The following is a 115,343-nucleotide window of genomic DNA, read 5'->3' as shown; positions in this document are numbered from 1 at the left end:
GTCGTCTCCTACTTCCAGGGTATGATGGGACAGCCTTACGGCGGATTCCCGAAGGAGCTTCAGAAAATCGTTCTGAAAGACATCGAACCGCTGACAGACCGCCCGGGTAAATCTCTCCCACCGGTTGATTTTGAATCCATCAAGAAGCATCTGGTTGAGAAATATAATTATGGTGATAAATCGGAAGAAGTCATGAACCAGAAAGCGATCAGCTATGCCCTGTATCCGAAGGTTTATGAAGATTACTGCGAGCATTTCCAGATGTACAATGATGTAACCCGTCTGGAAAGTCATGTTTACTTCTACGGATTACGCAAAGGCGAAGAGACTTACCTGAATATCGGTGAAGGAAAACAGCTTCTGATCAAATATCTGGAGGAAGGTGAACCGGATGAAAATGGTGTTCGCACTCTTACGTTCCAGGTAAATGGTATGCTTCGTACTGTCAAGATCCAGGATAAGAATCTTGAGATCAAAGCTGACCGCAAACTGAAAGCTGACAAGACAAACCCGCAGCATCTTGGTTCTTCTATCCCAGGTACAGTTGGAAAAGTTCTTGTAAAAGAAGGCGATGCCGTAACAGAAAACATGCCACTTCTCACTGTAGAGGCCATGAAAATGGAGACAACTGTTGTATCCAAGATTACCGGTACCGTCGACAAGATTTATGTTCAGCAGGGAGATACCGTATCACAGGATGATCTGTTGATATCCTTCCATATTGCGAAATAAAAACATACTTCCGAAAACGAAATTAGTATAAAGAAAACAACATAGCAGACACGGGCGCTTTTCTATCGTCTTGCTATGTTGTTTTCTTTTTTACATTTTTTCGTTTTCTACGTTATGGAGCCGCCAGTGCAACAAATTCTGCTTACACGCCCTTATGAATGGCATCATCTCCATAACGCTTTTTTATTTTTGCGATCGCATCGTCTAAACTTGCCAGTTTTTTCTGTTTCTGTGCTTCTTTTTCACGCCTCAGTTCTTCCTTTTTTTCCTGCTTCTGATACCTTGCCAGATCGAACAGACTGATCTGTGTCGGTTCTTCTTCATCCTGCAATTTTGTGGTTCGGATTCCAAGCAGACGGATTGGTTCGCCATCCCAGAGTTCATCAAACAGCTGACAGGCACACTGATAGATTTCCGCTTCCTCTGCTGTCGGTGTCAGTATCGTTGTCTGGTGTGATACGGAACGAAAAGATGCATATTTAATCTCCGTGCTGATCTGTGCTGCCAGAAAATGATGTTTTTTCAGGCGCACTGAGACACTGGTCGCCAGTTCTTTTAATACAGCATATGCCTCTTCTTCTGTCTCTGCATTGTTTGCCAGTGTCGTGGAATTTCCCACACCCTTTGCTTTCGGTTTTTCTTTTACAACCTGTCCTTCATCGATGCCGTTTGCGTAATTCCAGAGCATTCCACCATGGCTTTTCAGCCAGCTTTCTACTACTGCCTTATCCGTATGCGCCAAATCTCCAATGGTACGGATTCCCATTTTCTGTAGTAGTTTTGCACTGCTTTTTCCACACATATGTAGAGAACTGATTGGCAATGGCCAGAGTTTTTGCTGGATTTCACTTACATATAAGGTATGAACTAAATTCGGTTTTTTGAAATCCGATGCCATTTTTGCCAATACTTTTCGATCTGAAACTCCTACATTTACTGTAAATCCTAAGGTATCATATACACTGTCCTTGATGTAAGTTGCTGCTGCCTCCGGAGTCGGAAACTGACTTCGAATTGGTTCAAAAGACATATAACACTCATCGATGCTGACCTGCTCAATTTCGTCACAGATACTGCGCAGGTGACGCATCAGTTTCTGGCTCATTTCCCGATAATAGGTGTGATCCGGTGGAACCATCACAAGCGTCGGACACTTTTGAAATGCACTGGCAACGGTTTCTGCCGTCTGAATTCCAAAGGCTTTTGCCGGGATGGATTTCGCAACGACGATTCCATGGCGGGTTTCCTGATCTCCGCCTACAATGGATGGAATCGTGCGCAGATCCAGTTTGCTTCCATTTTGTAATTCCCGCAATGCACTCCAGCTTAAATAGGCGGAATTTACATCAATGTGAAAAATGATAGAATTATCGTTTAATATCATAATATCTCCCAATGTCCACTATATCCACTGCCAATATACTTAATATTATTCATCTCCTTTATATGTCGCTTTATCGTCCTTGTACTTACCTCTAATATTTTTGACATTTGTTCTGTACTTACCTTACCATCTATCTTTATTAAATTTATAATCTGTGTATCCAAATCATTTGAATTAACATCTTGAGTGACATCTTGAGTGACATCAAGTTCTAGCTTTTTATCATATTCTGTTGCCTCTCCAATTAAATCTCTAATATTCATATAGATACTCACCCTCTACATTTTCTTTTTTATAACTGTGCCTTTATCCATGTCGCTAATTTTTTTCGCTTATATTTTTTAGCAAAATCAATTGGCTGCTTCCCATCAAATGTATGTAATTTTAAATCTACTGCCGGCAGCTTCATCCAAATATCATATAGTGGATGCAATTCTTCTTCTGTAAACGGCAACGCCATCATCAGTTCAATCGGAAGTACATTTTTCTCCCCTGCCTGATTAGGATCCGCACCTGCTTCAAACAGTTGTTCACAAAGTTCTGCTGTCTGCAAAACATCGTAATTTTTTCTTCGGAATAACATATGATATGGCCCATCAAAATCTCTGGTTTTCTTTTCTAAAATACAATTTTTCTTTTCCTTATTACATCTTGACAATAAAAACGAAGATATTTCATAGCAGCTTCCCATATCCGGATTAGACAGTGCATAGTATATCAGGCCTCTGTCATAAAAATACTGCATTTCATCATCTTCTCGAAATTTCTGTAAAAATTCTTCTGTTGTTCCCCACGCTGCAATCCACGCAATATCACGTTTTACTATGTGTTGTAACTTGCCTGAGGAATAAACCTTTTGAAAAAGCTTATCAGCAAATAACTCTGTATCAACAATACTTTTCTTCTTTCCGTTTTCTTTTAATGTAATCTGAGGAATTAAATCCGAAATCTGATTCAGATACCCATAGTTTTCAGGATAATTTACCAGTAGTTCGCCATTCTGTTTATGTCCACAACGATATAACTCATATTCTTTGCAGAATGATTTTACATTTGGAAGTGCTATTGTTTCAAACAATTCTGCTCCAAGATAATGCTCTGCCAAAGCGAACAGACCGTGTGCAAAAATATTAATCACTTTATTATATTTTTCATTTCCATAGCCGATATATGTAGTATTTTCTGTTACACGCTGTTCTTCTATACAAATTTGTTCTATAAGTTCCGTCAGATTTTCTGTACGTTTTTCCCACAAATCCATAAGATACTGAACAATTAAAATATCATACTTACGCTGTTTTCGTGCCAGAAACTTTTCTGCCAATACAAGGGCTTCATTCATCATCGTTTCATCTTTGTAAAATATTCCCATAAACAGATTCGGAATCGTATCATATGGGACTGCCGTGCCACAAAGGCCAAGACTATGTGGCATCGCTTTTTCCACAAATTCTCTGTCATTACAGGCTAATGCAGTTACAGATACGCCAAAGAACCTCACATGATTACATCCTCCATCTAAAGTTGCACTCGATGAAAAATGCAGGCGGTTTCCCTGATAAATTCCATAGAACATATCGGGAAAATCTCCGCTTTCACAGGACAAACAACTTCCAAGATAACTCAATTCATCCGCAGCATTCCGACATTGTTGAAACAATGTTTCCTGAAATCGAAACGGCTCTGTAAATTCTGGAAGCAATTCAGATTCTTTTTCCTTTATTGAATATATAGACAACATTTTCTTTAACTGTTTTGCTATCTCCTTGCACTGTGTCATAGTTTCTCTCTCCTATATCCTAAGGCGGACATTCGCAATCCGCTTTCACTACTTGCTCATGAACGCAGTTGCTTTGCAACCTGCGTTCAGATAACGACTCTCTTCCTCAGATAATTCCACTGTAAATGCACGCAGATTTTCTTCCAATCTGAATGCCTTTGTTGTACTCACAAGCACATATATATTCAAATCCTGTCGGAACATCCAGGCAAGTGCAATCTGTGACACGGTGCAGCCTTTTTTCTCTGCCAGCTCTTCACAGCGTGCCAGACGTTCAAAATTATCATGGCACACATAGCCTTTCACGCAAAATGGATCTAATATTTCTGCCGCCTGTACTTCCTGACTGCTTTTGATCCTGCCCGCCATTAAACCACGCGCCAGACTGGAATACGCGATGATTGGCATCTGATTCTCCTGATACCAGTTTCGGGCCGCTTTGTTTTGTTTTCCGGTTATGGTTACACAGTTGCCGCCCCATGGATCAGCTATCTGCTCTGCCAGTCCAAAATGAGGACTGGAAACAGAAAATCCCTGAAGCTGATGCTCTTTTGCATAACGATTTGCTTCTTCGATTCTCTCATGTGCCCAGTTTGATACGCCAAATACTTTGATTTTTCCTTCTTTTTGCAATTCATTTAAAGCATCGATCATTTCACTGACTGGTGTTTTGGGATCATCGCGATGCAAGAGATAGATGTCAATGTAGTCTGTCTGTAATGCCTGTAAGCTCTCAGCCAGTTCTGTCTCGATCACCTTTCGATTTACGCACACCGAACCGTCTGAATCACAATTCCCACATTTACTGATCACCACTACCTGTTCACGATTGTCGCGTCGCTTCATCCAGCCGCCAAGTGATTCTTCTGCCCGTCCATAGCCTCTTGCTGTATCAAATGTATTGATTCCTTTTGCAAACGCTGCATCTAATAGCTCATCTGCATTTTTTCCTTCTATCATCGGACCGATGGCTGTGCCAAAGACCATGCGTGAAACTGTTTTTTCCAGTCCTGGTATTTTGCCATATCTGCATAGTTTGCCACTTTCATAAATATCGTTCCCCATACTATCCCTCTTTTTTTTCAGACTAGTGTTTTCCCTATTGTAACATACTATCTTTTTTCATTCCATTCCTATCTTGACATATATAGATGTTCGATATATATTATATATAGATAATCTATATAGCAAAATATGAGTTCTGGTTCATTTAGATAAAGTTCCATAAGCAATTACAAATGGAGATACTTTTAACTAAATACCGATACCCATCTATTTCAAAGGAGGATTCACTTATGGCAGTAGACAAAAGTCTGATTTCCGGAAGCACTACAATGCTGATTTTACGGCTTTTGGAAGGGAAAGACATGTACGGTTACGAAATGATTGAAACATTACAGGAAAAATCCCAGAATGTATTTCAATTGAAGGCAGGCACTCTTTACCCGCTGCTTCACTCTCTGGAAGAAAAAGGCTATGTTTCTTCTTACGAAGATTCCATCGGCCAGAAAACACGAAAATATTATTCGCTGACAAAAAACGGAAAAAATTTTCTCTCTCAGAAAAAAGAAGAATGGAAAGAATATTCTTCAGCTGTTGCTAATATCCTGACAGCTGATCGAAATACCATCTTTCCAGTATTAAAACCACAGATGGAGGGCTAGGTATGAGCAAAAAACGATATATGGAACTGCTGCTGGAGCAGATTCGAAACAAACGTGCAAAAGAACTGGTAGCGCATGAAATCACCTCTCACATCGAAGATCAGGAAGAGGCCTACCGCGCTCAGGGACTGACGGCTTATGATGCGGAACGCAGAGCTGTGCTGGATATGGGTGATCCAGTAGAAACAGGAGTGTCACTTGACGCCGTTCACAAACCGAAAATGTCCTGGAGTATGGTCATTCTGACAGCCATTATCTCCCTGCTTGGAGTGTTTACGATTGGAATGATATGCAAGGGAACTTCGGATTTTTCAACTATTTCACTGTTAAGAAAACAGATTATTTATCTGATGATCGGATTTGGAATCATGCTTTTTATCTGTAAAACAGATTACAGTCGGATTTTTCAACACTCTGGTATACTGGCCATCCTTTATCTTGTATTTCTTATCTTGCAGGATATGCAATTTGTACGCCTCTTTTCCAATGCGGTAACAATTCCTTATCTGCTCAGTATCCCCATTTTTTGCGGATTACTGTACAAATTTCGAAAACGAAGCTGGTATCATCTGCTGATTCCTGTTGGATTTATGCTTGCATCTATCCTGCTAATGCGTTACCAATGGTTCTTTGTATCTTATAAACTGGTTCTTGTATTTATAAGTGCCGTACTCGTTACTGTGGTAATTTGTAACAATTGGTATCCGGTTCACAAAAGAATCGTTTTACCAATACTCTGGAGTTGCGTAGTTGGCATTCCGACACTTTCCTTACTGGTACCGTACAAATTTCAAAATCTGTTCCCACCGTATGTTTCTGCCCGCATTTCCAACTGGATCTATCCGTTTTCCGTTGAAAATGCAAATCAGTCTATGGTACATGAAGCAATGACAAGAAGTACTTTGTTTGGGCACAGTACGACTTTAATCATGGATCTGAATTCCCTGATCAGTGATTACATGGTCGTAAATGTAACATCACGATATGGTATCATTCCAGCTTGTATTCTTGCTGTTTTATTTATTGTATTCTGTATTCGTCTGTTTTATCTGGCTTTAAACCAGAAAAATCAACTTGGTATGATTCTTGGACTTGGATGCAGTCTGGTTTTGACCGTAGAAGTTTTCAAATATTTTCTTATGAACCTTGGTTTCATTCCAATGACATACGGATTTCTCCCACTATTTTCCTATGGTGGAAGCGTTACGATCATTTCCTATATATTTGTTGGTATTTTGCTGAGTATCTACCGAAATCAGAATCTCATTGATGAAACCAGACAGAAACACTTGCGTATTCATTTTACAATTGAACAGGAATGACTTATAACGCAAGAAAGTACTTTTAATAAAAACATCCGACAGATTTCCAGATGCACCTTTTATGCATCTGACCTCTGCCGGATGTTTCATTTTTATTCTATTTTTTCTCTGTCAAAAAATTGCCTCACCGATTTAGTGATGGAACAGACGAATGCCTGTAAAGCACATTGCCATATTGTATTTGTTGCAGGTATCAATGACATGATCATCACGAATGGATCCGCCCGGCTCAGCCACATATTTTACGCCGCTCTTGTGTGCACGCTCAATATTGTCGCCAAATGGGAAGAATGCGTCAGATCCCAGTGCAACATCTGTGTTTTTATCCAGCCATGCACGTTTCTCTTCTGCTGTAAATACAGGTGGTTTTACTTTAAAGATATTCTCCCATGCGCCATCTGCAAGCACATCCATGTACTCATCTCCGATGTAAAGATCAATAGCATTGTCACGATCTGCACGTTTGATACCATCTACAAACTGAAGATTTAATACCTGTGGAGCCTGACGAAGGAACCAGTTATCTGCTTTCTGTCCTGCCAGACGTGTACAATGGATTCTGGACTGCTGTCCTGCACCGATTCCGATAGCCTGACCACCTTTTGCATAACATACAGAGTTGGACTGTGTATATTTCAGTGTGATCAGCGAAATGATCAGGTCGATTTTAGCAGAATCCGGAATTTCTTTATTCTCTGTCACAATATTTCCAAGGAAATCGCGGTCGATTTTCAGCTCATTTCTTCCCTGCTCAAAAGTCACACCAAATACCTGTTTGTGCTCAATCGGGTCCGGAACGTAGTTTGGATCGATTTCGATGACGTTATATTTACCACCTTTTTTTGCTTTCAGGATTTCCAGTGCTTCCGGCTCGTAACCCGGAGCGATCACACCATCGGAAACTTCACGTTTGATGATTTTTGCTGTACTTGCATCGCAAACATCAGACAGAGAAATGAAATCACCGAAAGAAGACATACGGTCTGCACCTCTGGCTCTTGCATAAGCACTTGCCAGCGGAGAAAGTTCACCAAGATCATCTACCCAGTAGATTTTGCTCTCTGTCTCTGTCAAAGGAAGTCCTACTGCTGCGCCAGCCGGAGATACGTGTTTGAAAGATGTTGCTGCCGGAAGTCCGGTTGCTGCTTTCAGCTCACGTACTAACTGCCAGCCGTTGAAAGCATCCAGGAAGTTGATGTATCCCGGTTTTCCGTTTAATACTTTGATTGGCAGATCTGCACCGTTCTCCATATAAATACGGGATGGTTTCTGATTTGGGTTACAGCCATATTTTAACTCTAATTCGTTCATTCTGATTCCTCCGATAACTATGTGTTCACACAAACGTTTTTATCAAATATCTGCATGACTTGCCGTGTTTTTATTTCAACAAAAAATAATGTCGATAAAAATTAATCCTGATGTTTGTTTACGATACGTGTCTCATAAGTACCGTCTGCAATGTTGATATAACGCACAAACAGGGAAACTTTATTATCTGCGTTTAAGCTCTCCCATAAAAGATTTGTATACTCATCAATATTATCCACAACATCTATCAGCTCCGGCTCTCCTTCAAAACTTGGAAGTGGATTGCCATCGTTCATATAAGTATGGATGAAACGTGCCTCACCTGCAGCCGGTGTCTCATAAGCGAATGTATAACGGTTACATCCATCCGGATTGCCATTGTTGCTCTTTAAAATAGACATTGCATAACTGAATTTTCCGTTTTCCACATGCATGATACCGGAAATACGCGGTGTGTAGTTCGGACCGTCCGGCTCAAACTCACGGCAACGTAAAGACTGCTCAAATGTCATCTGGCGATCCATCTGATCATAAATGGTATCTGTCTGATCTCCGTTTGTTACAATTGTTTTATTTCCCAATACACGAACCGGTGCGTAGATAATAAGACTCGGATCTTCCAATTTAGACGGATCGTATGCCTGTGTGCGGATGCCTTCACCATCCTCTACAAATACACGGTTTCTGCTGTTTTCACTTCTTCCCATGATAAAGTACGCGGTAACGGCTTTACTTCCATCGGATGTTCTGCCGATGATAATGCCTCTTCCCGGGTAAGAATTCTCCTGTAACTGCTTTGCAATAGAACGCATTTCCATATCATGTCCTCCTTCGTGTGGTACCCCTTGTCATGGTTAATTATTATAGAATCATTCACCGTTCTTTTTTGATAAAAATGAATCCTGCTGTGAATTTTTCTCATCTATTCAAAGTGTAACATGCCAAATATATTTTTACAACCACCGATTCTTATTAATACCATTAATTTATTTACTTATTTTTATTAGATTTATTAATATATCTTTTTTTAAAAATCCCCACAGCCGGTTATACTGTGGGGATAATAGATACAGTTAATTTTTGAAGCTGTGGATTGGAGCCGGAATACGTCCCTGACGATTTACAAAGTTTGCGCAGGAATACTGGTTTACCGGCATGATCGGTGCATAGCCTAACAGGCCACCAAACTCTACCATCTCGCCAACACCTTTTCCGATAACCGGAATCAGACGAACCGCTGTGGTTTTCTGATTTACCATACCGATTGCCATCTCATCGGCAATAATACCGGAAATTGTTGTAGCCGGTGTATCTCCAGGAATAGCGATCATATCCAGACCTACGGAGCATACACAGGTCATCGCCTCTAATTTTTCTAAAGTCAGTGCATTTGCTTTTACGGCATCGATCATTCCCTGATCTTCACTGACCGGGATAAAAGCACCACTTAATCCACCAACATAGGAAGATGCCATGATACCACCTTTTTTCACCTGATCGTTCAGCATAGCTAATGCTGCCGTTGTACCCGGTGCTCCGGCGTACTCCAGACCGATCTCCTCAAGGATTTCCGCTACACTGTCACCAACTGCCGGTGTCGGAGCCAGAGACAGATCAATGATTCCAAACGGAATACCAAGCATTTTGGAAGCTTCTTTTGCTACCAGCTGACCAACACGGGTAATCTTGAATGCGGTCTTTTTGATTGTCTCACACAGTACCTCGAAGCTCTCGCCTCTTACTTTTTCCAGTGCAGTCTTTACAACACCAGGTCCGCTGACACCCACATTGATGATGGCATCTGCTTCTGTCACACCGTGGAACGCACCTGCCATAAATGGATTGTCATCCGGTGCATTACAGAATACTACCAGTTTTGCACAGCCAAGAGAATCTGCATCTTTTGTATATTCTGCTGTCTCTTTGACGATTTCACCCATAAGACGTACAGCATCCATATTGATACCTGTCTTGGTAGAACCAAGGTTTACAGAGCTGCAGACGCGCTCCGTGCAGGCAAGTGCCTGTGGAATGGAACGGATCAGCAGTTCATCCGCAGTTGTCATACCTTTGCTTACCAATGCGGAATATCCGCCAATGAAGTTGACACCTACTTCTGCTGCCACACGGTCTAAGGTCTGTGCGATCGTCACATAATCTTCCGGCTTTTTGCAGGCAGCTGCACCGATCATAGCGATCGGAGTTACAGAAATTCGCTTGTTTACAATCGGAATACTGTAACGGTTTTCGATTGTTTTTCCTGTTTTTACAAGATCTTTCGCCAGCGTAGTGATTTTATTATAAATATTCTGATTTACTTTATCCAGATCAGAATCAATACAGTCTAATAAACTGATTCCCAGTGTAATGGTACGAACATCCAGGTTTTCCTGCTCGATCATCTTGTTCGTCTCATTTACTTCAAACATATTTATCATTGGTCGTAATCTCCTTTTCCAGTGTTTTCTTAGATGCGGTGCATCATATCAAAAATTTCTTCTCTCTGGCATCTGATCTTTACGCCAATTTCTTCGCCAAGCTGCTCTAATTCTTTTACGCAGTCTGCAAATGGTTATCATTGGTCGTAATCTCCTTTTCCAGTGTTTTCTTAGATGCGGTGCATCATATCAAAAATTTCTTCTCTCTGGCATCTGATCTTTACGCCAATTTCTTCGCCAAGCTGCTCTAATTCTTTTACGCAGTCTGCAAATGGTTTTGCTGAGCTGCTCATATCCACGATCATCATCATATTAAAGAAATCCTGTACAATTGTCTGGGAAATATCCAGTACGTTGATACTGTTACTTGCAAGGTAGGTGCATACTTTTGCAATAATACCTACGGTGTCTTTTCCTACTACTGTGATAATTGTTTTGTCTGTTGTCTTTTCCATTGTGTTCTCGCGCATATGCGCTCTCCTCTCTCAAAATTGCGGTCACAAAAAGATTATTATCTCGTGATTTCATCACTCAATAATTTCGCCGTTCGTCAAGAGTGAGCAAGCTCCCTCTGACTCTCTTGCGCTCATTATATCCTGACTAATTCAGAAACCTCATCCCGCTTGGCAACTACCATCGGGAAATCACTTCCCTTGTAGGGATTTTCTCCCATAGTCACTTCCATACGGACGGTCTCCCATGCAAGCTGCGGATAATTATTCTCTTTGCTCAAATGACCTAAAATCACTTTTTTAAACCCGTCATGCAATACTTTGCCAAGCAGCTGCCCGGACAGGTCATTGGACAAATGTCCCCGGTCTCCAAGGATTCTCCGTTTTAACTGATACGGATACGTTCCTGCCTGCAACATATGTACATCATGATTGGCTTCTAACAATAATACATCCAATCCCTGCAATTTGTCTACAATATAATTATCATATTTTCCAAGATCTGTGATAATTCCCATGGATTTATCACCCTGATACATCATATATGCCACCGGTTCTGCCGCATCATGAGACGTCGGTACCGGGGAAATCCTCATATCCCCGATGGTAAAATCCTCCTCCGGATGAATCACACGAAACAGGGATTCATCCACTTTTCCAATGGCTGATTTTTCTTTTATGGCATCAATGGTTCCCTGTGTGGCATACATGGGAAGTCCATATTTTCTTGCCAGGACTCCAAGACTTTTGATGTGATCAGAATGCTCATGTGTTACAAGAATCCCGTCCATCTCTGCCGTTTTCAGTCCGATCTCATTGAGTCCGGCTTCAATCCGTTTGCCGCTGATTCCGGCATCCACAAGGACATGACAGTGATCCGTACCTGCATAAATACAGTTTCCGCTGCTGCCGCTTGCTATACTACATAATTCCATTTATTCCTCCGTTGTCTGACGCTTCTGTACTTTTTCCACCTGGCGTGCTTTCATTAATGCATCAATCTGGCTGAATGCATCTTCCGGCAGATGATTGTTATCGATTTCTTCTCTGCATACTTCCCGATAAGTACTCTCTGAAAGCTGGCTGGCAAATATATTGTCAATTTTTTCATCGGAATACCCACGATTTAACTTCAATCGTTCTCTCCGATTTTTCTCAGAAGTATAAATATACCACAGTTCGTCACAAATTTCATCATAATGTTCTTCGATCAGAAGAGCAGCTTCCAAAATCAGCACTTTATTCTTCTGTTCCGCACGCTCCCGGTTCATTTCATCAATAACATACTGCTTTACCGCCGGATGTACGATATTATTTAGTGCAAGCCGTTTCTCCTCATCGGAAAACAAGACCTGTGCCATCCTTTTTCGGTCAATCTGTCCATCTGCTTCAAATACCTGATCCTTTGCAAACAATTCCTGTAACTTCCGATAACAGTCTCTGCCCGGCTCCATCACATCATGGGCGATTTCATCTGCCAGCATGACACGGCATGGATAATTGCTTTCAAGGTAGCTCAGAATTGCTGTTTTTCCGGCGCCGACACCGCCTGTAATTCCTATAAAATGCATATCATTGTATGTTAATTCAGAGTTGTCATATCTGTTTTGATACAGCAACTCTGAATATTTCCTTTCTGAAAAAATGATTTCTTGACATTTATGGCAAATGCACGTGAAACCTGGTGCGTGATTCTGCGCAACATAATCTGACATATCTCCTCAGAATCACTGCACTCTACACTTCGTTTCGGTCGGCGCAAAACCATTGTCTCCCAGACAATGTGCGCCCTCGCAGATCAGTGTGCTTCAAACCAGTTTCTGCCAGACTTCACATCAACTTCCAGCGTTACAGCCAGATCTGCGGCATGACGCATTTCCTCTGCCAGTAGTGTTTTTACATACTCTTCTTCGTCAGCTGCTGCCTCAATCAGAAGTTCATCGTGCACCTGCAGGATCAGTTTTGATTTTAACTGTTCCCGCTCCAGGCGCTGTTTTACCCGGATCATCGCAATCTTGATAATATCCGCTGCCGTTCCCTGGATCGGAGAGTTCATAGCAATTCGCTCACCAAAAGAACGCTGCATAAAATTGCTTGATGCCAGTTCCGGGACAGGTCTGCGTCTGCCAAACATCGTCTCTGCATAGCCTTTTTCTTTTGCGTCAGTTACCAGTCGGTCGAGAAATATCTTGATGCCCGGATAGGTTTCAAAGTAGCTTGCGATATAACCTTCTGCTTCTTTTCGTGTAATACTCAGATCCTGACTCAGGCCAAAGGAACTGATACCATACACGATACCAAAGTTTACCGCTTTTGCATTTCGTCTCTGAAGATCTGTCACTTCTTCCAGCGGTGTATGGAACACCTGGGAAGCAGTGATCCGGTGAATATCTTCTGCATGCTGATAAGCTGCGATCAGGTTCTGATCCCCGGACATATGTGCCAGCACACGCAGCTCAATCTGAGAATAGTCCGCATCGATAAATACATACCCTTCTTTTGGCACAAAAACTTTTCGGATCAGACGACCAAGTTCCATACGGATCGGGATATTCTGCAGATTCGGCTCTGTGCTGCTGATACGCCCTGTTGCTGTAATCGTCTGATTAAAGGTACTGTGGATTCTTCCATCCGGAGCAATACACAGTGCCAGTCCATCCGCATAAGTGGATTTTAATTTGGTAAGCTGACGATACTCCAGAATTTCTGATACGATCGGATAGTCCGGAGCCAGACGTTCCAGGACATCCGCAGCGGTAGAATATCCGGTTTTTGTTTTCTTACCGTTTGGCATCTGCAGTTTTTCAAACAAGATCACTCCCAGCTGTTTCGGAGAATTGATATTAAACGTCTCTCCTGCCTTTTCATAAATGGAAGTCTCCAGTTCCGAGATTCTGCCAGTAAGCTGTGCACCATACGCTTCCAGTTCTGCCTTTTCTGCGCGGACACCTTCTTTTTCCATATCTGCCAACACATATACCAGCGGCATCTCGATCTCATCATACAGTTTTTTCATACCGTGATCTTCTAACTGTTCCAACAACTGATTTTTTGCCGCAATGCAGGTATAAGCCTCATAGCAGACCATCAATTCCAGTGCCTCCGGCTTCTCCTCTGCCGCTTTCTTAATCTTTAACTTTCCAAGCAGATCCAGCTTAGACGGCACCATCAGTCCCAAAATATCTCTTGCAAGGTCATCGTAAGTATACTCATTTTTCAACGGATTCAATAAGTATGCGGCGATGGTAGTGTCAATGCAATTCTTTGTCTCCGGTACACGGACATGCTTCAATAATCCTTTCAAATCAGGCGTTATAAGTGTATCCAGTCCGTCACAAAGTTTCTGGACCTGTTCTTCCAGATATCCTTCTGTCACAAATCCGCCGCAGGTCAGATAAACAACGTTCTGATTGCTTTTTGCCACTGCCAGACCATACACAGTTCCTGCTTCTTCAAAGAAAGACACTGCCGCCTCTTTTGCGGAAAATCCATCAAAAAAGTTCTGAATCTCATCAAGTTCATGATACACATGGAAATATTTTTCCAGATCGTTCTGTGACATATCATCTGAAAAACGGGTCAGCATGTTTTTGAACTCCAAGCGTTTCATATATACATACGCTTCCGGTGTATACAAATCTGTCAGTTTTGCCGCTTCCATGTCAAATTCAATCGGTACATGTACTTCGATGGTAGCCAGTGTCTTGCTCATCTGCGCCATATCATAGTGCTCTTCCAGATTCGTTTTCGCACGTTTTGGTGTAATTTCTTCCAGATGTGCATAGGCATTTTCAATGCTCTTGTAAGCAACGATCAGATTCGTAGCAGTCTTCTCTCCGATACCCGGAACACCCGGAATATTGTCGGAACTGTCACCCATCAGAGCCTTCACATCGATAAATTCCTTTGGTGTAACCTGATAACGTTCCACTACATCAGCTGCATAATAATCTTCAATCTCCGTACCGGTTCGTTTTGTCTTAGGAATCCGGATTTTTACTTTTTCCGTAGCAAGCTGCAACAGATCACGGTCACCGGAAATAATACTGACATCCATGCCCTGTACTTCTGCCATACCTGCAATCGTTCCAAGCAGATCATCTGCCTCATACCCCGGCATTTCCACGATTTTGATGCCCATGGCCTGCAAAACTTCCTTCATGACAGGCACCTGCTCCCGCAATTCCTGAGCCATCGGTTTTCTCGTTCCTTTATAGGCGTCAAACATCTGATGGCGGAACGTCGGTTCGCTTCGATCAAAAGCCACTGTCAGATAATCCGGTTTCTCCTCATCCAGAATCTTGAACATAATGTTTAAAAATCCATATACTGCATTCGTATGCAGTCCTTCCGAATTCGTCAACGGCGGAACTCCGAAAAAGGCACGGTTTAAAATACTATGTCCATCAATCAGTACGATTTTTTTACTCATACTAAATCTCCCTTGTGTACTCTTTGAGCCATTCACGCTCATCATCATTCAGATACGGAGATATTTTTTCCCATACCATTTTATGATATGCATTCAGCATTTTTTTCTCACGGCAGGTCATCTCATCCGGATCGATTCCATCCAGATCGATCGGAGCATAAGTAATATTTTCAAACTGCATGAACTGACCATATTCGTTTTTCTCTGCTTTCACGCAGATCAGCTCATTCTCGGTACGGATGCCGTACTCACCTTCCAGATATACACCCGGCTCGTCCGTAGTGATCATACCTTCTTCCAGTCTGCCGCTGTCATTGCGCTCTGCAACAACTCTCCAACGGAAGCCGTTCGGTCCCTCATGTACATTCAGGATATGTCCGACACCATGTCCGGTTCCGCATTTATAATCAATCCCCATCTCCCATAATGGTCCACGACTTAAAATGTCTAAATTTAATCCGCTGCATCCATACAGGAATTTTGCATTTGCAAGGTTCAGATTAGATCTGCAAACCGTTGTAAAATGCAGCTTCTGTTTGTCAGTCAGAGGTCCAAGTACAAAGGTTCTTGTAATATCTGTCGTTCCCTCGTAGTAATGTCCGCCGGAATCTACCAGTAAAAATCCTTCCGGTTTTAACTCTGCTGCTGTCTCTTCTTTTGCAGAATAGTGCATCATAGCTGCATTTGCGCCATAAGCACTGATATTGTCAAAACTCAGGTCCAGGAAATTCTCCTGCTCGGCACGCAAGCTGTCCAGATATTTTCCTGCAGTATACTCTGTGATATATTCTTTTCCGACATGTGTCTTTAACCAGTACATAAATTTGGTTACAGCCACACCATCTTTTAAGTGTGCGATTCTTGTATTTTTTAACTCTGTTGCATTTTTGATGGCTTTCATACGCTCGGATGGATTCAGGTCATCTACAACTTTTAATCCTTCCGGAAATGCCATACGGATACGATAATTGATGGTATGTTCGTCCATCAGCATTACTTTGTCTGCTGCAAGTTTTGCTGCTGCATCGTATATCTCATCATAAGCACAAACAGTAATGTCATTGTCTGCCAGATAAGCTCGTACTTCATCAGTCAGTGTCTCTGCATGGATAAACAGTGTGCAGGCATCTTCCTCGATCATCAGAAAAGATAAAAATACCGGCACATGGGAAATGTCGTTTCCACGCAGGTTTAAAATCCATGCAATATCATACAGAGAGCTGATCAGATGTACCTGTGCACCTTTTTCTTTCATTACTTCACGGATTCTTCCTAATTTGGAGGCTGTGGTCTCTCCGCTGTATTCATCGGTTAAAATCCATACTTTCTCTGTCGGAAGCTGTGGTCTGTCTGTCCAGATCTCGTTTACCAGATCTTTTGCAACGAACAGACTTCCCTGCTTTTTCTCAGCAATTTTCGCATATGCTGCTCCATCTGCGCTGGAAAGAACTCTTCCGTCAAATCCGATCACACCGCCCTGTGGAAGTTTATCATCTACAAACTCTTTTACAGTTGGTACGCCTTCCTCAGACATACGGTACAGTGTGATGGTGCTGCCTGCAAGCTGTTGCTCAGCCTGAATAAAGTAACGTCCATCTGTCCACAGACCTGCTTCTGTCAATGTCACTACCAGTGTTCCTGCAGATCCTGTAAAACCGCTCATATAAGAACGTGATTTGAAATATTCACCGACATACTCTGACTGGTGAAAATCTGCGGTCGGAATCATGTAGATATCCATGTTGTTTTCTTTCATTTTTTCCCGCAAAACTGCGAGTTTTTCCTGAATTGTCATATATCTATCCTCCATGTTACTTATAATTTTTATCTTATACTCATAGCAATCTGGCTGAGCAGATTTTTATGAGATATTAGTGTTAGTAAAAGGTCAACGGTTCTGAATCAAAAAAATGACTGTGATCTGCCGGAAAAAATCTAATTTTTGCATTCGGGTATTTTTCCTGTAATGGTTTCTGATAGCCTTCCAGATACAGTTTTCCAAGGTGTGTTTCTGTCACCAGATCCGTATCCGAAACATCCAGACACTGTTTTACCAGTTCCAGTCGATGACTTACCTCACAAAAGGGATGTCCGATGGCATGCAAACCCATGACCACCTGGATCTCATTTACGTTTTCCGGGATCACCGGTTCATGTGCGGCCGGGAATTTAACCGGCATATGCTTTGATCCGTCTGCCTCTACCAATACAATATCTGCAAGCTCACAGGCCTGCTTATAAATTTCTTCTAGCAGTGATGCAATTTTCCCTTCTTTCACCGGACTTCCACAGATACAAACATGCTGTTTTTCCAATTGCTGTCGGATATCTTTCAGATTTTCGGATAAAACCATGCCCGGTTCCAACCCCATATGAGTTGTCGTTGTGACCAGAACGCTTTTTCCCTGCTGCACATATTCTCTTGCAAGATTTTTGATCCGGCTTGTCTTGCCGCCGGCGCCCACAATTGCAATTACATACATTGTGCATCACCTTTTTCTAATTGCTGCTTTAATACAAAATATGCTTCCACGACACCACCTGCAATACATCTTGCTTTATCCGAAATCGTAAAACAATTCTCGTATTCGTTCAGTCGTGGATCAATATCTGCCATCTTAAAACCTTTGGTAACCGGATATCCTTCCCGGATCAATCCACGGAGTAAACCGGACAGACTTGCCGGAACTTCTGTCCGCGTTCCGTCCGCGCCTTCAATCCATGCAATTGACTCTCCTTCTTCTACAATATCCGTAATTTTTGCAATATTGTGCAAAATACCTGCTGCCGGAGCATGGATCACGCGCTCTGCTGCATAGCCGCCGATCCTACCAGGCACACCCGTATTTGCAATGGCTTTTCCTTCATGGATGACTCTGCCAAGTTTATGACCACGCATGGTTTCAACAACAGCATCACAATCCTGACCTGCTGTAAATCCCGGTCCAAGCGCAATCGTGATTGGTGCCATATCGCGTGTGGTTCCAAGATTCTTTTTGGCAAGAATTGCATCTACCACCGCCACCGGTTTGAATCGTTTCAAACAGTTTCCATTCGGGTCAATGAGCATCGTCAGCTTATTTTCCTTCAGAAAATGCTCCGCTTCGTCTTCATCCTTCGCCAGAAAACACTCCATATCCTCTACTTTGGAATGACCTTCATATACTGCCTCACTGAATGCCACATTTCTGCGGATTGCAGATGGATGCGCAATCTCCAATATTAATACCGAAAAACCGCATTTTTTCAATTTATAAATCGTTCCGGTTGCAATATCTCCACCACCACGAACGACAATCAGATTTTTCATACTAACCTCTCATTTCTTCCCTCTGATTTTCATCCTTTCTATCTTATCACAAAATCGACAGATATGAAATAAAGAGATACACCATTTTCATGATATATCTCTTTATTTTGCAAATATCGTATATTTGCTGCTATCAATTCTGTTCTCACAATTCTCGATTTATCCGTATTATTATGCCTCAACAGCCTCTTTTACGATAAACTCAAGTGCCTGCTTGGAAAGGATATCCTCTGCAACCATAGCTACTCCACGCTCACCCATCATCTCACGCAGCTGCTCTGCCGGCATCTGATAAGACATTGCCATTGCAGCGATTGTCTGATCTACATCCTCGTCTGTATAGGAAAATCCTTCTGCTTTTGCAATCTCCTGTAAAACAGCCTGTCCTTTTAACATGGAAAGGGCATCTTTTGCCGCATACTCCTCAAACAGTTCTTCTGTTAATCCGTTGTACTGCAAATACTGCTCGAATGTATTTCCTGCATTGCGAAGCTGTGCAAGAAGATTGTTTTTAAGCTGCTCTTTGCGCTCGTCAATGAATTCCTGCGGAACTTCGATTTCAGACGCCTCTACGATCTGCTCCAGAACTTTGTTTTCTTTCTCCATATCTGCCTGATTCTGTTTGAAATCATGGATTGATTTCTTTACAAACTCCTCAAACTCTGCAACGGTTTTGCACTGGGAGATTTTCTGAACTACTTCATCAGAAAGTTCCGGAACAAAGCTGCTACGGACACCTTTTACTGTAACTTTGAATGTAGCTTCTTTTCCTGCAAACTCTGCTGCATGATAATCTTCCGGAAATGTAACAACAACGTCTACGTTGTCATCTTTTTTTACGCCTACTAACTGATCTTCAAATCCCGGAATGAATGTATTGGAACCAAGTTTTAATGGGAAATCTGTACCGTCTCCACCTGCAAATGCTTCTCCGTCGATGTAACCAACAAAGTCAATAACTGCCTCATCGCCAAGTTCTGCCGCACCGTCTTTATCCTGCGTTGTTACCGCATACTGTCTTGCACGCTCCAGTTCTGCCTTTACCTCTTCCTCCGTAATGATAATCTCTGCTTTTTTTACCTCTACTCCTTTATAATTTCCAAGAGTAACCTGAATTTTTTTCTCGCTCATCGCTTCCTCCAAAAGTATTTTCATTTTTCAAAATCATTTTTGACTTTGAATGTACGTTTTTTCTGATCAGTTTTTGGCTTTGCCCAGATCCTCATTCTCCAGATTGAAAAGGATCTGCCTGTATTTTTTCAGCCAAATCTTATTCTGATTCATACTTTTCCAAGTATACGATATTTTGCAGCACATTTCCATCACTTTATGATTTTTTCACATATTTCGTCACTATATTCTACGTTTTTGGCTATTTTTCCTGAATAAACATCAGGAAAAATCCAACCATCAGTAAAAAACTGGAAAACCAGATTGTTTGCAGGTTAAAAACTGGAATCAGAATACTGCCAATACCTGCTCCAAATGCAAATAAAATAATGATTCCAAAATAATGAAAAGCTTTGTACAGAATCTGGCGATTATGTGACTGACGATAGGCACAGAGTGCTTCCATTCCGCTGCGGATATTTCCAATACACATGGTGCTTGCAAATGCATAACTGTCAACTTTACGAAACGTCTGTACCTGCATGGCACAGGAAAATGAGACGAAAGCATTTGCCACCAGATCCATTTTCCCCGGTAAAAATCCAACCAGAAATAACATGCTCATTTCTATCAGTATGACAATCTGCCTCCAGTGAATTCGGCCTATATTCTGAAAATGCTGACGAATTTCAGTTGCCGCCGCAACACCAAACATAAAAGACAGTACCGGCATCAGATATCGCATAACATCTGCCCAGTTTCCCGCAAAAATATGCTGGCTGAGCAGCACAATATTACCGGTTTGTGCATTTGCAAATACATGTCCTCTTGAAATATAAGTATACATATCCTGCAAACCACCGGACACGGAAAGAAAAGCTGCTGTCAGAAACGATTCCGACATTTGCTTTTTCGAACAATAATGCATCCGTAATTTTTTCATGTTTCCTCCTAATCCAAATCATCAGGTACCATAACGAAATGTTTCCCCAACCAAAATCATCAGGTACAATAACGAAATGTTTTATCTGTAAGAATTCTGGCAAATATCAACCCTAACGGTAACGCAAAAATAATCAGAAGAGCTGATGCAAACCAGGAAGAGGCTGCTGACAGATCCATGTTTCCCAGATTATAAACTGCTTTATACAGATACAGTCCCGGAACCATGATTACAATCGATGGAACCGTAATGGAAATTCTTGGATATCCAACCATTCTTTTCAACGCAGACGCCAGAACTCCTGCAGCAACTGCCCCGGCAAATGCAGCCACCGGCGCCGGGACAGAAGTGATATCCAGCATTTCCAGTCGCAGCGTATTAGATACAGCTCCTATTATTCCAGCCGCAACAGCAAGTTTCCATGGACTGTTGAACATAACAGAAAATCCGAATACACCGCCAAAGCTTGCGCAGATACGCAACACAATCCACTGCCAGAGTCCAAGGCTCATCGTAGTAAATGACAGCGGTTTTAACCCCAGTACCATCGCCAGAACCCAGGCTGTCATAGTCGCAACCGATATAATAATAACGGAATACATCATCCGTTCCATTCCGGATCGCAAATCCAGTTTTGCCAGATCAATCCCACTGGTAATAAAAGGGAATCCCGGTATGATAAAAAGCATGGCACAGATATATCCTGCCTCGTGCTCCACTTTTACATCAAAGCAGATCTCCAGTAATTTCAGCATAACAGAATAAGAAAGACATGCTGCTGATATTGACACAATAATGCACAAAAACAGCGTATAATGATGTTTCGAAAGCTTACACCGGATATAATTGCCAATTCCTGCACCGGCAAAAGCACACAGCATCTCAATGGGGCCACCGCCAAGCAGAAATGTAAAACAGGCACAGGCCAATGCTGCTGCGACTGCCAGTGTAACAGGTGAATACAATCCATGTATTTCTTCTATCTTATCAAGTATCGTATGTATTTCTTCACAGCTTTTTGTAATTTCCCGTTCTTTAAAATGCATCACAAACTTTTCCAAGCGGTTCAGTTTCGATGTATTTACCCCCGTATTCGTCAGGCATAACGACTGACTGAATGCATCATTTCCATCAAAACAGGTATAATTGATTGACATCAGTCCGATATCCACGGTACATGTCATATCCAGCAAAGCCGACAGCTCATTCATGGAACTGCGCACACGCCAGGCACCTGTCCCACATGACAACATCATAAGTCCAACTCTCCCAACGACAGATGCCTTAGCCGGAAGGTCAGCGTCGACAATCGTTTTTTCTTCGGATTTATCCGCATATTTGTGCCATAAAATATCCATATGATTCTTTTTTACAATACTCTGATCATTGAATGTCCACATACAATGCACTCCCACTGAGATAAATTTGTTATTACTCACCACTTATAGAAGTAAAACACTGTTATCTGATTACAAATCCAGACTGTCCGCACCAGCTACCCGTATCATCTGTTCTCTGCAAGACAGCACAAGTCCGTCGATCATACTTAAATGCTGAAGCATTCTGTTTTCAAACTGATGGATAGGTAACAGTACCCCAAGTTCATCAAAAGATTTTCCCGCCTTACTTCCGGTTTCCTGTCCATAATAAACAATTGCAGAATACGCTGCTTTCTGAATCTCCTGAAAAGTATTCCAGACCACATCATAAGCCTGAGCCTCGGAAAGATGTAATTTTTTCGTATCTGGCATAGCATATAAAATCAGGATACCCCGTTCCCTTTTTTCCTTTTTTTCCTCGATATTCATATGTTCCGTATAGTACCTGACCATATCATATCCGTCTGCCAGATATAGTTTCGAACGTGGAGCTGCCACATGCGCCTGATAGATTTCCAGAAATTTCTTATATTCATGTCTGGAAACAACGGATTGCTTTGTATTCAATACTTTTCCATTGATATCTGTCAACAGAACCGGATTTTCCCCTGTTTTTCCATGAAATCTCTTTGGAATCAGATAAGCTTCCTTCAGCAGATCAAACATGCTGCGATTACACAATTCCAGCAGAACCGCACTGACATCACCATTTTCATATGCTTTTAACATAACTTCTGCAAAATGTCCCGGATCAGAATCTATAAAACGATTATCATCACACAGATGGTTATAAAATGTCTCACTGAGACGTTCACATGCATCCCTGGATGCCAGAATGCGTGAAAACATTTTCTCAACTTCCTCTTCTCTTGGTAAAACAAGTGACATACAATCATCTCCTATTCATTTTTTATGACAGTTGTTTTTTCTATTCAAGTCGATTATAATAGGAAATCAGCAATCAGTAAAAGATATTATTGACATGCTTATTATAATATTTTGATATATCTGTTTCCGTCATCAACTATCATTTTTACAGGAGATTTCATTATGAATGTAAATTTTGAATATTACAAAATTTTTTATTATGTAGCCAGATACTGTAATTTTACGAAAGCAGCACATGCACTCCACAACAGTCAGCCAAATATTACGCGGGCCATGAATGCTCTGGAGCAGGAAATCCAGTGCACATTATTTGTGCGCACCAACCGAGGCGTACAGTTGACACCGGAAGGCCAGCAGCTTTATGTACGTGTATCGGCTGCCATGACACAATTGCAGGCTGCGGAAGATGAACTGACGAAAAGTGCAAGTCTGGAATATGGCAGCATTTCAATCGGTGCCAGTGAAATCGCTTTGAATATCTATCTTCTGCATCGATTACGTCAGTTTCATATAGATTATCCAAAAGTACGGCTAAAAATTGCAAATCATTCTACACCGCAGGCTATTCAATCTCTCAAAAGCGGTGAAATTGATTTCGCAGTTGTGACAACTCCATTGACCGTTACTTCACCGCTGATTCAGGTAAATTTGCAGCCTTTTCAGGATATCCTTGTCGGAGGAACTACCTTCCGTCCTCTTCAGCAAAAAATTTTATCGATTTCTGAATTGAAAAACTATCCATTTATCTGTCTGGGGGTGAATACTGCTACCCGGCATTTTTATGATGAGCTTTTTTTCTCTCATGGTCTGCGTCTGGTCCCGGATATTGAAACGGCCACGACAGATCAGATTCTTCCCCTGGTCAAAAATGAGCTTGGACTTGCTTTTCTTCCTGAGCCAATGGTTACGGATGCATTACAGAACAATTCTGTAGTTTCTTTGAAATTGAGAGAGGCACTTCCTACCCGCCAGGTCAGCATTGTGTATGATCAGACTCATCCCATGAGCATGGCTGCACATCGTCTGCTTGAACTTTTGATTCATGATAAAATTTAGATCTACGATAAAAAACAGATGTTCCAGACAAAAATCCGAAGCATCTGCTTTTTCGTTAAGGTTTTATATAAGGATTTTGAAGAATTACTAAATTACTGAAATTGTATCAGCTTATTATTACTACTATTGCCTTTTACAGTTAGTCCTGAAGTGCATCGTAACCTTCTGCACCGGTACTGATCTTGATTGCATTTTCTACGTTGTATACGAAGATCTTACCATCACCGATATGACCGGTATACAGTGCTTTCTTGGCAGCTTCAATAACAGTTCTAGGAGAAACTTTACTTACTACGATATCAACCTGAATCTTAGGCAGTAAGTTCATATCCATGGTAACACCACGGTATTTGCTTGTTCTGCCGTGCTGAGCACCACAACCAAGTACATTTGTAACGGTCATACCATTGATACCAATTGCAGCCATTGCCTCGTTGAGGGCATCGAATCTGCTCTGTTTTGCATAGATTGTAATCTTTGTAATACTTACATCGCTGCCAGTTGCAATAGATGGATCCGGAGTACGAACCTGTACCGGAACAGCCTCATCGATTGGTACTGCATTTTTCGGAAGTTTAACCGGAGTAGCAGATGAGAAGTTGTTGATACTGGATGTTAATGCAAAGTCTGCATAAGCGCTTGCAAGACCATGTTCTGTCTGATCCAGACCAATGATTTCTTCTTCTTCGCTGACACGAAGACCGATTGTTGCACGAATTACAAGGAATGTAATTGTAATTGTAACTGCTGCCCATGCCAGAACGGTTATGATACCAAGGCACTGCAGACCTAATAATTTTACGCCGCCGCCATAGAACAGACCGACAAGCTCATTTCCGTTTTTATCTGCGATTGCATAACCCGGAGCTGTGTTTGTAGCAAAAAGACCTACTGCAAATGTACCCCAGATACCATTCATAAAGTGAACGGCTACGGCACCAACCGGATCATCTACATGTAACTTGTAATCAAGAAGCCATACACCAAATACTACTAATAAACCTGCCACAGCACCGATTACGATGGAACCTGCTGCATCTGTAACATCACAAGGAGCTGTGATTGCTACCAGACCTGCTAAAGAAGCATTCAGACACATGGAGACATCAGGTTTACCATATTTTAACCATGTAAATATCATACAAACAACCGTTGCAACTGCCGGTGAAATGGTTGTTGTAAGGAAAATAGAACCTAACTGCTCAATACTTGTTGCTGCTGCGCCGTTGAAACCATACCAGCCAAACCAGAGAATGAAACATCCAAGGCAGCCAAGTGCAAGGTTATGTCCCGGAATAGCATTTACTTTTCTGATCTTGCCATTCTCGTCTTTTGTAAATTTACCGATACGTGGTCCAAGAAGCCATGCACCGATCAGTGCGCTGACACCACCAACCATATGAATTGCACAGGATCCTGCAAAATCATGGAAGCCAAGCTGTGCTAACCAGCCGCCGCCCCAGATCCAGTGTGCTTCAATCGGGTAAATCAATGCAGAGATTACTCCGGAATAAATACAATAGGATAAAAATTTTGTTCTCTCTGCCATAGCACCGGAAACGATGGTTGCTGTGGTAGCACAGAATACTAAGTTAAATACGAAACTTGAAAAACTGAAATTACTGTAGGATGAGAAAAGATCAAATCCCGGTTTTCCAATAAATCCTAACACATCTTCGCCAAGTAAGAACGAAAATCCAATCAGAATGAACATTACAGTACCAATACAGAAATCCATCAGGTTCTTCATCAAAATGTTACCGGTATTTTTTGCTCTGGTGAAACCTGCCTCTACCATTGCGAAACCTGCCTGCATCCAGAATACCAATGCGGCACCCATCAGAAACCAGACACCAAATATGTTGTCATTAATAAAAGTCATAATCTCCTGCGTCATAACTTACCTCCTAGTTTTTCGATTCCAAAGAATCTTTACTTAAAACGGCACCATATAGTTTTTTGACAGGAAATCTATTATTATTATTTCCTATCAAATAAAAAAAGGAGCGTCACCTGCCGCTAGCCTGCAGATGACACCCCATTGTGCCGCTATCAGAGTTTTTCTATTGTCCGGGCATTAATCCACTAAAAATTCAACTAACACATGTTTATAAATGCTGTTAATCGCTATGACAGGATCTTTATCCCGGAAAATAGAAAAAGGCACCGGAAGTTCATTCTTCTCAGCACCTTTGCCTTTGATGACTGTAATATTACCCTCATCGAAATAAAAAGTCAATAAAATTTATTAATTTTTTGTGAATTTATACAATCTGGCGAATTATTATACTTTTTGGCATTATTTTTGTGCAATTCAACCAGAGCACAATAATTACTATACGGAAGGGGATAAAAAGAAAGGGTTATATAAATAGACAGGAGAAGCATTTTTACCCCTCACAGTAACTCTTTTATGCTTCTTCTATGGTCTTATACTTTTCTACAACGTGCTGGTAAAGCATTTTAACCGCAGGTGCAAGGAAATTCGGATTTAATGCCGATATTCCTATGACACGATATGCTTCCGGCATCATTGGATAACGATGCACTTCGTATGGAATATCATTCATAACCAACTCCGGCATAATGCAAATGCCAAGTCCTGCTGCCACCAATGCAATCGTAGACAGGTCATCTACCACATGATAGTCCATCCGTACATTTCCCAATCCATTCTGTTTCATAAAAATTGCGATATCTGCATCCGTGGTCTCCATCTGGGATACAAAGACCTGATCTTTCATCTCATCCGGTGTCATATATGGTGTATCTTCCCGTTTACGGTAATCTTTTGGCACTACACAGAGCAACGGATCACGGTACAACGGCTCAATTGGCAGATCTCCGGCAGAAGACAGGGAGAGAAATCCAATGTCCACAATACCGTTTTTGATCCAGTAAGACACGTCCGCATAGGTTCCCTGATACAGTTCGATATTAATGTCCGGGTAACGCTGATGAAAGGAATGGATGATGTCTGTCATCCAGTTTGTGCATACGCTGGAAAAACAGCCCACCTTTACATTTCCCATTTTCAGTCCGTTCAGTCCCGCAATTGCCTGCTGCAGGCTTTCGTCACTGTTTAACACCGCATTCACGTATGGAAGCAGATGTTCTCCATAGTTGGTCAGGGCTACCCCTGCCTTATTTCTCGTAAACAGGGAAAATCCCAGTTCCTGCTCCATCGATGCAATCGCATGACTGACAGCAGAAGGCGTCAGATTTAAAATCTCTGCCGCCTTCTGAAAACTCCCCTGTCCCACCACTGTCTGAAATACCTGATAGGATAACAAAGTCATATATTTATTCCTCCCGGATTATCGTGCACACTTATACTGCAGCTCTTCCCAACGACGGTCAACCTCAGCCTGGAACTGAGCGATCAGATCTTCATTGCCCGGTTTGAACAGATGTTTGAATCTGCCCTGCTCGCGTAAGAAGTCCTCGATCGGCAGTTTTTTCTTTGGCTCGTATGTTAAGCGCCATTTGCCATGCTCTACCTCAAACATCGGCCAGTAACATGTCTCAACTGCAAGTTTACAGATTTTCATGATCTCGGCAGTATCATAACGCCATCCACGCGGACATGGAGTCATGATATTTAAGAAAGCAGCACCCTCTGTGTAGATGGCTTTCTCTGCTTTTTTGTGAAGATCGGAGAAATTACCGATCATCGTTGTCTGACCAACATACGGAACATCATGATCTGCGATAATAGATGCCAGATCTTTTCTGTTCTGCATTTTACCGTTGGACTGTGTTCCAACCGGTGTAGTTGTAGTATCTGCATACATCGGAGTTGCAGAAGAACGCTGGATACCGGTATTCATGTATGCTCCATTATCGTAGCAGACATACACCATATCGTGATTACGCTCCATTGCTCCGGAAAGAGACTGGAAACCGATATCATATGTACCACCATCACCACCAAATGTGATAAATTTGAAGGTTGCATCTTCCGGCAGACGACCACGTTTTTTCAGTGCTTTGTATGCTGTCTCAACACCACTTAATGTAGCACCTGCATTTTCAAATGCATTATGGATATAGCTGTCCTCCCACGCCGTATATGGATACATGAAAGAAGAAACCTCCAGACATCCGGTTGCGTTACCGATCACTGCCTGATCTCCCTCATGCAATGCACGCAGTACGGCACGAACTGCGATGGTTGCGCCACATCCTGCACACATTCTGTGTCCCGGAGCCAGACGTTCCGGTTTGCTCATAACTTCTTTAAATTTATATTCGCTCATCACTCTGCCTCCTACTTTCTCAGACCGATATACTGATACTGTGTTACCGGTTTACCATTTTCTACTACATCTTCCAGTTCTGCAAATACATCTTTTGCTTCTTCAACAGTAAAATCACGTCCACCAAGTCCATAGATATAATTAATTGCTTCCATATAAGTTCTTGTGCGGTACAGACCTGCTGTAATCTCAGAACCAAGCGGTCCACCGTTTCCGTTGTAACTCTCGCAACGATCCATGATAGCTACAGCCTTGCAGTTTTTGATTGCCTCTACGATTTCTTCAGCCGGGAACGGGCGGAACACACGCAATTTCAGAACTCCGACTTTCTTTCCTTCCTCGCGCAGCTCGTCTACAGCCTCTTTTGCTGTTCCTGCTGCGGAACCAATAATAACCATCACATAGTCTGCATCTTCTGTCTTATATTCTTCAAAAAGACCGTACTCTCTGCCGGAAATTCCTGCAAACTCTTTGGCTACATCTAAGATAACCTGTTTTGCATTCTCCAGCGCAATCAGCTGATTTTTTCTACTTTCCATTACAAAATTAGATACTGCATACGGTCCAACAGAAACCGGTTTCCCCGGATTTAACAAATACTCCTCCGGATGATATTCACCAACGAACTCTTTGACCGGTGCATCCTCTAATAATTCAATATTCTCTACGGCGTGACTGGTAATAAAACCATCCTGACAAATCATAATCGGCAGGCGGACATCTTTATGCTCGGCAATGCGGTATGCCTGAATAAAATTATCGTATACTTCCTGATTGTTTTCTGCATAAATCTGAATCCATCCGGTATCACGGGCCCCCATACCATCGGTATGATCACAGTTGATGTTGATCGGACCGGAAAGGGTACGGTTTACCAATGTCAGAGCGATCGGCATACGGTTGGAAGCTGCCAGCAGCAATTCCTCCCACATCAGGGCCAGACCAGCGGAAGAAGTTGCGGTCAGTGTCCTTGCGCCTGCTGCCTCAGATCCGATGCAGGCACTCATTGCAGAATGTTCACTCTCGACCGGAATAAACTCTGTATCGATTTCGCCGTTTGCAATGTATGTGGATACCATCTGCGGAATCTCTGTGGACGGCGTGATCGGAAATGCCGGCATAACATCCGGATTTACCTGTTTGATTGCATAGGCAACGGCCTCGTTACCTGACATACGTTCTTTGATTCCCATTATTCTACGCCCTCCTTCATTTTGATTGCTCCAAACGGACATACCTTTGCACAGATTCCGCACCCTTTGCAGTGATCTAAGTCAAAGGCTCCTCGTTTCTGATCTTTGACCGGAATGGAACTGTCCGGACAGACCGGTGCACACAGCAGACACTGTTTGCAGTTATCCTCTAAATAAACCGGTGTATTATTTCTCCACTCACCGGTCTTAAAATATTTGGAAGTTCCTGCAGCAAATACCTGCATTCCTTCCGTCAGCCCTGTATGTGGCGTATGTTCATTGATTTTATTGATATCTGTTCTCATCTTCTATCTCCTCTATGCTTCCTCTACAGCCGCAAAAGCCATTTCCAGTGCTTTCATATTTCCATCAATCACTTCCGGTTTTTTTGCAAATTTATGTTTGTAAGAAGCACGCATTTCATGCAAAAATGTTTCTTTCGGCATTACACCGGTAGTTGCTACAACTGCTGCCAGCATTGGAGAATTCGGAAAATATTTTCCCAGTGCTTCCTCAGAAATTGTTCTTGCATCAATCGTAACGACACGTCCCTCATAACCGTTTAACTGCGGCATGATCTCTTCTTTTGATTTTGCTGTATTAACAATGATGGCACCTTCTTTTTTCAATCCGGCTGTTACATCAACGGTATGTAATAATGTCTCATCAACAACTGCAACAAAATCCGGATCATAAATATTGGAATGTACACGAATCACATCTGAACTGATTCTGTTATAAGCAGTGATCGGCGCGCCCATGCGCTCCGGACCGTACTCCGGGAAACCCTGTACATGCTTTCCGGTTTTAAAAGCTACATCTGCCAGAAGCAGTGCTGCAGTCTTGGCACCCTGACCGCCACGGCCATGCCATCTGATCTCAATTCCATTTTTCATGATCTATCTCTCCTCTTTTCGTGACTACTCTTTCCTGAAATGTTGGTTTTTACCAGCATTTAACATTATATCGGTGTGTTTTTTGATTGTAAAGAGATAAAGTGATTTTTTTTCATTTTATAGATGAAACAAATTCATGTATCGTATCTGACAATGAAATTCAGGTACATAAAAACACAAATTTCTAACGACCAGACCGAATGATTCTCTCATAGATTTTAACCAGATATTTTTCTGAAAAGCAAAAAATATTCAATCAGAACCTTTCCCGCTCTGGTTGAATATTTTTTATTTGTTTACAATTTAATGTTTTTCAATGCGTCCAGCATTGCATTACTGCCGGTCTCCTGCTTTACCTCTTTCTGTTGTTTCTTCAGATAATTCTGTACATCCCGTTTGGAAACTCCTGCGCCTTCTTTCTTCCGGCGCTCCTGGAATTTACTCAGGCGCTCCTTATATCCACACTTACATACAAAAGAAGCATTTTCACCGCTGCCGATCAGTTCCATTCGTTTATGACACTGCGGACAGCGGGCATTCGTCGTCTTTGCGATAGTCTGCCGGTATCCGCATTCCCGATCCTGACATACAAGCATCCGACTGTTTTTGCCATTTACAGCAAGCAGACGTTTCCCGCAATTCGGACAAAGTTTGTTTGTCATATTATCATGCCGAAAAGTTCCTTCCGCTGTCTTGATCTGTTTTACCAGATCCGTTGAATAAGTCCGAATCTCATTCATAAACTTCCGGTCTGAAAGTTTTCCTTCTGCAATCTTTGAGAGTTTCATTTCCCACTCTGCCGTCAGTTCCGGCTTGCGCAGATCTTCCGGAACCAGTTCCAGAAGCTGACGTGCCTTCGCTGTGGTATAGATATCTTCACCCTTTTTCTCTAATAAAAAGCCGGAAAACAATTTTTCAATAATATCTGCCCTGGTAGCAACCGTTCCAAGTCCACCGGTTTCTCCCAGTGTCTTCGCCATTTCTTTGTTGCTGCTTTCCATATAACGTACCGGATTTTCCATGGCAGCGATCAGCGTGCCTTCGGTAAATCGTGCCGGTGGCTTTGTCTTACCTTCTGTCAGGCGGATATCGGAAATGGAAAATTCCTGCCCTTTTTGCATTACAGGAAGATTCTGGCGTTTTAATTCCTCTTCTTCCTCATCCTCGGACTGATTTTCATAAACCGCTTTCCATCCCATATGCAACGGACGGGTTCCTCTGGCATAAAAATGTTCTCCTTCCACTGCTCCAGTCAATACAGATTCTTCGTATTCATACGCCGGATACATAACTGCCAGAAATCTGCGCACTACCATATCGTAGATTTTTCGTTCCTCATTACTCATATGGATATAATTTGGTGCCTGCTCCGTTGGAATGATCGCATGATGGTCGCTGACTTTTGCATCATTGACAAATGCAGGTTTCTTCGGCAGTTCGCGGCGAATCAGTGGAGCCGCAAATTCTCGGTAAACCCCTGCATTGATGGCCTGCAAACGTTCTTTGATCGTTCCCATGACATCTGCTGTCAAATAACGGGAATCCGTTCGCGGATAAGTCAGGACTTTATGATTTTCATACAGCCGCTGCATAATATTCAACGTTTCTTTTGCAGAAAATCCAAATTTCTGATTCGCTTCCCGTTGCAACTGTGTCAGGTCATATAATTGTGGTGCGCCCTGCTTTTTCACCTTTGTATCTGCTTTTATGATCTGCAATTTCTTTCCGGACAATTTTTTCTGAATATTCGCTATCTGTTCCTTCTGAAAGCTGCGATAACTGCCACTTTTTTCATCTTTCCAGGTAAATACCACACCCTCTGCCTGCAATTGCAGTCCGTAATATGGTTTTGGAACAAATTTCCGAATTTCTTCTTCCCGCTTTGCAATCATTGCAAGTGTCGGCGTCTGTACGCGACCACAGGACAACTGCGCATTGTATTTGCAGGTCAATGCTCTGGTCGCATTTAATCCAACCAGCCAGTCTGCCTCTGCACGGCAGACAGCCGCATGATACAGATTATCATATTCTTTTGCATTTTTCAGATGCTCAAATCCCTGACGGATTGCTTTATCTGTCACAGAAGAAATCCACAGACGCTTACACGGCTTGTGATTGTCTGCTTTCTTCAGAATCCAGCGGGCAACCAGCTCCCCCTCTCGGCCGGCATCGGTGGCAATGACAATATCCGATACATCCTTACGGTAGATCTGTCGTTTCACTGCCTGATATTGCTTCCCGGTCTGCTTGATGACCTCGATATCCATCTTCCCCGGAAGCATCGGAAGGTCTTCCATTTTCCAGTCTCTGTATTTTTTATCATAATGCTCCGGATCTGCCAATGTAATCAAGTGGCCTAATCCCCATGTTACGATATACTGACTGCCTTCCAGAGCTCCGTCAATTTTCTTTCCACACTTTAAAACTCTGCCGATATCACGCCCAACGGAAGGTTTTTCGGCAATGACTAATGTTTTTCCCATATTCTTGCTAATTCTCTTTCTTCTTTTTGTTCTATTTCTCTCAGCCTTTGTAAAACGGACATTTAAGAATTATTCTGTGAACAGTTTGCAGCATCAATGGCCAGTACCAGTAACAATGCCGGAATTTCATGCTTCGGATCATCAAACTCGATGGCGTAGGTGTCACCCCAGCTCAGAATCTTTTTATGTACATGAACGACTGCACTGCATGCTTCATACACATCATAATCCCAGCCCATGAAATCACCTTCTGCACGCCATCCCATGAAATCCACATCATATTTTGGACGGAACAAAGCAAAACGCTGCTCTATGTGCCCCATCAACTGTCCATTCCATTCGATTTCAAAAGTTGGAAGTAAACAGAATAATTTCTGTTTGATAAATCCGATTTCATTGTGCGCCGCATCATATACATGGAGGCGATGTCCTAATGAGATAAGTTCATTTTTCACAAAATATTTCTGATTTCCCTGTTCATCGTAGATATCATATGTATCTGACCAGGAAAATACACGTTGTTCAATTAATAATTGCATGTGTACTCCTTCTTATTCTTAACCGTCTCTAAGGGTCTCTTTAGAGACCTTTAGAGACTCTTGGAAACTCAAATAATTCCAGTTCATCATAATAATACTGGAATGGATAATCACTGCTTCCGTGTTGCTTGATTTCCATAAAATCCTCGTCTGTAAGTATTTTATTATAATTCATCTCCATATCACATTCTTTCTTTTTACGATATTATACAGTATTTTTGCAATTTAATTCAATGCATATATTTTTTATTTGTTATATAATCAAACAAAAAAGAAAAGAGGTATTCGCATGATTTTTAAATGGATGAATGAAAGTGAGATCAGCATTGAAGGAGACAGAATTGAAATAACCGCACCACCAAAAACAGACTTTTTTTGTGGCAGCATTTTTATGAACATCTTTCTATTGAACATAAAATTGTTAAAAATATTCGGAACGGGAAATAAGAAATGAATACTGTAAAGAAAAATGACTATCATAAGACAAAAATTGCCTGTTATATGGGCTTTATCACGCAGGCTATTGCGGCAAACTTTGCACCGCTTCTTTTTTTGAAATTTCACAATGACTATCATATTTCTCTCGGTAATATTGCTTTGATATCCACTTTCTTCTTTTTCACACAACTTCTGGTTGATCTGTTCTGTGCCAAATTTGTAGATTATATCGGATATCGTATTTGCGTTGTTGCATCAGAAATATTTGCTTCACTTGGACTGGTTGGACTGGCATTTTTACCTGATCTTTTACCTGATCCTTTCATTGGAATTATATGCAGTGTCGTTGTTTATGCTATCGGAAGTGGCTTAATCGAAGTGCTTTGCAGCCCTATTATTGAAGCCTGTCCATTTGAAAACAAAGAAGCAACAATGAGCCTGCTCCATTCCTTTTACTGTTGGGGATCTGTTGGAACAATTTTGATTTCCAGCTTGTTTTTTCTGATATTCGGCATAAACAGCTGGAAATGGCTTGCCGTAATATGGGCGCTCATTCCTGCTGTTAACACTTATAATTTCATGACCTGTCCGATTGAGCATCTGGTTGACACCGGCACCGGAATGGGAATTAAAAGTCTATTTGCCAAACCTTTTTTCTGGGTTGCGATATGTCTGATGATCTGTTCTGGGGCTTCTGAACTTGCAATGGCTCAATGGGCATCTGCTTATGCCGAATCTGCGCTGGGATTGTCAAAAGCACTGGGAGACTTAGCAGGTCCATGTATGTTTGCAGTCACCATGGGCATCAGTCGCATAATTTTTGGGAAATATGGAAAACAGCTGGATTTAATGAAGTTTATGGGCGGTTCCGGCATATTATGTGTTATCTGCTATCTCCTTTCTGCCCTGTCATCTAATTCGATCATTGGACTTGTCGGTTGTATAGTATGCGGTTTTTCAGTTGGAATTATGTGGCCGGGGACAATCAGTATTTCCTCAAAAACGTTTCCAAAGGGTGGGACAGCTATGTTCTCTCTCCTTGCCATGGCAGGAGATTTAGGTGGCAGTATCGGGCCTGGAATTGTTGGCCGTATCACCCAGAACGCCGGGAATAATATTAGGATCGGCATGAGATGCGGACTTATTTTTCCAGTAATTCTATTATTTATGCTCTTTCTTCTATATCGAAAAAATCAGCACACACAAAAATAGCACCTGCGACAGCCCACACACTGTCACAGGCACTATTTATTTATCCCACTATATTTTCTTAGAAATGCTTTCTACTGAATAAACATCGCATCTCCAAAGGAGAAGAACCGATATCCTTCCTTCACTGCTTCCTCATAAGCCGCCAGCACATGCTCTCTTCCTGCAAGTGCAGAAACCAGCATCAGCAACGTTGACTCCGGCAGATGGAAGTTTGTGATCAGACAATCCAGCACTTTGAATTGATAGCCCGGATAGATGAAAATCTCTGTCCATCCGCTGCTCTCTTTCAACATACCGTTTTCGTCCGCTGCGGACTCAATGGTACGGCAGCTTGTGGTTCCAACACAAATTACACGATGACCGTTTTTCTTCGCATTGTTGATCTTGTCAGCGGCTTCCTGTGTCACCATATAGAACTCTGAATGCATATGGTGTTCCAGGATATTGTCCACTTTTACCGGACGGAAAGTACCAAGTCCGACATGCAGTGTTACCTCTGCAATATCAACGCCCATATCTTTTACCTGCTGAAGCAGTTCCGGTGTAAAATGTAACCCTGCAGTCGGAGCTGCTGCAGAACCGTCATATTTTGCGTAAACAGTCTGATAACGGTTCTTGTCCTTTAACTGATGTGTGATATATGGCGGTAACGGCATCTGACCTAACTGATCCAGAATTTCTTCAAAAATTCCTTCATAAGTAAATTGGATCAGACGGTTGCCCTCTTCCACGATATCAATCACTTCACCGACTAAAAGTCCACCACCAAAAATAATCTTTGTGCCGACTTTTGCCTTTTTACCCGGTTTTACCAGCGTTTCCCAGACATCGTTTTCCTTGCGTTTCAGCAGAAGAATCTCGATTTTTGCCTGAGTCCCCTCTTTTTCACCAAACAGACGGGCAGGAATTACTTTTGTATTGTTTAAGACAAGGCAGTCACCTGGTTTCAGGAATTCTGTGATTTCCCGGAATACATGATGAGAATACTCGCCAGTCTCTTTATCCAGGACCAGAAGTCTGGAGGATGACCGATCCTCCAGCGGGTCCTGCGCAATCTGCTCCTGTGGCAGATCAAAATAATAATCTGTTACCTTCATTTCGTTTTCGTTCAATACAGACACCAACTTTCTACTGGCGCAGCTCTATGCCCAGACGCTCCAGACCGTTCATTATCTTCTTCATGGCAGCAGTGATATCTGCTTCCTCTAACGTACGGTCTTTTGCACGGAAGGTCAGTTTATAAGCCAGAGATTTGAATCCTGCTTTAATCTGTGCGCCCTCATAAATATCAAATAATTCATAAGACTCAAGAATCTTGCCGCCTCTCTCGTCAAATACCTTCTCAATATCGCCTGCAAGTACATGTTTCGGAACAACCATACTGAGGTCGCGGCTGACTGCCGGATATTTTGCAATGCCTTCGTATTTGCGGTCAAAAGTTGCACGGGAAACGATTTCCGGCATATCAATGACAGCAACGTATACGCGATCTTTAATGGAGTAATTTGCTGCAACTGTCGGATGAACCTCACCGAGGTAGCCGATTACCTGACCATCATAAATAACATTTGCCTGACGTCCAGGATGTAAGAAGGACAGTTCCGACTCCGGATCATACTCCGGTTTCAGATTCATGCCTACTTTATACAGGAACTCCTCAATAACACCTTTCATAGTATAGAAATCGCCATCACCGTAGAATCCCAATGTAAACTGCATGCGCTCTTCCGGAAGCTCTGTAACAGGCTCCTGTTTTGGCAGATAAATATTTCCTAATTCATACAGACGCACATCTTTGTTTCTACGATTGAAGTTGGTAGAAAGAGATGTCAGCATTCCGTTTAAGGAAACGGTACGCATAATACTGAAGTCCTCGCCAAGCGGATTGGAAATCGTTACGGTATTACGCAACTGACTGTCTGCCGGAAGTAATAATTTATCAAATACCTTCGGACTCTCGAAGGAGTATGTCATTCCCTGTGAAAATCCGCAGAACTGGGCAACTTCTCTTGCCACTTCCTCTACACGAAGTTTAAAGGAAAGTTTACCTGTTGTGGATTCTCCGGATGGAAGTGTGGTCGGGATATTGTCATATCCGTAGAAACGTGCTACTTCCTCTGCGATGTCTGCATCACGGAGCAGATCCTGTCTCCAGGATGGAACGATGACTTCCTGTGTCTCCTCATCAAAACCAAGATCGATTTTTTTGAAATATCCGATCATTGTCTCTGCAGAAATATCAGTTCCGAGCAGACCATTGATCCAATCCGGATCAAATGCAATTCTTCTTCCTGTCATTTCTTTCTGGTATACATCAACGACACCGCCAACAACTTCACCTGCACCAAGTTCTTCGATGAGCTGGCAGGCACGGTTCATAGCCTCAATCGCATTGTTTGGATCCAGGCCTTTTTCAAATTTGGAGGAAGCGTCGGTACGAAGACCTACTTTTTTGCTGGACAGACGGATGTTTGTTCCATCAAAGCAAGCCGCCTCAAAAAGCATTGTCTGAACATTGTCTGTGATCATGGAGTTTTCGCCACCCATGATACCGGCAAGTCCGATTGCTTTTTCGCCATCGCAGATCATCAAAATACTGTCATCCAAGGTGCGCTCCTGGCCATCTAACGTAACAAATTTCTCTCCTTTAGCAGCACGGCGTACCCGAATCTCATGGCCGGAGATTGTATCCATATCATAAGCATGCATTGGCTGTCCAAACTCTTCCATGACATAGTTTGTGATATCTACGATATTGTTGATCGGACGGATACCGTGGGAAGCCAGTCTGTGCTGCATCCACTTCGGTGACGGTGCGATCTTAATATTTTTTACTACACGGGCAGTATAACGCGGGCAAAGATCCGCATCTTCTACAGATACTTTAATGTAGTCGTTTACGTCCTCTGTATTTCCTGTCTCTGTTACTACCGGCGGAATAAATTCTTTTCCGAAAGTAGCTGCTGCCTCACGGGCAATACCAAGAATGGAAAAGCAGTCTACACGGTTAGATGTAATCTCGTACTCTACAACTACGTCATCTAATCCAAGATAAGCAACTGCACTCTCACCAACCGGAGCGTCTTCCGGTAAAATGTAAAGTCCGTCCTCAGCTGCATCCGGATACATATCGGTATTAGAGCCAAGTTCTTCAATGGAGCACATCATACCATTGGACTCTATACCTCTTAATTTACCTTTTTTGATTTTGATGCCGCCTTCTACGACTTTTCCGTCATGACCGCCTGCAACACGTCCACCGTCTAATACAACCGGGACTTTTGCGCCTTCAAATACGTTTGGTGCGCCGGTTACAATCTGTGTGGTCTCTCCGCCGATATCCACCTGGCAGATTACCAGTTTATCTGCATCCGGGTGTTTTTCGATTTTTAATACCTGACCGATCACGATTTTTTCCAGATCCTCATCTAATTTTTTATATCCTTCTACTTTTGAACCGGAAAGTGTCATCGCATCCATGTATTCCTGCGGCTCTACTTCTAATTCCGGAACATATGCTTTTATCCAAGATAATGAAGTTGTCATGTTTCTTTCTCCTATATTAATTCTTTCATAATTTTTCGTGCAGATTCGAAAATTATTCCTGCAAAGTTTTTCTTATGCACTTCTTTCGTGCAGATTCGAAAATCTTTCCCTCAAAATTTTTCCTATGCACTTCTCAAAGCTAACGCTAAAACTGTTTCAAAAATCTGTCGTCATTTTCGTAAAGCAGACGCATATCGTCGATTTCATATTTTAACAGTGCGATACGCTCCAGGCCTACACCGAACGCAAATCCGGAATATTCCTTTGGATCAATGCCGCTCATCTCAAGTACGTGCGGGTGAACCATGCCACAGCCAAGAATCTCAATCCATCCTTCACCTTTACAGAAACGGCATCCTTTTCCACCACATTTGAAGCAAGTCACGTCTACCTCAGCACTCGGCTCTGTGAATGGGAAATGATGTGGACGGAATTTTACTTTTGTCTCAGGTCCGAACAGCTCTTTTGCAAACTCCTGCAGTGTTCCTTTCAGATCTGCAAATGTAACACCTTTATCGATAACCAGTCCCTCAATCTGATGGAAGGACGGAGAATGAGTTGCATCTACTTCATCGGCACGGAATACACGTCCCGGTGCGATCATACGGATCGGCAGTTTGCCCTGTTCCATCACTCGAACCTGTACCGGAGATGTCTGTGTACGAAGTACAATTTTGTCATTGATATAGAATGTATCCTGTTCATCTTTGGCCGGATGATTTGCCGGAATATTCAGTGCCTCAAAGTTGTAGTAATCGTACTCTACTTCCGGTCCTTCTACGACTTCATATCCCATACCAACAAAGATACGCTCAACTTCTTCCAGGGCGATGGTGTTCGGATGACCATGACCTACACGGTTTTTCTTTGCCGGAAGTGTTACGTCAATGACTTCTTTTTTCAGTTTATGTTCCAACTCCAACGCTTCCATTTTCTTTTTGGTTTCTTCTAATTTTTGTTCGATGGCTGCTCTTGTCTCATTTACCATCTGACCAACCAATGGACGCTCTTCCGGGCTGACATCTTTCATTCCTTTTAATACTGCAGTAAGCTCACCTTTTTTCCCGAGGAATGCAACACGGACATCATTTAATCCGTTTAATCCTTCTGAACTTTCGATAGAAGCAAGCGCTTTTTCTCTGATTTGCTTTAACTTGTCTTTCATCTCTTATCTCCTTTTACTTATTCATAAATGTATCAGATTGTTCTGTTTTATCATTTTGAGAAATATTGATTACACGGATTGTTCCGTGCTTTGCACTTCCACAATCCCATAAAAAAACGTCCCTTCACAAAGAAAGGGACGAAATAATTCCGCGGTACCACCCGACTTTCCGACATACATCGGACACTCTGATGCATAACGTGCATGACCCGTCTGTCTCTACTGGACCCGTACGGCATTGCAAACCGTACATTCCCTGTTCAAAACAGCAGCTCCGATGGGAAATTCAGCAAATGTCTTTCCTTAAATGTACTCTCAGCCAACATACATTCTCTCTGTAATCCGATCATCTGCCTACTGACATCTTCTCAGCTTTTGTAACCTGGATTCTATTTCTCCGGTACAGCATACTATATACAGCATCCGGACAATAAATCAAAAACAGAAAGATTTGAAAATATACATATCTCCAAATCAAAACTAAAATTTATTCTAGCATAGCTTTTTTAAAACATCAAGCGTTTTTATCCTGTTCCCGTTCTTTTTTTCTCTGTCGCGCTTCCTGGATCTCCACCAGAAGAATTTCAAACAGATTATTCACTTCTGCACACACCAGAAAAATGTACATACTGATGTACAGCCAGAACATCAACAGGAAGATCGTAGTCAGACTGCCATATAAGGAAAATCCGTTAAAATAATCAACATATACAGACAGTCCAAAGGAAAATACATACCATGCGGCAGAACATCCCACCGCTCCAATAAGCTGGCTTTTAAACGTTGCAGTCCGGTTCGGCAATACTTTATAAATAAACATAAAGAATACGATCAATACAAAAAACAGGATCAGCAGCCGCAGTTTTAAAATGATATCCGTTACTATGGACAGAATTGGTGCATACTGTACGAGCATATTCTGGATTTTCCGGCCAAATACCAGAAATACCATCAGTAAAATGATGACAAGCACGAGGATCAATGTCTCGATCATTGCCCGGAAACGCAGTACAAACCAGTTTCGGGTCTCATCGGTATCGTATACAATATTCAGACCGTAACGAAGACTCTGGATCGACTTTGCAGCAGAATACACCGCAAAGATCACTGCGATTGGAAGCATTTTGGCCGAATTTGTATACACTTCATTTACCACATTGATCAGCATCGGCGTGATCTTGATTTGTCCCGGAAGTACCATCTGAATCACCGACAGTACGGTACTCTCACTCACTGGTGTGAACCGCAGCAGCGACAGAAATACCAGTAAAAACGGGATGGCTGACATGATGATAAACAGCGCTGCCTGCGCTGCGTAGGCACCAATATTATCTTTTTTCAGTTTTTGTAAAAAGAACCTTATCAAATGCTTATAATCCATAAGTTCTCCCCTTTTGTATCCAAAACAATTGTCTTTTGAATATTCACATTCCGATAGAATATCAGATTTTTTACATTTCATCAAGTTTTTTATTCACCAGATCCTGTATACAGTTCTGTTCCCGGGAAAAATGTTCCAAGTATCTCCACATATCCCTTGCCGCTTTTTGCCATGCCATCCGCACCATACTGGCTCATACCGATCCCGTGTCCCAAACCACCTCCATAGAGCACATAGATTCCGTGTTCTTCTGTATCAACCGAAAAAAATGCACTGGGAAGCATGTGGAAATTATGTGCAGAATTTCCGTTTTTATCTGTCAAAGTGGTACAAATGCTCCATAAAATATTCCGGATTGCATTTTCATTGTATACATGTGCAATACCGTTTTCAAAAGTCAGACGCAGATCTGTGACACAGCCGGATTCCGATCTTGCATCAATGCCAAGATCCGCTAGCGTTCCAAAAGATGTCAGATTCTCCGTCTGCACACCTGCGCCATCTGTCAGCACTACTTTTCCATCCCGGTGGCTGGCTGCCGTCTGTAATGAGTGCCGCAGTTTCTGCTCATTTCCTGCTAACTGCAACACAGCCCGCCATCGAAAAAAGCGACTTTCACTGTCGTATGCTGTCACCTGGCCATCCCGCAAAAATATATCTGCAGATGATCCCATTCCTTCATTCTGTACAAGACTGTGAACCCCCAGATAAGGAAGTGCCTCCTGCTGCCATACTTCCAGACCGGTAGTATAACCACAGGACGTAGAAAAATAATAAATCGAGGCTATCATCCCCTGCCAGGTAAGAATTTGTCCGGCGGTAGCATACACGGCCTCCGTTGCCGCCGCATTTGCATTTTCCGGAAGGTATACCTGACAGTCAGTGGTATCGTCCACATCCGCATGATACATTTCATAAGCGGTTCCCAACACCTGTAACGCCGCATAGGTCCGGGCACAGACTGCCTGGGCTTTCAATGCTTCCGGTGCAAAGGATGCAGGCATCTCCCCAGGCACCACACCGCAGAGATAATCTTCCATCCCAAGTTCATTCACAATCCAATATGTATTGCCATCTGCCTTTCGATATATATGCAGTTTTCCGGCATAGGTCCCCTGAACTGCTCCACCGGCATCTGTCAGACTTAATGTACCGCCATCTGTCGCTTCCACAACAGCTTCATTGACCCCGTTCTGTGCCATCCACGTACCACAGTCTGCTGCTGTTTGGGCCGCAACAACCGCCTCCACACCGGAAGCAGATGCTTTCCATGTGGTACTTCCCAATACATACACTCCAGCACGTTCCGGCTTCTGTCCATGATCCTGCGTCAGTAGAACCCGCACCGTCTCCGGAATTGTAATCAGTCCCACTTTCGTGCCTGCGCTGTTCCCGGAAGCTGTTTTTTCCGGTGTTTTTCCCGCTTCTGCATCCATCTGTCCCACTTCCTGTTTGATTCCCAGCAGTACCTTCCCCTGCACATACGCCACATAGTGTTTTCCATACTCCATCCGACAGCTTTGCAGATCACAATCATAATTTCCATTGTCTGCTATGATACGCTGTTCTCCGGGAACTTTTCCAAGATATTGTACTTCCGCTTCAGTTACGGTATCTTTCACCTGAAGAGTATCCAGAAGCAGTTCATAGTACATACACCATTGCGCTCTGCTTACTATCGTTTCATTCTTTTTCACAGAGGTACTATCAGTTGTACTAAAATGGTTCTGCAGCTGCATCACTGCTTCCTCATAACATCCTTCTACCCCCAGCACACTGCAAATTTGTTGCAGATCAGCCACAGTCAGAACATCCCGGACTTTTGGAATCACCAACTTCCGTGTTTCCTCCGGCGTCAGATATGCTGCCTGCAGATACCCTGCCAGTTCCGACGCATAAACCTCCTGATGAAGCTCCGTTGTCTGCTCCTGCTTTTCTTTTTCTTCCGCTACTATCAAAAAGATTCCTGCAATCACAGCCATACTAAGGAAACACAACAGAAGCACCTTTCGACGCTTTCTTCGTTTTTTCTGTTTTTCCAGATATCTTCGTCCTGGCTGTCTGCAATCTGTTTCTGTTCTCATACACCTGTCCCCTCCACGCAACATCATATGGCTGTAAAAGGGAAAAAAGAACCGGACATGATGTTATTCACACCATGTCCGGCTTTATCTTTTGTGATTCAGTTCTTTCATCTTTTGTAACGCAGACATATCTCTATGCCTTTATCTTTTGTAACATTTTTCAGTTTTCTCTTTTGTGATCCCAGAGTGCCGTTCCTGCAATTTTGACTCCTAGCAAAGCTAGGGGGGATTCCGCAATCGGTCTTCTGCCTTCCACTGCGAATTCGGTGGCCTGGCATCCAGCCGACAATTTAAGATTCCCAAAAAGAAAATGTAGGTTCAAAATAACAGGGTTCTCGCACACCCCAGGAATCACTTCCGCTACATCTGATTATACTTTACTATGTGCATCCTGGCAATAAAAAATTCAAATTTTTTTTAGAAAATTCTGGATTCCGACTTCACGTTCGTTTTGCCATATTCCTTATTTTTCCAGAGAAAAAGCATAAGGTAAAAGTTCACCTAAGGATGCTGTGCGCTGAATTCCTTCGCATCCCAGCATGAGCACCTGAAAATCCCGGGAACAAAACTCCGCCATCACCTGGCGGCAGACACCGCAGGGCGCTGTCGGCTGTTTGCTGTCACTGATAATAGCGATTGCTTCAAATTCACGAAATCCTTCCGAAACCGCTTTGAATATTGCGGTACGTTCTGCACAATTTGTAGGACCATACGCTGAATTTTCGATATTGCACCCGGTAAATATCGTACCGTCTTTGCACCGCAGTGCCGCTCCTACATGAAAACCGGAGTAAGGAGCATAGGCCTGTTCTTTTGCTTCCTTTGCCTTCTGAATCAGTTCTGCAAACTCCATCTTATTCTCCGTCCTGCAACATTGCAATTGCACTGCTTGTACCGATCCGGCTGCATCCTGCACCGATATACAGTTCCATATCTTCTTTGGAACGGATACCGCCTGCCGCTTTGATCTTTACATTCGGTCCCACATGCTGCTTCATCAGTATCACATCCTCCAATGTAGCACCGCCGGTTCCGAATCCGGTTGAGGTCTTGATAAAATCCGCTCCGGCTTCTGTCACTGCTTCGCACATCCGGATTTTCTCTTCTTCCGTCAGATAACAGTTTTCAATAATCACTTTTAAGATCTTATCACCGGTTGCTTCCTTGAGCAGACGAATCTCCTCTGTTACCTGCGAATACTCCTGATTCTTTACCATACCAAGATTGATAACCATATCGATCTCATTCGCACCGTCTTCCAGTGCCTGACGTGTCTCTGCCAGTTTCGCCTCTGTACTTGCATTACCAAGCGGGAAACCGACTACTGTGCAAATGTTTAATTCCGGAAAATATTCATGTGCACGCTTTACATAGCTGCTTGGGATGCACACAGAAGCCATTCTGAAAAAACGTGCTTCCTGACACAACTGCTGGATTTCTTTCCAGGTTGTGACTGCCTTTAACGCAGTGTGATCCACAAATCTGTATAATTCTTCTTTTTTCATGTCTTTACCTCATTTTTACGAATGACTTCATGATAATATATTTTATACAAAAAATCTATACAAACTGATATTTTCAGAAATTGTTACAACAAAGAACCAGTTTTCTTCCGTTTCCGGGAAATAATCACTATAACTTATAAATCCTCACACAGACCACATTGAAAATCCCGCAGACAACCAGATCTGCGGGACTTCTTTAAAAAGTTGGATATGTTAATGTTTTGGAATACTTCTTCTTGGTGATAAAATCTGAAATCCGGTCTTCTTATATAGGGTTCCCATAATGCCATCCGGTGCAACCATAATAACAACAATTGCGATAATACCAAGTACAATATTTGACATACCAGGATAGTTATACATAATCTGTACGATGATTACATATAATACAGATCCAACGATCGGGCCTTCCATGGTTCCCAGTCCACCAATGATAACAGCAAATGTCATAGCAATCGTCCAGTTGATGGAGAAACCTGTGGATGGATTAATATAAGCCGTCTGCATGTACTGTGCACCACCGATCAGTCCCATCATGAAGCATGCGATCACATAGCATTTCAATTTTGTTTTATAAAGTTCTACACCCATAGTCTCAGCTGCAGATGCGCTGTCACGAATGGCCATAAGCGCCAGACCGGTTTTTGTTCTCAGCAATCCAAACACAACCAAAACTGCGAGTACCGCAACAATCAATGCTGTGTAATATAACTGTTTATTAGACAGGGAAAATACTGTGCTGATACTCCAGTCCTGTGCATAACCTACAAATTTCCAGTTTGAGAAGAAAATATTTAATGCTTCTGCGATGATCCATGTTCCGATTGCAAAGTATACACCGCTCATCTTAAAGATTGCCGGAGATACTGCAAGTCCAAACAGTGCACAGATTACTGCACCGATGATGATCGCCAGATAAATATTTACACCATAGTTTACAGAAAGAATGGTCAATGAATAACCGCCGATTCCAATAAAAGCCTGCATACCAAGAGACAACATTCCGGCATAACCGCCAAGCAGGTTCCACATCTGGCTCATAGCCATATACAGACACATCAGAGTAATAATATTCAGCAGATACGTTGAACCGGCCTGCGGAATAATTACAAACATAACTGCGATAACCGCAATTAAAATGATCAGGTTCATTTTTTTCTTCATATTCGTCAGCCCCCTTACTTTCTTACCGCAGAAGCTGCGAACAATCCATTTGGTCTCAATGCCAGAATTACAAGCAATACAATGTAAGCGATCAGCATCTGTACACCGGATCCAAATACATATCCACCAACAATCTGAGCAACGCCAAGTACGATACCACCGATCAGCGTTCCGAACAAACTTCCCATACCTCCGATTACTACAACACCGAATGCAATGATCAGGTACTGTGTACCGGATGACGGATAAAATACGAATGTGGAACCAACTAACGTTCCTGCTATTGCTGTAATACCCATACAGATTACCATTGCAGCAGCGTAAGCCAGTTTTGTATTTACGCCCATAAGCTCTGCTGCCATTGTATCATCAGAGGTAGCACGGATGGCACGACCAAAGTTTGTTTTCTGCATTACCAGTGACAGACCGATGATAATAACACAAGCGATGATAAAACTTGTCAGATAACTTGCAGAAATAGATAATACGTCAGTAGTAACAACATTTTTGGATGACAGTGAGTTATTAATGGACTGGTTGTCCGCACTGAAGATTTTCAGCATCAGGTTGGACAGAAAAATGGAAAGTCCGAAGGTTACCAGCAGTGCCGGTGCCTCACCTTTATCCATAACCTTATTAACAAGGAACTGCTGTATCACGAAACCAAGTACACACATAACGACAACAGATACGATAACCGATACGATCAGATTACATCCAAGCGCTCTTGTCATAACAAGTGAAATATAAGTACCAAGAATCATCAAATCTCCATGTGCCAGGTTGGTCAGTCCCATAATACCGAAAACCAGAGACATACCGATACCAATCATGGAGTATAATCCTCCCAGGAGGATACCTGTAACAATACATTGAATCATAATTTCTCAACTCCTTTGTCTAACATGATCAGTGAGAAAATGTATTAATACCGAAGTAAGCATCATTTACTTCATCTACACTTAACTCTTTAGATTTACCCTGCATTACAATTTTTCCTTCCAGAACCACATATGCGTAATCAGAGGATTTCAGTGAACGGTTTACATCCTGCTCAACGATCAGCATGGTCAGTCCGGTGTCAGCGATCTCTTTCAGTTTTTCATAAATATCATTGATAACAACCGGCGCAAGTCCCAAAGAAATCTCATCACAGAGAAGAATCTTAGGCTGTGTCATAATTCCACGGCCAATAGCAAGCATCTGTCTCTGTCCACCGGAAAGGAACGTTGACATCTGATTCGCTTTCTCTTTCAGGATCGGGAACAGTTTATATACATTTTCCAGTCGCTGCATACGTTCGTCTTTCTTTGCAAGGTAGGCACCCATCAGAAGGTTATCCTGTACGGTCATTCGCTCAAAGCAGTGACTTCCTTCCGGAGCCATGGAAAGACCAAGGCGTGCGATCTGATTTGGTTTCTTGCCCGCAATATTCTGTCCGTCAAAAATAATATCTCCTTTTGTCGGTTTGTTGAGTCCACAGATAGTATTCATAATTGTGGATTTTCCGGCACCGTTCGCTCCGATCAGGGATACGATGGTACCAGGTTCTACATGAATTGATACGTCTTTCAGAGCAAGGAAATCTCCGTAATGAACATCAATATGATTTACTTCTAACAAACTCATTCGTCGTCTCCTCCTCCCATATATACTCGTTTTACTTCTTTGGAATTCATAACATCCAGTGGTTTTCCTGTAATGACATCCACACCGTCAGCCAGAAGCATAACACGGTCGGTTCCTTCCAGCATGGTACGGATGATATGTTCGATCCAGATTACGCTGACACCTTCCCGCTTGATTTCTTTTACAAGATTGATAATCAGTCCTACCTCAGACTCTGTCAGACCACCACCAACCTCATCCAGCAGTAAAATCTTCGGCTCAGTAGCCAGTGCACGTCCGATTTCGAGACGTTTACGATCTAACAGTCCCAGTTTTCCTGCAAACAAATCCAATTTATCATCTAATTTAATGATTTTCGCTACTTTAAGGGCCTTTTCTTTTGCCTGTGCTTCGGACATACCAGCTCCGAATACACCACCAACCATAATATTTTCAAATACGGTCATCTGTTCAAATGGTCTCGGCACCTGGAATGTTCTTCCGATACCGCCACGGCACCGCTCTGTCACACCCTCACTTGCAATATCCTTTCCATCAAAAATCATGGTACCACCGGTTGGTTTCAAAATACCGGTCAGGATGTTCAACATAACTGTTTTTCCTGCACCGTTTGGTCCGATCACACCAAGTACCTCATTCTCGCCAAGTTCAAAATTGATACTTTTTAATACATGGTTGCTTCCGAATGAGATGCTCAGGTCTTTTACCGTTAAGATTGCACTCAAAACCTTATACCTCCCTGTCAAAATTCTCTTATGAGAAGAATAACCGTCAGAAAACACATTACCTTTCCGACGGTTACCTCCTTTTGTCTAATCAGGATTTTTCCTGATCGTGTTCGTTACATTACTGAAGTCTGCATTACTTTAAAACTCTGAGTTCAGATGTAACCGGGCAATCCGGAACCTGTGTGTTTGCAATGATGTTCTGTGTCCATGTTCCATCATCATTGTATGTCCACTGACCTGTTACAAGGCTCTGAACGGAGTAATGTTTGTCATTATAGTTTACATTACCGATAATTGTATCAACATTAAGTTCATCTGCTGCTGCACAAAGTTTTTTTGTATCAAGAGAACCTGCATTTTTCAGTACGTTATAAAGGATCTCTACGTTTGCGTAATCATAACCTGCTGTAGCCGGTGCGTATTTGTCGCCTGTCAGCTCCATCCATTTATCACCAATTTCTTTACATGTCTGTCCTGAGATAGAAGAGGTATATGGATGATCCGGTGTCCACCAAACTTCAGAGCAAAGTCCGTCAGCCAGTCCGTTCGCACCTGCGGAGTCAACATCTTCTTTGAACAGTGTAGCTTTTGCAACAGTACATACCTTCGGCATATATCCGGAAGATTTCAGCTGTGAATAGAAAGTACCAAAATCAGATGTAAGCATAACGCCGACAACTGCGTCACAGCCTTCTTTTTTCAGGTTATTGATAATAGATGTATAATCTGTTGCCCCGGATGTATAAGCGCCCGGATCATATGCTTCGTAACCGTTGGAGTTTGCAAAATCAGAAATTGCGTTGATCATTGTCTGACCTTCTGTATCTGTTGCGTGCATTACACCGACTTTTCCGCCTGCGATGCCTGCTGCATCCCATGCATCCTTAAAGCAGGAAAGCTCATTCTCTGTATTGAATCCTGCATGGTAGCTATATTTGTAATCAGAAGTTGCCCATGCCTCATCCGGTGTATCAACAGATAAACATACAACGCCTGCTCTCTCACAAGCGGCTGCAACCGGAACTGTTGTATCTGCTGTATGAGATGTAATCATAATATCAATATTTTTGCTGGAAATCAGGTTGTTGGCTGCTTCAGATGCTTTTGTTGCATTAGACTCGGAATCGGCAACCACCAGTTCTAATTTCTTTGCTGTTCCATCAACTTCAATTCCGCCTGCCTCATTAATCTGATCCAGTGCATACTGTGTCATTTCCTGTGTACCGGCACCAAATGCTGCAAGTGCTCCGGTCTCCGGAATAACGATACCAACTTTAATGGTATCCCCTGATGAACCTTTGGATGCGCTGCCGCCGTCGCCGGAACCCCCGTCCCCGCTTCCACATGCTGCTAATGATCCGATCATCATTACGGACATTACAACTGCTGCAAGTCTTGCTAATCTCTTTTTCATATTTTTTACCCTCCTCTAAAAGATCTCTCTAGTATCCTTTCGGTGCCTACATTGTATCTGATTTTTGCACAAAAAAAAATCCGAAAAAATTCAGATTTTATTGAATTTATTCGGATTTCTAAAAAAAATATTAATTTTTTTCTGTTATATTTTATTTTTGCACAATTAAAAGTAGTTTTTCACTTCTTTATTGTTGTTTTTGCATATATTTTTGTGCTTCTTCTATAAATTTCTGTGCATTCAGTTCTCCGGCAAACAGTTTTTTGGTCAGATTCCGCCAACTGTCCCCTGTTTCCTGTGGAAGCTGGGAATACCAGTCCGGTGTGATCTTCTTTGCGGATGCAATCATCTCATTCAAATCTGATACCGGTTTGACCACATCACTTGTTTGCGGATATGTAAGATCCATAAGATTCTGATAGCCATATTCCGTCACATTGATTTCATTTACCTGTTGAGAAAATTCCATGCAGATTTCTGCCGCATCTTCTTTGTATTCAGATTTTTCATTGATGCAGATACCCGGTGTCAGGGAATGATTCATATCCATCAGATACTGACCGTATGTCTCATTATAAGTTTCCGTGCAGGACGGAAACTGTCCCACAAGAAATCCATGTTCTCCCATATTATGGATCAAATGATAAATGATTGCAGACTGATGTGAAAAAAGCACCGCTTTTTTATTGATAAAATTCCGAACAGCTTCTGCCTCCCCCGTTTCCATATAGTTTTCCGGAAACGCATGGTTTTGCACCAGCCATTCCACCTTCTGTGCTGCTTCAAGAAAAACCGGATCCATAAAATCAATGGTTCCATTCTCCCATTTTTCATATGCATAAGGATCTATCCTGTTCACAATCATTCCGTACAACATTTCTCCCAGATAGTTGTCCCTTTCTCCCAGTTCCAGTGCAGCATAGGAAGTATCATGTGCCGCATTATATGCAGCCACCTGTCTCACCAGCATCTCAAGTTCTTCCCAGGTCTGTGGAATCTGATCAATTCCAAGTTCTGTCATCAGACTCTGATTACCGTAAAGTACCTCGTATCCATCGGACAGACACGGAATGATATAATGCACGCCATCCTTATAGGGCTGAATATATTCTTCCTTAAATGGTGCCTGACTGATATAATCATCCACCGGCATACAGGCTCCTGCATCAAACAGATATCCCGGATAAGAGCCACCCCATACAAGAAAAATATCCGGAAGTTCATTGCAGATAAGTGCCACCTTCAGTTTATCCTTCAGCTGCTCGGTGGAATAAGATTTTACGTTAATATCATAACCGTATTTTTCTGCCAACGTATCCCATAAAAATACATAATAGGCACCTGGAACATTTTTGTCAAAAAATGTCCATACCTCAAGTTCTGCTTTTGCCGGTTCCTGCTGTGCTACACTTTTCTTCTGAGTACATCCTCCCAGAAATACAACTAAAAATACGGCGCTTAGCAACGCCGGCATCACTTTGCAGTGTAACTTTCTCATTCCCATTTTCGCACCACTCTCCCGTCTTATTATCCTTCACCTGCGCCATTCACAAAATACCATTTCAGGCTTCATGGTCCATTCTTCAAAAAATATCGTCCGCAACCCTATCTCTTTTATTTTACAAAAAAACTGTCGTATTGTAAAATGATTCTATGTAAAACTTACACATAAAGGAGAAGTTATGAAAAAAACACACAACGGAAAACAGGTTCCTTTCTTTCATATATTTAATAAACTGTCTGATTCTATCAATTTTACGCAACGGCTGTTTTTGTCATTTATTTTTATTGCCGTCCCTGTAATGGCTGCGCTGTTTATCGGCTCATTTCTGTTTCTGCAAAGCAGCATCCATCAGAGTATTGAACAGACGCAGGCCATTGAAGTACAGAAGCTAAATACACAATTATTGGCCATGTTCAACGATATAGAAAATATTTCCCGGGAAATGGTTTATAATTCTGATATCCAGAAATTTATGCAGGACGCAGCTGCCGGGGACCCTTATCCGGAAGACCACAGCACTGCCTACTATGTCAATGCCTTCATTGCAAACCGTGACTACATCAACAGTATGGTACTCACCGGTATGGATCACACCCTTTTTTCCACAGAACTTGCCTACACGGATGTTTCTTCTTTTCAAAACATCCAGGACAAATGGTGGTTTCCTTCTCTGCAAAAATCTGATACTAGCTATCAGTGGTTTCCTTATGCCTTTTTAAGTGCAAAAACCTATCAGTCACAGGAAAACAAAGAAATTCCAAATCAAATTAATACACTGATGCTCGCACGGCCGGTTTTCAGTACCGCAGACTATCAGACACAGCTTGGCTATCTGATGATCTATCTGGATGACGAATATATTCAGAACCTGTGGCATCAGATTTCCTTTGGAAACACCACCAATGCATTTCTGATGGATGCGGATAACAATGTCATTATTTCCAATGTCAGCATGAAAGATTATTCCGGGATTCTGGATGAACATCTTGTACCAGAAAAAAGTGGGATTATTTCTTGGGAAAAGGAACAGTACGTTGTCACCTGCAGCAATCTGAACCACAACCGCTGGAAATCATGCATGATCACTCCATACAAGGAAGTTAATCACAATGCTTCTGTACTTATGGGCGAACTGGTGCTGATGATCGCCGTGATCATCCTGATTCTGTTTCTCATATCCCGCTACAGTGCCAATAATATGGCCCGGCCAATCATCAGCCTATCCAAATTAATGGATACTTACCACGGATTTGATGATAAAACCATCGATACCCGTCAGATTTCTGCCTACAAAATCCGCACGGACGAAATTGGCCAAATGTACCGTTCTTATGAACAGTTAGAGGATCGTTTAAATACACTGATCCAGGAAAACTATGTAAAAAACATTGAAAAAAAAGATGCTGAACTTGCTCTGCTGCAAAGTCAGATCAATCCGCATTTTTTGTACAATACCTTAGACTCCATCAACTGGATTGCTCTGACAAACGGACAGGATGAAATCAGCGAAATGATCACTGCTCTTTCTGATACCTTCCGGCTGAGTCTGATGAAAAATAACAGTCCGTTCACAGAACTGAATCAGGAAATCCGCTATATCCAAAGCTATCTGGTACTGCAGAAATTCCGTTATGAAGACCGGCTCACCTATGACTTTGATCTGCCGGAACCGCTTCCCCTCATTTTTATCCCACGTTTCATCCTGCAGCCCATCATTGAAAACGCCCTAAAACATGGCATCAGTCAGTTAGAACATGGTGGACGACTGGGAATATCCATCTCGGTGGATGACTTCACACACATCATCATCCGCAATGACGGCACTAACATTAATCTGGAAAAAATGCAACGTCTCCTTGCTTTTGATCCAAATGACCCAACACTGCTGAATTTTGAAAATGAAGGTTACGGTGTCCAGAACATCAATCGCAGGATCAAGCTGATCTGCGGAGCGAACTATGGCCTTACATACAAAAGAACCGACAGTCAGACGATATGTACCATCCTTCTACCGGTTCGCACCAGTGGAGTATAATTTTAGTCTGCACTCCGTTTCGGTCAGCGTTGAGCTTCCCACTGAGATTACTTTTTCTTGCGATAACTGGAGAGTGTCTTTCCGGTATGTTTTTTGAAAATCTGTGAGAAATATGCATAGTCGTTATAACCGACAGCGTTGGAAACCTCATACATTTTCATATCCGTACCGGTCAGATACTCTTTCGCTTTCTCAATGCGAAGATTTGTCACATAATTGATAAAGGTAACTCCAAGTTCTTTCTTAAAAATATCACACAGATAATTTTTACTGATATTGATATTCTCCGCCACATCCATCAGAGAAATATTTTCATGAAAATGTTCATTAATATAATCCAATGCTGCACGAATCATCTTGGACGGTGCTGCCATTTCCTGTACCGCAATCTGTTCGGCCACAGTCAGAAGCTTCTTTTCCACCAGATTTCTCTGAATTTCCATAGATGGATATTCCCGTTTCAACACACGCAGATCCAGTTCCCTGTGTGAAACAATCTGCTGATCCAGACCAAATTTAAACTGCAACTGGTAAACACGAAGCAGGATCAGAAATGTAACACTGCAACTGTAATCAAGCAGCAGGATCGGAATATTATCCTCCGGCAGTTCATAAATTTTCCGCAAAATATATGGCAATCCCTCCATCTCTCCGGTGGTGATCATATGGAACAATGTCTCAATTTCCTCATACGGCATATGAACATTGATTTCATCCGTCTGAATCGGGTTTGCCGCAGAATGTTCATCAATATTTGCTCTCTGCATAAAAATCCGTCGGATACAGTCATTCCTTGCCCGAAACAATTCCCGAATTCCGTGATACATATGACTGATGCCACACACAAGCTGGATTCCTTTCTGTCGTTTTTCTTCAACAAGAAGCCTTGTCTCCTGACGAATCATCTCCTCATCGGACGCTTTCATGTTATAGACGTAAAAATACAGACTCTCATCGGACAAAAATGCTTCCACAAAACCAAAATCTGCAAATTTTCCTTCACTGTCCTGAATCAATTTTCCAATCTCTGACATATAGTCTCCGTGCAGATAAGCCTGATCAAAATCAACCTTTACCAGCAAAAAATCTGTATCAAACACATCCATTGTATGGTGTTTTTGCAATGTCTGATACAATTTTTCGTCAAACACATTGTCTTCTGCCAGAGATAAGAAAAAGCGGTTTTTCAGTTCTGTATAGCTATTTTGCAAAAGCAGTGCCATATTATCTGCCTGCTGTTTCTGTGTTTTCTTTTCCTCCAGTTTTGCATGCATTGTATCCAGCATCTGCTGAAAATCATCTTTTTTGATCGGTTTAAGCAGATAATCACTAACACCGATTTTTACCGCACTCTGGGCAAAACCAAAATCTCCATATCCGGACAAAATAACAATTTCGCTTTCCGGCAGCAGTTGCTTCGCTTCTGCGGCGAAATCCAATCCGCTCATCTGCGGCATTTTGATATCTGTGATCATCAGATCCGGTTGCAATCCCGGCAGAGACTCCAGTGCTTTCTGTGGATTCTGGAACACTCCTACCACCTGAAACCCGGATTTTTCAAGATCAAAAACTTTCTGTATTCCCCGCGTTACAATTTCTTCATCATCCAGTAATAATAATCGATACATAACTTCCCCTATTTTATCCAAACGAAAAAATATGTAACGATCCAGAGACAAAGGCGATTTTCTTAAATATGTTCATTTACCCAAATGCGAATCACATATTTAATGAAAATCACCCTGCTTCTGAATTGTTACATATATTTTTTCTTTGCTTTGCTTAATTGTGTCAGGAACCACACGATTCCCACCCCAAATACTGCAATTCCTATGGCTTTGGCCATCTGCATTTTCAGAAACGCCTCTACAGCTAATTCATATAAGCCATAACCGGCGCAAATAAATCCAAAGATCATGGTCTTTGGTGCCATCTGTTCACAGAACTCTTTTGGCTGACGAATCCGCACCAGATCCTGCTGCGACACAAGCCACTGCGGCACCTGATGATCCTGTCGCATTTTCCGTGCAGTCGTAATGGAATAAATGCCATACACAATCAGAATAAAATCAAATATGGTCATAATTCCGGTATTCCCCATAGCTGCTGCTACCATATTAAATGATTCTCCTATCTTATCTCAAGAAATTCTTTCACAATGTTCGGCATCTCATCCACTTCGCATACTGTCTTATGAAGTACCTCTGCGCTGCGGATATCCTCGATGGCCTGCGGGACTTTCACATTTGCGATTTTGGAAAGTTCATCCACGAGTTCAAAATCTGTCATGGAATCATATTTCTCATCAATGGCATCCATAACGCTTCTTGTGAATTTGAACGGACTTGCCGTAGATGCGATAACTGTTTTGGTCTCATCTTTTGTCTCTGCTTTATATTTTCCATATACACCGGCTGCTACTGCAGTATGTGTATCGATGACATAACCTGTCTTCTCATATAATGCGGAGATCACCTCAGCAGTCTCTTTCTCTGTGGTGTAATTTCCGTAGAAGTTCTCTAACTGAGCTTTCATCTCGTCTGTGATGGTATATTTTCCATCTGTGGATAATGCTGCCATCAGTTTTGCATTTTCCTCCGCATTCTCGCCAGCAATACGGTAGATCAGACGCTCCAGGTTGCTGGAGATCAGGATATCCATAGACGGAGAAGAAGTCAGGATAAATTCACGGTTTCTGTCATACTCACCGGTACGGAAGAAATCATATAAGACTTTGTTCTCATTAGAGGCACAAATTAATTTTGCAATCGGAAGTCCCATATTTTTTGCATAAAAAGCTGCTAAAATATTTCCAAAGTTTCCGGTCGGAACTACCACATTGATTGGTTCCCCTGCTGCGATTCTGCCGTTCGCATACATTTTTGCATATGCATATACATAGTAAACAATCTGTGGAACGAGGCGTCCGATGTTGATGGAGTTTGCAGAAGAAAAACGATAGCCTGCCTGAAGCAGTTCCGCTTTCATCTCCGGATCAGAAAACATCTGTTTTACACCGGTCTGTGCCTCGTCAAAGTTTCCATGAATTCCTACAACGAATGTATTGTCACCCTTCTGGGTCACCATCTGTTTTTCCTGGATCGGGCTGACACCGTTCTTCGGGTAAAATACAATAATCTTGGTTCCTTCTACATCTGCAAAGCCTGCCAGTGCTGCTTTTCCGGTATCTCCGGAAGTTGCAGTCAGAATAACGATATCCTCTTTCACTTCATTTTTGCGGGCTGCTGTGATCAGCAAATGCGGAAGAATGGATAATGCCATATCTTTGAATGCAATGGTTGCGCCATGGAACAGCTCCAGATAATAAGCACCATCTGCTTCTACTAACGGTGCAATCTCCGGTGTGTCAAATTTGGAATCATAAGCACGATCGATACAGTTTTTCAGTTCTTCCTCTGTAAAATCTGTCAGAAATCTGCTCATAACTGCGTATGCAGTCTCCTGATAACTCATTTTTGCCAGTTCCTCTACCGGAATATCCAGTTTCGGGATTTCTGTCGGCACATACAATCCTCCATGCTTTGCCAGTCCGTTTAAAATTGCCTGGGAGGCAGTTACTTTCTCTGATGCATCTCTGGTATTTGCATATAAAATTGCCATAATTTCTTCCTTTCTCTGCTGTCGCATTTTCACTTTTTTTACAATTCATAACACAATAATTTGTATTTCATCACTTTAATGTAATAATTTAAATTATTGAACAGTATTTTATCATACACATTTTTAAAATACAAGTAGAAAGAGTCTGAACTTTAGCGGATATTCGCAATTCGCTCGCTACTTGCTCATGAACGCAGTCGCTTTGCGACCTGCGTTCAAAAAAATCAGAGAAAACTGTGTATACACAATTCTCTCTGATTCTCCTTTTGCTTCTGATCTAGTTTCTGTCAGTCAGCCATTTTTATTTTCGTTTGCTGTTAATGTAGTTTACCAGGCCCTCACTGTCAATGATTTTCTGCATAAACGGTGGAAAAGCCTGTCCCTGGTATTCCGTTCCTTTTGTACGGTCATAGATTTTACCGCTGTCGAAATCGATTTCTACCTCATCACCTTCTTCAATCTCACGGGATGCTTCCGGACACTCAATGATCGGAAGTCCAATATTGATGGCATTACGATAAAAAATACGTGCAAATGTCTCTGCGATGATGCAGCTGACACCTGCGGTCTTTAAGCATAACGGTGCATGTTCTCTGGAAGAACCGCATCCGAAGTTCTTTCTTGCCACGATGATGTCACCCGGCTGTACACGCTGTGTAAAAGTCGGATCGATGTCAACCATTGCGTGAGTTGCCAGCTCCTGAGCGTCAAATGAATTCAGATATCTTGCCGGAATGATTACGTCGGTATCTACGTTGTCACCATATTTAAATACATGTCCTTTTGCTGCTTTCATTATTTGTCACCTACTTTCTCAGGATTTGCGATATAACCTGCAATCGCACTTGCTGCTGCCACCTCTGGGGAAGCCAGATAGATCAGAGACTCTACATCTCCCATTCTTCCGACAAAGTTACGGTTTGTGGTAGATACACATTTCTCACCCGGAGCCATAACCCCCATATGACCACCCATACATGGACCGCAGCTCGGTGTATTGAATGCACAGCCTGCATCGATAAAGATATCAACGAGACCTTCTTTGATACATTCTTTGTATACTTCCTGAGTAGCCGGAACAACCATAACACGTACATCCGGATGAACCGTATGTCCTTTTAAGATGGCTGCTGCTTTTCTCATATCGGAGATACGTCCGTTTGTACAGGATCCGATGACTACCTGATCAATCTTGATCGGCTCCATGGCCTCTACTTCATCGATTGTTTTTGCATTACCCGGAAGATGCGGGAATGCAACCGTCGGACGAACTTCAGACAGGTCGATCTCAACAATCTGATCGTACTGGGCATCTTCATCCGGCTCGTAAGCAGTGTACTGTTTGTCAGAATGAGCGTCCATGTAAGCTCTTGTCTGATCATCTACGATAAAAATACCATTTTTTGCACCTGCTTCGATGGCCATGTTTGCCATAGTGAAACGATCATCCATGGTCAGGTTTGCGATACCATCACCGACAAACTCCATGGATTTGTATAATGCACCATCTACACCGATCTTGCCAATGATGTGGATGATCACGTCTTTTCCGCTGACATACGGACCCGGTTTTCCGGTCAGTACGAACTTGATTGCGGACGGAACTTTGAACCAGAGTTCTCCGGTCGCCATACCGGTTGCGATATCTGTGGTACCTACACCGGTTGAAAAAGCACCAAGTGCGCCGTATGTACAAGTATGAGAATCCGCACCGATGATACATTCACCGGCTACTACAATACCGTACTCCGGTAAGATTGCATGCTCTACACCACATTTTCCCTGTACCAGATACCATTTCAGTCCCTGCTCTTTTGCAAAATCCTGAATGGATCTGGAGTTGATCGCAGATTTGATATCCTTATTCGGTGTAAAATGATCCGGTACCAGCACTACTTTATCCTTATCAAATACTTTATCTGCCATCTGTCGGAAAATTGGCAGGGCCATCGGACCTGTAATATCGTTTGCCATAACAACGTCCAGTTTTGCTTCAATTAACTGACCGGCTGTCACGGAATCAAGTCCTGCATGGGCAGCAAGAATTTTCTGTGTCATAGTCATTCCCATTGTCTTTTCCTCCTTTATTACACAGCAAAGTGCAATTTATCACTTCACAGTGGTAATTCAACTCATCAAACTATATTCTATCATACACATTTTCAGAATACAAGGTAAAAAAAAGAGGCTTCATCAGCCTCTTTTTTTCAGTTCACCCGTTTCATTTGCGAAACGTAACAATTAGTTATTGATTAACTTATCTTCGCCATTCCAGCTGTAAAGTTTACGGATTTCAGCACCAACAGCCTCAGACTGATGCTCTGCTGCTAATTTACGCATAGCTTTGAAGTGAACCTGACGTCCTGCAGGAGACATATCCAGTAAGAACTCTTTTGCAAATGTACCATCCTGAATATCGGAAAGGATTTTCTTCATTGCTTTCTTTGTATCTTCTGTAACAATCTTCGGTCCTGTAATGTAATCGCCATACTCAGCTGTATTGGAGATAGAATATCTCATTCCTGCGAAACCTGACTGGTAGATTAAATCTACGATCAGTTTCATCTCATGGATACACTCAAAGTAAGCATTTCTCGGATCATATCCAGCCTCAACCAGAGTCTCGAAACCTGCCTGCATTAATGCACAAACACCACCGCAAAGTACTGCCTGCTCACCAAAGAGATCTGTCTCTGTCTCTGTACGGAATGTTGTCTCAAGAACGCCGGCTCTTGCTCCACCGATTGCCAGTGAATAAGCAAGTGCAAGATCCATAGCTTTTCCTGTTGCATCCTGCTCTACAGCTACCAGACACGGTACACCTTTGCCTGCCTGATACTCGCTTCTTACTGTATGACCCGGTCCTTTCGGAGCGATCATTGTTACGTCAACGTCTGCTGGCGGTTTGATACATCCGAAATGAATATTGAAACCATGAGCGAACATCAGCATATTACCTGCCTCAAGGTTCGGCTCAATGTCTTTTTTGTACATATCTGCCTGAAGCTCATCATTGATCAGGATCATGATGATATCAGCTTTTTTTGCAGCTTCTGCTGCTGTATATACTTCGAAGCCCTGTGCTTCTGCTTTTGCCCAGGATTTGCTGCCTTTGTAAAGACCGATGATGACATTACATCCGGACTCCTTTGCATTTAATGCATGTGCATGTCCCTGGCTACCATAGCCAATCACTGCAATTGTTTTACCCTCTAAAAGAGAAAGGTTACAATCTTCCTGGTAATAAATCTTTGCGTTTGCCATTGTCTTATCCTCCATTTGCAAATGATTATTTAATCTATAATAGTAACATTCGAAGAACCTCTGCTCAGTCCGGTAATTCCGGTACGAGCCAGCTCAAGAATGTCATATCCTCTCAACAAATCCAAAAAAGCATCAAGCTTACTTTGGCCACCGGTCAATTCAATCACCATGGAGTCATTAGAAACATCCACGATCTTTGCCCGGAAAATATTAGCAACAGAAAGTACTGCCTGACGCTGTGTATCATTGATCTTTATCTTTACAAGGATCAGTTCACGGCATACGGACTCTCCATCCTGAAGTTTTTTAATGTCAATTACATCTTCCAGCTTCGCCAGCTGTTTCTCAATCTGTTCCAGAATCTGTTCATCTCCACTGGAAACTACTGTAATTCTGGTAAATCTCGGATCTGCTGTCACGCCTGCGGAAAAACTGTCTATATTATATCCACGTCGGCTGAACAGTCCGGAAATATGGCTTAAAACACCGGAAGTATTCTCAACTAACAGAGATAACACTTGTTTTCTCATGTGAAAACCACCTTTCTACGTTACTGCACATTCTAGCAACATCTATTTTTTTTGTCAAGGGCAGGAACCCCTTTGTGGAACCATTTTTTTCCACTTTTTGTATATTTTTTATTCAACAGGCATATTTATAAGTGCCCCAAAAGTGTCCAGCTTTCGATACAGTAACTTCCCGGTTGCTTTATCTGGTTGTGTCAGATCCGGTATCATGATGACGCGGCAGCCCGCATCATGTGCAGAGCGGACTCCGTTTGGGGAATCTTCTACGGCATAGCATTCCTCCGGTGTTACGCCAAGTGTATGACAGGCATATGCATAAACATCCGGCGCAGGTTTCCCCCGCTCCACCATAGTCGCGCAGATTACCGCATCAAAGTACTGGCGGATTCCAGCAGTACACAGATTATGCTCTGCCTGTTCCGGTCCGGTCGCTGTCACAACCGCAAGACGGTATCCCTGTGCTTTTAAAAACCGCAACGTCTCCGGAACTGCCGGTTTCAGTGGAATCTGTCCTGACAAAAAGTCTTTCATCAATTCTTTGCGATGTTCCCGGATTGCCAGGTAATCCACCTCCGGTCCAAACCAGCGTTGAAACTGTTCCAACGCGAAGGGACGCCCAAGACTGCGAAGTTTTAATACTTCCTCCTCCGGAAGTTCATATCCCGAATCGGAAATTGCCTGTTTCCAGGCGCGGTTATAATATTTTTCCGTATCAAACAGAGTTCCATCCATATCAAACAAAAACGTTGTCATATTTTTTCCTTATTTTTCCTTATCTTTTTTCAAAACAATTCACAAGTTCCATAAAGCAGACATTTGCAATTTGCTTTCGCCGCTTGCTCATGAACGCATTCCTGTTACCCGTTACCCACTGATTTTTTCAATCTCCATATTTTTTGGCAAAATCAGGCTGAGAATAATTGCTACAACAAATACGACAGCCACGCAGTTTGCAGAAAATACGTCTTTGACGATCTGCGGAAAAATATTCCAGATTTCCACTTCACTGGTGGAGGTAAATCCGATACCGACAGCAAGTGATAATGCTGCGATGGTTACGTTTCTCTGGGAAAAACCTGTTTTTGCCAGCATCTGGATACCACTGATCATGATCGTACCAAACATCATAATGGTACATCCGCCCAGCACGGACTGCGGCAGACTTGCAAAAAAATTACCGATTGGCGGAAACAGACCTGCAAGAATCATAAATACAGCACCTGTCATAATGGTAAAACGGTTGACCACTTTTGTCATATTGACCAGGCCGACGTTCTGGCTGAAGGAAGTAACCGGCGGACATCCAAATAATCCGGAAATAGAACTTGCGAAACCATCGCAGGCCAAAGCACCGGAAATCTCTTTTTCTGTAATCTCACGACCAAGTCCTCCGGCCACAAGAGCAGTGGAATCACCGATCGTTTCCGCTGCGGATACCATAAAAATAATTACAACTGAAATAATCGCACTCAGATTAAATTCCGGACGATATGGAAGCAGGTGCGGCAGAGAAATCAGACCGCCGTCCAGCATACCGGACAGGTCTACCTGTCCAAGGCATAACGCAATGATGTATCCTACGATCAGTCCGGCCAGCACGGACAGCTGTTTTAAATATCCTTTTGCCACGGCATTAAAAATCAGGCACACAGCCAGTGTCACCAGTCCAAGCACCAGGTTCTGCACGGAACCGAAATCATCGGTATAACCACCGCCGAAAGAACGGGCCCCTACCGTAAACAGGGAGTATCCGATTGCCGTAACTACGGATGCCGAAACCACCGGTGTGATAAACCGCTTCCAATACTTTGCGAACAGACCAAGGACACCTTCACAGACACCGCCGACTAATACTGCTCCGATCATTGTCGGGTATCCATAGGTGCCACCCACATAACTTAAGATTGTTACAAAAGTAAAACTTACTCCCATAACGATAGGAAGTTTTGCACCGACTTTCCAGATCGGGTACAGCTGGATCAATGTGGCAATACCCGCAACAAACATGGCATTCTGCAGTAAAATCGCCAACTCTTTTCCGCTTAATCCGGAAGCCAGACCAATCATAGTGATCGGTGTCAGATTCGATACAAACATTGCCAGCACATGCTGCAGACCAAATGGAATTGCCTTCAGCAACGGTACCCGCCCATTCAACCGGTATATATTTCCGATTGTTGTATTCTCTTTTGATTTCATTTTCATACCTCTGGTTTTCTATTTTTTTACATGCTGCCTTCCGGCAGGCACAAAGCATTTTCATCATAACATCTATGGTTTTGTTTTGCAATGACGGGCTGTACTTTCTTGCCAATTCTTTGCTGCTGTGCTATGATAAATTGTAATAATTCAGAGCTAAGGCAAGTAAAAATTCAACACGGAGGTTTTTTATGATAGAGAAATGGGATATCACGATTCCGGAACTTACCGGAGATGAGGTGCGGAGTGCATACATCTGTCTGCCAGAGGCATACACCCACGACATAAACCGACGGTTTCCGGTACTATACATGTTCGACGGGCATAACCTCTTTTTTGACAGTCATGCCACCTACGGAAAATCCTGGGGACTGAAAGAATATATGGAATACACCCATACCCCGCTGATCATCGTAGGCATCGAATGCAATCACAGCCCGGATCACGGACGGCTGCAGGAATATTCCCCTTATGACTTTACTTTACCAAAAGAAGGTAAGATTACCGGTAAAGGCAAAATCACCATGGACTGGCTGACCCACACCTTCAAGCCATACATTGATACACATTATCGAACACTTTCGGACCGGGAGCATACTTTTATCGCCGGTAGTTCCATGGGCGGGCTGATGAGCATTTATGCACTGCTCTATTATAATCAGTTCTTTTCCCGCGCTGCCGCACTCTCACCGTCCCTGTGGATTGCACCAAATGACTCCATGCAGATGATCCGGCGTTCCCGCCCGCTTCCGGGAAGTATTTTATACATGGATTATGGAAGCCGTGAAATGAAACAGCACCGAAAAATGGACCAGACTTTTGCTCAGGCGGCGAATCTTCTGCTGGATAAAAATATTTATCTCAACTGCCGTATTGTACCGGATGGTGAACATTGTGAGGCAAGCTGGGAACAACAGATTCCGTTTTTTATAAATACACTGATGTATCATCTGTGATTTTTCGACACGATACTCTTTATATAGAAGTAATGCAGGAGGACTTTTCCATATGAACATACAATATTTTAAAAATTATAGTCCAGCACTCGGCCGGGATATGGAATGCAAATTGTACGGTCACGGCGGACAGCCAATCCTGTTTATCCCATGCCAGGACGGACGTTTTTTCGATTTTGAAAACTTCCATATGACGGATGTATGGGCACCCTGGATCAACTCCGGGGAAGTCACCATTTTTACGGTGGATACCATTGATGCAGAGACCTGGTCCAATACAAACGGCGATCCGCGCTTTCGCATCTGCCGCCACGAAGACTGGTTTCGCTATCTCACCGATGAGATGGTTCCTTTTATCCATGCAAAAATGAAAGAATATCAGCCCGATTATATAAACAGAGGAATCATTACCTTTGGATGCAGCCTTGGTGCTACTCACGCGGCAAATCTGTATTTCCGTCGTCCCGACCTGTTTAACGGATTGCTGGCCTTAAGCGGTATTTACGATGCCTCTTACGGATTTGGTTCTTATATGGACGATCTGGTTTATATGAACTCCCCGGTTCATTATCTGCCAAATCTGCCGTCAGATCACCCTTATATGGAACTTTACCGCCAGCGAAAAGCCATTCTCTGCGTCGGACAGGGTGCATGGGAAGAACCTGCAAGCACCTATCAGCTTCGGGATATCCTGCAGCAGAAACAGATTCCGGCCTGGGTAGATTTCTGGGGATATGACTGTGCTCATGACTGGGACTGGTGGTATAAACAGGTAACTTATTTTGTACCTCATCTGCTGTATGATCCGGTATAATTTGTAATAAACGAAACACAACACAATACGACAGAAAGAAAACAATTATGAAAAATGTGATTTTTATTTCTCCGAATTTTCCGGAGAATTATTGGCACTTCTGCCATGAATTAAAAGAAAACGGTATGAATGTCCTCGGTATCGGCGACTGTCCTTATGACGACCTGCGCCCGGAACTTCAGGAAAGCCTGCAGGAATATTATAAAGTAGACAGCCTGGAAAACTATGACGAGGTCTATGGTGCTGTCGGCTACTTTATCTGGCATTACGGCCGCATTGACTGGCTGGAATCCAATAATGAATACTGGCTGGAGCAGGATGCCCGTCTGCGTACAGATTTCAATATTCCGAGCGGTTTTCATAACGAAGACATGCCACGCATCAAATACAAATCCTGCATGAAAGAATATTATCAGCGTGTCGGCATTCCGGTGGCCCGTTACCACATGGTAGACAACTATGAGGGCTGTCTGAATTTCATTCGTGAAGTAGGCTACCCGGTTGTCACAAAACCGGATAACGGTGTCGGTGCTTCCCATACCTTTAAAATTTCTTCTGATGAAGAACTTGGCAATTTCTTTGCCAACAAATGGGATGATACCGTTTATATCATGGAAGAATTTATTAACGCAGAAATCAATTCCTACGATGCGATTATCGATTCTCACGGCAATCCGATTTTTGAGGCGGGAAATGTTACACCGATGTCCATTATGGACATTGTAAATAATGCCGACAACGCACTGTTTTATATTGTGAAAGATCTGGCAGATGACACCCGTCACCTCGGCAGAGAAACGGCAAAAAGCTTTGGCGTGCGCAGCCGTTTTGTGCATTTTGAATTTTTCCGCCTGCTCTCCGATCATGAAGGGCTCGGCAAAAAAGGAGATCTGATGGCACTGGAAGTCAATATGCGTCCTTCCGGCGGCTTCACTCCGGATATGATCAATTTTGCCCGTGAAACCGATGTATACAAAATCTGGGCGGACATGGTTGCATACGATTCCACACAGAAACCGGTCGGCACTCATCATTTCTGCGCCTTTGCAGGACTGCGGGATGGCAAGGATTTCGCCCTGACACCGGATGATATTATCGAAAAATATGATGATCATCTCAAAATGGTAGAACGGATGCCGGATGCGCTGGCAGATGCTATGGGAAATCAGATGTATCTGGCCACCTTTGATACCGAAGAAGAACTCCATACGTTCTTTGCCGATGTAACCGGACAAAAGGAACCTGATGTTTCTGTTGCATCTGAAACAGCTGAAACGGTTGAATCATAACAGAAATCAAAAATCCCCTGCACTTACAAACAGGGGATTTTTGATTTCACTGTATTCATTCTTTATGTACACTGAGCGGTTGATATTTTTTCAACTCCGCTAAAATTCCATCTATCCTCTGTAATCCATCTGCAATCTGTTCTTCCGTCAGTCCACCATATCCCAGAAGTAAAATCGGATACTCACGTTTTGGATTCTGACTGATGTAATATTCTGACAGACCATACACTCGGATCTGTTGTTCTGCACATGCTTCGATCACATCCTGCTCCGAGCAGTCTGTATCCACTTCTACCAGAAGATGCAGTCCGGAATTTTCTCCCATGATTTCCCGCACCCAGGAATACTTTTTTAATTCTGCCAGCATAAAATCATGCTTGCTTTTATAAATTGCACGCATACGATTCAGATTTTTTTCAAAATATCCTTCCTGCATAAACTGACAGATTGCCTGCTGCATCAGATTCGGTACCGTACAGGCATAAAAGCCACAACACTCCTGATACCGTTCCAATAAATGCTCAGGAAGTACCATATAGCTGACACGAATGGAGGATGCAATACTTTTTGAAAAAGTGCCCAGATAGATCACTCTTCCGGAACGGTCAATTCCCTGTAAGGCCGGAATCGGTTTTCCTTTATATCGAAACTCACTGTCATAGTCATCTTCAATAATATACCGTTCCGGTTCTTCCACAGCCCAGTTCAACAACTCCAACCTGCGTTTCATTGGCATTACGATGCCAAGTGGGAACTGATGGGACGGCATCACATATGCAATACTGGCATCTGTTTTCCGCAGCAGATCCACCCGCATTCCCGCATCATCCAGTGCCACTTCCCTCACAGAAAGCCCGGCATTTTTAAAGGTCCGGTAAGCACGCAGATACGTGGGGGATTCCATAGCAACACCATGCGACGTACCCAGCATCTGTATCAGCATAAGCTGCAGATATTCATTTCCGGCTCCGATAATGATCTGCTCCGGCGTACACCGTACATTTCGTGCATGATACAGATAGTCACAGATAGTTTCTTTCAGATTTTTTTCTCCAAAAGCACTTCCACTGCTCATAATCTGTTTTCCATGATCCAACAGAAGGTTTTTCATGATCTTACTTAACCCATTATATGGAAAATTATCCATAGAAAGCTCATTCAGAGAAAAGTCGATTTCATATGAGGTCTGCTTTTGGAGGCTGCTTCCAGTTTCCCCATGTAAACCTTCCGCTTCTGCCGTTCCCTGTTGGTTTTCCGTTCGGAACTGTTTCTGCTTCATCTCGCCGGTCCGGATATCCGTCAGATTATATAGTTCCCGCACATCACAGGCAAAATAACCGCGATACGGTTCCGAGTGAATATAACCCTCAGATACCAGCTGATCATAAGCGAGTTCCACCGTACTGCGGCTCACCTGCAGATACTCCGCTTCAAACCGGGTGGAAGGCAATTTTTCCCCTTGTAAAATACGGCCCTGCAAGATTGCTTCCCGCAGGGCTTCGTAAATTTGTTCATATAAGGGTTGTTTTTTTTCTGTATCAAGCGTGATCGCTAATTCTTTCATTTTCTCCTATGCCTGTGTCGGCAGTTTGTATGAGCTCTTTAAGGATACGATACGGTTGAATACCGGATGCTCCGGTGTAGAATCTTTTGCATCGACGCAGAAGAAACCATTTCTTACAAACTGGAAGCTGTCATATTTCTCTGCTTTCAGTAAGGATGGTTCCACATAACAATTATCCAGTACCGTCAGGGAGTTCGGATTCAGGTTCAGACTTCCGTCCTCATTGTATACCCCTTTCTCCTCGTCGATGATATTCTCATACAGACGAACCTGTGCTTTTACTGCATCTGCTGCGGATACCCAGTGAATGGTTCCACGTACTTTTCTTCCGTCCGGGCTGTTTCCGCCACGGCTCTCCGGATCATACGTACAATGTACCACTGTTACTTTTCCATCTTCGTCTTTCTCAAATCCGGTACAGGTTACGAAATATGCATTCATCAGACGTACTTCGTTGCCCGGATACAGACGACGGTATTTTTTCGGAGGCTCTTCCATGAAGTCCTCACGCTCGATATAAACCTCGCGGCCAAAAGGAACGACACGTTTACCAAGTTCCGGATTTTCCATGTTGTTATCTACTTCCAGCTCCTCAGTCTGTCCTTCCGGATAGTTATCGATCACCAGTTTGATTGGATCAAGTACCGCCATGGCACGGGATGCTTTTAATTTCAGATCCTCACGGATACAATACTCAAGCATTGCATAATCCACAGAGCTGTTGCTCTTTGAAATACCGCACAGTTCTACGAATTTCTTAATGGAGGACGGTGTAAATCCTCTTCTTCTCAGTGCTGCAATGGAAACAAGGCGCGGATCATCCCATCCGTCTACAATGCCGTCTTCCACTAACTTCTTGATATAACGTTTTCCGGTTACCACGTTGGTCAGATACAGTTTTGCAAACTCGATCTGCTTTGGCGGATGCGGATACTCCAGCTCTCTTACTACCCAGTCATACAGAGGACGATGATCCTCAAACTCCAGGGTACAGATAGAATGTGTAACGCCCTCGATGGCATCCTCGATCGGATGAGCAAAGTCATACATCGGATAAATGCACCATTTGTCTCCGGTACGATGATGTGTCATATGAGCGACACGGTAGATAACCGGATCACGCATGTTGATGTTCGGAGAAGCCATATCAATTTTGGCACGCAGAACCTTCTCGCCATCCTGATACATGCCGTTTTTCATATTTTCAAATAATTCCAGATTTTCTTCCACGCTGCGATCGCGGTATGGACTGTTTTTACCAGGCTCTGTCAGTGTTCCACGATACGCACGAATCTCCTCGGCAGACAGATCACAGACAAATGCTTTGCCTTTTTTAATCAGTTTTACAGCTGCCTCATACATCTGGTCAAAATAATCAGATGCAAAAAACAGTCTGTCTTCCCAGTCTGCCCCAAGCCACTCAATATCTGCTTTGATCGACTCAACAAACTCTACTTTTTCTTTTGTCGGGTTTGTATCGTCAAAACGCATATTGAATTTTCCATGATATTCCTGAGCAAGCCCATAGTTTAAAAGAATGGATTTTGCATGTCCGATATGAAGATATCCATTTGGCTCCGGCGGGAAACGGGTACATACAGTCTCACATTTGCCCTCCTCTATATCCTTGTCAATAATCTGCTCAATAAAATTTCTGGAAATTGTTTCATTTTCCATAATCAAACCTCTCTCTCCTGTATTTTTAAGTAAGAACCTTTTCTGTCGCAGTTCCCATAAATCTGCTGCAAAAATAGAAACGCATTTAACATTTCATTCTGCAGATCAAACATCTATTTTACATGCTCATGGGTAAACAGATGATCCTGACAATATTCATAATTTCCATTGCATTTGGAGCAAAAACGAAATTCCAGATTCGGATCGTCCAGCTCTGTTCGCCCACAAATGGCACATTTGTGGCGTGTGACACCTTTCGGCTGCTGTACCTGACGGTGATATGTCCGCTTCCTGTGTATTTCCTTCGGTGAAACACTGCGATAATTGCGCGTTGTAAAGAAGAAAATCAGGAAATTCAGGACAGAGGCAATAATGGCAACTCTGCCGCCCCAACTGGAAATGATCATTTCATAAATGATCAATGCCGCATAAATACCTGCCATCCACTTCATCTTGATTGGAATGATAAAATACAGCATAATCCGCATATCCGGATAACACATCGCAAATGCGAGGAAAATTGTCATATTGATATAGTATGTGCTGAAGCTGCCGCCCATGGAAACCGGTGTATTCACACCATAGATCACATACAGAAGCAATGCACCAAGCACCGTAAAGATCATACCACCAAAAATATATACGTTAAACTTAAATGCACCCCAGGTACGTTCCAGGGCAGTACCTAACTGATAATACAGTATGATCATGATAATAGCAAAGAAAAAGTTGCCGGTTGGCGGTGGAATCAATACCCAAGACACCAGCCTCCATACCTGTCCATAATGGAATATCAGATACGGTTCCAACGTCAGAAAGCTGTATGCCTGCGGGGCAAGGAATTCAATCAGATATCCCGCCACATAAAAAAGGATGATATACTTCATCAATCCCTGAATCGCAAATCTGCCGAACTTACGTTCCATTTTATTTAAAAAATGCATTCTGTTTCCTACTTTCGTTTTATTTTTAGCTATTTCACGTACTATTTGTAGTAACTCTCGTACTATTTGTAGTAACTTTAATTGTAGCTATCTTTTGATTATATCGGTCAGCTATCACTTTGTCAACGTAGCAAACTTTGAATTTTTCGTGTCCGCTTCACCTGTCATAGCCATTTTTCCAACCGGAATACACAGTTCGTCTCCGATCTGCAGATTATATACATTCACATACGGATTTGCCAGCAATATATCTGTCACACTCACATGATGATATTGTGAGATTTTATATAAAGTATCCCCCTGTTTTACCACATAAATCACTCCCGGACAGCTGTGCATCATGCGGGATCCCCTGTATTCAGATTCAAAATAACGATTCATTTCTTTTTCCTTTTTCTTTTAAGATATGCGGATTTTTTCTTTCTGTACCCCATATTACCTGCACCATGTAAAAAACATTTAAAAGACACCCTTTGTTAAAAAAATATAAAAGGATTGTATTTTGCCATTTCCTGTCGTATAATGAAGTTCGCTTGTAATCTGACAGGCGTTATACATTTAATATGAAACTTCTGAAATCTCTTTTCACTGATTTTTACTGGAAATCAATGATTTCAGGCAACTCTTAAACATATACAGGTGGTAAAATGAATACTTTAAAATTACACAAACTTGGAATTGATATCGGATCAACTACGGTAAAGATTGCAATTTTGGATGAGCAGAATACCTTAGTTTTTTCCGATTATGAGCGTCATTTCGCAAACATCCGCGAGACACTTACCGATCTGCTTCATAAAGCATACGAAAAACTCGGACAGATCCAACTCTGCCCTATGATTACCGGTTCCGGTGGTCTGACACTGGCAAAACACCTCGGTGTACCTTTCGTACAGGAGGTCATCGCTGTGTCTACCGCTCTGCAGGACGCAGCTCCACAGACAGACGTAGCTATCGAGCTTGGTGGTGAAGATGCCAAGATCATTTATTTTGAAGGCGGCAATGTCGAGCAGCGAATGAATGGTATCTGCGCCGGCGGTACCGGTTCCTTTATCGACCAGATGGCTTCCCTGATCCAGACAGATGCCAGCGGTCTGAATGAATATGCCAAAAATTATAAAGCGATCTATCCGATTGCTGCCCGCTGCGGTGTATTTGCCAAGACAGATATCCAGCCCCTGATCAATGAAGGTGCAACCAGAGAAGATTTGTCTGCTTCTATCTTCCAGGCAGTTGTAAACCAGACCATCAGTGGTCTTGCCTGCGGCAAACCAATCCGTGGGCACGTAGCCTTCCTGGGCGGTCCGCTTCATTTCTTGTCTGAACTGAAAGAAGCATTTATCCGCACCTTAAAACTGGATGAAGAGCATACCATCGTTCCGGAAAACTCCCATCTTTTTGCAGCCATCGGTTCTGCCCTGAACTATAAAGAAGAGAATCAGATTTCTCTGGAAGACCTGCTTGCTAAATTAAAAGGGGAAATCCATATGGAATTCGAAGTAGAACGTATGGATCCGCTGTTTGCAGATCAGGCTGCCTACGACGAATTCACCGCACGTCACAATGGTGCATGTGTTAAAAAAGGAGATATTTCTACATATAGCGGCAACTGCTACCTCGGAATTGATGCAGGCTCCACAACAACCAAAGTTGCTCTGGTAGCGGAAGACGGTACGTTACTGTACTCCTTCTACAGCAGCAACAACGGAAGTCCTCTGGCTACTTCCATCATCGCTATCAAAGAAATCTATGAACAGCTTCCGAAAGATGCACATATCGTATCTTCCTGTTCCACCGGTTACGGCGAAGCGCTGGTAAAAGCTGCCCTGATGCTGGACGAAGGCGAAGTGGAAACAGTCGCACATTACACCGCTGCAGCTTTCTTCGATCCGAAAGTTGACTGTATCCTTGACATTGGCGGTCAGGATATGAAATGCATCAAGATCAAAAACAACACGGTTGACAGTGTACAGTTAAACGAGGCATGTTCTTCCGGATGTGGTTCTTTTATTGAAACATTTGCAAAATCTCTGAACTACTCCGTACAGGATTTCGCCAAAGAAGCATTATTTGCAAAAAATCCGATCGATCTCGGAACACGCTGTACCGTATTTATGAACTCCAAAGTAAAACAGGCACAGAAAGAAGGCGCATCCGTTGCTGATATTTCTGCCGGTCTGGCTTACTCTGTTATCAAAAACGCATTATTCAAAGTTATCAAGCTGTCCGATCCGACAGAACTTGGTCAGAACATCGTTGTGCAGGGCGGTACCTTCTACAACGATGCTGTCCTGCGAAGCTTTGAGACCATTTCCGGATGCAAAGCGATCCGTCCGGATATCGCCGGTATCATGGGTGCCTTCGGCGCTGCACTGATCGCCCGTGACCGTTATGAAGGCAAACAGACCACTATGCTGTCCATCGAACAGATCAATGATCTGAAATTTGAGACAAAGCTGGCCCGCTGTGGTGGATGTACCAATAACTGCCTGCTCACCATCAACAAATTTTCCGGAAATCGTCAATATATTACCGGAAACAGATGTGAAAAAGGTATCGGAAAAGAGAAAAACAAAGAACAGATTCCAAACCTGTTTGAATATAAGCTGCATCGTATCTTTGACTACGAACCTCTGAGTGAGGAAGAAGCAACCCGCGGAACGCTCGGTATGCCAAGAGTCCTGAACATTTACGAGAACTATCCGTTCTGGGCAACATTTTTCAAGGCACTGAAATTCCGTCTCGTACTCTCTCCGGCTTCCACCAGAAAGATTTACGAGCTTGGTATCGAATCCATCCCGAGTGAATCCGAATGTTATCCGGCTAAACTTGCACACGGGCATATTACATGGCTGATCAAAGAAGGTATTAACACAATCTTCTATCCATGTATCCCGTATGAGCGAAAAGAATTTCCGGATGCAAGCAACAACTACAACTGCCCGATCGTCACTTCCTACGCGGAAAATATCAAAAACAACGTAGATGACATCACATCCGGAAACGTAAAATTATACAATCCATTTATGTCTTTCGCAGATGAAGAAACTTTAACCAAACGTCTCGAAGAAGTCATGAAGGAAGATTTTGATATTCCGGCTTCTGAAGTAAAAGCAGCTGTACATGCTGCATGGCAGGAACTTGCCAGCGCCCGCGATGATATGCGCAAAAAAGGTGAAGAAACGATCCAGTGGTTAAAAGACAACCACCGCCGCGGTATCGTCCTTGCCGGTCGTCCATATCATATTGACCCGGAGATCAACCACGGTATTCCGGAGCTGATCACATCCTACGGGTTTGCAGTTCTGACCGAGGATTCCATCTCTCATCTGCATCAGGTGGAGCGCCCGCTGATCGTACTTGACCAGTGGATGTACCACTCCAGACTGTATGCAGCTGCTAATTATGTAAAAACGACCGACTTTTTGGATCTGATCCAGTTAAACTCTTTCGGCTGTGGACTGGATGCTGTTACCACCGATCAGGTCAGTGATATCCTGACTCACTCCGGCAAGATTTATACCTGTCTGAAGATTGATGAGGTAAACAACCTTGGTGCTGCACGTATCCGTATCCGTTCTCTCATTGCGGCCATCCGCACCAGAGAGAAAAATCCGAAAGAGCGTAAGATTGTTCCGTCCAGCTACCAGCGTGCCGTCTTTACGGAAGAAATGAGAAAAACCTATACAATCCTGGCTCCGCAGATGGCCCCGATCCATTTTGAGCTGTTAGAGCCTGCATTTAAGGCTTCTGGATATAATCTGGTCGTTCTCGGAAATGACAATAAAGCTGCTGTCGATGCCGGATTGAAATATGTAAACAATGACGCCTGCTATCCGTCCCTGATCACGGTTGGTATGTTCATGGATGCAGTAACTTCCGGCAAATATGATGTAGACCATCTGGCGATCATCATGTCACAGACCGGTGGCGGCTGCCGTGCTTCCAACTATGTCGGATTCATCCGTCGTGCACTGGAAAAGGCCGGATATCCGCAGATTCCGGTTATTTCACTGAACCTGAGCAGTCTGGAATCCAATCCGGGATTTAAGTTGAATGCTTCTCTGATCCAGAAAGGTATGTACTGTCTGGTATTCGGTGATATCCTGATGCGTTGTATCTACGCAACCAGACCGTATGAAGCAGTTCCGGGTTCCACAAACGAACTGCACAAGAAATGGGTACAGAAAATTACAGACTTTGTATCTACCGATAAGCTCGTCAGTCATAAAAAGTATAAACAGTACTGTCGTGAAATGGTACATGATTTTGATGTACTTCCAAGACTTGATATTCAGAAACCAAAGGTAGGTATCGTAGGAGAGATTCTGGTTAAATTCATGCCGATGGCTAATAACTACCTTGCTGATCTGCTGGAATCTGAAGGTGCTGAGGCTGTAATCCCTGATTTACTGGACTTCTTCCTCTACTGCTTCTACAACAACAACTTCAAGACAGACGTCCTTGGATTTAAGAAATCTACCAAGACAAAATCAAATCTTGGTATCTGGGCGATTGAAAAACTGCGTGGAGTTGCACATAAAGCACTGGAAGAAAGTAAGCATTTCACACCGCCGGCAAATATTTACGAGACCGCAAAAAATGCAGAATCCATTGTATCTCACGGTAACCAGACCGGTGAAGGATGGTTCTTAACCGGCGAGATGGTGGAACTGATCAACTCCGGTGTCAACAACATTGTATGCTGTCAGCCATTTGCCTGCCTGCCAAACCACATCGTTGGTAAAGGTGTTATCAAAGAACTGCGCCATCAGTATCCGATGTCCAACATCGTGGCCATCGACTTTGATCCGGGTGCCAGCGAAGTAAACCAGTTGAACCGTATCAAACTGATGCTGTCAACTGCTCAGAAAAACTTGAAAAAGTCACAGAAACAGGACGCTTAAAAGGCTTCTTTTGTGAATTAATTTTAGGTTATGAAAAAAATCTCCTGTATTTTTTCTCCGCGGCTAACAATCGCCCGCTGAGAAAAATACAGGAGGTTTTTAATTTACTATTTTAAAAGTTCCTCGCTTACATGCTCAAGTTCTGCACGAATCTGAATATGCTGCGGACATGCTTCCTCGCATTTTCCACATTTTACGCATTCATTTGCACGTTTCAGTCCATGACCGCCTACCAGCCAGTTTTCCTGATGTAACGCCATGTCTTTATCGCCGTACAATGTCAGAGAATTCATCGCTGTAAAGGAACCTGAAATACCAATCTGCATCGGACAGACTTTTGCACAATAGTTACAGGATGTACACGGAATAAGCGGAATCTTGTTCAGTTCTTCCTGTGCCTGTTTTAATGTCTGCATCTGAGCATCATTTAATCCATTGAAATCTTTCATGTAGGACAGGTTATCTTTCATCTGTTCTACGTTGCTCATGCCGGATAATACGGTAATTATGCCTTCCAGATTTGCCGCAAAACGAACAGCCCAGGATGCAACAGATGACTCCGGCTCTGCATCTTTTAATAGTTTTACAACGGATTCCGGAGGAGTGGCAAGCATACCACCCTTTACAGGCTCCATGATGATAACCGGTTTGTCATATTTTCTTGCTACTTCATAACAGCCTCGAGACTGAATTGCCGAATTCTCCCAGTCTGCATAATTAATCTGAAGCTGCACAAATTCCATTTCAGGATGTTCTCTTAAAATTGCTTCCAATTCTTCCGGTGTGGAATGGAAAGAAAAACCTACATGTTTTATCAGGCCTGCTGCTTTTTTCTCCGCCACCCAGTTCCACATATCAAATTTATCAAAATACTCAGTTCTAGCCTCACCCAGATTGTGCAGCAGATAAAAATCAAAATATCCTGCACCGGTCTGTTTTAAAGAGATATCAAACTGTGCATATGCTTCTTCTTTTGTCTTGCAGTTGATCCATGCCGCATTTTTTGTTGCAAGCTGGTAGCTTTCACGCGGATAACGCTCTACCAGTGCCTGACGAATTGCATCCTCAGAACCTGCATATGCCCATGCGGTATCAAAATAAGTAAATCCTGCATCCATAAACAGATCTACCATTTCTTTGGTCTGCTCAATATCAATGACGCCATCGGTCTGCGGCAGACGCATCAGACCAAATCCAAGTCTTCGAATATCTTCCCCTAAATAACTCATAGTCTCTTTTCCTTTCTATTCTGTCAAGCCACCTATAGAAGTGGAGTCATCTCTCATCCGGTATAATCTTCTGCTATATTCTTTTCCACATCATCCTGTGTAGAATTCTGCGCATTTATATTTACTGTTTTTCCAGAAACATCAGCAGCCACTTCCTTCAGTTTTTGAATACGATTCTCCACTGAATCTGCAATCGCCATCACACGTCGCTCATCCATGAATTCCTGCAGCTGTTCATCTGATAAAACTTCACATATCATTTCTTTCACATCCATCAGGTTTTCAAATGGAATCCAATCATAGGACGTGACCAGTTTTAACTGTTCCTCATGATGTCTTTTAAACGGTTTACAGATAATACCGCGCTCTGCACGTATTTCCCCTGCCATCTTATCATATCCAAGGGAAGAACCACTGTCAAAAATCGGGGCAAAACCCATCCATTCCAGGTTTTGTGCATTTCGAATCAGCCCAAAATTATTCAAATGCCGATCCTCATTTGCGATCAGATAATCCACTACAATCATACGATCCAGATCAGACATCACATGAATCCCTGCCTTCTCACAGCAATTTACAAAATGCTGATACACCGATGTACTATTGTCTTTTTTCTGAGTCTGCATCAAACGCCATGCGCTGACAAGCTCCGTATCTTTTGTAATAAAATCTTCACAAATACTATACGGAGCACCTTCACTCCAGACTACCTTGTATGGAATATGATTTACTCCAAGTCTTTTCATCACTTCAGATGCGATCACCTCATTAAAAGGCTGCTGTCGAAAAGGATTACTTCCACTTTTTATCAGACAACGCTTTCCATTGATAATCTTCCAGCGCTTTTTCAAACAACCATCGGATGTATTATCCGGAGAACTGAAATCAAACTCCGGTTCTTTTTTCGGACTACCAAACAATACATCACCCATATCATCCGAAAAGTCATTGTCAAAAAAGTTTATCTGTTCCCAGGTCATCGCCGCATTTTCCGGTTTTATCCAGTATTGATCGGATAAACTCAATCCAAAACACCGCACCAGAAGCATTTTTGTATCTGCAATTTCCAATGTCTCCAATGCTTCCCTGACACCTGATCGGCTCGCTGGAATCGACCGGTCTGTCCACCAATGGTTAAATGCTGCGCGATCCACTACACCTTTTCTCACAGAAACTCCTACCGGCAAATGCTCCGGGCGATATACATTATTTATTATTATGATAAATCCACTGGCATCATCTAATTCCAGCTCTGTCACTGGCAGATTTTGATGCATAAATGTATAATTCATCTGCAAACACTCCATCTTAATATAGGTATTTTTATAGTATCATCCAAAATAAGGGGCGTCAATCTGTCAATGGATAAAAGTATATGAAAAACTGCCCGCATCTTCAATACGGACAGCTTTTTTGTCTAGCGCGTATTCTTTTTTGTAATCCCCTCCCATACTCGATTGATTATTTTTTTTAAATGGGTATGCAATTTACTGTACGATTCCGCACTCCAGACACTCTTTTCCAATGAGCTGCACTGCATAGCGCTCCAGTTTGATACAGTCCGCTTTCGGGGCTCTTTTTCTTGTTTTTCCTAACATATAACACAGATATACTTTTCCGATCGTTATATTTTTATTTTGAAAACGAAATCCATATCGCTCCGGGTGCTCAATAGCATCGCAAAATCTGGCATAACACTTTGCATCCGCACGCAATGTTTCTCCGGCATTCTCATAAATCTGTCCTACCATACGGCTCATGCCATCCACATAGCATTCTACAAATTCATCATCCGTCAGTTTTTCATGCTCTGCAAGCTCCAGTTTTTCCCTTACTGCCTCCCCAAACAGATGAATGTTCTGGTCAATGAGATCTACAAAATACTGATACGTGTTTTCCTTTTTTGATGCGAATATCATAGTGTGCCTCCTCATACGTCTTCTTTTTACTGGCAATTTTTATGTAAGAGCTACATGTTCCACATCACATATAGCCCTGATTATTTTTATATTGCCAGTGCACAAACTGAGATCAGTGTAGTTACGATCCAGCCAGATGCATAATATGCCATAAACTGTACACCGGTATGGATTCCATAATGGTTGTTTAAGAATCCACCAAATACACCGATTACCAGTGCAGTGATAATACCAAATAAACCTGCCTCATGGAAAGCTAGCATACAAACCAGTCCCATAAATGCGCCGATCAGTGCCTCATGACTGATGGAACGGAACATCTTTTCAGACCACTTACGGGCTTTTTTGATTGCCATCGGATATGCAAACATACAACCGAAGATAATACCGATAAATCCGTAAATGAAGTAATCTGACATGGTCAGATAATCATGTAAATTAATCTGGTTGAATAACGGAGATGCCGGCCCTAAAGCTACCGGACTCAGCGGCAAACCAAATGCGATCATCGGGATCAGAAGTTCTCCCAGATAAGTTGCATTGGAAACCGCATCCTGTACACCAAGGGTTGTGGTGACACGGTCAAATAACTCTTTCTTTCTGGATGCTACCAGCTCACCCAGCATAACCGTCATACCAACCGGGGAAAATGTAAATGTGCAGGCTGAAATTGCAGAACAGCCGGCAACGTAACCTATGGATGATTTACCAAAAAATTTAAATGGGTTCGGGAAAAATGGCATTTTTTCTTTGGAATCCGGTGCAAGCCAGATCTCTGTCGGTTTTTCCCTGCGATTCTCCGCACGTTTTGCAGGAATCATAATGTTGAAGATTTCTGCGATCATCGGGCCAATCGTAATTCCCATGAAAATAGATGTAAATAATGTCTTACCTACTGCTTCTGTGGAAATTCTCTGCAATCCCTGAATCAGGAACGCAAACGGAACCAGTGCTACCACTGCTCCGATCTTCGCCTGTGACATAAATGCGATGACGCATGCCGCAATGGTAAAGATCAGTCCGCTGTACTGTGTGATAATATCGCTTAATGGTGCCAGAATCTGTGCAAACAGAATAGCGATCGGTAAACCGATCAGGGATCCGATCATGGATCCGGCGGACATTTTTCGCATGGAAATATGCGGAATACCAAGTTTTTTACCGATGTTACTGTTTTCTACCATCGGTACTGCCATGGTGGAACCCGGAAGAGCCGCCATCGCTGTCGGTATCGTATGTGTGATCTGCATGGCAACCAGAATTGCTATAAACCATGCAAAAATAACAACCGGTTCAAATCCCATTAAGACAAGAATCAGAGTAATTGGTGCCATGGTCGCTGTCTCGTCTGTACCAGGGATAATTCCGATAATGGAGAAGATGATTCCTCCGATAATCGAAACAATAATTGCCTGTATAATCAGCATGTTGTCTACCTCCTATGCATCTTTTTTGCTCTGACCTCCCGCCAGTTCTCTGTATTCCGGCTTGTAATTGTTTGCTCCTTCCGGAATCAGTGCCAACAGACCGTACAGTTCCAGATCTTCCAGTTCTTTGATTACATCCGGTCCGACCTTTGTCAGTGCCTCGCCTTCCTCTTCCGGTGTCATATGTGCGTATTCCAGTACTTCTGCAATATCTGTCGTACTGTCAAGTTCCGCAACAAGACGTTTCGGTCGGAAGGATTTCGCAGAGATTACGGCTGCAATAAAGCAGCCGGCAATCCCTACAAAAAGAGCATATCCTTTCGCAAGATTCTCTTCAATCGTTCCCATACTCATGAAGATCTTACGTCCGATCAGGTAGAAACACATGGTAAAAATAACCCCTAAGATAATCGATATCGCCAATTCCTTGATATTAACGGTATCTCCCCATACTTCCGTCAACACTTTTTCTTTTTTCTCAGGTTCAGTATTCATAAATACGCTCCTCCTGTATTTTTGTTTTATTTTCAATATGTCACATATTATTTGCTGTATTTTTCAAACAGTTCCTGTGCATATTCCAGACGAACTTTTTTCTCAGAAACCATCTGTTTTACGATTGCTTCCAGAACTTCGCCTTTTGCTCCTACGGTAGAAGCCAGATTTCTTGCATGCAGTGACATATGTCCTCTCTGGATGCCTTCTGTAGCAAGTGCTTTCATCGCTGCCATGTTATTTGCCAGACCTACTGCTGCAATGATCTGTCCCAGTTCTGCTGCTGTCTTAACGCCAAGCATTTTTACAGCTACCTGTGCGGTCGGATGAATCTTTGTCGCTCCACCTACTAATCCAACTGCCATCGGCATCTCGATTGTTCCAATCAGATCACCATTTGCATCTTTCTCCCAGGTTGTCAGGGAAGTGTATCTGCCATTTCTGCTTGCATAAGAATGTGCGCCTGACTCGATGGCACGGGTATCATTTCCTGTTGCCAGAACAACCGGGATAATTCCGTTCATAATTCCTTTGTTGTGTGTTGCTGCACGATATGGATCTGCTGCTGCAAAGGCATAAGCGTTCAACATCTTATCTACGACTTCTTCGCCACCGATTGCTTCTTTTTTAAATACAGCACGGGCTGTTACTAATCTGTGATCTGCAAGGTTGGATAAAATACGGAGTTCTGCTGTTCCGCCGGTAATTTCCTCCAGATACGGTGCGACTGCTTCTGCCATTGTATTAACTGCATTTGCACCCATTGCATCCAGTGTATCAACCAGCAGATGAACGATCACCATCGGACCAACCATAGAATCAATGACACGTACTTCCACATCTCTTGCTCCGCCGCCAAATTTCACAAGTACCGGATCTTTCTCATTACACTTTTGGATAATTTCATCTTTGTGCTCCAGGATCATGCTCTTTGCTGCAAACGGTGTCGGAACATTCAAAAGCTGAATCTGAGAGATCATCACTGTTCCGGAGGAATGTGTGGTAAATCCACCGCCAACCCGGGCCATTTTTGCTGCGTTTGTGCAGGCAGCAACTACGGAAGGTTCCTCGGAAACCATCGGGATAACATAATCTTTTCCGTTGATCTGAAAGTTGATTGCTACGCCAAGAGGAAGTGCAAAACGTCCGATTACATTCTCGATCATATGATCCGCCTTGTCCATATCCAGACTGTCCGCATCCTGCAGCACTTTCTGGTCTTCTTCTGTCAGATTTGCAAACTCTGCAACTTCTTTCATTCTGTCTTCAACTGATAATTTGAAAAATCCTGAATATTTACTTGTTTTCATTGTCTTATTCTCCTTTACCCTTACCGATACAAATTACTGATGTATTTCTCTCTATTTTCTAAAATTTATAAATGATTTGCTGTTTCTTGTCTCTTTCTCAAAACACACTATCGAATGGAACTTGTAAATGAACTTAATTCTCTTCCCAAAATACGTTCTACCATCGTTGCTATTTTATAACATTTCTGCTCATCAATACCAGTCTCAATTCCCATCTGATTCAGCATTGTCACAAAATCACAGGTCTCTACCAGACCGGTTCTGCGTGTATCAAAATAATAGTCACCGATTCCTTTTACCGGAACATTATCAACGATATTTGCCACCTGACCACCAATGCCACCCATGGAACAGTCAAACATTGTCACGCCGGCTTCCATTGCTGTATAGTAGGCTGTTAAGCCCATGCCTCTGATATCATGTACGTGGAAACTGTGGGCAGCTGTATCCGGATATTTGTCCAGTACCGTGGAAAAATATTCAAATACTTTCGCCGGATCTGCAATTCCATCCGGATCGGAATGTTCGATCTCATCGAATCCGATATCAAAGCATCTGTCACAGAATTCATAGGCCTTTTCCAATGGCACTTCCCCCTGAATCGGACAGCCAAAAATGGTACCGATGTTTGCAAATACTTTTTTAACCCCATGATCATGTAAAAACTTTACATTCTTTTCTGCTTCTGCAAACAGTTCTTCGTGTGTACGGTTCATATTTTTTCTGGCGTATGCTTCACTGGTTGCAAGCTGTCCGCATAAGACACGGTCAATCTGCGCTCCGTCTTCCAGTGCCTGAACAGTACGCTCACATGCTTTTGTATTCAATGCCAGCACGGTATACTCTACATTTTCATTCTTTGGCAGTCCCTTTAATACCGCCTCGATATCCTTAAACTGCGGAACATATTTGATATGACTGAAGGTTCCGACTTCGAACTTGGTAAATCCCGCATCAATTAGTTTATTTGCGATCCAGAGCTTTGCTTCTGTCGGTACAAACATTTCCTCATGCTGGAAACCATCTCTCAAAGTAACATCCATTACTTCCACTTTTTTTGGTAGTTTCATCTGTTCTTCTCCTTTTCTATCTTCCTGCAGGTTTGTGACCTATTATATCGCAAAGCCGATGCCAGTTTTGTTGTGATATCTGGCAAATATGTGATTTATGCTCATTTATGTTTTCTTTTCTTCAAAAACAGGCGAAATCAATTCGCATTTCGTGTTTTTGGGATTAAAAAAGGAACATGACAATTCTATCATATCCCTTTCTAAACTATATTCGTTTTTTGTATAGTGTCATTTTTGGCACTTACATTTCTATATATGGGTGCCACTTTTGGCACATATGCCATTTATGGCATTGCTCTGTTTTTTATGCATATTCTTTCAGCTCAAGATAATCCATACTCCGCCAGTTTCCGGTAAAACGTCCGTCTTGACACTTTCAATTCCTGAATTACTGCATTACGATCCCCCTGACATCTCTCCAAGGCCGCCGCGATCACATGTTTCTCGTAAGCCTCCACCTGTTCCTTCAGACTGTCAAAATGCATGCCGTCTTCCAGCATCGAAAGTTCCTTCGTCTGCGCATCCTGCTGCACGTTTTCTTCCGCAGCAACACCGGAAATATACTCCGGTAAATCTCCCGCACCAATGGAATCCGACATCGTCAGCACCACTGCACTTTCCACCACATTTCGCAGTTCTCGGACATTTCCCGGCCATTTATAATTCATCAGTGCCTGATACACACTTTCTTTCATATGTTTTTCCTTCTGATATTTGTGATTAAACGTATCCAGAAATTCATTCGCCAGCAATATCACATCACTGCCACGTTTTCTGAGAGGCGGTATCTCAATGGAAATAACGTTCAAACGGAAATACAGGTCCATTCGAAAAGTTCCATCCTCGATCATCTGCTCTAACGGCTGATTTGTTGCGGCGATTACACGCACATCAATCGGCACACTTTTTTGTCCACCGACTTTTTCAATCTCGCCTTCCTGAAGTACACGCAACAGCTTTGCCTGCATTGCCATCGGCAGATCGCCGATCTCATCCAGAAAAATCGTTCCCCCATGAGCCAGCTCAAATTTTCCGGCGCGACCACCTTTTTTAGCCCCGGTAAAAGAACCTTCCTCATAACCAAACAATTCACTTTCGATCAGGGCTTCCGGAATTGCCGCACAATTTACCTTAATAAATGGCTGATTCCTTCTGGCACTGTTTTCCTGTACGATCTTGCAGATGACTTCTTTACCAGTTCCGTTCTCGCCACGAATCAACACTGACGCATCTGTAGACGCCACCATCATCGATTTTCGAATGCAGTTCAGATAAACTTCACTCTCACCGATAATATGATTCGTTTTCAAAAAATCTCTGGCACGGATCTCCTGATTGTATTCTTCTGCCACCTGAGAAATACGCTGCACCTCACTGGTCAGATGATTCAGCTCCGTAATATCCGTAAACAGCGAACACGCCCCTATGAACTCTCCCTGCTGATACAATGGAAACATATTTACCGATACATATTTCTGCACTGACTGGATCAACTGTTTTTCACGACGTTTTGGCTTCTGTGTTTCCAATACTTCCAAAAGAGCTGCATCTTTTTCAATCTGATTCATATAACGGCCGATAATTTTTCCCGGCGCGACATTCAAAATATCCGAATAAGCTGGATTTACATAGAAAATCCGACTTTCTTTATCCACCGCAATCACGCCAATACTCAGATGTTCCAGAATCTGAGCCATATCCAGCGTCTGATTCCACTGATAAATAAAACGCAGACGCTCCACCTGAATAGCTCCCAGCATTTCGCCATTTTCATCCACAATACCGATATATTTTTCTTCTGTATTCAGTACGCGCTGATCAATATCCCGGATTCGAATTCCTGCTGGAAGAAAACTCTTTGTCTCAACATTCTTTCGATTCGGGTTCATAAAATGCGTAATTTCCATTGTTCCCACCAACTTTCTATCTTCTGCCTTTATTTTTAATCCACCTGTAGTATTACCACAACTTCAACAGCCGTATCGCCTTCCCCGCCAGCTTATACGTCACATTTTCCAGTTCTTTTGAGGCATGTTTCAGTTCTTCACGAATCGGGATCCCCTGCGGACAGTGCTGCTCACATTTGCCACATCCCACACACTGGGAAGCGCTGGTCGGTGTCTGCCGGAAAATCGTACATTGCATATATCCCTTTCGTGCCGTCTTTTTATTCTCACTGTAGATCAGATTATAAAAACTGAACGTGCCCGGGATATCCACATTTTTCGGACATGGCATACAATATCCGCAGCCGGTGCAGCCTACTTTCATGCTGTGGTTGATTGCATCCTTTAACTCATTGACAAAGGCAATCTCATCTTCCGTAAATGCCCCTGCCTGCGTCTCAGATGCAATCCGACAGTTCTCCCGTATCATCTCAACAGAATTCATGCCGGAAAGCACCGTCGTCACCTCCGGCTGATTCCAAAGCCAGCGAAATGCCCATTCTGCAGCACTGCGTCCGGATGGATGCACTGCCACCTTCCGTTTTGCCTCTTCCGGCAATAAATTTACCAGTTTACCTCCCCGCAACGGTTCCATGATCATTACCGGAAATCCCTTTGCTGCAGCATATTGCAAACCTTTCCGTCCAGCCTGACTGTTTTCGTCCAGATAATTGTATTGGATCATACAAAAATCCCAGTCATAAGCATCGACCAATTCACAAAAATCCTTTGTATTTCCATGATAAGAAAATCCAATCCGGTGGATTTCTCCGGATGCTTTCTTCTTTGCAATCCATTCTTCAATGCCAAGGCCTTTTAATTTTTCCCATGTTTCCAGATTCGTCAGCATGTGCATCAGGTAAAAATCAATATAATTCGTCCGTAATCTGCGCAGCTGCTCCTGAAACGTCTTTTCCAGACCTGCTGCGGACTTGATCAGATAATGCGGCAGTTTGTCTGCAATATAAATTTGCTCCCGGCAGTGATTTTTCTCAAAAATCTTTCCCATGGCTTCTTCACTGCCGCTGTAAATATAAGCGGTATCAAAATAGTTAACACCAAGCTTCATCGCTTCCAAAATCTCGGCTTCTGCTTTTTCCAGATTGATTTTGCCATTTTCTTTTGTAAAACGCATACAGCCAAAGGCAAGCATGGAAACTGGATTTTTTTCTTTGTCATATCGATATTGCATCATTATTCTCCTGTTCGTTCACGACTCGTTTTCTGCGTCATTGCTCCTCTGCGATTACATTCTTTTTGCTTCTTTACCAGCATTGTTTGCTCATCATTTACTTTTCCTGTTTCCGTAATACGGAATCGCAATTTTTCGCAACAACCACTCAAATCCATTCCAGGATAATCCCAGTGTCAGCCCCACTGAGATCAGCAGCTGCCATCCGATTTTATTAAATATCAAATCATTAAACGGCGTATACATCAGAATCAGAATGACAATTGTATGCAGCAGATAAATGCTGAGTGTATTTTTCCCAATTGTTTCAATTACCGGGAGCCGTTTTGTTGGCACCCATACAATCAAAATCCAGATCCACAAAAAAGCAATGATCCATGCCAGAATCCGTGTATACCATGTATACACACCACCATTAAAACTCTCCGTTCCCCAGAATAACTTTCTTGTACTCACTCTGCTGATCCAGATAAATCCGGCAATGATTCCAACTGCCAGAAACATCGTAGCGATTTTAGCTTCTTTCGGATTTCTCCGCTTTCCATAATGAAGGAAGAATCCGCCATCTTTTTCATAATATCCGGCAAGAAAAAACGGTAAAAAGTTCATAATTCTGGACATTGCCATAAAGTTTTCCGTATCCGGATTATAACCGATCACTATCCCAAGTACCATTGATAAAAGCAGATAAGCCACCCGGTGCCGCTTGTTTTTTGTGTCGAATACCGGCAGCAAAAGCTGATAAATGATCATTGCCATCAGATACCATAATGTCCAGCGCGGTGTAAAAAACTGCATGTCTATTTTTACCGGATGTCCCCACATGATACTGTCCAGAATGAAATCCAGTAAAAAACGAAGTAATTGAAATACGATATACAATGGAAAAATCCTTGATAAAATCTTTTTTGGTTCTACTTTTGCAAAATACCCGGATACAAAAATAAAAGCCGGCATATGGAAGCTGAAAATAATCTTATAGATAACATCCACTTCCGGTGTATCCGCAAAAGTACTGATCATATGTCCAAATACTACCAGAAAAATCAGCAATGCTTTTATGTTGTCAAAATGATAATTTCTCTCTCCAGCTATGCTTATTCACCCCTTTTTATACTTATGTACTCTCGGAATCTTTTAAGTGAAGCATTCTGAGAGTACATTACTTATCCCGTAGTGAGTATACCGTCTTTTTATAAAAACCGCAAGCAAGTTCAAGAAGTATCGCCCGCAAACGAATTCACTTTTCTGTCCCCTTATGTTTATTCCTTCTTGAAACAAGTTCAAGAAGTATCGCCCGCTAGCGGATTTACTTTTCTGTCCCCTTATGTTTATCCCTTCTTGAAGCAAGTTCAAGAAGTATCGCCCGCAAGCGGGCTTTGTTAGCACTCATTTTTAAAGAGTGCTAATTTTCTATTGACTTTTCATTTTTTGAGTATTATAGTGTATTTATGCTTTCAGAAGTCCCTCTTTTCATCAGGATTTTTGAACCAACAACGTTAATTTTTCAAAAATAATCATAAAGAAACAGGAGTGATAAGTATGAGTAACAAACACGGAAGTCTTTCCATTAACAGTGACAACATTTTTCCGATCATCAAAAAATGGCTCTATTCTGACCACGACATTTTCTATCGTGAGCTCGTATCCAATGGCTGTGATGCCATCACAAAACTGAAAAAACTTGATATGATGGGTGAATACACACTGCCGGATGATTACGAGGCAAAAGTAGAAGTACGTGTCAACCCGACAGAAAAAACATTAAAATTTATCGATAACGGTCTTGGTATGACTGCCGATGAAGTAGAAGAATATATTAACCAGATTGCATTTTCCGGAGCAACTGATTTTCTTGAGAAATACAAAGACAAATCCAACGATGATCAGATCATCGGTCATTTCGGACTTGGTTTCTACTCTGCATTCATGGTAGCTGACGAGGTTCATATCGATACCCTTTCCTATCAGGATGGTGCCACACCGGTTCACTGGGAATGTGACGGCGGTACAGAATTTGATATGAAAGACGGCAGCAAAACAACGGTCGGCACTGAGATCACCTTATTCTTAAATGAGGATTGTCTGGAGTTTGCCAACGAATACCGCGCAAGAGAAGTACTGACAAAATACTGCTCTTTCATGCCGACAGAGATTTATCTCGTAAATGAAACTGCAGAACCGGAATATGAAACCATTCTTCCGGAAGAGAAAACAGACAAAGATACCGTCATTGAGACCATTATCGAAGAAGCCAAAACAGAGGAAAAAGAAAACGAGAACGGCGAAAAAGAGATCGTAGAAGTATCTCCGCGTACCGAGAAATTAAAAATCTTAAAACGTCCTGTTCCGATCAACGATCCGCATCCACTCTGGACAAAGCATCCAAATGAGTGCACAGATGAGGACTACAAAGAATTTTACCGCAATGTATTCCATGATTACAAAGAGCCGTTATTCTGGATTCATCTGAACATGGACTATCCGTTCAACTTAAAAGGAATTCTCTACTTCCCGAAAATCAATACGGAGTATGATTCCATTGAAGGTACCATTAAGCTGTATAACAACCAGGTATTTATCGCCGACAACATCAAAGAAGTTATTCCGGAATTCCTGATGCTCTTAAAAGGTGTCATCGACTGCCCGGATCTGCCTCTGAACGTCTCCAGAAGTGCTCTGCAGAACGATGGATTTGTCAAGAAAATTTCTGAGTACATTACCAAGAAAGTAGCTGACAAGCTCACAGGTATGTGCAAGACAGATAAAGAAAGCTATGAAAAATATTGGGATGACATCAGCCCGTTCATCAAATTCGGCTGTTTAAAAGATGAGAAATTCTGTGACCGTATGAACGACTACATCCTCTTCAAGGATATCAATGACAAATATATGACACTTCCGGAACTTTTAAAAGAGAAAGAAGAAAAAGAAGCGGAAGCAAAAACTGAAAATACCGATGATAACGCTGATAATACGGATGAGCAGAAAGATACCCGTGAGACCATCTACTATGTAACAGATAAGAACCAGCAGGGTCAGTACATCCGTATGTTTAAAGAGTCTGACATGAACGCTGTTATCCTCGACCACAACATCGATACTTCCTTCATCACTCAGTTAGAGCAGCGGAATCAAAATTACAAATTCATGCGTATCGATGCTGATGTAACAGATGCCCTGAAAGAAGAAGTATCCGAGGAAGAGATGAAATCTGCTCTGAATACACTGACAGAGACATTCCGCGCCGCCCTCGGCAAAGAGAATCTGGATGTAAAAGTAGAAAAATTAAAAGACGCTTCTATCTCATCCATGATCACCCTCTCCGAAGAAGGACGCCGTATGCAGGATATGATGAAGATGTACAATATGTACGGCATGGATCCATCCATGTTCGGTGGTAACGAGACGTTGATTCTGAACGTCAACAACAAACTGGTGCAGTACATCCTTGAGCACAAAAATGGCGAGCATGTACCGATGTTCTGCAAACAGCTGTATGATCTGGCACTGCTGTCCAACCAGCCGCTTTCACCGGAAGCTATGACAGCTTTCATTAACCGAAGCAATGAGGTTATGATGATTCTGGCTGACAAATAGTCATTGACAGCATTTTATAAAATTTCATAAAAACCTATAGAAATGTAAATAGCCCCCGTATTTTAAATACGGGGGCCTTTATGTTTGTTAAACTAGGTCTATCTTTTCCTAAACTTACTCTTTATAAAACAATTCTATGCCATTTTCAGAGTACATTCCTGGCTCATTTACTCTTTCGCGGAAAAATACTGCTGATATACTTCCATAAAGGATGCACTCTCAAGCTTCAATGAAGTATCCACTGTCACTTCTGACCAGACATCCTGATTTTCTTTGGAACTGAGCTGACTCATATAATCGGCATAAGTATCTGTCACCGCATCGGACATCCGCTTCTCCAGCACATCCATCTTGTGTGCCTCAGTCAGTTCTGCATCAAATGCACTGCTGCAATAAAAAATGTAATAGCCGCCGTCAATCTCAATGATATTTGAAACACCGCCATCTGTCAGTGCAAAAAGCTGCTGTGACACATCATCGGAAAATGTCGTGCGGTTCACATTGATATCTACGGTATCCGCTTCATTCGCTGTCTGAGCCAGCGATTCAAAATCTGCTCCTGCCTGAAGCTGTGCCATATAATCCTGTGCTTTTGCCGCATCTGCAGTATAAATCTGCTTGAATTTCATCACACGGGCCTCATCATCGCTGACTTCCTGATTCACTTGTTTCTTTAAAGTCTCATACAGTTTTTCTGCCAGCACATAACGCTCATATAATTTTTTTGCCTTTTTTTCACTGAGTCCGATATAATCCCGTTCCGTATCATCCAGACCGTCCAGATAGGTCCTGGCTGCTTCTGCTACTTTTTTCTGTTCATCCTCAGATAAGGTCACACCCTTTTCAGAAGCGATCACATCCAACGTATAAACCTGTGCCATCTGTGCTAAGGTCAGATCTTTGATATAATCTTCCAGACTCTGCTCCTGGCCGTAATCATGCTCCCACATATCAATGCCGTACAGATTGCTGTATTCCTTCTGATAATTCATCAGAATTGCCCGGGCATCTTCCCGACTGCAGCTTTCTTTTCCTACTTTGAAAACCGGTTTTTCCAGAATGGTACTCACAGGATTGCTGCAGCCACCCAGGAATGCCGTCCCCAGCAAAATCCCGGCCAGAACACCTGCTGTATTTCTTTTCATTTTACTCTTCAATCTATTATTCTCCTTGTTTCTGATATCCTGTTCCAGAATATCCGTAGCATGCCACTTCCCCACCGTTTAGTACTCTACGCACTTGAAGCGGGGAATGCTCATTCTGCGTTCAGAATGTTTTTCAGGCATCCACCACCAGATATCGTCCATCCGGAAGCTTGAATACTTCATCCGCCTGCTCCAGCTCTTCTTTGCTCATACCGGAGATATCAGCTCCGGTCTCGTCAAAATATTCCCGTACTTCTTTCATATTTTTGCAAACAGCAGCCATACACATATCCAGAAAATCTTCTGCTTCCTCCGGTGTCTCTGCTACTTTCTCCGGAAATAATTTTAACTGATCTCTCAAAAATGTCTCAATACACACTTTGTCATATTCGCTCATTGTCTTTCTCCATTCACTTTAATTTAAGAATGTCCACTGCATTGTTTTTAATATACCATTTATCGCTTTTTCCCGCAACAACTGATGCAAGAATTGCCTTGCCATTATTTCTGTAATTCATGATACAGACGTGCAATTGGCAGTCCCACCACGTTATTGTAATCACCGTGAATTTCACGGACGTACAGACCACCGATGCCCTGAATTCCATAAGAACCGGCCTTGTCCATCGGTTCCCCGGTAGCCACATATTTTGCTATTTCTTCTTCCGTCATCGGATAAAAAACCACATCCGTTTTTTCGTAAAAGCAACGGATTTCTTCGCTGCCATTTTCTTTTTTCCAGATGCATACACCGGTGTATACCTGATGACGATGATTCTGAAGCATGCCAAGCATCCGCTTTGCATCTTCCTCATCCTTTGGTTTTCCCAGAATCTTCTGGTCATATACCACGATGGTATCTGCGCCAAGGATCCATGCGTCACCTTCTGTCTTTCCTGCAATATCTGCCGCTTTCTGCTGTGCCAGCTGCATAACCGCAAGCTCCGGCAAATGCTCCGTGATTTTTTCTTCTCCCTGTGACGGGCATACTTCAAATTCTACGCCCAATTGAGCCAACAGTTCCCGGCGTCTCGGGGAAGCAGATGCTAAAATGATTCTCATTTCTTTTTTCTCCAGTTCTTTCATATTTGTCCATTTACTGTATTACAATTTCTTCTGCCAGTGCAAAGGAATAGATCAATATTTCTTTTATGGTTTTTCCAGCCCCAAAACGATTCAGCGCATCCGCATACAGTTCCAGCTGCTTCTTATAGCGGCGGATCAGTTCTTCAGAATTATCTACCCGATCTGTCTTATAATCCAAAAGCACGATTCCGTCTTCCTCTTCCCAGAACACATCAATGATACCCTGTACAAGCACTTCTTCCTCTGGTTTGCTCTCTTCCCAGACAAGCTGTGCCGGAATCGACATAACAAATGGTTTTTCCCGTTCCAGCATACCGGCCTGCGCCGCGCTTCGCATCCGTTTTGCTGTATCAGTTTGCAAAAAGTCCCGAAGCTGTTTCCAGTTCAACCGTTTGGCGTCTGCTTCCGTCATCCGTCCCAGCGTACACAGACGGTCGATCTGGGTTTTCACATAATGCAGCCCCTGTTTCTCTGATACAAACTCCGGAAGTGCCGCGAAATCCAGGCATTCCAGAAAACGATGTACCATAGTTCCGTACAATGCACCGGCATTTTCTGATGCCTCCTGCACAAACCTTGGCAGATATGGCGTCGGTATCTCCTGTGGAAACAATGGTTCCGCCGTGTTCAGCCTCTGCTCTGCCTCCTCACTGCGCTCCTCCATGGCACGATGCTTCAGTTCGGACACAGATACTTTCTGCTTGTGCGTACCCATATCACGCCATGCATATTTCCAGGAAAATTTCTCTGTCAGTTCTTCTGTCTCTGCTTCGGATACATGCTGCAGTGCTTCCAGAATATTCCGGTGCTGTACCGCAGTATCCTGCAGCTGGCGCTGCTGTTCCGCCAACATCTGTTCCTCGTCCCAGATTGTATAATCATAGTTTTTATTTTCCAATCCAAGCACCGGAAGCACCCAGTCCCAGTAACATCCCGCATCATACCGGTCAGAAAACGGTACTTTCTGTGTTCTGTCATATCCGGTAAACTGCCCTTCCTCCGGCAGCCTGCAGCTTCCCGCCAGAATCAGTTTCTCCTTTGCACGGGTCAGTGCCACATACAGCACACGCAGTTCCTCTCCCAGATTTTCCCGCTTTGCTTCCATGGAAAAAATCTGATGAATCAGCGTATTCGCTTTCGTCCGTTTCCCACAGTCAAACCATTTCAGGCCGATACCGAACTCCGGATGGAAGATCATGCTGCTGTTCAGATCCTGTTCATTGAACGATTTTCCCATGCCACATACAAATACAACCGGAAACTCCAGTCCCTTACTTTTGTGAATACTCATCAGCCGCACGGCATTTTCCTGTTCACTGATGATCTCAGCCTCGCCGTAATCAATATCATATTTCATTAGCCGGTCAATGTAGCGGATAAAATGGAACAGTCCATGATAGCTGGTCTGTTCGTAAGCTACTGCTTTTTCCATCAGCATATCCAGATTCGCCCGGCGCTGTTCTCCCGCCGGAAGTGCCGTCACATAGTTGCGGTAACCGCTCTCATCGAGAATTTCCTGCAGAAGACGGTGGATCGGTGTATACGGAATCCGCCGCCGATACTGCTGCAGCATTTCATAAAAACGTGCTACTTTCTCCGCCAGTTCTGCCTTGGCTGACTCATCGGAAACATACTGCTGCACACACTGAAAGAACGGCAGCCCCGGATCGGCAGCTCGCAGCTGTGCCATTTCATCTGATGTGAATTTTCCAAAATAAGACTTCATCACCGCAGCCAGGGGGATATCCTGGCTGGGATTGTCCAACACCCGGAGCAAAGATAACACGGTCTGTACTTCCGATGCAGAAAAATAGCCGGTTTTCGATGATACGATCAGCGGGATTCCCTCCTGCTCAAACACGTTCTGATAAACTTCTGCCCAACCGGACATGGAACGTAGCAAAATCACAATGTCTTTTAATTCCAGTCCCGGAATCTGCTGAGCATCGATCATCTGACGGATACGTCCTGCCACTGCTAAAGCTTCCTGCTCCCGACGTTCTGCACTGCTGCCATCCATCGGCACAAGAAGCAGCTCCGGTTTGCAGCATTCCGGCTTTTCATATTCCGGGAATACTGCTCCGGCATACAGCGCAGCTTCCGCATCATAACCTACATTTCCGATATCCTGACCCATTAACGGATAAAAAATATCATTGACCGCATCCACCACTTCACGTCTGCTTCGGAAGTTCCGATGCAGGTCAATGCGTTGCCGGCTGCTCTCCTCCACGGAAAAATGCTGATACTTCTCCATAAAGAGTTCCGGCCGGGCCAGACGGAAGCGGTAAATACTCTGCTTGACATCACCTACCATAAACAGATTTTCCCTGCCGTTTTTCACACCGGAGACTGCCGTCAGAAGTGTTTCCTGCACATAATTGCTGTCCTGGTATTCATCGATCATAACTTCCTGATACTGCTGCTGATACTCCAATGCTGTTTCTGTTAGTTCCTTCGTCACCGGATCTACCAGAACCCGCAGGGCATAGTGCTCCACATCGGAAAAATCCAGCATATTTTTCTGCTGTTTCTCCAGCGCAAACCGCTTTGCAAAAGCCTGTGTCACAAGCACAAGCATCCGCACCATCCCGGAAGTCTGGTTCAATCGCTGCAGCTGTGTCTCCAGCGGTGAGGCAAATATTGTTTTTTTCCATTTCACGATCTGGTCCTTTATCCGGTCCCTTCCGGACTTCACGGCATCCTTTTTCTGTTCACTGCCTTCATACTTTTTCGCCCGGCCAATGTTTTTGAAATTTATCCCATTAATTGCCTCCTGCCACTGCGAAAAATGCTCACACTCCTGCAGGGCATACAGCTGATACAGATCATCCTGAACAGATGCTTCATACATATAGGGTCCATCCACGTCCCGGGTCAGATCCAGCAGATGCTCCTGTGCACGGATCAGATCTCCAACCCGCACTTTCATATAGGAAAGAAAATCCTGCATCCATGCCTTTTGCTCCAGTGCTTCCTCATCTGCCGCCTCATACTGCTGCATACAAGATTCCAGCCATTCCGCCGGCCATGGATAACTCTCGGAATAATCAAATAATTTCAGCACCATTTCTTTGATCTGCAGATCATTTTTTGCCTGAGAATAGCTGTCCGCAAACCGCAGAAATTCCGGATCTGCTTTTTCGTAAAACTCCTCCAGAACTGCCTCGCAGACATCTTCCCGCAGCAATTTCAGTTCTCCTTCGTCAGCGATACGAAAACCCGGTTCCAGATCGATCTTGTGAAAATGATCCCGCAAAATCCGGATACAGAAGCTGTCAATGGTGGTGATCTGTGCATTGTGCACCAGTGTCAGCTGTCGCTGCAGATGCTGGTTATAAGGATCTTTCTCTAATGCCGCCTCAATGGCAGCGCCCACACGTTCCCGCATTTCCGCAGCCGCTGCATTGGTAAACGTCACCACCAGTAAACGGTCAATATCCAGCGGATGCACTTCATCCGTCACCATAGAAATAATGCGCTGCACCAGTACCGCAGTCTTTCCGGAACCGGCGGCCGCAGACACCAGAAGGCTCCGGTTTCTGAGTTGAATCACTTTTTCCTGTTCTTCCGTCCATTTAACACTCATCGGAATCGCCTCCTTCCCGGTAGATATTCGCCCACACTTCATCCGTAGATAATTTTTTATTTTTCCGAAACGTATATCCTTCCACTTTTGGATCAAAACCACACACACTGTGATACGGGCAGTGATCACATCCGGTTTTGCTTTCCATCTGATATGGCCGGATATCGATATCTCCCTTCAGGATTTGCTCCGCTGCCCCACAGATTTTTCGATTAACAAAAGCTGTCAGCGCCGTAAAATCCACCGGAGCGGCACCGGAGGTTCCCCGCTTGCTGACACTTCCGTCTTTGTTCAATGTCAGGGGAATGACTTCCGATTTTCCCTGAAGTCCCACATCCATCTGCTCATATGCTTCCCGCTCCAGACTGACCAGACCGTTCAGGCGCAGTTCACCCAGGATATGCTCCATGATTTTTTCCTCATCCTCACCGTCCGCTTCCACCATCGGATCATCCATCCGATAGTAAAAAATTCCGGCCGGAACGATTGCTTTTCCCGGATGCTCCTTTTTCAGCTGTGCCATTGCTGCATTCAGATATACCACAAGCTGTAACTGCTGACCATAATACAGATTCAGCAACTGAAACGTCGTCTTTCCGGATTTATAATCAATGATACGAACATACACGGCCTCTTCTGTCTCCCGGGTGTCCATACGGTCAATTTTCCCTACCAGACGCATTTTATGCTCTTCATCCAGTATCATATTCTGTACATTCAGTTCATTTACCTGCATAAAATCCACTTCATACCCTGCAGGTTGAAAGGTTCCATGCCGGATCTGCTCCGTCAGTGCCCAGATACTGCGCTTCATGATACGATAAATCCGTTCCAGCACATACGCACTTCTGGCTGATTCCAGCAGAGATTCATTCGGCATAGACAATACGGCATCCTGCATGGCTGCCTTCAGCAATTCTTCCTGCTGTGTCTCCGTGACAGAATACCAGTCATAGGATTTTTCCAGATTTTCACAGTAGCGCTGCAGGATTTCATGGAACATACTGCCCATATCCAGTGCCGCAAAACTGTAAGTTTCACGTTCTGAAAGCTTTAGTCCATATTCCAGAAAATGTGCATACGCACAGCGGGCAAACAGTTCCAGTCGAGTCACTGAATTTGTCAGAATCGTACCGTAAAGCTGTCGCGCAGTCTCTACGGCCAGCTGTTCCCCGGTAAACTTTGAAAAAGCTGCCGCAAACAGTTCCTGCACCACCGGTTCCCACACCTTGGAATTCTTCAGATAGTGATGCAGTGCTTTCCACGCTTCCGTCACCTCGCCATCTCTGGCTGCCGTCAGTCCCGTCAGATACGCATCCAGACTGCTCTTCGCTGTCAGTGGTTCAAAGGCTGTTCCTGCCTCAATCTCCTGCACCTGCAGACCGGCAAAAAGTTTCTGCAGCGTCCCAATCAGATAAGAAGGTCGTGCTGCCTTCTGCTTTGCATCCATCCGGGCATACGTCAGGTACAGTGCCTCCGATGGCTTTGTCATATTCAGATATAGATAAAACCGCTGCAAAAAAGACTGCTCCCTTGCAGTAGGAGACAACTGCAGTTTCTGCTCTTCGATCAGTTCCCGGTCATATTGAGACAAAATACCGCCGTTTGCCGTACTTTTCGGAATCATACCGTCATTGACGCCCAGGAAAAACAACACCTTGATTCCCTCCAGACGGGTTCGTTCAATATCACCCAGGATCACACAGTCTGCTCCCGGCGGAATCGCACCGACTTTTGCCGACGCAAACCCTTCTTCCAGAACATCTGCATAATCCCGGACGGAAAGTATTTCTTCTCCCAGCAGAGCCACCAGTTTGTCCAGCAGATCCACCACAATCTTGTAAATCTGACGGTATTGAGATGCCAGGAGTTCCTCTCCGGCTTCCTCAAAAGCCTCCTGTGCCTGATGAATCTGCTCCTCCAGTTGCAGTTCTGTCAAAAATTCATACAGGCCACGGGTCAGTTCCGCCACAGTTTGCTCCTGTCCTGATGCAATCTCATAAAAAGGCGCTATCTGTTTCCAGAATCTTTCCCTCAGCTGATCAGCCCGCGCCAGTTCCTGCTGCAGCACATCTTCCTCCACGCGGATCCTGCCGGTGTGACGCATGGGTTTCAGGAATTTTTTCTTCCAACGGGAAGCTCCCCGGATTCCCCTGGCCAGCACATAGTTTTCCAGAAAATCTATATCTGCTTCTGCAAATCCGGACAGACCGGTACGCAAAAAACGAAACACACTTTCATAGGAAAAATCTTTTTCTACAATCTCCAATACCGCACGGATCAGTTCAATGCAGGGATGATACAGAATCGATGACTTCATATCCACAAAATACGGAATGTCATACAGGGAAAAAACGGACTGTGCATATTTTTCATAACATTCCACATCGCCGCATACAATGGCACACTCGCCATAACGATAACCCTGGCTGCGCATCTGTTCCGAAATCTTCCACGCTGCAAACTGTAATTCCTCCCGGGGGGTCGCCAGGGAATAAATCTGCAATTCCTTCTGACAGTCTCCTGCATATTGCTGCGCTTTCACCCGGAACAGATTCTGCTCCAGATGCTGCAGCACCGGCGTCTGTGCCAGACGACTCTGTTTTCCCGGTTCCAGAAAAACTGCTTCTTCCAACGGAAACTGTTCTTCTCTGGCCGCCCGCAGCAGTGCAGCTGTCATTTTCCGGCTCATATAAAACAGATCCTGCATGCCGCAGTCCGCCAGCGGATCTTCCCGTACATCCAGTGTCACCGTCACATACATATCTTTCACCACATGCATACAGCGATGCAGCAGCTTCATCTGTACCGGTGTAAATCCAGTAAACCCGTCAAAGGCAAAGACAGCCCCCTTTAAAAGCTGTGATTCCTCTGCCGCATCAGCCAGAACATCTAACACACGTTCTGCGGTCACATACTGCCCCCGCAGATATTCCTCAAAAGCTGCATACATCGTATGCACATCTGACAGTTTGTAATACAAATTGGATTCCGGTTTCAGATGTCCAAGGAAATCCTCCAGTTCCTCCACGGAAATATCATACTGCATCAGCTCGGAGATCATGGATTTCAACTCATTAATATACCCCATCTTCCGGATATTTCCACGCAGCACGGTCAGATCCTTTCCCTTTTCTTCTGCAATTTTACGCAGCACCAGGCTTTTTCCTGTTTCTTCCATAACTGTATTCTGAATGCCAAGTTCATCAAAAATACGGTACGCCAGACGTTCAAAACTGACTACATCAATATTGACAATGACATGATTCTGTGACCGTCGCACCAGTTCCCGCTGCGCTTGCATCGTAAACTGTTCCGGCACGATAACATAAAAATTACGTCTGCGGTCTGCCTGCGCCATCTGAATGACTTTTTCATAAATATAGGTTGATTTTCCACTGCCAGAATTTCCGTAAATCAGTTGTAATGCCATAAATTATGCTCCTGTTCCTGTAAAAAAATGTACTCCCACTTGTAGTTCGCTTTTTAATCACGAAAAATGGAATCTCTTCTCGACTGAGATATAAATGTCTGCATAGATGGATATATGGTACCATGTTTCCCTGTTTTAGGCAAGAAAACGGGAGCGCATAAAAGAAGGCGACAGCTAAAAAGCCATCGCCTTCTGTATAGACTATAATTGCAGATCAATCACACTTTAAATCTCATACCATTTAATTTCATTTGCGTCCAAATGAAGTTCAAAACTGCTTCCATCTCCACGGTATACAACAGTATCCTGTGGCTCATATGTATTATTTACCACACAGTATTTACCGTTTGCCACATACGCATGTACATCCACATTGAAGTTTTCAGAGTACCATTTTCTTAAGTTTGCTTCATCATGGCAGCTGTACATTACGCTTCGATGGAGAATTCGTGCATTTTCGAAAGAATACGGAAGACCGCTGATATAAACGGAACGTCCTTTTCCAAACTCATGCACTGCCATCTGAACTTCTTTGTCACGCTGAACCAGAATCTCTGTATCTTCGCGTGCAAACATGTTCTTCTTGCCTTCACCGAAATCCACATCTTTTGTGCAGTCCTGTAAAATGAAATGCTCCGGATGATTCTCCCAGTTATATTTGTCATAATTTAAGGTAAATCCGGTTTCTTTCTCCACGCCGATCACATTGCCAAGCTGAATGTATCTGCCCTGATGCTGATGACCGGTCGGCTCACCGACACCGATAAATCCGCCTCCGTTGTATACAAATCTCTGGATTGCTTCCACGATCTGCGGATCTTCCCACTCATAACCACCGGTATGTGCGGTATCACCGTCACCAACATTGATAACTACATCAATGTCATTTAAAATATCTGCATTTGCACGAATGTCATCAAAACTGATGAATTTTACATCATACGGTGCACCACTTAATGCCTCGATCACACCTGCGTAGCTATAATTCTGTTTCTGATACAGTGCATGATGTACCATGTGACAACCCCAGGAACGCATTTTACCCCAGCTGTTCAATACAGCCACAGTCTTTACGCAGTATGGTGTAGTACCTTTTGCATTTTCATACAGTAAACGGAACTCATCGCAAACGCTCTCGATATAATCAACGAAATCCGGGAATTCGCAGGCAAGTTTTAAATATCCGCCGTATCCGATACGATCGATCGGTTTACGAAGAATTGCTCTTCTGGCTGTTACCCAGTTTTCTTTTGCTTCTTTTACCGGATCTCCACCTTCATGGAAAGTATCTGGGAAGAAATATGGTAAAAATCTTCCTTCTCTGTATTTTACACCTTCCACATCACTGATCAGACGCAGTGTAGAACCATTTCCTACACTTCCTACCAGTGCATCCAGTCCGATGGTTTTGAACTCATCCATAAACGGCTCTGTTCCGATCCAGTGATCACCAAGGAACATCATCGCTTCTTTGCCTTCCTCATGGGTAATGTCTACCATTTCTTTTGCAAGTTTTGCAACTTCACGGCGCTGGAAAGCCTGGAAATCTTTGAACTCTTTGGATGGGATACGATACTGGTTATTGAAATATCCCTGATCAATGATATATTCCGGACGGAATTTGTAGCCAACTTCTTTTTCAAACTGATCCAGAATGTATGGACTTACACTGGCTGAATAACCATACCAGTCAACATATTTTTCTCTCGCCAGTTCATCAAAAACAAGTGTAAACTGATGGAAAAATGTTGTATAGCGGATAACATTTACATGTGGATTTGCCTTGCAGAATTTCCGCAGACGCTCCATACTGAATTTGTGAGTCTTTGGCTGACGCACATCAAAAGTAATCTGATGCTCTACATCTTTCCAGTCATTGACAACGGCATTGTACATATGTACCGGATCCCACATGATATAAGCCAGAAAACTTACGGTGTAATCATGGAACGGAATGGCCGGAGCAATGGTCACATCTCCTGTCTCTTCGGAATAAGACCAGTCATCGCAGCTTACCACTTCACCGGTTGTACGGTCAACAACTTCCCACCAGCGTCTGATGTCATCATGGCTGTTTACTTTCAGCATTTCCGGATAAATTCCGCTCATCAGATGAATGGAAAGTGTATCAGATTCTGCAGTATAGAACTTTGTCATAATATAGCACTGCTGAATCTCATCCGGATTTGCTTTCGCCCACTCATTGTCCTTTCTTGTTGTATAATAAGTAGAATATACTTTCGCATCTACATCCTTTAATCCTTCCGGATAATCAGTTCCATCGCAATCACGAATGGCATCTGCACCCCAGCGTTTCATCAGTTCCAGAGTCTCCGGAACGACATCAATGTCTGTCGGGATTGTTACACGACCTGTCAGTTTCTGATCTCCCATCTTAATTTTCCTCCTCATGAATTTGATGTACCCTCGTGCTCCTTCAAAATACGTCTTTCAAAAGGTTCAGAAGTACAATTTTGTCAGTTATTCTTACAGACTGACTAACTGTATTCATTGTAGCATTAAAATAATTATATTACATCTGGTATTTGTACAAAAAAGTTTTAAAAACTTGTAAAAAAAAGAAGTCTTTTATGATTCATATTATGATGTTGGGGGCAAAAGATGCCATACGAAAGGCAGAGTCAAATTTGTTCCGGTCGCTGATAATCGCTTCCTGAGAAAACTTTGACTCTGCCTTCCTTTTTAATATTTATCTGGTTACAAATTTATCTGGTTGCAAGAAAATATCCGATAACCGCAATACCAAGTATGATGCGGTACCATCCAAATACTTTGAAGTCATGTTTCTTAATGTAGGACATCAGGAACTTGATTGCAATAATGGAAAGTACAAACGCTACGATCATACCAATTGCAAGTAATGCAACTTCTGCAGAATTAAATCCACCACTGTATTTCAGAATCTTGATCGCACTTCCGCCAAACATGGCCGGCACTGCAAGAAAGAACGTAAATTCTGCTGCAGCGGTTCTGGAAATACCAAGCATCAGGGAACCAACGATGGTAGAACCGGAACGGGATGTTCCCGGAAAAATTGCGGCGATCATCTGGAACACACCGATCAAAAATGCCTGACCATAGGAAATATCATCTATCGAATCTACTCTTGCGACTTTGTTTTTATTCGCACGCTCTACAAGGATAAATACAATACCTACTAAAATCAGCATGATCGCTACGGTCTGGTAATTGTAAAAAAGTTTGGTAAACACGTCATCCCAGAGGATTCCAACCACACCGGCAGGAATAGATGCCACAATGATTTTTACCCACATCTTACATTTTCTGCGGCTGATATGTAAGCCATGCTTTGTAGACAGCGGAATCAGCTTATTCCAGTAAATAACTACTACCGCAAGAATTGCACCCAGCTGGATCACTACCAGAAACAAATCCAGAAATTCTTTGCTTACATTTAATTTTACAAATTCATCAAGCAAGATCATATGGCCGGTACTACTGATTGGAAGCCACTCTGTAATACCTTCCACAACACCAAATAAAATCGCTTTTAATACTTCGATCATTGTTAACATGTCAAAAAATCCTTTCATAATTTATTAACTACTTAATTTTTATGCCTAGAAGATTCTAACATGCTTCCCACAATATCTCAACTTAATTTTTTATGAGCATTTGCTTTCTGATTTCTAAACACCTTATACTTTTCATAAATGAGATACCTTTCCTTTAATATCTACTACATCTCAGATTCCAATCATTTAAACATTTTTTCAAATTCATCTATTATCATTCCGTTCGCAATGAATGCTTCATTTTCCCATTGACTATTCCATTCTCTTAAAATATTTGAATCAAACAATCTTTGTAATTGCTTAATTGTATACGAGTATGAATAAACGCTATTTCTCAACTGTATATGTTTTACTTCTGGTGATTCATTTATATTTTCAACAGATATAAGCATGTCTTTTGTAGTTAATTCCTGTTTTTGTTTCTCTAATAATAATCGTTTTTGTTTCTCTGGTAATCCACCATTTATATGCTCAAGCAAAGAGAAATAATTTTTAAATGTTTGTACCTGCCCCCACGTTTGAGAATAATAAAAGGTTATTTTCCCGTCCAACGGATTAACCATAATGTGATGATAATAATCTACATCTATTATACAACCATGGATTTTCCCTTCAATTCCCCAAGTATTTACACCCATTTTAGAAATCTCTTTTATTTCTCTCGCTATTTTTTCCTGAAGTGTTCTATATGGAGCTAATATTCTTATATACATAACTAATACATTTTGAAAACATGCATATAAATCATTTAGATTTTTTATTTTATTAATATTTTTAACTTTTCCCCCAACACATATTTTAGTATTTCTTTCAGATATTATAAAGAATCCATAATAACCACAATATTTCATCATATACAATTTTGCATTTATCAGATTTTTATTTAAAACAGTAACACCTTGAATTGGTTCACCTGAAAACATACAAAAATCACAATATTTTTCTATCGTTATCTCATAATAACCATCTTGGTATTGCATAAATGGATTTTTACAAAATCCCAATCTTGCTCTCTTTAAGCAGAAATTTACTGATTTATAGCCAATTTGATTATCAGCATAAATATATTCTTTCGAATTTATTGATAAATAATTTCTATGAGTATGTCCCGAAAAATATACACAGGAAGAATCTCTCTCCTCTGTTCCAAGCCAATCTTCAACCGGATAATGAGTCAAAACCAATAATCTTTTCTTTTCTAGTTTTGCTCTATCCAACGCCTCTAAATATTTATTTTTAAAAATCTGAGATTCTTGAATCTCTAAACTATGAGTATTATATTTTCGCCCTTCTAGCATCATATTTTTTGGTCCTATCAACGTAGTCGCATTATATTGATCATTATACTGTGCAAAACCAACACCACCAATAATATTAAATCCGAAATAATTTACACATTCATTACACAAAACAGTAATTCCTAGGGGTTCTAATCGTTTTTTATATTCTGCATATGCAATTTGTGCCGTGTCAAACTGACTCAGTTCATGATTTCCCAAAACGAAAAAAATACTCTTTTTTTCTTTCACCAACTGATATTTATGATATACACTATTATATTCAAAAAACTCTTGCCTTCTTGATACATATTGTTTTATTTCATTTTGAATTTGCTTCATTTGTTCCATTACTTTGAATGTATATGCTGGCAAATCTTTTCTCTTTAACAATAATTCTATAAATGAGCAAATTTGAAAAATTGCACAAAACTACACTGCGAATTTCATAAATGAATCAAAATCATTGCTTTCCTTTGCGCATTGAAAAAGATAACGATACTTTTCCAGCTGAATGGTATCACAGATTTCGTGATATCCAGTTTCAAACGAACAGAACCTACCAGTACCCACTGCACACATGAAATGTGCCAGTGACATAAGTAGCCAGTACCTTTTGATTCCCTGTGCAGAGCGTATCTGATAGCTGTCCAGTGCCAGTTTATCCTTACACTGGCGGAAAAATACTTCAATCGGCCATCGACACACATACCAGGAAAGAATCTCCTGTGTAGACAGGGCTGCGTTTGTACTGATGAAAGCACGCAATGCTTTGGGATTACCAAATGCTTTTTCCGGATAACTCAAAAGAACTACCGCATTTTCTATGCCGTTGAGGTTTCCCTCGTACCGGTACACATAATAGTTTCGTTTTTTGACTGTCACAAGGTCAAATTCACGATGTGTAACAGACAATTCGGCGGCCAGTTCACGAAGTTTCTTTTTCATTCCCGATGGATACAGCAAACGGTTTGTTTTCAAAGCACCGATGGTATGGAACCCTCTCTGTGCAAAGGTATTGATTATCTTTTCAGAAACATACCAGCAGTCGCAAAGAAAATAGGACATTACCGGTGGAACAGGCAGCTCCTTTGCAATGCTTTGTACAATGTCAATCTTGGAAATTGACTTATTGTACATTACAAAAGCATAGTTCAGAACAATGCCATTGCAGGAAAGCATAACAGCAACTGCCTGATGCCCGTAATCCGGTTTTCCCTTTAAATGGGATTGGTGAAAATACGCATCTTCAATCGGATGTAAAGCCTGTGACGAAGGCTTTGTCTTTGAAGCAATCGTATCGTCCACAATACAGAGAACAGGTTTTCCGGTGCGTGCTGCTTCTGAATAAATAATCTCAATGACAGAGCATTTTAACGTATCTGAAAGTAAGGAATCATCCCATTTTCCGGAATTGAGGAAATGGGCAATCGTAGTTCTGTGGCAGGAACTGTTTTTAGCAAAGTCCGTGGTTTTTCCATGATATCCTGAAATGAAAATACTGATTAGGATACTCATAAGATGGTTTATTACTCGGTTCGAATAAAATTTGCATAAGTTTAATTTTTTAAACTGGTTGTATATGAATGAGGAATGATGTATAGTATTTGCGAGAGACACCTTCTTTCGTAAATGTTGCAAATGTTTGTTTTGGCACTTTCATTATACAACACATGGAATCGAGGTGTCTTTCTTTTATGCAAAATCACGAACTTGCTCATTTATAGCAATAATTCTTGTATAGTATAAATATCTTTTTCTTTATACGAATTAAAAAATCTTTTCTTAGATTTTTTTTCAATCTTTCTTATTTTCTTTAAGCATTTATTATATTTGATGTTCAGCTCATCAAGATATCTATTATATTCAGTTTCAATTTCTTTCTCATTTTTTGCTGGAACAAATAATCTCTCATGCTTCTTAAATTGTGTCAAATATAAATATCTAAGAATAAGTCGCTCAAAAAATAATTCAACATCATCTATTGATTCAGATATATCACCTCCAAACCATAATATATCCCGATTATATTCCAATCGCCATCGCCACTCAAATTCTTCTACACTCTTATCCATATTAATTAAAAAAGGAATATCCAATTGGTTAAGATTATTTTTAAACATCTTTTTTATTATTATGTCAATTTTTTTCTTTTTGCTTTTTAAACCTATATTCGGACAAATTCCATGCTGTGGCAAATGTATATCCGTTATATAATATACCCCAACATTTGCATTGTCGTCTTTGCCTCCACTATATCCTTTTTGCTCTAATTCATATTTATTCATGACATACAGCATTGACTCTTCTTTTTTTGAATTTGACATTAATTCTTTCTGCATATCGATTATCTCCCTGTTATTCGAACCACAATTTTACGTGTAGACAAATATTTTCTTCAGCCAGGTCTGTGCCAGACCGATCCAGCTCTGACATTCCTTTTGCACACCGATTCCGTTGGCACGACAGGTTTCTTCATTTGCAAGAGAAAGTCCGTGTCCTCCCACCGGGTAAATATGTAATTCTGCGGAAACACCCTGCTGCAGACAGGCTTGGAAAAAATAAAGTGAATTTTCCACCGGTACCGTTTCATCCGTTGCTGTATGCCATAAAAACGTTGGTGGTGTATCTGGTGTCACCTGATTTTCCAAAGAAAGTTCTTCCTTTTTCTCTTCATACTGTTCTCCCAGCAAATTACGGAAAGACTCTTCATGTGCTTTTTCTCCGGAAGTAATCACCGGATAGCATAATAACAAACCGGCCACACGAAGCCGTTCCGGATCATTCTCCACCCCCATGAGTTTTGTCAAAAACGGACGGTTCCAGGCGATGCCATAATTGGCAGCCAGATGTCCTCCTGCAGAACATCCCTGTAATACAATTTTCTCCGGATCAATATGGTATTCTTCTGCATGATTTTTCAGATATAATACACTTTCTGCTACCTGCTGCAATGCCACCGGATAACGTGCCGGACTGACACTGTAACGCAAAATGGCAACATGATAACCCATGGCAAGAAACTGCATGGCCATCGGTTCTGCCTCCCGGTCGGAAGTCATTTCGTAGCCGCCGCCCGGGCACATCAGAATAACCGGGCGTTTTTCATTTGGACGCATCTCAATGGAGCTGTCCAGAAAATAAGTGTATAAATTACCGACAGCTTCCATGCCGCGGGCTATAATTTCAATTTTTTTGTGTATCATGTAAAAACCTCCTAAAATAAAACTGCACGGATATTACTCGGATACTTTCCCCCGATATCATACATGGCAAGCATCCGGCAAGTGTACGCTGCTGCAACGATCACCAACGCCACCAGGATGGCATACACTTGTTTGTATTTTCGTTTCACGGCCTCCCCTCCCTCATACTTCTGTGCTTCTGAAATGTTTTTTGTTATTTATAGCGTAGCATATACAACTTTTTTTCTCAAGGCAGAAATTTGCCGTGTTTTCGCTTTTATGATATTATCAAAATAATTCAGGAGGTTCCTATGATATCTTACGAAACACACATTCTGCCAAATTCCGATTACTACGTATATACCCCAAGTACACTGGCAAAAAAACTGTTTTTCTACCCCATCTGTATCGGGTCTTTTCGTTATGATGGCGGCTATCGTCTGGCACGAGATTCTTACGACAGTTTTCTGATGATGTACATTTTAAAAGGAACATGTTTTGTAACAGTTGGCAGCCATACAATGCAGGCGATGGCAGGTCAACTTATTCTGCTGGATTGCTATGCGCCACATGCCTATGGTACAGATTCCGGTTTCGAAGCTCTCTGGATACATTTTGACGGTCCGATGGCGCGTATCTTTTACGAAACAATTGTGTCCGAAAAAGGATCTTTGCTCTATCCGGCCCACCCGGATGCCATCCACAGATCCCTCTATGATATCTACGATACTTTTCGCAGCCGTGCACCAATTGCAGAAGACCAGATTTCCGGCACGATCACAAATATTCTGACTGATTTGTTATCCTCAGAAAAAACGCAACAAGTTTCCGGCCAAACGCAGATTGGTATCTCTGAAGCCATTTCACACATCAACAAATATTTTTACAAGCCCATTACGCTCCAGGAGCTCGCAGACATTGCCGCATTGAGTCCATACTATTTTTCCCGGATATTTGCCAGAGAAACCGGCATGACTCCTCATAAGTATCTCATCAGCACCCGCATGGCAAATGCAAAATTTTTGCTGAAAACAAGTCAGATGTCTGTAAAAGAAATTGCAATTCGCTCCGGGTTTTCTGATGAAAGTGGCTTTTGTACTGCTTTTAAGAAACAGGAAGGAATGACACCAAAAGAATATCGTTCTTCCAATTGTTAATCCATTTTTCTATTATTTTTTCAAATGTCAACCTAAAATTATTTTATAGGTTGACATTTCGTTTTTTTGTGCTTATACTTACCTCCAGAAACGCATCCCTCAGGGAGATCAAGCTTTCAAGTCAAACACATGCGAAATTCAATGCATAACTTGACCAATGTTACAGTTGAACTGCGTTCAAATGTAACACCTATATATCATATTGAAATGGAGAATTGATTATGAATATGACAGAACTTGCAAAAGATATCATCAATGGAAAACGCCTGACCCGTGATGAGGATCTGTCGTTTTTTGAAACTGCAGATCTGACAGAACTGGCTGCCGGCGCAAATGAAATCCGACAGGCATTATGTGGAAATTCTGTGGATTTATGCACGATCATCAACGGACGTGCCGGAAAATGCTCGGAAAACTGTAAATTTTGTGCACAGTCCTCTTTCCACCATACTTCCTGTGAAACGTATGGCATGCTGGACACGGATGTCGTTCTTGCAGACTGCCGTGCCAGAGAAGCTGCCGGCGTGCATGCTTACTCCATCGTCACTGCCGGAAGAACGGTAGAAGGCGATGATCTGGAAAAACTGATCCACACCTATGAGGAATTACACAAAAACAGTAAGCTGCGTCTGTGTGCTTCCCATGGATTACTGGCACCGGAAGCATTTTTCCGTCTGAAAGATGCCGGAGTTACCATGTATCATGCTAATATCGAGACATCCCGCCGCAACTTTCCAAATATCTGTACCACTCATACATATGATGACAAAATCCGTGAGATCAAACTGGCTCAGAACGCAGGTCTTTCTGTCTGTTCCGGTGGCATTATCGGTATGGGCGAAACGTTTGCTGACCGGCTGGATATGGCAGTATCTTTGTCAGAGCTTGGCATTGTATCTATCCCGATCAATGCACTGATCCCAGTTTCAGGAACTCCGTTTGCTGAGCTTCCGCCACTGACAGAGGATGAGATCATCCGTACAGTTGCCATGTTCCGCTACCTGAATCCGGATGCATATATCCGTATGGCAGCAGGACGCAGTTATTTCAAAGACGGTGGTCGTCGATTGTTTGAAGCAGGCGTCAATGCCACTATCACAGGTGACATGCTTACTACAGTCGGAAATAATACCAGACAGGATCAGGAAATGCTTACTGATATGGGCTTCGAGATATAAAATCAATACTTAGAAAATGGAGAATGACTTATGAACAACACAGCAACAAAAACAAATTCAAAATTTACGATTCAACAGATTGCCATGATTGCAGTTATGACCGCTGTAACTTGTGTATTGGCACCGCTTTCCGTTCCGATTGGTCCGGTGCCGATTTCGCTTACCAACCTTGTGATTTATTTTTCCCTGTTCATTCTGGGAACTAAAAAAGGAACGATCAGCTATCTGATCTATCTTCTGATCGGTCTGGTTGGAATCCCGGTATTTTCCGGCTTTACCAGCGGTCCCGGAAAACTCTTTGGTCCAACCGGTGGTTATCTGATCGGTTTTATCCCGCTGGCACTGATCGCAGGTTACTTTATCAATCATTTTCATAACAAAAAAGCTCTCAGCTTCCTTGGCATGATCCTCGGAACTGCTGTATGCTATGCACTTGGAACCACATGGCTCGCCATTCAGGCGCACATGGGTTTTCAGGCAGCACTTATGGCTGGTGTTGTTCCTTTCCTGCCAGGTGATTTTATCAAAATGATTCTCGCTCTGCTGATTGCACCGCAGATCCGCAAACAGTTAGATGCTGCCGGACTTGCACGTTAACTTTTTTTGACTTATACCTCTTTTTATATCCACGCAAAAAGACCTGTAAATCTTCTTTCGAAGACTTACAGGTCTTTACATTCATTTTCATCATACGAACTGTTGACTATGGTCTATGATACTTATTTTGCGTAATCTGTAACACGGCTTTCACGGATAACATTTACCTTGATCTGACCCGGATATTCCAATTCAGCTTCAATCTGTTTTGAAACATCTCTGGCCAAAAGTACCATATCTGCATCACTGATCTGCTCAGGTACAACCATAATACGAACTTCTCTGCCCGCCTGAACTGCAAAAGATTTGTCTACTCCCTTGAAACTGTTTGTAATATCTTCCAGTTTCTTTAATCTGTTTGAATATGTTTCCAGTGTCTCTCTACGTGCACCCGGTCTTGCTGCTGAAATCGTATCAGCGGCCTGCACCAGACATGCAATCAAGCTTTCCGGCTCAACATCGCCATGATGTGCTTCTACAGCATTGATCACGGTTGCAGATTCTTTGAACTTTCTGCAAAGTTCAACACCTAACTGGATGTGGGAACCTTCCATCTCATGGTCAACCGATTTACCGATATCATGCAGAAGTCCTGCACGTTTCGCAATTCTGACATCCACACCGATTTCTGCTGCAAGCAGTCCACTTAACTGTGCCACTTCGATGGAATGCTTTAATGCATTCTGACCATAACTGGTACGGAATTTCATACGTCCAAGAAGACGTACCAGTTCCGGATGAATACCATGTACACCTACTTCAAGTGTAGCGGCCTCACCTTCCTCACGGATCATATTTTCTACTTCTTTCTGTGCTTTTTCTACCATCTCTTCGATTCTGGCCGGATGGATACGTCCATCCACGATCAGTTTTTCAAGAGCGATACGTGCCACTTCACGACGGATTGGATCGAAACCGGACAGGATAACTGCTTCCGGTGTGTCATCAATGATCAGATCAACACCTGTCATCGTCTCAAGCGTACGGATGTTACGTCCCTCACGTCCGATGATACGTCCTTTCATCTCGTCATTTGGAAGCTGCACAACAGAAATTGTAGTTTCGGCAACATGATCGGCTGCGCATTTCTGAATTGCGTTTACAACGTATTCTTTTGCTTTCTTTCCAGCCTCTTCTTTTGCCTGATGCTCCATTTCCTTGATCAACTTTGCAGTGTCCAGTTTTACATCTTCTTCAACTGTTTTCAAGAGATATTCTTTTGCCTGTTCAGAGGTGAGTCCTGAAATTCGCTCCAGTTCCTGTATGCGTTCTTCATTCAGCTTGGCAACTTCTGCTTTCTGTCGCTTGATCTCTTCCTCTTTTGCTGCAAAACTCTGTTCACGACGTTCGATGGCTTCCAGTTTTTTGTCCAGGTTGAACTCTTTCTGTTCCACACGACGCTCGTTTCGCTGAATCTCAGATCTGCGGTCTTTGATTTCTTTGTCAAGTTCGTTCTTTGTCTTGATGGACTCTTCCTTGACCTCCAGCAAAGCCTCGCGCTTCTTTGTCTCAGCAGCTTTCACAGCTTCATCGATGATTGCTCTCGCACGATCTTCTGCACTTCCGATTTTCTCATCAGAGACTTTCTTGAAATGTGCATTGGATGCTACGTAAGTAAGCAAAATCGCAACTACAGCAGTTATTACCACCGCGATGATAATATGCACCACAGGAGCACCTCCTTATTTAGTTTTCATTGTACATATAACAATTTATATCTGGTATTATGTCATAAATTACAACTATTAAATTTTATACTTTTTTGTGCGTTCTGTCAAGCAAATAATACCTACCATCCAGTCAAACTGTGAACTATTCCCTCACAATTTCATTCTGCGCCGTATCGCATCTGAACGAAATCCTCTCCGCATCAGATACTGGTAAATCTTCTGTTTTTCCTTCTGATCCATCGTATCAGCATCATACTGTTTCTTTTCCAGCAGACGATCGATCAGACGGTCTTCTTCCCCTGTATATTCGTCTTCCAGTGCCTGCTCGATCAGATCAGAGGGCACCCCACGCTCATACAGTTTCATTTTTATCTGCAGGCGGCTTTTCTCGGACTGATGATACCGGATATAAGTACATGCATAACGGTAATCATCCACATAATGAAAAGACTTCACATAATCCATGGCACACTCCACGATTTCTTCCGGATAACCGTTCTCCTGCAGTTTCCGGCGCAGCTGACACTCCGTGCGCTCCATGCGTTGCAAAATGTACATAGCCCGTCGTTTTGCCCGTTTTTCCAGGATTTCGCTGCATATTTCATTCCATTCCTGCTCCGTCAGTGTCCCGCCTTCTGTCAGACGGTACTTCGCTGCTTCTTTTTCATAGAGAGGAAAGGAAAGCCCTCCTTCTGCACGAATGATCAGCTTTCCTTTTTTTCCCTGTATAATTTCTTCTATCTGCATTATTCTGCATCCATCGGAACAATATCATCCGCTCCCGACGGTTCTGTCACAGCATGCTCTTCTGTCTCTGCTGTCTCTCCGTCCAGATGATAGTATGCCCGTACCTTTGCCTCAATCTCCTGACAGATTTCCGGATTTTCTTTCAGGAATTTCTTTGCATTTTCCCGGCCCTGTCCGATTTTCTCGCCGTTGTATGCATACCATGCACCGGATTTGTTTACCACGTTTGTATTGGCCGCCAGATCCAGGATATCACCCTCTCTGGAAATGCCCTGTCCGAACACAATATCAAACTCTGCCTCTTTGAATGGCGGCGCAATCTTATTCTTTACTACTTTGATACGGGTATGGTTTCCAAGGATCTCTCCTGCCTGTTTCAATGCTTCCACACGACGTACATCCAGACGGATGGAAGAATAGAATTTCAATGCACGGCCGCCGGTGGTTACCTCCGGATTTCCAAACATCACACCAACTTTCTCTCGCAGCTGGTTGATAAAGATAACGATACAGTTGGATTTGCTGATCACAGCGGTCAGTTTACGCAGTGCCTGTGACATCAAACGTGCCTGCAGACCCACATGGGAATCTCCCATATCACCCTCAATCTCTGCCTTTGGAACCAGTGCTGCTACGGAATCGACGATGACGATATCTACCGCGCCGGAACGAACCATTGTCTCTGTGATCTCCAGTGCCTGCTCACCGTTATCCGGCTGTGAAATATACAGGTTATCAATATCTACCCCGATATTTTTTGCATAAGCCGGATCCAGTGCATGCTCTGCATCAATAAATCCTGCGATTCCGCCACGCTTCTGCACTTCCGCTACCATATGCAGGGCTACCGTTGTCTTACCGCTGGACTCCGGGCCGTATACCTCAATGATACGTCCTCTCGGCACACCACCGAGTCCCAGTGCGATATCCAGACTCAGACATCCGGTAGGAACCGTCTCCACGTTCATATGTACACTTGGATCTCCCAGTTTCATAACAGATCCTTTTCCGTACTGCTTCTCAATATGTGCGATCGCATCATCCAGCGCTTTTAATTTTGCTTCTTTCTGCGCTTCCATCTTATCATTTTTTGCCATGCTTTACTCCTTATCTGAACAGACAGCCTCTGCTGCTGTATGTGAACATTTGTTCGTTGTCTGTTCCTATCATATTATAAATACCTTCAAAAGTCAATCCCGATTATAACATTCTCACCGGCTTCTGTCATATAGAAAAAAGTGCCTCATTTTCTCCGGCTATTCTTATATGTTGTACAAAAAAATTGCTGTCCGGTACCACATCCGACAGCAATTTTTTTGTATTTTTATCTTTTCTGCACCCTATGCAAGTGCTTTCTGCAGTTCCTCCTCGCTTTGTAAACCTACCGCACGGTAAGTTACCTCGCCATTTTTGATTACCAGGATCGTCGGGATGCTGGCAACTGCAAACTCACGTGCCAGTTCCATCTGCTCGTCCACATTTACTTTACCAAATACAGCGGTATCTGCATGTTTCTCTGCAAAAGCATGAAAGATCGGTGCCTGCATCTGGCACGGTCCGCACCAGGTTGCCCAGAAATCCAGCATCACCGGTTTTTCACTGTTTAATACTTTCTCATCAAAATTTTCAACTGTAACTTCCAGAATTTCCATTTTATTTTCCTCCGTAAACAAAGCAATTTTTCTATATACAAAATCTCATAATTACCGCGTCTGTATTTTTCCGAAAATAAGATTAATTCGTACCAAACTCAGACAGCACCAGGCCTTCGTTTCGATCCAATGTCATGCCAACACTCCATGCATTGACAAAGAGCAGCAGCGGATTGCCCTTCAGATCTTTGATCTTCTTCATATCAGAAGTACCACTCAGATGATCCAGATCAATATCTTTATTCTCAATCCAGCGGATGTGCTCATATGGCAGATTTTCCAGACGGATTTCTACATTGTACTCATTTTCCAGACGGAATTTCAGGACATCGAACTGCAGGACACCTACCACACCCACAATAATCTCTTCCATACCGGTATTGTACTCCTGGAAAATCTGAATCGCACCTTCCTGCGCAATCTGGGAAATACCTTTGACGAACTGTTTTCGTTTCATGGTATCCAGCTGACGTACTCTTGCAAAATGCTCCGGTGCGAAAGTCGGGATTCCTTCAAACGCAAATTTTTCCTTTGCGGTGGTCAGGGTATCTCCAATAGAGAAAATACCCGGATCAAATACACCGATAATATCGCCGGCATACGCTTCCTCCACAATCTTACGCTCCTGTGCCATCAGCTGCTGCGGCTGGGAAAGTTTCAACTGCTTATTCCCCTGTACATGGAAAACTTCCATGCCCGCCTTGAACTGTCCGGAACAGATACGCATGAATGCGATTCTGTCTCGGTGTGCCTTGTTCATATTTGCCTGGATTTTAAACACAAATGCACTGAAATCCTCAGAGAACGGATCGATTTCACCTTTATCTGAGACTCTCGGCAGCGGAGATGTAGTCATCTGAAGAAAATGCTGCAGGAACGTCTCCACACCAAAGTTTGTCAAAGCAGAACCGAAAAATACCGGTGACAGCTGTCCTTTTGATACCAGATCCATGTCAAACTCTGCACTTGCTCCGTCTAACAGTTCGATTTCCTCTTCCAGCTGTTCTTTATAGTCTTCCCCGATTTCAGCCAGTAATTCCTCTGAATCCAGGGCAAATTCTTTTTCTTCACCTTCTTTGGTTCCCTTCATGGTATCTGAGAATGTCATGACCTTTTTCGTATTGCGGTCATACACACCCTTGAAATTCTTACCGGAACCGATGGGCCAGTTGATGGGACAGGTTGCAATTCCCAGTTCTTTTTCGATCTCGTCCAGCAGATCAAACGGATCATTCGAATCCCGGTCCATCTTATTGATAAAAGTAAATATCGGAATGTGGCGCATAACACATACTTTAAACAACTTACGTGTCTGTGCCTCCACACCTTTGGAACCATCAATGACCATGACCGCAGAGTCTGCTGCCATTAAAGTACGATAGGTGTCCTCTGAGAAATCCTGATGTCCCGGAGTATCCAAAATATTGATACAGAATCCATCGTATTCAAACTGCAATACAGATGAAGTGACAGAAATACCTCTCTGCTTCTCAATCTCCATCCAGTCAGAAACCGCATGTCGTGCCGTTGCTTTTCCCTTTACGGAACCTGCAAGATTGATCGCACCTCCGTATAACAGAAATTTCTCTGTCAATGTTGTTTTTCCGGCATCCGGATGAGAAATAATCGCGAATGTCCTTCTTTTTTCTATTTCTTTGTGTAAATCAGCCATTAAGCCCTCCAACTTCTATTTTTCCCGTGAGCCACTATTCTGCCTGATCTGTGCCGCCTGATCTGCTCTGTC

General features: G+C 42.7%; 94 protein-coding genes, 1 other RNA gene and 1 other annotated feature (1 of these 96 only partly in view). Of the genes, 14 read left to right on the top strand and 81 right to left on the bottom strand.

Annotated features, from left to right (window positions below; genetic code table 11):
* Window positions 1–732: the final stretch of a pyruvate carboxylase gene (locus tag ACIRUQ_RS04210; RefSeq protein WP_055288909.1), read on the top strand. Its footprint begins 2,733 nt before the window's first position; 732 of the gene's 3,465 nt are visible here — the last part of the coding sequence; its start codon lies off the left edge, out of view; its stop codon occupies window positions 730–732.
* Window positions 733–874: 142 nt separating this feature from the next.
* Here ACIRUQ_RS04210 and ACIRUQ_RS04205 read toward each other — a convergent pair whose 3' ends face one another.
* Genes ACIRUQ_RS04205 through ACIRUQ_RS04190 form a run of 4 tightly spaced genes read right to left on the bottom strand, consistent with a single transcriptional unit; the run spans window position 875 to window position 4,961 of the window.
* Window positions 875–2,116, bottom strand: a complete 1,242-nt coding sequence (locus ACIRUQ_RS04205; protein ID WP_055288911.1) for a DNA polymerase IV — start codon at window positions 2,114–2,116, stop codon at window positions 875–877.
* Window positions 2,113–2,379: an HTH domain-containing protein gene (locus ACIRUQ_RS04200; RefSeq protein ID WP_055288913.1), complete on the bottom strand. Its 267-nt coding sequence runs from the start codon at window positions 2,377–2,379 to the stop codon at window positions 2,113–2,115. The genes ACIRUQ_RS04205 and ACIRUQ_RS04200 overlap by 4 nt, the downstream gene beginning before the upstream one ends.
* A gap of 29 nt (window positions 2,380–2,408) precedes the next feature.
* Window positions 2,409–3,896 carry a hypothetical protein gene (locus tag ACIRUQ_RS04195; protein ID WP_055288916.1) on the bottom strand — a complete coding sequence of 496 codons (1,488 nt, stop codon included), beginning with the start codon at window positions 3,894–3,896 and terminating at the stop codon, window positions 2,409–2,411.
* A 48-nt stretch (window positions 3,897–3,944) separates the two neighbouring features.
* Window positions 3,945–4,961 carry an aldo/keto reductase gene (locus tag ACIRUQ_RS04190; protein ID WP_055288918.1) on the bottom strand — a complete coding sequence of 339 codons (1,017 nt, stop codon included), beginning with the start codon at window positions 4,959–4,961 and terminating at the stop codon, window positions 3,945–3,947.
* A 230-nt stretch (window positions 4,962–5,191) separates the two neighbouring features.
* Here ACIRUQ_RS04190 and ACIRUQ_RS04185 point away from each other — a divergent pair, with 230 nt between their 5' ends.
* Window positions 5,192–5,560, top strand: a complete 369-nt coding sequence (locus ACIRUQ_RS04185; RefSeq protein WP_055288920.1) for a PadR family transcriptional regulator — start codon at window positions 5,192–5,194, stop codon at window positions 5,558–5,560.
* Between the two features lie 2 nt (window positions 5,561–5,562).
* Window positions 5,563–6,882, top strand: coding sequence for an FtsW/RodA/SpoVE family cell cycle protein (locus tag ACIRUQ_RS04180; protein ID WP_055288922.1), 1,320 nt, complete (start codon window positions 5,563–5,565; stop codon window positions 6,880–6,882).
* 132 nt (window positions 6,883–7,014) lie between these two features.
* Here the strand turns inward: ACIRUQ_RS04180 and ACIRUQ_RS04175 are convergent, their stop codons facing one another.
* The 14 genes from ACIRUQ_RS04175 to ACIRUQ_RS04110 form a co-directional block, all read right to left on the bottom strand.
* Window positions 7,015–8,193, bottom strand: coding sequence for a phosphoribosylaminoimidazolecarboxamide formyltransferase (locus ACIRUQ_RS04175; protein ID WP_021737674.1), 1,179 nt, complete (start codon window positions 8,191–8,193; stop codon window positions 7,015–7,017).
* Between the two features lie 101 nt (window positions 8,194–8,294).
* Window positions 8,295–9,011: an IMP cyclohydrolase gene (locus ACIRUQ_RS04170; protein ID WP_055288924.1), complete on the bottom strand. Its 717-nt coding sequence runs from the start codon at window positions 9,009–9,011 to the stop codon at window positions 8,295–8,297.
* Between the two features lie 255 nt (window positions 9,012–9,266).
* Window positions 9,267–10,631 carry a PFL family protein gene (locus tag ACIRUQ_RS04165; RefSeq protein ID WP_021737672.1) on the bottom strand — a complete coding sequence of 455 codons (1,365 nt, stop codon included), beginning with the start codon at window positions 10,629–10,631 and terminating at the stop codon, window positions 9,267–9,269.
* A 170-nt stretch (window positions 10,632–10,801) separates the two neighbouring features.
* Window positions 10,802–11,086, bottom strand: a complete 285-nt coding sequence (locus ACIRUQ_RS04160; RefSeq protein WP_044962534.1) for an ACT domain-containing protein — start codon at window positions 11,084–11,086, stop codon at window positions 10,802–10,804.
* A 134-nt stretch (window positions 11,087–11,220) separates the two neighbouring features.
* Window positions 11,221–12,018, bottom strand: coding sequence for an MBL fold metallo-hydrolase (locus ACIRUQ_RS04155; protein WP_021737670.1), 798 nt, complete (start codon window positions 12,016–12,018; stop codon window positions 11,221–11,223).
* Window positions 12,019–12,654: a dephospho-CoA kinase gene (gene coaE / locus ACIRUQ_RS04150; protein WP_044962533.1), complete on the bottom strand. Its 636-nt coding sequence runs from the start codon at window positions 12,652–12,654 to the stop codon at window positions 12,019–12,021.
* 227 nt (window positions 12,655–12,881) lie between these two features.
* Window positions 12,882–15,515: a DNA polymerase I gene (polA, locus tag ACIRUQ_RS04145; protein ID WP_055288927.1), complete on the bottom strand. Its 2,634-nt coding sequence runs from the start codon at window positions 15,513–15,515 to the stop codon at window positions 12,882–12,884.
* A 1-nt stretch (window position 15,516) separates the two neighbouring features.
* Entirely contained in the window at window positions 15,517–17,310 is a 1,794-nt protein-coding gene (locus tag ACIRUQ_RS04140) for an aminopeptidase P family protein (protein WP_055288929.1), read from the bottom strand.
* An 82-nt stretch (window positions 17,311–17,392) separates the two neighbouring features.
* The gene (gene yqeC, locus ACIRUQ_RS04135; RefSeq protein WP_055288931.1) at window positions 17,393–17,998 is read right to left on the bottom strand and encodes a selenium cofactor biosynthesis protein YqeC; all 606 of its coding nucleotides are present in this window, start codon (window positions 17,996–17,998) and stop codon (window positions 17,393–17,395) included.
* Window positions 17,989–18,825, bottom strand: a complete 837-nt coding sequence (yqeB, locus tag ACIRUQ_RS04130; RefSeq protein ID WP_055288933.1) for a selenium-dependent molybdenum cofactor biosynthesis protein YqeB — start codon at window positions 18,823–18,825, stop codon at window positions 17,989–17,991. Before yqeB ends, yqeC begins: the two co-directional genes overlap by 10 nt.
* Window positions 18,826–18,996: 171 nt before the next feature.
* Complete coding sequence (gene tig, locus ACIRUQ_RS04125) at window positions 18,997–19,956, bottom strand: trigger factor (protein ID WP_055288935.1); 960 nt, start codon at window positions 19,954–19,956, stop codon at window positions 18,997–18,999.
* Between the two features lie 241 nt (window positions 19,957–20,197).
* Window positions 20,198–20,878: a YoaK family protein gene (locus ACIRUQ_RS04120; protein ID WP_021737662.1), complete on the bottom strand. Its 681-nt coding sequence runs from the start codon at window positions 20,876–20,878 to the stop codon at window positions 20,198–20,200.
* Between the two features lie 59 nt (window positions 20,879–20,937).
* Complete coding sequence (locus ACIRUQ_RS04115) at window positions 20,938–22,278, bottom strand: threonine/serine exporter ThrE family protein (protein ID WP_055288937.1); 1,341 nt, start codon at window positions 22,276–22,278, stop codon at window positions 20,938–20,940.
* A gap of 69 nt (window positions 22,279–22,347) precedes the next feature.
* Window positions 22,348–23,145 carry a DUF4866 domain-containing protein gene (locus ACIRUQ_RS04110; protein WP_021737660.1) on the bottom strand — a complete coding sequence of 266 codons (798 nt, stop codon included), beginning with the start codon at window positions 23,143–23,145 and terminating at the stop codon, window positions 22,348–22,350.
* A 162-nt stretch (window positions 23,146–23,307) separates the two neighbouring features.
* Here ACIRUQ_RS04110 and ACIRUQ_RS04105 point away from each other — a divergent pair, with 162 nt between their 5' ends.
* Window positions 23,308–24,201, top strand: a complete 894-nt coding sequence (locus tag ACIRUQ_RS04105; protein WP_021737659.1) for a LysR family transcriptional regulator — start codon at window positions 23,308–23,310, stop codon at window positions 24,199–24,201.
* A 139-nt stretch (window positions 24,202–24,340) separates the two neighbouring features.
* On the opposite strand, the gene ACIRUQ_RS04100 is transcribed toward ACIRUQ_RS04105, so the two are convergent.
* The 9 genes from ACIRUQ_RS04100 to ACIRUQ_RS04060 all read right to left on the bottom strand — a co-directional run bounded on the left by ACIRUQ_RS04100 (window position 24,341) and on the right by ACIRUQ_RS04060 (window position 33,752).
* The gene (locus ACIRUQ_RS04100; RefSeq protein WP_022035701.1) at window positions 24,341–26,098 is read right to left on the bottom strand and encodes an ammonium transporter; all 1,758 of its coding nucleotides are present in this window, start codon (window positions 26,096–26,098) and stop codon (window positions 24,341–24,343) included.
* A gap of 514 nt (window positions 26,099–26,612) precedes the next feature.
* A complete protein-coding gene (locus tag ACIRUQ_RS04095; protein ID WP_022035700.1) occupies window positions 26,613–27,500 on the bottom strand; it encodes a LysR family transcriptional regulator in 888 nt (295 codons plus the stop codon).
* 18 nt (window positions 27,501–27,518) lie between these two features.
* Window positions 27,519–28,460 carry a thiamine pyrophosphate-dependent enzyme gene (locus ACIRUQ_RS04090; RefSeq protein ID WP_055288939.1) on the bottom strand — a complete coding sequence of 314 codons (942 nt, stop codon included), beginning with the start codon at window positions 28,458–28,460 and terminating at the stop codon, window positions 27,519–27,521.
* An 11-nt stretch (window positions 28,461–28,471) separates the two neighbouring features.
* Window positions 28,472–29,653, bottom strand: coding sequence for a transketolase C-terminal domain-containing protein (locus tag ACIRUQ_RS04085; protein WP_055288941.1), 1,182 nt, complete (start codon window positions 29,651–29,653; stop codon window positions 28,472–28,474).
* Window positions 29,653–29,958 carry a 4Fe-4S binding protein gene (locus tag ACIRUQ_RS04080; protein WP_021737653.1) on the bottom strand — a complete coding sequence of 102 codons (306 nt, stop codon included), beginning with the start codon at window positions 29,956–29,958 and terminating at the stop codon, window positions 29,653–29,655. The genes ACIRUQ_RS04085 and ACIRUQ_RS04080 overlap by 1 nt, the downstream gene beginning before the upstream one ends.
* A 12-nt stretch (window positions 29,959–29,970) precedes the next feature.
* A complete protein-coding gene (locus ACIRUQ_RS04075; RefSeq protein ID WP_022035698.1) occupies window positions 29,971–30,549 on the bottom strand; it encodes a 2-oxoacid:acceptor oxidoreductase family protein in 579 nt (192 codons plus the stop codon).
* 296 nt (window positions 30,550–30,845) lie between these two features.
* Entirely contained in the window at window positions 30,846–33,032 is a 2,187-nt protein-coding gene (locus ACIRUQ_RS04070; protein WP_055288943.1) for a DNA topoisomerase III, read from the bottom strand.
* A 62-nt stretch (window positions 33,033–33,094) separates the two neighbouring features.
* Window positions 33,095–33,571: an LURP-one-related/scramblase family protein gene (locus ACIRUQ_RS04065; RefSeq protein ID WP_021737650.1), complete on the bottom strand. Its 477-nt coding sequence runs from the start codon at window positions 33,569–33,571 to the stop codon at window positions 33,095–33,097.
* A 40-nt stretch (window positions 33,572–33,611) separates the two neighbouring features.
* A complete protein-coding gene (locus ACIRUQ_RS04060; RefSeq protein ID WP_302448095.1) occupies window positions 33,612–33,752 on the bottom strand; it encodes a hypothetical protein in 141 nt (46 codons plus the stop codon).
* Window positions 33,753–34,021: 269 nt separating this feature from the next.
* Between ACIRUQ_RS04060 and ACIRUQ_RS04055 the strand changes: the two genes are divergently transcribed.
* The gene (locus ACIRUQ_RS04055; protein WP_022035696.1) at window positions 34,022–35,221 is read left to right on the top strand and encodes a sugar MFS transporter; all 1,200 of its coding nucleotides are present in this window, start codon (window positions 34,022–34,024) and stop codon (window positions 35,219–35,221) included.
* Between the two features lie 71 nt (window positions 35,222–35,292).
* Here the strand turns inward: ACIRUQ_RS04055 and queA are convergent, their stop codons facing one another.
* The 14 genes from queA to ACIRUQ_RS03985 all read right to left on the bottom strand — a co-directional run bounded on the left by queA (window position 35,293) and on the right by ACIRUQ_RS03985 (window position 51,341).
* Window positions 35,293–36,318: a tRNA preQ1(34) S-adenosylmethionine ribosyltransferase-isomerase QueA gene (queA, locus tag ACIRUQ_RS04050; RefSeq protein ID WP_055288945.1), complete on the bottom strand. Its 1,026-nt coding sequence runs from the start codon at window positions 36,316–36,318 to the stop codon at window positions 35,293–35,295.
* Between the two features lie 31 nt (window positions 36,319–36,349).
* A complete protein-coding gene (pheT, locus tag ACIRUQ_RS04045; RefSeq protein WP_022035694.1) occupies window positions 36,350–38,767 on the bottom strand; it encodes a phenylalanine--tRNA ligase subunit beta in 2,418 nt (805 codons plus the stop codon).
* A gap of 145 nt (window positions 38,768–38,912) precedes the next feature.
* Window positions 38,913–39,932, bottom strand: coding sequence for a phenylalanine--tRNA ligase subunit alpha (gene pheS / locus ACIRUQ_RS04040; RefSeq protein ID WP_021737629.1), 1,020 nt, complete (start codon window positions 39,930–39,932; stop codon window positions 38,913–38,915).
* Window positions 39,933–40,063: 131 nt separating this feature from the next.
* Window positions 40,064–40,311, bottom strand: a binding site (T-box leader).
* A 135-nt stretch (window positions 40,312–40,446) separates the two neighbouring features.
* Window positions 40,447–41,313, bottom strand: a complete 867-nt coding sequence (locus ACIRUQ_RS04035) for a YihY/virulence factor BrkB family protein (protein WP_022035692.1) — start codon at window positions 41,311–41,313, stop codon at window positions 40,447–40,449.
* 89 nt (window positions 41,314–41,402) lie between these two features.
* Window positions 41,403–43,397, bottom strand: a complete 1,995-nt coding sequence (locus ACIRUQ_RS04030; RefSeq protein ID WP_055288947.1) for a SpoIID/LytB domain-containing protein — start codon at window positions 43,395–43,397, stop codon at window positions 41,403–41,405.
* Window positions 43,398–43,572: 175 nt separating this feature from the next.
* Window positions 43,573–43,751, bottom strand: a non-coding RNA gene (ssrS, locus tag ACIRUQ_RS04025) — 6S RNA.
* 109 nt (window positions 43,752–43,860) lie between these two features.
* The gene (locus tag ACIRUQ_RS04020; protein ID WP_021737624.1) at window positions 43,861–44,250 is read right to left on the bottom strand and encodes a cytidine deaminase; all 390 of its coding nucleotides are present in this window, start codon (window positions 44,248–44,250) and stop codon (window positions 43,861–43,863) included.
* A gap of 1 nt (window position 44,251) precedes the next feature.
* Window positions 44,252–44,902, bottom strand: coding sequence for a deoxyribose-phosphate aldolase (deoC, locus tag ACIRUQ_RS04015; protein ID WP_022035689.1), 651 nt, complete (start codon window positions 44,900–44,902; stop codon window positions 44,252–44,254).
* 213 nt (window positions 44,903–45,115) lie between these two features.
* Entirely contained in the window at window positions 45,116–46,066 is a 951-nt protein-coding gene (locus ACIRUQ_RS04010; protein ID WP_021737622.1) for a branched-chain amino acid ABC transporter permease, read from the bottom strand.
* A 14-nt stretch (window positions 46,067–46,080) separates the two neighbouring features.
* Window positions 46,081–46,947 carry a branched-chain amino acid ABC transporter permease gene (locus ACIRUQ_RS04005; protein WP_021737621.1) on the bottom strand — a complete coding sequence of 289 codons (867 nt, stop codon included), beginning with the start codon at window positions 46,945–46,947 and terminating at the stop codon, window positions 46,081–46,083.
* 28 nt (window positions 46,948–46,975) lie between these two features.
* The gene (locus ACIRUQ_RS04000; RefSeq protein ID WP_021737620.1) at window positions 46,976–47,695 is read right to left on the bottom strand and encodes an ABC transporter ATP-binding protein; all 720 of its coding nucleotides are present in this window, start codon (window positions 47,693–47,695) and stop codon (window positions 46,976–46,978) included.
* Window positions 47,692–48,420 carry an ABC transporter ATP-binding protein gene (locus tag ACIRUQ_RS03995; protein ID WP_044962514.1) on the bottom strand — a complete coding sequence of 243 codons (729 nt, stop codon included), beginning with the start codon at window positions 48,418–48,420 and terminating at the stop codon, window positions 47,692–47,694. The genes ACIRUQ_RS04000 and ACIRUQ_RS03995 overlap by 4 nt, the downstream gene beginning before the upstream one ends.
* 136 nt (window positions 48,421–48,556) lie before the next feature.
* Window positions 48,557–49,837, bottom strand: a complete 1,281-nt coding sequence (locus ACIRUQ_RS03990) for an ABC transporter substrate-binding protein (RefSeq protein WP_021737618.1) — start codon at window positions 49,835–49,837, stop codon at window positions 48,557–48,559.
* Window positions 49,838–50,024: 187 nt separating this feature from the next.
* A complete protein-coding gene (locus tag ACIRUQ_RS03985; RefSeq protein ID WP_021737617.1) occupies window positions 50,025–51,341 on the bottom strand; it encodes an ABC transporter substrate-binding protein in 1,317 nt (438 codons plus the stop codon).
* 178 nt (window positions 51,342–51,519) lie between these two features.
* Between ACIRUQ_RS03985 and ACIRUQ_RS03980 the strand changes: the two genes are divergently transcribed.
* Complete coding sequence (locus ACIRUQ_RS03980) at window positions 51,520–53,376, top strand: sensor histidine kinase (protein ID WP_055288952.1); 1,857 nt, start codon at window positions 51,520–51,522, stop codon at window positions 53,374–53,376.
* Window positions 53,377–53,423: 47 nt separating this feature from the next.
* On the opposite strand, the gene ACIRUQ_RS03975 is transcribed toward ACIRUQ_RS03980, so the two are convergent.
* From ACIRUQ_RS03975 to ACIRUQ_RS03935, 9 genes are all read right to left on the bottom strand, one after another.
* On the bottom strand, window positions 53,424–55,004 hold the full coding sequence (locus tag ACIRUQ_RS03975) for a response regulator (protein ID WP_021738985.1): 1,581 nt from the start codon (window positions 55,002–55,004) through the stop codon (window positions 53,424–53,426).
* Between the two features lie 128 nt (window positions 55,005–55,132).
* Window positions 55,133–55,492, bottom strand: a complete 360-nt coding sequence (locus ACIRUQ_RS03970; RefSeq protein WP_021738986.1) for a hypothetical protein — start codon at window positions 55,490–55,492, stop codon at window positions 55,133–55,135.
* Window positions 55,493–55,506: 14 nt separating this feature from the next.
* Window positions 55,507–56,997 (bottom strand): threonine synthase, encoded by a 1,491-nt coding sequence (thrC, locus tag ACIRUQ_RS03965; protein ID WP_055288954.1) that lies wholly within the window; start codon window positions 56,995–56,997, stop codon window positions 55,507–55,509.
* A 301-nt stretch (window positions 56,998–57,298) separates the two neighbouring features.
* Complete coding sequence (locus ACIRUQ_RS03960; protein WP_021738989.1) at window positions 57,299–57,793, bottom strand: 3-isopropylmalate dehydratase small subunit; 495 nt, start codon at window positions 57,791–57,793, stop codon at window positions 57,299–57,301.
* Window positions 57,793–59,067, bottom strand: a complete 1,275-nt coding sequence (gene leuC, locus ACIRUQ_RS03955) for a 3-isopropylmalate dehydratase large subunit (protein ID WP_021738990.1) — start codon at window positions 59,065–59,067, stop codon at window positions 57,793–57,795. The genes ACIRUQ_RS03960 and leuC overlap by 1 nt, the downstream gene beginning before the upstream one ends.
* A 171-nt stretch (window positions 59,068–59,238) precedes the next feature.
* On the bottom strand, window positions 59,239–60,261 hold the full coding sequence (gene ilvC, locus ACIRUQ_RS03950; RefSeq protein ID WP_022035425.1) for a ketol-acid reductoisomerase: 1,023 nt from the start codon (window positions 60,259–60,261) through the stop codon (window positions 59,239–59,241).
* Window positions 60,262–60,290: 29 nt separating this feature from the next.
* Window positions 60,291–60,791: an acetolactate synthase small subunit gene (gene ilvN / locus ACIRUQ_RS03945; RefSeq protein ID WP_021738992.1), complete on the bottom strand. Its 501-nt coding sequence runs from the start codon at window positions 60,789–60,791 to the stop codon at window positions 60,291–60,293.
* Between the two features lie 108 nt (window positions 60,792–60,899).
* Complete coding sequence (locus tag ACIRUQ_RS03940; RefSeq protein ID WP_055288956.1) at window positions 60,900–61,541, bottom strand: HAD family phosphatase; 642 nt, start codon at window positions 61,539–61,541, stop codon at window positions 60,900–60,902.
* 111 nt (window positions 61,542–61,652) lie between these two features.
* Entirely contained in the window at window positions 61,653–62,993 is a 1,341-nt protein-coding gene (locus ACIRUQ_RS03935; RefSeq protein WP_055288958.1) for a nucleobase:cation symporter-2 family protein, read from the bottom strand.
* Window positions 62,994–63,178: 185 nt separating this feature from the next.
* Here ACIRUQ_RS03935 and ACIRUQ_RS03930 point away from each other — a divergent pair, with 185 nt between their 5' ends.
* From ACIRUQ_RS03930 to ACIRUQ_RS03920, 3 genes are read left to right on the top strand one after another with little or no spacing between them, the layout of a single operon-like run.
* Entirely contained in the window at window positions 63,179–63,943 is a 765-nt protein-coding gene (locus ACIRUQ_RS03930) for an alpha/beta hydrolase (RefSeq protein WP_055288961.1), read from the top strand.
* 52 nt (window positions 63,944–63,995) lie between these two features.
* Window positions 63,996–64,757 (top strand): esterase family protein, encoded by a 762-nt coding sequence (locus tag ACIRUQ_RS03925; protein WP_055288963.1) that lies wholly within the window; start codon window positions 63,996–63,998, stop codon window positions 64,755–64,757.
* A 47-nt stretch (window positions 64,758–64,804) separates the two neighbouring features.
* Window positions 64,805–66,046, top strand: coding sequence for an acetyl-CoA carboxylase biotin carboxylase subunit family protein (locus tag ACIRUQ_RS03920; RefSeq protein WP_055288965.1), 1,242 nt, complete (start codon window positions 64,805–64,807; stop codon window positions 66,044–66,046).
* A gap of 55 nt (window positions 66,047–66,101) precedes the next feature.
* Here the strand turns inward: ACIRUQ_RS03920 and ACIRUQ_RS03915 are convergent, their stop codons facing one another.
* The 4 genes from ACIRUQ_RS03915 to ACIRUQ_RS03900 form a co-directional block, all read right to left on the bottom strand.
* Complete coding sequence (locus ACIRUQ_RS03915) at window positions 66,102–67,610, bottom strand: PLP-dependent aminotransferase family protein (protein WP_055288967.1); 1,509 nt, start codon at window positions 67,608–67,610, stop codon at window positions 66,102–66,104.
* Window positions 67,611–67,616: 6 nt separating this feature from the next.
* Window positions 67,617–69,287: a glutamine--tRNA ligase/YqeY domain fusion protein gene (locus tag ACIRUQ_RS03910; protein ID WP_055288969.1), complete on the bottom strand. Its 1,671-nt coding sequence runs from the start codon at window positions 69,285–69,287 to the stop codon at window positions 67,617–67,619.
* A 113-nt stretch (window positions 69,288–69,400) separates the two neighbouring features.
* Window positions 69,401–70,213 carry a hypothetical protein gene (locus ACIRUQ_RS03905; RefSeq protein ID WP_341437018.1) on the bottom strand — a complete coding sequence of 271 codons (813 nt, stop codon included), beginning with the start codon at window positions 70,211–70,213 and terminating at the stop codon, window positions 69,401–69,403.
* 132 nt (window positions 70,214–70,345) lie between these two features.
* Complete coding sequence (locus ACIRUQ_RS03900; protein WP_055288972.1) at window positions 70,346–70,612, bottom strand: LysM domain-containing protein; 267 nt, start codon at window positions 70,610–70,612, stop codon at window positions 70,346–70,348.
* A gap of 266 nt (window positions 70,613–70,878) precedes the next feature.
* On the opposite strand from ACIRUQ_RS03900, the gene ACIRUQ_RS03895 reads away from it, so the two are divergent.
* Window positions 70,879–75,138, top strand: coding sequence for a 2-hydroxyacyl-CoA dehydratase (locus ACIRUQ_RS03895; RefSeq protein WP_055288973.1), 4,260 nt, complete (start codon window positions 70,879–70,881; stop codon window positions 75,136–75,138).
* A 107-nt stretch (window positions 75,139–75,245) separates the two neighbouring features.
* On the opposite strand, the gene ACIRUQ_RS03890 is transcribed toward ACIRUQ_RS03895, so the two are convergent.
* The 10 genes from ACIRUQ_RS03890 to ACIRUQ_RS03845 all read right to left on the bottom strand — a co-directional run bounded on the left by ACIRUQ_RS03890 (window position 75,246) and on the right by ACIRUQ_RS03845 (window position 86,779).
* Entirely contained in the window at window positions 75,246–76,367 is a 1,122-nt protein-coding gene (locus ACIRUQ_RS03890) for an aldo/keto reductase (protein WP_055288974.1), read from the bottom strand.
* A gap of 53 nt (window positions 76,368–76,420) precedes the next feature.
* Entirely contained in the window at window positions 76,421–77,659 is a 1,239-nt protein-coding gene (locus ACIRUQ_RS03885) for a HipA domain-containing protein (RefSeq protein WP_242853559.1), read from the bottom strand.
* 195 nt (window positions 77,660–77,854) lie between these two features.
* A complete protein-coding gene (locus tag ACIRUQ_RS03880; protein WP_055288978.1) occupies window positions 77,855–78,286 on the bottom strand; it encodes a hypothetical protein in 432 nt (143 codons plus the stop codon).
* Window positions 78,287–78,372: 86 nt separating this feature from the next.
* Entirely contained in the window at window positions 78,373–79,713 is a 1,341-nt protein-coding gene (locus ACIRUQ_RS03875) for a tripartite tricarboxylate transporter permease (RefSeq protein WP_055288980.1), read from the bottom strand.
* Window positions 79,714–79,725: 12 nt separating this feature from the next.
* Window positions 79,726–80,208 (bottom strand): hypothetical protein, encoded by a 483-nt coding sequence (locus ACIRUQ_RS03870; RefSeq protein ID WP_055288982.1) that lies wholly within the window; start codon window positions 80,206–80,208, stop codon window positions 79,726–79,728.
* Window positions 80,209–80,255: 47 nt separating this feature from the next.
* Window positions 80,256–81,518: a hydroxymethylglutaryl-CoA reductase, degradative gene (locus ACIRUQ_RS03865; protein ID WP_055288984.1), complete on the bottom strand. Its 1,263-nt coding sequence runs from the start codon at window positions 81,516–81,518 to the stop codon at window positions 80,256–80,258.
* A 107-nt stretch (window positions 81,519–81,625) separates the two neighbouring features.
* Window positions 81,626–82,588, bottom strand: a complete 963-nt coding sequence (locus ACIRUQ_RS03860) for a hypothetical protein (protein WP_055288987.1) — start codon at window positions 82,586–82,588, stop codon at window positions 81,626–81,628.
* A gap of 323 nt (window positions 82,589–82,911) precedes the next feature.
* A complete protein-coding gene (locus tag ACIRUQ_RS03855; RefSeq protein WP_207642761.1) occupies window positions 82,912–84,477 on the bottom strand; it encodes a sigma-54-dependent Fis family transcriptional regulator in 1,566 nt (521 codons plus the stop codon).
* Window positions 84,478–84,547: 70 nt separating this feature from the next.
* Complete coding sequence (locus tag ACIRUQ_RS03850; RefSeq protein WP_404856532.1) at window positions 84,548–85,729, bottom strand: aldo/keto reductase; 1,182 nt, start codon at window positions 85,727–85,729, stop codon at window positions 84,548–84,550.
* A gap of 90 nt (window positions 85,730–85,819) precedes the next feature.
* Window positions 85,820–86,779 carry an acyltransferase family protein gene (locus ACIRUQ_RS03845; protein ID WP_055288992.1) on the bottom strand — a complete coding sequence of 320 codons (960 nt, stop codon included), beginning with the start codon at window positions 86,777–86,779 and terminating at the stop codon, window positions 85,820–85,822.
* Between the two features lie 489 nt (window positions 86,780–87,268).
* On the opposite strand from ACIRUQ_RS03845, the gene htpG reads away from it, so the two are divergent.
* Complete coding sequence (gene htpG, locus ACIRUQ_RS03840) at window positions 87,269–89,326, top strand: molecular chaperone HtpG (RefSeq protein ID WP_055288994.1); 2,058 nt, start codon at window positions 87,269–87,271, stop codon at window positions 89,324–89,326.
* A gap of 167 nt (window positions 89,327–89,493) precedes the next feature.
* Here the strand turns inward: htpG and ACIRUQ_RS03835 are convergent, their stop codons facing one another.
* The 12 genes from ACIRUQ_RS03835 to ACIRUQ_RS03780 form a co-directional block, all read right to left on the bottom strand.
* Window positions 89,494–90,471 carry a peptidyl-prolyl cis-trans isomerase gene (locus tag ACIRUQ_RS03835; RefSeq protein WP_156330934.1) on the bottom strand — a complete coding sequence of 326 codons (978 nt, stop codon included), beginning with the start codon at window positions 90,469–90,471 and terminating at the stop codon, window positions 89,494–89,496.
* A gap of 133 nt (window positions 90,472–90,604) precedes the next feature.
* Window positions 90,605–90,868: a hypothetical protein gene (locus ACIRUQ_RS03830; RefSeq protein ID WP_022035797.1), complete on the bottom strand. Its 264-nt coding sequence runs from the start codon at window positions 90,866–90,868 to the stop codon at window positions 90,605–90,607.
* A gap of 104 nt (window positions 90,869–90,972) precedes the next feature.
* Window positions 90,973–91,533 carry a nucleoside triphosphate pyrophosphatase gene (locus ACIRUQ_RS03825; RefSeq protein WP_055289019.1) on the bottom strand — a complete coding sequence of 187 codons (561 nt, stop codon included), beginning with the start codon at window positions 91,531–91,533 and terminating at the stop codon, window positions 90,973–90,975.
* Window positions 91,534–91,567: 34 nt separating this feature from the next.
* Window positions 91,568–95,146: a helicase-exonuclease AddAB subunit AddA gene (gene addA, locus ACIRUQ_RS03820; RefSeq protein ID WP_055288998.1), complete on the bottom strand. Its 3,579-nt coding sequence runs from the start codon at window positions 95,144–95,146 to the stop codon at window positions 91,568–91,570.
* The gene (gene addB / locus ACIRUQ_RS03815) at window positions 95,136–98,579 is read right to left on the bottom strand and encodes a helicase-exonuclease AddAB subunit AddB (RefSeq protein ID WP_055289000.1); all 3,444 of its coding nucleotides are present in this window, start codon (window positions 98,577–98,579) and stop codon (window positions 95,136–95,138) included. The genes addA and addB overlap by 11 nt, the downstream gene beginning before the upstream one ends.
* Before the next feature lie 225 nt (window positions 98,580–98,804).
* Entirely contained in the window at window positions 98,805–100,973 is a 2,169-nt protein-coding gene (gnpA, locus tag ACIRUQ_RS03810) for a 1,3-beta-galactosyl-N-acetylhexosamine phosphorylase (protein WP_055289002.1), read from the bottom strand.
* A 332-nt stretch (window positions 100,974–101,305) separates the two neighbouring features.
* Window positions 101,306–102,136: an undecaprenyl-diphosphate phosphatase gene (locus ACIRUQ_RS03805; RefSeq protein ID WP_055289021.1), complete on the bottom strand. Its 831-nt coding sequence runs from the start codon at window positions 102,134–102,136 to the stop codon at window positions 101,306–101,308.
* A gap of 182 nt (window positions 102,137–102,318) precedes the next feature.
* Window positions 102,319–103,764, bottom strand: a complete 1,446-nt coding sequence (locus ACIRUQ_RS03800; RefSeq protein ID WP_055289004.1) for a metallophosphoesterase — start codon at window positions 103,762–103,764, stop codon at window positions 102,319–102,321.
* An 81-nt stretch (window positions 103,765–103,845) separates the two neighbouring features.
* Window positions 103,846–104,931 carry a transposase gene (locus ACIRUQ_RS03795; RefSeq protein ID WP_055290736.1) on the bottom strand — a complete coding sequence of 362 codons (1,086 nt, stop codon included), beginning with the start codon at window positions 104,929–104,931 and terminating at the stop codon, window positions 103,846–103,848.
* A gap of 203 nt (window positions 104,932–105,134) precedes the next feature.
* The gene (locus tag ACIRUQ_RS03790) at window positions 105,135–105,755 is read right to left on the bottom strand and encodes a hypothetical protein (protein ID WP_055289770.1); all 621 of its coding nucleotides are present in this window, start codon (window positions 105,753–105,755) and stop codon (window positions 105,135–105,137) included.
* A 33-nt stretch (window positions 105,756–105,788) separates the two neighbouring features.
* Window positions 105,789–106,619: an alpha/beta hydrolase gene (locus ACIRUQ_RS03785; RefSeq protein ID WP_055289768.1), complete on the bottom strand. Its 831-nt coding sequence runs from the start codon at window positions 106,617–106,619 to the stop codon at window positions 105,789–105,791.
* Window positions 106,620–106,630: 11 nt separating this feature from the next.
* Complete coding sequence (locus tag ACIRUQ_RS03780; protein WP_156330956.1) at window positions 106,631–106,768, bottom strand: hypothetical protein; 138 nt, start codon at window positions 106,766–106,768, stop codon at window positions 106,631–106,633.
* A 141-nt stretch (window positions 106,769–106,909) separates the two neighbouring features.
* On the opposite strand from ACIRUQ_RS03780, the gene ACIRUQ_RS03775 reads away from it, so the two are divergent.
* The 3 genes from ACIRUQ_RS03775 to ACIRUQ_RS03765 all read left to right on the top strand — a co-directional run bounded on the left by ACIRUQ_RS03775 (window position 106,910) and on the right by ACIRUQ_RS03765 (window position 109,530).
* On the top strand, window positions 106,910–107,755 hold the full coding sequence (locus ACIRUQ_RS03775) for an AraC family transcriptional regulator (RefSeq protein ID WP_055289766.1): 846 nt from the start codon (window positions 106,910–106,912) through the stop codon (window positions 107,753–107,755).
* A gap of 227 nt (window positions 107,756–107,982) precedes the next feature.
* A complete protein-coding gene (gene bioB, locus ACIRUQ_RS03770; protein WP_055289778.1) occupies window positions 107,983–108,933 on the top strand; it encodes a biotin synthase BioB in 951 nt (316 codons plus the stop codon).
* Between the two features lie 30 nt (window positions 108,934–108,963).
* The gene (locus ACIRUQ_RS03765) at window positions 108,964–109,530 is read left to right on the top strand and encodes a biotin transporter BioY (protein ID WP_021737883.1); all 567 of its coding nucleotides are present in this window, start codon (window positions 108,964–108,966) and stop codon (window positions 109,528–109,530) included.
* A gap of 122 nt (window positions 109,531–109,652) precedes the next feature.
* On the opposite strand, the gene rny is transcribed toward ACIRUQ_RS03765, so the two are convergent.
* From rny to ACIRUQ_RS03740, 5 genes are all read right to left on the bottom strand, one after another.
* Entirely contained in the window at window positions 109,653–111,155 is a 1,503-nt protein-coding gene (gene rny / locus ACIRUQ_RS03760; RefSeq protein ID WP_404856547.1) for a ribonuclease Y, read from the bottom strand.
* 195 nt (window positions 111,156–111,350) lie between these two features.
* Window positions 111,351–111,947 carry a regulatory protein RecX gene (locus tag ACIRUQ_RS03755; protein ID WP_055289764.1) on the bottom strand — a complete coding sequence of 199 codons (597 nt, stop codon included), beginning with the start codon at window positions 111,945–111,947 and terminating at the stop codon, window positions 111,351–111,353.
* The gene (gene recA, locus ACIRUQ_RS03750) at window positions 111,947–113,044 is read right to left on the bottom strand and encodes a recombinase RecA (RefSeq protein WP_021737886.1); all 1,098 of its coding nucleotides are present in this window, start codon (window positions 113,042–113,044) and stop codon (window positions 111,947–111,949) included. The genes ACIRUQ_RS03755 and recA overlap by 1 nt, the downstream gene beginning before the upstream one ends.
* 243 nt (window positions 113,045–113,287) lie before the next feature.
* Complete coding sequence (gene trxA, locus ACIRUQ_RS03745) at window positions 113,288–113,599, bottom strand: thioredoxin (RefSeq protein ID WP_055289762.1); 312 nt, start codon at window positions 113,597–113,599, stop codon at window positions 113,288–113,290.
* A gap of 82 nt (window positions 113,600–113,681) precedes the next feature.
* A complete protein-coding gene (locus ACIRUQ_RS03740) occupies window positions 113,682–115,271 on the bottom strand; it encodes a peptide chain release factor 3 (RefSeq protein WP_055289757.1) in 1,590 nt (529 codons plus the stop codon).
* Window positions 115,272–115,343: the final 72 nt, after the last annotated feature.

It is taken from the genome of Eubacterium ramulus, assembly GCF_045002895.1.
GTDB lineage: Bacteria > Bacillota > Clostridia > Lachnospirales > Lachnospiraceae > Eubacterium_I > Eubacterium_I ramulus.
This window is presented reverse-complemented; position numbering and strand designations above follow the sequence as displayed.

Coding starts and splice junctions, on each gene's coding strand:
- ACIRUQ_RS04205 (WP_055288911.1), bottom strand. CDS start 2,116: ATGATATTAAACGATAATTCTATCATTTTTCACATTGATGTAAATTCC.
- ACIRUQ_RS04200 (WP_055288913.1), bottom strand. CDS start 2,379: ATGAATATTAGAGATTTAATTGGAGAGGCAACAGAATATGATAAAAAG.
- ACIRUQ_RS04195 (WP_055288916.1), bottom strand. CDS start 3,896: ATGACACAGTGCAAGGAGATAGCAAAACAGTTAAAGAAAATGTTGTCT.
- ACIRUQ_RS04190 (WP_055288918.1), bottom strand. CDS start 4,961: ATGGGGAACGATATTTATGAAAGTGGCAAACTATGCAGATATGGCAAA.
- ACIRUQ_RS04185 (WP_055288920.1), top strand. CDS start 5,192: ATGGCAGTAGACAAAAGTCTGATTTCCGGAAGCACTACAATGCTGATT.
- ACIRUQ_RS04180 (WP_055288922.1), top strand. CDS start 5,563: ATGAGCAAAAAACGATATATGGAACTGCTGCTGGAGCAGATTCGAAAC.
- ACIRUQ_RS04175 (WP_021737674.1), bottom strand. CDS start 8,193: ATGAACGAATTAGAGTTAAAATATGGCTGTAACCCAAATCAGAAACCA.
- ACIRUQ_RS04170 (WP_055288924.1), bottom strand. CDS start 9,011: ATGGAAATGCGTTCTATTGCAAAGCAGTTACAGGAGAATTCTTACCCG.
- ACIRUQ_RS04165 (WP_021737672.1), bottom strand. CDS start 10,631: ATGATAAATATGTTTGAAGTAAATGAGACGAACAAGATGATCGAGCAG.
- ACIRUQ_RS04160 (WP_044962534.1), bottom strand. CDS start 11,086: ATGGAAAAGACAACAGACAAAACAATTATCACAGTAGTAGGAAAAGAC.
- ACIRUQ_RS04155 (WP_021737670.1), bottom strand. CDS start 12,018: ATGGAATTATGTAGTATAGCAAGCGGCAGCAGCGGAAACTGTATTTAT.
- coaE (WP_044962533.1), bottom strand. CDS start 12,654: ATGCATTTTATAGGAATTACAGGCGGTGTCGGCGCCGGAAAAACAGCA.
- polA (WP_055288927.1), bottom strand. CDS start 15,515: ATGAGTAAAAAAATCGTACTGATTGATGGACATAGTATTTTAAACCGT.
- ACIRUQ_RS04140 (WP_055288929.1), bottom strand. CDS start 17,310: ATGACAATTCAGGAAAAACTCGCAGTTTTGCGGGAAAAAATGAAAGAA.
- yqeC (WP_055288931.1), bottom strand. CDS start 17,998: ATGTATGTAATTGCAATTGTGGGCGCCGGCGGCAAGACAAGCCGGATC.
- yqeB (WP_055288933.1), bottom strand. CDS start 18,825: ATGAAAAATCTGATTGTCGTTCGTGGTGGTGGAGATATTGCAACCGGA.
- tig (WP_055288935.1), bottom strand. CDS start 19,956: ATGAGCGAGAAAAAAATTCAGGTTACTCTTGGAAATTATAAAGGAGTA.
- ACIRUQ_RS04120 (WP_021737662.1), bottom strand. CDS start 20,878: ATGAAAAAATTACGGATGCATTATTGTTCGAAAAAGCAAATGTCGGAA.
- ACIRUQ_RS04115 (WP_055288937.1), bottom strand. CDS start 22,278: ATGTGGACATTCAATGATCAGAGTATTGTAAAAAAGAATCATATGGAT.
- ACIRUQ_RS04110 (WP_021737660.1), bottom strand. CDS start 23,145: ATGTCACTTGTTTTACCAAGAGAAGAGGAAGTTGAGAAAATGTTTTCA.
- ACIRUQ_RS04105 (WP_021737659.1), top strand. CDS start 23,308: ATGAATGTAAATTTTGAATATTACAAAATTTTTTATTATGTAGCCAGA.
- ACIRUQ_RS04100 (WP_022035701.1), bottom strand. CDS start 26,098: ATGACGCAGGAGATTATGACTTTTATTAATGACAACATATTTGGTGTC.
- ACIRUQ_RS04095 (WP_022035700.1), bottom strand. CDS start 27,500: ATGACTTTGTTATCCTATCAGGTATTTCAGACAGTGGTGGGACAGGGG.
- ACIRUQ_RS04090 (WP_055288939.1), bottom strand. CDS start 28,460: ATGAGCGAATATAAATTTAAAGAAGTTATGAGCAAACCGGAACGTCTG.
- ACIRUQ_RS04085 (WP_055288941.1), bottom strand. CDS start 29,653: ATGGGAATCAAAGAACGTATGTCAGGTAACGAGGCCGTTGCCTATGCA.
- ACIRUQ_RS04080 (WP_021737653.1), bottom strand. CDS start 29,958: ATGAGAACAGATATCAATAAAATCAATGAACATACGCCACATACAGGG.
- ACIRUQ_RS04075 (WP_022035698.1), bottom strand. CDS start 30,549: ATGAAAAATGGAATTGAGATCAGATGGCATGGCCGTGGCGGTCAGGGT.
- ACIRUQ_RS04070 (WP_055288943.1), bottom strand. CDS start 33,032: ATGGGAAAAACATTAGTCATTGCCGAAAAACCTTCCGTTGGGCGTGAT.
- ACIRUQ_RS04065 (WP_021737650.1), bottom strand. CDS start 33,571: ATGCAATTATTAATTGAACAACGTGTATTTTCCTGGTCAGATACATAT.
- ACIRUQ_RS04060 (WP_302448095.1), bottom strand. CDS start 33,752: ATGGAGATGAATTATAATAAAATACTTACAGACGAGGATTTTATGGAA.
- ACIRUQ_RS04055 (WP_022035696.1), top strand. CDS start 34,022: ATGAATACTGTAAAGAAAAATGACTATCATAAGACAAAAATTGCCTGT.
- queA (WP_055288945.1), bottom strand. CDS start 36,318: ATGAAGGTAACAGATTATTATTTTGATCTGCCACAGGAGCAGATTGCG.
- pheT (WP_022035694.1), bottom strand. CDS start 38,767: ATGACAACTTCATTATCTTGGATAAAAGCATATGTTCCGGAATTAGAA.
- pheS (WP_021737629.1), bottom strand. CDS start 39,932: ATGAAAGACAAGTTAAAGCAAATCAGAGAAAAAGCGCTTGCTTCTATC.
- ACIRUQ_RS04035 (WP_022035692.1), bottom strand. CDS start 41,313: ATGGATTATAAGCATTTGATAAGGTTCTTTTTACAAAAACTGAAAAAA.
- ACIRUQ_RS04030 (WP_055288947.1), bottom strand. CDS start 43,397: ATGAGAACAGAAACAGATTGCAGACAGCCAGGACGAAGATATCTGGAA.
- ACIRUQ_RS04020 (WP_021737624.1), bottom strand. CDS start 44,250: ATGGAGTTTGCAGAACTGATTCAGAAGGCAAAGGAAGCAAAAGAACAG.
- deoC (WP_022035689.1), bottom strand. CDS start 44,902: ATGAAAAAAGAAGAATTATACAGATTTGTGGATCACACTGCGTTAAAG.
- ACIRUQ_RS04010 (WP_021737622.1), bottom strand. CDS start 46,066: ATGAAGAAAAAAATGAACCTGATCATTTTAATTGCGGTTATCGCAGTT.
- ACIRUQ_RS04005 (WP_021737621.1), bottom strand. CDS start 46,947: ATGATTCAATGTATTGTTACAGGTATCCTCCTGGGAGGATTATACTCC.
- ACIRUQ_RS04000 (WP_021737620.1), bottom strand. CDS start 47,695: ATGAGTTTGTTAGAAGTAAATCATATTGATGTTCATTACGGAGATTTC.
- ACIRUQ_RS03990 (WP_021737618.1), bottom strand. CDS start 49,837: ATGAAAAAGAGATTAGCAAGACTTGCAGCAGTTGTAATGTCCGTAATG.
- ACIRUQ_RS03985 (WP_021737617.1), bottom strand. CDS start 51,341: ATGGGAATGAGAAAGTTACACTGCAAAGTGATGCCGGCGTTGCTAAGC.
- ACIRUQ_RS03980 (WP_055288952.1), top strand. CDS start 51,520: ATGAAAAAAACACACAACGGAAAACAGGTTCCTTTCTTTCATATATTT.
- ACIRUQ_RS03975 (WP_021738985.1), bottom strand. CDS start 55,004: ATGTATCGATTATTATTACTGGATGATGAAGAAATTGTAACGCGGGGA.
- ACIRUQ_RS03970 (WP_021738986.1), bottom strand. CDS start 55,492: ATGGTAGCAGCAGCTATGGGGAATACCGGAATTATGACCATATTTGAT.
- thrC (WP_055288954.1), bottom strand. CDS start 56,997: ATGGCAATTTTATATGCAAATACCAGAGATGCATCAGAGAAAGTAACT.
- ACIRUQ_RS03960 (WP_021738989.1), bottom strand. CDS start 57,793: ATGAAAGCAGCAAAAGGACATGTATTTAAATATGGTGACAACGTAGAT.
- leuC (WP_021738990.1), bottom strand. CDS start 59,067: ATGGGAATGACTATGACACAGAAAATTCTTGCTGCCCATGCAGGACTT.
- ilvC (WP_022035425.1), bottom strand. CDS start 60,261: ATGGCAAACGCAAAGATTTATTACCAGGAAGATTGTAACCTTTCTCTT.
- ilvN (WP_021738992.1), bottom strand. CDS start 60,791: ATGAGAAAACAAGTGTTATCTCTGTTAGTTGAGAATACTTCCGGTGTT.
- ACIRUQ_RS03940 (WP_055288956.1), bottom strand. CDS start 61,541: ATGACAACGTTTTTGTTTGATATGGATGGAACTCTGTTTGATACGGAA.
- ACIRUQ_RS03935 (WP_055288958.1), bottom strand. CDS start 62,993: ATGAAAATGAAATCAAAAGAGAATACAACAATCGGAAATATATACCGG.
- ACIRUQ_RS03930 (WP_055288961.1), top strand. CDS start 63,179: ATGATAGAGAAATGGGATATCACGATTCCGGAACTTACCGGAGATGAG.
- ACIRUQ_RS03925 (WP_055288963.1), top strand. CDS start 63,996: ATGAACATACAATATTTTAAAAATTATAGTCCAGCACTCGGCCGGGAT.
- ACIRUQ_RS03920 (WP_055288965.1), top strand. CDS start 64,805: ATGAAAAATGTGATTTTTATTTCTCCGAATTTTCCGGAGAATTATTGG.
- ACIRUQ_RS03915 (WP_055288967.1), bottom strand. CDS start 67,610: ATGAAAGAATTAGCGATCACGCTTGATACAGAAAAAAAACAACCCTTA.
- ACIRUQ_RS03910 (WP_055288969.1), bottom strand. CDS start 69,287: ATGGAAAATGAAACAATTTCCAGAAATTTTATTGAGCAGATTATTGAC.
- ACIRUQ_RS03905 (WP_341437018.1), bottom strand. CDS start 70,213: ATGGAACGTAAGTTCGGCAGATTTGCGATTCAGGGATTGATGAAGTAT.
- ACIRUQ_RS03900 (WP_055288972.1), bottom strand. CDS start 70,612: ATGAATCGTTATTTTGAATCTGAATACAGGGGATCCCGCATGATGCAC.
- ACIRUQ_RS03895 (WP_055288973.1), top strand. CDS start 70,879: ATGAATACTTTAAAATTACACAAACTTGGAATTGATATCGGATCAACT.
- ACIRUQ_RS03890 (WP_055288974.1), bottom strand. CDS start 76,367: ATGAGTTATTTAGGGGAAGATATTCGAAGACTTGGATTTGGTCTGATG.
- ACIRUQ_RS03885 (WP_242853559.1), bottom strand. CDS start 77,659: ATGAATTATACATTTATGCATCAAAATCTGCCAGTGACAGAGCTGGAA.
- ACIRUQ_RS03880 (WP_055288978.1), bottom strand. CDS start 78,286: ATGATATTCGCATCAAAAAAGGAAAACACGTATCAGTATTTTGTAGAT.
- ACIRUQ_RS03875 (WP_055288980.1), bottom strand. CDS start 79,713: ATGCTGATTATACAGGCAATTATTGTTTCGATTATCGGAGGAATCATC.
- ACIRUQ_RS03870 (WP_055288982.1), bottom strand. CDS start 80,208: ATGAATACTGAACCTGAGAAAAAAGAAAAAGTGTTGACGGAAGTATGG.
- ACIRUQ_RS03865 (WP_055288984.1), bottom strand. CDS start 81,518: ATGAAAACAAGTAAATATTCAGGATTTTTCAAATTATCAGTTGAAGAC.
- ACIRUQ_RS03860 (WP_055288987.1), bottom strand. CDS start 82,588: ATGAAACTACCAAAAAAAGTGGAAGTAATGGATGTTACTTTGAGAGAT.
- ACIRUQ_RS03855 (WP_207642761.1), bottom strand. CDS start 84,477: ATGAACCCGAATCGAAAGAATGTTGAGACAAAGAGTTTTCTTCCAGCA.
- ACIRUQ_RS03850 (WP_404856532.1), bottom strand. CDS start 85,729: ATGATGCAATATCGATATGACAAAGAAAAAAATCCAGTTTCCATGCTT.
- htpG (WP_055288994.1), top strand. CDS start 87,269: ATGAGTAACAAACACGGAAGTCTTTCCATTAACAGTGACAACATTTTT.
- ACIRUQ_RS03835 (WP_156330934.1), bottom strand. CDS start 90,471: ATGAAAAGAAATACAGCAGGTGTTCTGGCCGGGATTTTGCTGGGGACG.
- ACIRUQ_RS03830 (WP_022035797.1), bottom strand. CDS start 90,868: ATGAGCGAATATGACAAAGTGTGTATTGAGACATTTTTGAGAGATCAG.
- ACIRUQ_RS03825 (WP_055289019.1), bottom strand. CDS start 91,533: ATGAGAATCATTTTAGCATCTGCTTCCCCGAGACGCCGGGAACTGTTG.
- addA (WP_055288998.1), bottom strand. CDS start 95,146: ATGAGTGTTAAATGGACGGAAGAACAGGAAAAAGTGATTCAACTCAGA.
- addB (WP_055289000.1), bottom strand. CDS start 98,579: ATGGCATTACAACTGATTTACGGAAATTCTGGCAGTGGAAAATCAACC.
- gnpA (WP_055289002.1), bottom strand. CDS start 100,973: ATGGGAGATCAGAAACTGACAGGTCGTGTAACAATCCCGACAGACATT.
- ACIRUQ_RS03805 (WP_055289021.1), bottom strand. CDS start 102,136: ATGTTAACAATGATCGAAGTATTAAAAGCGATTTTATTTGGTGTTGTG.
- ACIRUQ_RS03800 (WP_055289004.1), bottom strand. CDS start 103,764: ATGGAACAAATGAAGCAAATTCAAAATGAAATAAAACAATATGTATCA.
- ACIRUQ_RS03795 (WP_055290736.1), bottom strand. CDS start 104,931: ATGAGTATCCTAATCAGTATTTTCATTTCAGGATATCATGGAAAAACC.
- ACIRUQ_RS03790 (WP_055289770.1), bottom strand. CDS start 105,755: ATGCAGAAAGAATTAATGTCAAATTCAAAAAAAGAAGAGTCAATGCTG.
- ACIRUQ_RS03785 (WP_055289768.1), bottom strand. CDS start 106,619: ATGATACACAAAAAAATTGAAATTATAGCCCGCGGCATGGAAGCTGTC.
- ACIRUQ_RS03775 (WP_055289766.1), top strand. CDS start 106,910: ATGATATCTTACGAAACACACATTCTGCCAAATTCCGATTACTACGTA.
- bioB (WP_055289778.1), top strand. CDS start 107,983: ATGACAGAACTTGCAAAAGATATCATCAATGGAAAACGCCTGACCCGT.
- ACIRUQ_RS03765 (WP_021737883.1), top strand. CDS start 108,964: ATGAACAACACAGCAACAAAAACAAATTCAAAATTTACGATTCAACAG.
- ACIRUQ_RS03755 (WP_055289764.1), bottom strand. CDS start 111,947: ATGCAGATAGAAGAAATTATACAGGGAAAAAAAGGAAAGCTGATCATT.
- recA (WP_021737886.1), bottom strand. CDS start 113,044: ATGGCAAAAAATGATAAGATGGAAGCGCAGAAAGAAGCAAAATTAAAA.
- trxA (WP_055289762.1), bottom strand. CDS start 113,599: ATGGAAATTCTGGAAGTTACAGTTGAAAATTTTGATGAGAAAGTATTA.
- ACIRUQ_RS03740 (WP_055289757.1), bottom strand. CDS start 115,271: ATGGCTGATTTACACAAAGAAATAGAAAAAAGAAGGACATTCGCGATT.